The following is an 88463-nucleotide window of genomic DNA, read 5'->3' on the forward strand; positions in this document are numbered from 1 at the left end:
GATAATCTTTGTCTCCTATAGAAGCAAAACAGAACAGGAGATAAACTTTATTTTCCTTTTCGGTAAACTGGATTCCATCTTTTGAAACCAACAGACTTAAACAATCCTGATGAACCCCAAAATCTTTATTGGCATGAGCTAATCCCACGCCTTCACTTACTACAATATAATCACCGTATTCTTCTACATGTTCTATGGATTTTTCTATGTATCGAGGTTCAATATATCCTTTCTTTTCTAACGGCTCCGCCGATTTATACATTGCTTCTTTCCATGTCATCTGATTGTGGCATACCTGAATAAATTCTTTTTTTAACATTCCTTCCAATGCGTTTTTCTGTTTTTTTGAATTTGTTTTTTGATATTCTTCCACCGTCTCAGTAATCTTCTCACAAATCAGATTAGCCAGTTTCCTATCATCCACCACGTCCTGAATCATATTTTCTAACTGCTTTATTGTTGGCTTCATTGGACTTGATAAGACTTTCTGTTTTTGAAATGTCATTTTCTGAATTAGATTTAAATCTTCCATTTTTAAAAACGGATGTACTCTGATCACCGGATATTGATCCGTCTTTATGGAAACAGTAGAAATGATAAAATCAACTGTTACTTTTTTCATTTCTAACTGCTTTAGTACCTCATCTACTGCCAACACTCCTAAAATATTAAAATCAAAATAATTTTTAATCTGGGCTTCCAGATATTTTCCAGTAGCCATACTTCCTGGACAGACAATAATCACAGAAAGCCTTTGTACATACCTTCTGTTTCTTATAATTGCAACACAAATATGAATTACAATGGATTTCTTCATATTTTCGCTTAGTTTATATGATAAAAAACGCTCCAGAATAAAGCTGTTTTTATTTACCAGTTCTTCTAGATCTTCATAATTAATAAAACCATCATAATCATCCGGAAGTTGAACTTCATAATTTCCCCAATCCTTCATTTTCATAATATGCATTAATAATGAATCCATCAGCTTTGTATCATTAAGCAATCCATAATGAATCTCTTTATCTATTGCTTCAACAAAATGCATAATAACTTTATATAATTCAATTTCATCTACTGTTTTAACAAAAGAATACAATTTATGCTTTTCTAAATAGTTCTGAAAGTCTTCCATCATTTCCTGGGTAACATTGATATTTAACATATACCCTGCATATAAAATCATATGCTCAATTCCAGACAAATTTTTTTTATTTCGAATTAATCTTCCATCTTTTTTGCAAAAATTAAACACTACAAATAAATACAACACGATATCATAAAAAACATCTTCAATAAATACCATATTACATACCTGCATATATTCTTGCATATATGAAAAAATATCCGAAAAACTATAACGAATATTCATACGGTCAATGATCATTCTCTGAAAGAAACCATCATTTTTTATATTAATCGCTATCTCCCTGTACAGACTGGTTAATATCTCAATTTTTATTTTTTCACTGCATTTCAGAAACATGCCTTTTCCCGGGTCAACCATAAGTTCAGCTCCATAGTCTGCAAATTTATCCTTAATCCCTTCAATATCATTTACAATAGTAATTCGGCTAACATATAATTCTTCTGCAAATTTCTGCATAGTCAGATGTCGGCGACTGATGGTTAAAATCATCATAATATAAATCTGTCGTTCTTTTGTTGACAGCTTATACATATATGTATCCATTTCATAGAGATATTTCTCAACAATACTCTCATTAAAATCTTTTGCCTTTGCCAGCTCACCTTTTTCCGTAATAGATATTCCAGACATAGGAATAGTATTTAAAAACTGATTGATTTCTTTGATATCATTACGCAAGGTTTTCTGCGATATCTGATACTCAGCAGCAAGTTCTTTTATCGTTAAAATCCGATCACTGTTCTTTATGATTTTTTGTATAATCTCGGTACTACGCTTTCGCATATTTTTCCTCCCTGTTTTTTTAAAACAGAATAAGCGGAAATGTTTTTACTACATAGAAAAAACCCTTTTTTCAACTATTTCCTATATTCTGGACTTTTCCTTTTCTATGGGATATACTACTTAAATATTTAATGATAGGAGTAATAACCATGCAAATACTTAAAAACTTCCTAAAATACTATAAACCTTACAAAAAAGTATTCTTTTTTGATTTATTTTGTGCTGCCTTTATCAGTATTGTGGATTTAGCATTTCCTCAAATTCTTCGTGTTTTAACAAAAACCTTGTTTTTGCAGGATGCATCTATGATTCTTAAAAAGTTACCTGCCATTGGTATGATACTTTTATTCTTCTATATTCTTCAGGCACTGTGTAAATATTATGTCAGCTGTCAGGGACATATCATGGGTGCACAAATGGAACGCGATATGCGAAAAGAATTATTTGAACATTACGAAACTCTTTCTTTTTCTTATTATGACAAAAACAACACCGGTCAAATGATGAGTCGTATGGTTTCCGATTTATTTGATATTTCTGAAGCCGCCCATCACGGACCTGAAAATCTTTTTATTTCATTGGTAAAAATTATCGGGTCTTTCATTTTCTTATTTTTCATTCAATGGAAACTGGCTGTTATTCTTCTTCTGGTTGTATTGATCATGATTCTATTTAGCAGCAGTCAAAACAAACGCATGCAGAAAACATTTCTAGATAATCGAAAGAAAATAGGCCTGATTAACTCAACCTTACAAGACTCTCTTTCCGGCATACGTGTTGTACAATCCTTTGCAAATGAAGACATTGAACGGACCAAGTTTCAGCATGGCAATGAAGCTTTTCTTCTTTCTAAACGTGACAACTACAAAGCCATGGGGACATTTCAATGCGGAAATACCTTCTTTCAGGGTATCATGTATCTGGTATGCTTAATTGCCGGTGGATTTTTTGTAGCAAAAGGTGACATGACTGCAGGAGATCTTGCAATGTATGCACTATATATAGGAATATTTATCAGTCCTATTCAGATTCTTGTAGAACTTACTGAAATGATGCAGAAAGGATTTTCTGGTTTTCGCCGTTTTCTTGATATTGTAGAAACGCAACCGGAAATTACAGATTCTCCAGATGCGCAACCGATTCAAAATCCTTATGGTGATATTGAATATAAGGATGTAAATTTTAGTTACGAAGATAATGAAATCGTCTTAAATCATATTAATTTTACCATTAAATCAGGCAAATCCATTGCCTTAGCTGGCCCGTCCGGTGGTGGAAAAACCACCATTTGTTCTCTACTTCCACGATTTTATAACATTACAGGTGGACAGATTACTATTGGAGGACAAAACATCAAAGATATTTCTTTAAAAAGTCTAAGGAATTCCATTGGACTTGTACAACAGGATGTTTATTTATTTAACGGATCTGTCAAAGAAAATATTGCCTATGGAAAACCAGATGCTTCTATGGAAGAAATTATTGATGCTGCAAAAAAAGCAAATATTCATGATTTTATTATGGAATTGCCCGACGGATATGACACCTTTGTTGGCGAACGTGGAACCCGATTATCCGGTGGACAGAAACAGCGGATTTCCATTGCCCGTGTATTCCTAAAAAATCCGCCAATCCTTATTCTTGATGAAGCCACCAGTGCTTTGGATAATGAAAGCGAACGCCGTATTCAAAAAAGTCTGGAGGAGCTGGCAAAAGACCGCACCACCATAACAATTGCACATCGTCTTTCTACCATAAAGAATGCAGATGAAATCTTAGTCATTGATCAGCACTCTATTCAGGAACGAGGCAATCATGATGAACTAATGAAACGAAATGGGTTATATGCAAAATATTATAAAATGCAATTTGAAGGATTCGAAAGCCTGGATATATAGATGATTACATTGTATGTAGTAAAGCGGAGATATCTCTTTTGAGATTCTCCGCTTTTGGGGTTCTTATATGTAATTTTCCTTATAATTTTTCTTTTAAACGTGGTGTTCTTATAATTTGCACAATTAATGGAATAACCATAATAAACCAGACGATTGGTTCTGCTATGATAACTCCTGTATAATCAAGCCATGGAACAAGTGTCGCTGCAATCACAACTTTCCCAACCATTTCAAATCCACTTGAAATCAATGGTGTGATCCGGTCACCAATTCCCTGCATAACATTTCTTACAACACTGATCACTGCCGGCACATAATAAAAAATCGTATCAAATTTCAAATAATTTGTTGCATTCACAATAACTGCTTCTTTGCGACTTCCCGTTACCATATAGACTAATTGTGATCCAATCGTATAGCTTGCGATCATCGCCAATGTTGACCATACACATGTATAAATAATTGCCAGTTTCATTCCTTTTTTAATTCTGTCAATCTTTCCTGCACCCATATTCTGTCCACAAAATGTTGCCATTGTCTGTCCAAAGACACTAAACATGATCATATACATTTCTGTGATCTTTCGTGCTGCTGTATGTGCTACGATAATCTCTTGTCCAAGCTTGTTGATCGCTGTCTGTAATGTCAGAGATCCAATATTTACAAGGGAACTCATAAATCCCATAGACATCCCGGAACCAAGCATTCCCTTGATCATTCCTGACTCTAACCCTTTGAAGTCGTTTTTATTTAAACGTAGCAGTTCATATTTATGAACCATATAAAAACTACAAATAATCAACGCAATAAACTGCGCCAGAACTGTCGCCGCTGCTGCACCCCATGTTCCTGTTTTCCATATTGCGACAAATAAAATATCTCCTCCAATATTCAATCCAACAGAAATCGCAAGGATCAATAGTGGGGTTATTGTATCTCCGATTGCTCGCATAATCCCCATCAAAATATCATAAAACATTGTCACCCATAATCCGACAATAATGATTAGAATGTACTGTTTGGCTGTTATAAATAATGCTGAAGGAACATTCAAAAATCTTAAGATCGGATTGATAAATATCGTTCCCACAAGAATAAGAACAATGGAAATAACAGCACCTAATATAATTGCGATTGCAAATGACTTTCTTACTCTCTTTGTATCTCCGGCTCCAAATTTCTGTGCTGTGGTGATCGCAAATCCGTTTGTCAACCCTAACAGGAACCCAACGATCAGATTACTAATGGTTGTTGTTGCACCGACCGCTGCCAGAGCCTTTTCTCCAAGAAAACTTCCAACAATTCTCGTATCTGCGAGACTATATGTAAGCTGTAGGAGATTCCCTAAAAATATCGGCAATGCAAAACTAAACAGCAAACTCGAAATCTTGCCTTTTGTCAAATCTTTCATTAAATACTATCTCCTGATATCTAGAACCAAACATCTCCGCTGGAACAGTTTTTTACTGATCAGCAATTGGATTAAAATCAATGCTTATGACCTTAATGGCAGTGATGTCCACACTGATGGTCATGATTTCCACAATCATGTCCTTCTTCATGGTGATGATTACATTTCGCATTTGGATCATTTACAAGATTTCCCTGTAAAAATGCTTCTACCTGAGCATCTGCATCTCCAAATGCTCCTGCAACCAATTGAATTCCACACTGTGCCAGTGCCTGAATAGCACCCATTCCGATTCCTCCACAAATCAATACAGAAACTTCTTCTTCATCTAAGAAACCTGCCAATGCACCATGTCCGCTTCCATTGGTATCAATGACTTTAGAAGAAACTACTTTATTATCTTCTACCTTATATACTTTAAACTGTTCTGTATGTCCAAAATGCTGGAATACCTGTCCATTTTCATATGTAACTGCAATATTCATATCGTTTATCTCCTTTTACAACAATTTTTCTTACATGTCTTTTCTGACATATGTCTCATATTAATTTATCTCTATTTTTAACATATATCAATAACTAATTTGAACATTGACATAAGTTTTAAAACATCCGATACTTATAATAAAACAAATGAAAGGACCCTTTGAATTATGAAATCTTCTTCAAATTTAAAATCGCTTTTAAAAAATATAGATCACAAAGGATACCCTGCCTACAAAAGCACACAGGGAGAATACGATTTTCAATCTTATATATTAAGTATTAACCATGTACAAGGAGATCCCTTTGCCTCTCCTTCTAAATTAAGTATCCGGGTTTCGGGAAAAACTGCCGGATTCCCTAAAAGTTACTTCAATACTTCATTTAAACGAATTACTTTACAGGATCATCTGACCCGTTTATTTGGAAAAACTCTGGAAAAATTTAATTTTAAGGCAAAAGGTTCTGGAAAAAGCGGTCTGATTTCTATCAGTCATTGCGGACAGGAAGTTTTAGAACGAACTGCCTGTATTATAAATCCCGCTAACGGAGATGTTACAGTACATTTTGAAGTGGGATTTCCTGCCAATGGGCGTTCCATTAATTCCAGAGAGCTGGAGAAAATTTTATTTACATTTTTACCAGACTGTATTCAATCATCACTTTTTTATAAGAATATCAATCAGAAAACTTTGGAACAGACCATTTACCTCTCCGAAGATCAGCACTATATCCGAGAACAGCTTCCTATGCTTGGTTTGACTGCATTTGTAGCAAACGGTTCCATCCTTCCAAGACAAAGCGGGGTTTCTCAAAAACCTTTAATGGATGCAGTACCTTTTGTATCCCCTGATACATATGAGATTACCTTGAACCTTCCTCATAAAGGACCGATAACAGGAATGGGTATCCCAAAAGGTATCACTCTGATCGTCGGCGGCGGGTATCACGGAAAATCTACCCTGCTCAAAGCTTTGGAACTAGGGGTATATAATCATATTGCAGGAGATGGTCGTGAATACGTTATCACTGATGATTCTGCCATGAAAATCCGTGCAGAAGATGGCCGAAGCATTAAAAAGACTGATATTTCCATGTTTATTAACCATCTGCCAAACAAAAAGGATACTTCCTCTTTCTGTACTGAAGATGCCAGCGGAAGTACATCCCAGGCAGCTAATGTAATCGAAGCAATAGAGGCAGGGACTTCCCTGTTTTTAATTGATGAAGATACCAGTGCAACAAACTTTATGATACGTGATGAACTTATGCAAAGAGTCGTTCATCGTGAAAATGAACCTATTACACCTTTTATTGAAAGAGTAGGAATACTTTATGAAAAACTTGGAATTTCTTCCATTATTGTTGCAGGAAGCTCTGGTTCCTATTTTCATATTGCAGATCATATTCTGCAAATGGACCAGTATATTCCAAAAGATATCACTGCCTTTGCAAAAAAAGAAGCCCAGGCTTTCCCTTCAGTTATGATTTCTGAAGTCTCTATAGACATTCCTTCTTTCTGCCGTAGTTTCTCCTGCAGCAAAGAATTTAAGGGAAGTCGCCGGATTAAAATGAAAACTCTGGGAAAAGATGCTTTCTCCATCAATAGAGAAACTGTGGATCTCCGTTATGTGGAACAGCTGATTGATTCTGAGCAGACAGCAGCTCTTGGATACTCTCTTATGTTTTGTGAGCTTCATCTTATGGATGGTAAAAAGACAATCAGGGAAGTTGTTGATCAGTTATTTAAGATCATATCATTCAAAGGACTCTCTGCTGTTTTAGATTGCCAATATGTAAAATCGAATCTTGCCATGCCTCGAAAACAGGAGGTATTTTGCTGTTTAAATCGCTACCGGTATCTATAGAAAAAAAGAAGTACGAAACAGTTTTGCTTCGTACTTCTTCTCTTTATAAACTTTCAGCTCTCTCAAGAGCTTTATCAATGTTTTCACAAAGATTTTCCCTGCCGATCAGTTCCAATAATCCTTTCTTTTTCATAACCTGATAAGGCTGCTTCTGTACATGAGATAAAATCAATGTTATATTCCGCTTTTTACATTCCATCAGAACATTAGATAAATGATTCATAGATGTGGTATCCAATGCAGGAATACTTCTCATTCGAATAATTATTTTGCGAATCTGACCTCTTTTCGGTCCATTCATGCTCCTTGTAATTACTTCCAGAAATTTATCAGCTGCCCCAAAAAACATTGGACCGTTGATCTCATATACCAAAGTATCTTTCGGTACTTTTCGAAGTTGAATACTTTCCGGATCGTCTGCTTCCTCTTCATCGTCTACATATTTCCAGCTGGAAATCTCTGTTACCTCTGACATTCTCTTTATAAACAGAAGGCAAGCCAGCATCATTCCAACCTCTATTGCGACAACCAGATCAAATATAACGGTCAATACAAACGTGGCAATTAATATAATAGTATCACTTTTTGGAGAAGTTTTTACTACATTTACAAACTCTCTCCATCCACTCATATTATAAGCTACCATGATTAAAATTGCTGCAATGGTAGGCATTGGTATCAGTGCTGCATAAGGCATTAAAATAACCAGCACAAGAACCAGCACAAGTGCATGTACCATTCCTGCCACCGGAGTTCTCCCTCCATTTTTTATGTTGGCTGCTGTTCTTGCAATAGCACCGGTTGCAGGAATTCCACCAAACAGACCTGATGCCATATTTCCAACTCCCTGAGCAATCAGCTCCATATTGGAACGATGTTTCCCTCCAATCATACCGTCTGCCACTACACAAGAAAGCAGCGATTCAATGGCTGCAAGAATGGCAATGGTCATGGCATCCGGCAGCAAAGTCTGCACCATGGAAAATGTAAAATGTGGAACACGAAATACCGGAAGACTGTTACTGATCTTATACAGACTTCCTATTGTATTCACATTAAGATTAAAACCTTTCACCATAGCGATTCCAGCCAGAACCGCCAATAAAGATCCCGGAATCTTTCCATTAATCTTTGGCCATATAACAAGAATCAGAATTCCTGTTATTCCTACGGCCAAAGCCTGAGGATTCCATGTAGATGCACACATAACAGCTTCTCTTAGCTTCTCCACTGTTTCAATTGGCGCATTCTTAAATGAGAGGCCAAATAAATCTTTCACCTGTCCAATGGCAATGGTCACGGCTATACCTGCTGTAAATCCTGTAGTTATGGTATATGGAATAAATTTAATCAGTACTCCCATTTTAAAGATTCCCATAAGGATCAGAATCAGACCTGCCATAATAGTTGCAAGAATCAATCCATCCATTCCATTTCTAGCTACAATATTTCCAACAATAGCTGCAAAAGCCGCTGTAGGACCAGCAATCTGCACCCGGCTTCCACCCAGAAAGGAAATGAGAAATCCTGCAATAATTGCCGTGTATATTCCCTGTTCTGGTCTTACCCCAGAAGCAAGTGCAAGCGCAATTGATAATGGCAGTGCAATAATAGCCACAATAATTCCTGCAATTACATCCTTTGCAAATTGTTCTTTTGAGTAATCTTTTAGTGTCGTAAATAATTTTGGTACCAGCATACTATCTCCTCTTTTGTAATTTATTGCAACTGCTATCTACATTTCCCAAAACAGCGCGCAACATGCATAATTTTACCATACATATGGAACTGATACCACACGTTTTTATAACATTTTACATATGCATTTTCTAACAACCTCATATGCATTATCCTGCAGATGAATACCATCTATAGTATATTCTCTTGGAAGCTGTCCATCTGCACCTATCAGATGGCAAAACACATCTATATATTCTATTTTATTTTCATCACACAGCCTCTGAATTTCTCCATTGATCCGCTGAATTTCCTCATTGGATTTTCCATCTGCCCAGGAAGGCATCAAGCCAATTCTTTTCGTATATGCAGGGTACATAGATTCCACTATCAATCTTACCTGAGGAAGTTCTTTTCTGATACGAAGTGCCAGATTCACCAGACGTTTTGCAACAATATCATATCCGAGATATAAAGATAGCAGAAAATCATTAGCACCACCCTGCATCAGTACAATATCCGGTTTATGTGCAATCACATCATACTGAACTCTGGCCCCCATTTCCGCAATAGTATCTCCAGCCTGTCCGCTGTTGATAATCTCGGCATCGATATCGTTTAACTTATCCATAGGGAAATAATCCGTCAAAGAATCCCCAAACATTACGATCTTTTTCTGTTTCACTTTTCTTCCTCCCTTTCGCAACAAAGCGGACAAGTCCGCTATCAGCTCCCTGTATCCCTCAATCATGAGGGACTTGTTACGCTTTAGCGTAACAAGATTTTTCCTAATGAAATAAAAAATAAGCAGAGACTGTATAAATCTCTGCTCATATTATAACATACCTTAACGGTGTCTTCTGCTATTTCACTTCTCCGCCTTCTACAACCAGATTTTCAGGATCTGCTGCATCTCCATAAACTGGTTTTAATGTCTTTTCATAATCCTTATGGAAAAAGTTTTCTTTTCCAAGATCTTTGATTTCTTCATTGATCCAGTTTAACAGTTCCTTATTGCCTTTCTGGACAGCTGGTGCAATAGTATCAATATTTCCAATGGAATCAACTCCCACTTTAAATCCTTTATTTTCAATTGCCCATGCAAGAACCTCTGTATTATCTGTAGATAAGGCATCTCCTCTTCCGTCTAAAAGAGCATTAAATGCTTCGCTATACTGATCAAATTTTAATAGTTTAACACCTTTTCCATGTTTTGTGAAATATGTCTCTGCTGTTGTTCCCTTGCTGACAATCAGTGTTTTCCCCTTTAACTGACTTTCTTTGGTAATCAGTTTCTTTTCAGGTGAAACAATACCTAATGCAACCTTCATATACGGCAGGGCAAAATCTACCTGCTCAGCACGCTCATCGGTTACCGTAAAGTTTGCAAGAATAATGTCAACCTTTCCCGTTGTCAGATATTCCACACGACTGGCAGCTTCTACCGGCACATATTTTACCTTAACACCAAGATCTTTTCCAATACGATTTCCAAAATACACATCATATCCCTGATATTTTCCTTTTTCATCTACATATCCAAAAGGTTTTTTATCACTAAATACACCTATCACAATCTGTCCACTGTCTTTGATTTCCTCCAAAGATCTTGCTTTTGTCTTGCTTTCTGTTTTAACTGCTGAATTCTGCTGTTCGTCTTTCTTCCCACATGCTGTTAACAATGCTGCTGTTAAAACAAAAGCGGTTAATAATACCAATATTTTTTTCATCTTTCTCATCCTCTTTCTTTATGACTAAAATTCAAACACATTTAAAAACTGTCTTGCCCGTTCTGTCTTAGGCTTTTTAAAAAACTCTTTCGGGCTGTTTTCTTCTATTATTTTCCCCTGATCCATAAAAATAATCCTGTCTGCCACTGCTTTGGCAAACTGCATTTCATGGGTAACTATTACCATCGTCCTCCCTTCTTTTCCCAGTTCCAGCATTACATCCAGCACTTCTCGAACCATCTCCGGATCCAGAGATGCCGTCACCTCATCAAACAAGATAACCTCAGGATGCATACATAATGCCCTTACAATGGCCACCCTCTGCTTTTGTCCTCCTGAAAGCTGTCTTGGATAATCATCTTTCTTATTGTAAAGACCTACTCTTTTCAGCAGTTTTTCTGCTTCCTTTACAGTTTCTTCCCTGGTCCGGTGCTGAGCTTTTTCCGGTGCCAGAATAATATTTTTTAATACATTCATATGAGGAAATAAATCGTAACTTTGAAAAACCATGCCGATTTTCTGACGAATCTTATGAAGATTCTTAACATTTCCGGAAATTTTTTCTCCATCCAGATAAATCTCCCCGCCCTGGATTTCTTCCAGAGCATTGATACATCGAAGCAGAGTACTTTTACCACATCCTGAAGGGCCCAGAACCACAACCACTTCCCCTCTTTTAACAGAAAATGATACATCCTTCAAAACCTCCTGGTTTCCAAAAGATTTTCTCAGATTTTTTATTTCAAGTACTGGATTTTCCATTCTACTCCTCCTAATCTTTCCATTTTTCTTCTAAACGTGCCGCCAAAAGGGATACAGGATAACAGATAATAAAATACAAAAAGAAAATCACCCCATATATCCATAATGCTGCATCCGGCTTGGTCAGTCTGGCTGCCTCTATCATCTGCTGACCGATTTTAACAACTTCTACAACTCCAATCAGTACAACCAAAGATGTGGTCTTTATCATTCTGGTAACCAGATTCATAGCCTGTGGAATCAATCTTTTCGCTGCCTGTGGAATTAGAATATATAAATAAATCTGTGTATTGGTAAGTCCCAATGCTTTCCCGCTTTCACTTTGATGTACGGGAATGGATTCAAGAGCTCCTCGAACCAGATCTCCCATTTCGGCTGTTCCCCAAAGTACAAAAACAATCACAGAGGCCAGTTCGCCGCCTAAATCCCATCCCAGATGCTTTGCTGTGCCAAAGTAAACCAGAAACAGTAAAACCAGCTGTGGCATAATCCTGATAAATTCCAGATATACTTTCGTAATTCCCTTGATAACAGGATTTTTAAGCATCATAATGACTCCCAGGACAATCCCCAATATTATGGAAAAGAAAACGGAAATCAGCGAAATCCTGATGGTTACCCATAAACCACCCATAAGTCTTATAAAATTGTCTCCTTGAAATAGAACACTAATCCCCAGATCCTGCAAAACGAAGTCTCCTTTCCAGATAAGTAAAAATTATGGAAATTGGTAATAAAAGAATCAAATAGGATACCACAAGCATCAATAATGCTTCATCGGTTTTATAATATAATCCTATTAAGTCTTTTGCCACATGCATCAAATCTGCCAGTGCAACAATACTAAACACTGAAGTTTCCTTGATTAAAAAAATAACATTTGCACCGATTCCCGGAACTGCCACTGCAGCAGCCTGCGGCAATAAAATATAAAAGAATACCTGCTTTTTAGTAAGTCCCAGACTCAATCCGCTTTCTGTCTGTATTTTATCCACAGCCTCCATACCGCTTCGAAATGCTTCTGCCATATAACTTCCACCTAAAAAAATCAGCCCGGCAGCAGCACAGGTTTCTGAATCTAATATAATTCCCATTTTAGGAAGTCCAAAATACAGAAAAAACAACTGAATCAGAAGTGGCGTATTTCTTGATAATTCAATATAAATCCCTACAACCTTTGCTATAACCGGAACCTTATAGTAACGAATAATTCCGCAAAAAAGGCCTACGGCTAAAGAACCTATGATTCCAATGCAGGCAATTTTCATGGTAAGAAAGGCTGCTTCTTTATATAGACCACTATACTGCATTATAAAATTCCAGTCCAAACTATCACCTCATCTTTTCATATAAATCAGATATGAATAATAATATATTCTTTTTGTTATAAAAAGTCAAGTCCTTATTATATTCTTATTCAAGACTAACAAGGTCTTTCCTAATGAACTAAAAAAGGATATATAAAATATCATAATTTCATACATCCTTTTGTGTTCTTTTCAGTTTTATCGTTGCCGTTTCTTAATTATTGTTATCAGACAATTTATCTAGTTCTTCTTTGGAGATGACATCCATCAGATAATTTTTTGATGTCACCTGATTCTCCATGTATTCTTCCCGCAGCTGCCGGCTGGCTTCTTCTATATCTTTTTTAAATTCTCTGGCAGATAACAAACGGCACCCCTGTCCCCGGATAATAATCTGCTCCAGCCCATCAGAAGTTGCCACTGTCACATCATATTTACGTCCATGCTCATGAGCAAACTTTTCAATATACTGATCTGCAGTCTCAGCTTCTTTCGTATATACTATATGGATATTATGATAATCTAAAACCTCAGTATCATGTCCCTTTACTCTGTATGCATCAAAGACAACTATCAGTTCCATTCTTTTTATTCCCTGATAATTACAAAGCAAATCCATTAGCTTTCCACGGGCAGCATCAATATTTTCATCTGCCAGTTCCTTTAAATCCTTCCAGGCATAAATAATATTATATCCATCCACCAGCAGATATTTTTTAGACATATCTCTCGTTACAGATGACTTAACTGCAGATGATCTGTAATCTTCTGCTTTTCTCTGGATTTTCTTCTTTTTCCATTTGCTTTTATTATGCTGATTTGCATAATAAGTCTGTTCAAGAATCCTGTCTATTTCCTCTGTATCAATGGTTTCTTCTTCAATATATGCTCTACGTTGTGCCAGTGTATCTTCTTTTTCATCTGTTTCCCGACTTGAATCCATCAGTACACTTTCCAAATGCATATGATCCTTCACCTGATTCCATGGTACATAATAACCTGCTCCATGAGAACAAAATACAGAACCTGATGGATTGTCTGTATCTCCATCCGGGTCATATCCTGTAGCAGCAATAACCTCATCTGCATTATGACATAATTCATAACCTTTTAGATCACAAAACAACCTTCCCGTTCCTTTTGTATAGGCAATGACTTCTTTTTGATAATCCTGCATACATGCCACCGGTGCTGTTCCTGTTAAAACAGACATTTCACCTTCCGTTTCCGGTGTTTCAAAAGCTCCATGCATTTTTTCAATATCAGTCATTGCTCTTCCTACCATTGCCTGAGGAATTTCCAGCCGAAATTCATAATATGGTTCAAGCAGTACTGATTCAGCCTGCATTAATCCCTGACGAACGGCCCGGTACGTTGCCTGACGGAAATCTCCACCTTCGGTATGTTTTTGATGAGCACGTCCTGCCGCCAGTGTGATTTTTATATCTGTAATAGCCGCTCCTGTTAAAACACCCTGATATTCTTTCTCCATTAAATGGGTAATAATCAGTCTCTGCCAGTTGCGATCCAGATCATCCTCGCTGCACTGTGTATCAATCACAACTCCGCTGCCTCTCTCTCCCGGCTCCATCAGTAAATGTACTTCTGCATAATGACGCAGTGGTTCAAAGTGTCCCACACCTTCCACAGTATTGGCAATGGTTTCCCTATAAACAATATTCCCTGTGCCAAACTCAACTTCCACACCAAACCGATCCGAAATCAGACTTCTCAGAATCTCAATCTGTACTTCTCCCATCATCTGTACCTGTATTTCCTGTAAATCCTCTTTCCAGACAATATGGAGCTCTGGTTCTTCCTCTTCCAGCTGACGAAGTTTTGGAAGCATTGTAGCCGGACTGGCTTCCGGCGGCAGTATCATCTGATATGTAAGCACCGGTTCCAGCACTGGTTCATATCCGGTATTCTCCAGTCCCAGACCTTCTCCCGGCTTTGTCCTGGACAATCCTGTCACGGCACAGATTGTTCCTGCACAAGCCTCTGCTGCCATTTCAAATTTTTCACCGGAATATATTCGAATCTGATTAATTTTTTCCTCTGTATCTCCATTGGCAATTAAAGATTTCACCTTTAATGTTCCACCGGTAACTTTTAAATGAGTGAGGCGATTTCCCTGTTCATCTCTTGATATTTTAAATACTTTTGCCCCAAACTCCTGTGGATACTCTGGCATCTGTACATAACATTCAATCCCCTGAAGAAATTCTTCCACTCCCTGCAGTTTTAATGCAGATCCAAAATAACACGGAAATATCTTCCTGTCGGCAATCAGGCTCTTGATCTCTTCTGTCTCGACAATACCATTTTCAAGAAATCTTTCCAGTACTTCTTCATCTGTCATGGCTGCATTTTCCATAAAATCTTCGTTTTCTGTATTCGTAAAATCTATACATCCATCATCCAGACGATTTTTCAGTTCATAGAGCAATGCTTCTTTATCTGTTCCCTGCTGATCCATCTTATTGACAAATAAAAACACCGGTATTTTGTATTTTTTTAAAAGACTCCATAAAGTCCTGGTATGTCCCTGTACACCATCTGCACCACTGATTACCAGAATAGCATAATCCAGAACCTGTAATGTTCGTTCCATTTCTGCAGAAAAATCCACATGTCCCGGTGTATCCAGTAAAGTAATTTCCACCTCTTTTAATGGTACCACTGCCTGTTTAGAAAAGATCGTAATCCCCCTTGCCCGTTCCAGATCATAAGTATCCAGAAAGGCATCTCCATTATCAACACGACCCATTTTTCTAATATTTCCACTTGTATATAAAATTCCTTCTGACAAAGTTGTTTTTCCTGCATCTACATGCGCCAGAATTCCAACGGTTAATTTTTTCATTTTTTTCTCATTTCTATATTAATCTTGTTTTTTTTATTATAACAAATGAAAAAAAGATGTCCATGAACAGTTCTATTTTTATAATATCTTTTCATAATACTTGATTCTTTCTACTTTTTCTGTAGAAGGACCATCTTTAAATGTTAGTCCCATCCAGATATCCAGCAGATATAAAGCCAATTGAGGGGCGATTATCCTGGCTCCCATACACATAACATTTCCATTATTACTTAGAATAGACCGTTCTGTTGAAAACGGATCATGGCATACTGCTACACGGATACCTGGAACTTTATTTGCTGTCATTGCCATTCCAATCCCGGTTCCGCATACAAGCACTCCTCTTTTGCAATCTCCTTCTGTTATTTTTTTGCAGGTTCTAACTGCCACATCTGGATATAATTCAATCTCTCCCTCATAAACTCCATTATCCACAACGTCATGTCCTGCCTTTATAAGATGCTTTTTTATGATTTCCTTTAATTCATATGCAGCTTCATCACATCCTAAAGATATTTTCATATTACCATCCTCCTAATCTTCTTCCGCAAATGCATCCCATGGAATATTTATTTTTTCACCTTTTGTAATCACATCATCTATATGCAGTAATAACGGATAATCACTTTCTTTTACTATTCCCCGCTTAGCCATATCGCGAACTGCCTGTGCAGTTCTCTGAGCAATAACAACAGCTTCCAGTGTTTCTCCTGCTAACATTTCTCTGGCTTCTTCGTAAGGTATTCCTTTTCCAAGCAAAATTCCGATTCTGCGACTTCTTCCATTGTGAACCGTCACATACAAATCTCCCACTCCGTGAATAAGATTTTTTTGTTTTCCTCCTACTACTGCTAAAAGTCTAGACATTTCTTTCATACTCTGTCCAAACAACAACGCCTGAGCATTGTATAAATTCATCCCATCTTCTCTGAGTTCTTCCATTCCAATAGCTGTTGCTGTTGCCATTGCATACCCGTTTTTCAAAGCAACCGCACACTCAACCCCGGTAATGTCTGTAGATAAACTAATGTGATAATAATCTGTTTCCATTAATTTTTTAAACATTTTTAATACTTTCATATCACGCCCGCAAAATGCTACATGCGTCTGATCATGCATTGCAACCTTTAACGCAATACATGGTCCTCCAATGGCATTCAAACAAAGTTTTTTACCTCCGGGAATCATTTTTTCCCAATAATGTGGATATGGAACTAAAGTTCCTTCATCATTAATCAGTCCTTTTGTAACTGTAATCACCGGTACATTTTCAGGAATCAGAGGAAGAATCTCATTTCCAAACCAGTCAACTCCAAAACTGCTCACACCTCCAATTACCGCATCTGTTCCTATCAGTGCATCATTAAGTTCCTGAATCTGATAATATTTTACAGAATTGTAAAGTGTAGCTTTTAATGTAATATGGTAATTGTCTTTTCTCAAATGATCTATAATATCCTTATCAATATGTGTTCCTACAAGACGCACTTCATGTCCATTTTCTATTAACGGAAATGTCAATGCTGATCCCATTTGTCCCGCTCCTATAATCGTAATAATACTCATAAACTGACCTTCTTTCTGTACAACAACATCTGCTTCTTTTATGAATTAATTGTATCGAAATCTTGTCGGTACTTAAAGAACAGCTCTTTTCCTTAAAAAAGTAAAAAAATGGTCTTTACACAATCTCACAATATTTTTTTTCCATTTCCCTCATTACCGCAAACATCTCTTCCGGCGTTTTGACTTTATCTATTTCTGTTCGTAACTCCTTATTTCCAAACAAACTTACCAGATTATATATAATGTGATTTATGCTTTGTCCATCCTGAATTCCAAAAACTGCAAAATAGAATACAGGATGTTCACCAGTATATAAAACCGGCTCTTTTAAACGAATAAGACTGGCAGATTCTCGTTTCACTTCTCTTTCTAAAAATGCAATAATCACTCCCTGACAAAGAATTGCATTTTTTCCATTACTCTTTAAATATTCTATCACTTCGTTAATCTGACTTTCTTTTATAGAACCTTCCAGACTCAGCAATATCCCTGCTGCTTTTGCTGCATTTTCCCAGGAATCGTATTTCTTATCAAAACAAATGGATGCAGGTGAGAAAAACTGTGTTAGAGATTTTCTGGCACTTTCTTTTTTCTGATGCTTTTCGTACCCCATAAAACTTTCTACTGGATTTTGGCAAAAAATTCTCTTTTTCTTCTGTATTTCCACTGCCATATTCTGAATTTTGTTAATATCCTCCTGATTAACCATAGGACTTGACACAAGAACATATGGAATTTCGATATTATCCAGCGGAATCGTGGAAATCACCATTTGAACTCCAGATTTTTTAATTTTTTGAATATTATGAACTGACATAATCTCCGTGACATTTATTATATGATCTAAAATCTTTAGCTTTGCAAGCATTAGCTGGGCAGTTCCTCTTCCTGCAGTACATACAATCGCAGTAGGAATAATACTTTTTTAATAGTTTCTGCTCTGCTTTTTTCCCATACTGCTGCAAAATAAGTAACAATAAAAGATATTTCATCTTCAAAAAATTTACAATGAATCACTTCTTCAATCAATTTAATACGTTCTTTTACCTCATTATATATTTGAGGATATGTATCCTGTATTTCTTTTCCAATGGGATTAACCAGTATTTCCCCTGATTGAATTCTGTGAATCGCCGCCCGCATATGATCAATTAAAATATCAAATATACTTTTCTTCCAATAACAGTTCTATTTTTTACCTTTTTTCCTATAAAGAGGAAGAAGACATTTTCCACAGAAAATGTCTTCTTCAAAATCCATAACTTTTCAGATATCTCCTTGCATCATACTACAGATTTGTTCTATCAGCAAATTTTATCGCAACTGCAGAAAAGGACATTTCCCTTATCAGAAGCATTTGCTTCCAATTGAGAAAATGTCCTTTTTCAGAATTTATGGAGTAACTAATTGGAGTACCTAACTATTATAGATATCTATATCTAATTCTTTTTCTTTATAATTAACGATAACATTTGTTGCTGCATCACCAACAACATTCAGTGTAATAACCGCCATTCCCGGCAGATAACTGATTGCCAGTACCAATGCATAACCTACCATACATAACTCGGAATTTAATCCCAGTCCAGACATGATAACAAAAATCAAAGTCGTTCCTGCAACCGGGATGGCAGGTGTTCCCATTGCAACACAAATAGATAAAAATGCTGCCGTTATCAGCTGTGCAGGTGTAATATCCATTCCTGCAGCCGTGGCAATAAATGTAATTGCCATCATATGCATTGCTGTAGTACCGTTCATATTAATGGTCATTCCTGTTGGTAATACAAAACTACTAATCTCATCACTGCATCCAAGCTCTTCGATGCATGTCTTTCGATTTAATGGAAGTGTTGCTGCAGAAGATTGTGTTGCTGCCGCAAACATTCCAACCTTAAAAATTTTCTTTGCGAATTTCATAGGATTTAATCCAGTTAAAATAAAGATTCCAGCTGGATAAAGTGTTGCCACCAGCACCAGACTCATGACAATAGTTGCAATCATAAATGCTAATGTTGGTTTGATATATTCAACCCCATATGTTGCAAAAGTTCTTGCAAGCATACAGAAAATGGCGATCGGACTGATTTTATTGATCAGGAAATCCATATATACCTGAACAATGCTGCTAAGACATTCCATTAATTTTTTCATCGGTGCTGCTTTTTCACCAAGAACATTCATGGATAATCCAAGAATAACCGCAACTACTACAACCGCAAGAATACTTGTATTGGTTCCTAATACTTCTACTACATTGGATGGAACCGCATTTACAATTGTTGTTAATGGGTTGTATGCTTCCAGTGTTGCAACATTTCCTGTGTCTGCAACCGGAAGGTTTACAGAAAACCATCCCATGGATTTAATAAAGTAAGCAAAGCAGCCTGCAAGAAATGCTCCTACACAATAAAATCCAACAAAGGTTCCTATTGTCTTTCCTGCAATTTTCCCCAGTCTCTGTGGATCTGCCATACTGCATAATGCAATACTAAGAGAAGATAAAACCAGCGGTACAATTGCCAGCTGCAAACCTCTCATGAACAGCTGCTGTATTATGTAAAATATTCCCAAAGAATAAAATCCTTTTTCCTGAGTTATGTCCTGGAAAAAGATACGATTCAGCCAGTTCCATAATCCATCATTTCCACTTGCAGCTGTTGATTCTCTTAACCATAGACAGAGAACTCCCACCAGGATTCCCCCTGCCATGGCAATCATGATTTTCGTCATAATTGACATACTTTGTTTTTTCTTTCCCATTTTGCACCTCCGTTCCAGACAGTCAGGCAGGGATAGCGCACCTTACTGTCTATTTGGAAGCAAAAGTCATGCAGTGAAATGGTTTTCAATTAATAAATCAGCTGAATATTCTTTTCTCTGCAAAGCTGAATCCATTCGTCATCCGGTCGTTCATCTGTCACCAGATAATCTATGTCTTCGAAATCCAGTAAATGGGCAAAAGCAGTCCTTCCAAACTTTGTATGATCTACCAGCAATGCCACTTCTTCCGCCTGCCTGATCATACATTTCTTAACTTCTGCCTCGCTTTCATTGGTATCTGTAACCCCTTTTTCAAGGTCAAGACCCTTACAGCTGATTAATGCAATATTCACATGATACCTTTGGACCGTGTCCTTTGCCACCTGGCCCTGAAGAGAAAGTGTCTTCTTATTAAACATTCCCCCAGTGGAAATAATTCTGATGTTCGTATCTCCCAGTTCCCTGAAAATCTCCGTAGAAGCGCTTAATATCGTTAGATCTTTATCCTTTAGCAGTTTTACTGCCTCCATTACCGTTGTACTGGAATCAGTTGCCAAAGTATTCTTATCTTTCAGAAAATCAAATGATGCCGATGCGATTTTCTTTTTCTCTTCGATGTTCATCGCTGCACGTTTATAAAAGTGTACATTTTCTTTCTGGACTGTTTGATTATATACTGCCCCTCCAAATGTACGCGTTAAAAAACCTTCTGCTTCTAATTTTTCCAAATCTCTTCGGATTGTTTCTTCCGTGACCTGATAGGTACGGCTTAAGTTTGACACAGTTACTTTCTTATCGGCCTTTAACTGCTGTCGAATCATATTCAATCTGTCTTTTGCTGCCATAATAAATCACCCCCATGATCACTTTTATTTTATCAGATTTTTTTGTGGAAATCAAAACAATCTTGCTTTGATTTCCACATTTTTCTGACAAATCCAAAGAGTAAGTGGAGTTATCTTATTTATCAATGGCTTCTGCTGATTCACGCATAAAAGCTACATCTTCAGGATCTAATTCTAATTCTGCTGATTTAACATTTTCTCTGATTTCATCAACTGTAGTTGAACCACTTAATAAATTCAAGAATTCTCCCTGTGCAAGGATCCATGCTAAGGAAAGATTAGCAATTGTACAATCATATTTTTCACAAAGAGGTTTCCATGATTCCATCATATCCATTGCATTCTGCATATTTTCCGGCTGGAACCATTTCTTAGGAATCTGTGCTCCAACTGGTTTGTAATCTCTTGGGAATGTTCCAGATAATAATCCCATTTCAAGTGGAGAATAGCACTGGATTGTGATTCCATTTTCACGAGCACATGGAATGATTTCATCTTCGATTCCACGGTCTAAGATAGAATATTTACACTGGATGATATCAAGGTCACCATATTTGATGTATTCTTCGATATGGTTGATATCTACGTTAGCAGCACCGATTGCTTTGATTTTTCCCTGTGCTTTTAAATCATTTAAAACATCCATTGTTTTCTGAATTGGAACATAATATTCTGATCCTTCGATGGATTGCCAGTGTGTCATATAGACGTCAACATAATCTGTTCCTAAACGTTCTAATGATGCTTCGATTTCTTTTTTAACAGATTCGCTGTTTAAGTTTTTGTATAACTGAATTCCGTTAACTACGTTAAACATGTCACCTTTCATTTCCTGATCCCATGTAACACCACATTTAGTGATGATTTTAACGTCCTCACGGTTCATTCCTTCTAAAGCTTTTCCAAGGATTTTTTCTGAATTACCGAAGTTGTATCCTGGAGCTGTATCGATCAGATTAACTCCAGCTTTTGGAGCTTCTCTGATTGTATCTACTACTGTCTGCAGGTCATGATCTCCACCCCATGCAGAACCACCACCAATAGACCAGGTTCCAAGACCGATTCTAGAAATATCCATTCCTGTTTTTCCTAATTTCATTGTCTTCATTTTTATTTTCCTTTCAGACCTAATTACTTAAACTACTCATAATCTTTCTTATACTGTTTCAGCATTTCTTCTACCATATCTCTGTTTTGAACACCGGAAGTTGCTCCAGGATGCTGCACAGCGATGGCTGCTGTACAGTTTGCATATTCTCCACAGCCTTTCAGGTCTTTTCCCTGAAGTAATGCTGCAATAAATCCAGATGCAAAGTTATCTCCGGCACCGATGGTATCAACCGCTGTGATTCCTTTACATGCAGGAACAATCATAACACCATCTTTATTGCGGATATAGCATCCACGCTTACCAATCTTCATGACTACATTTTTAATTCCATAGCTGAAAAGTTTGTCTGCGACTTTTGCTTCATCAGTTTCTCCTGTCATAAGACAGGCTTCCTCGAAATTAGGGAAGAAATAATCCACATAACTTAATGCTCCTGCGATATCATCCAATGTTTCTCCTAATCGAGGCATGATCATATCCGCTGTAATCGTCATTCCCTGTTCTTTGGCAAACTTGAAAATGACCTCCAATGTTTTTCCGTCTAATAAAGGACAATTAAAAATACTTGCTAATGATAAGATTTTTGCTTCCTTAATTTTCTCAAAATTAACATGTTCAATATTTTCTTTCCAGAGACTTCCATTACGATTAGTTATAAAGGTTCTCTCTCCATCCTCTGTTACAAGTCCAACATTAATTGATGTATCCAGAGCAGGATCAATTGTTACACCTTCTGTATCAATATTATCATTATCACAGGAACGTAAAATAAATGCTCCTGCTGCATCATCACCAATGGCAGCCATAAGTCCTGTCTTAAATCCTAAACGGCTAATGATGGTTGACTCATTCATTGCATCTCCCCCAACAGCCATTGCAATCTGATCAACAGGATATGACTCAATATCAAAGATTTCTCTTGATACCGGGCGCAGCGGAATATCAACAACCGCTGCACCCAGACATAAAACGTCTAATTTCTTTTCCACTATTCATCAGCCCTTCCGTCGTCACCGAACAATTTAATCTTGTACATTGCACGCTCTTTAACTGCCTGACGAACTGCACGTTCTACAGCTAAGAAAGGTTCATCTTTATGTTCATTGATTGCTTCCATAGCAGCCTGGCAAAGTTCTGTATGGATGTTGATCTTAGCGATACCGCACTGAATTGCTTTTTTGATATCTTCATCACCAATACCAGAAGCTCCATGAAGTACAAGTGGTACACTAACTTCTTTGTTAACAGCTTCGATGATATCGAATCTGATTTTTGGTTCAGCAGAGTAAACACCATGTACGTTTCCTACTGCTACTGCAAGAGAATCGCATCCTGTACGTTCTACGAAATCTTTTGCCTGAGAAGGATCTGTGTATGCATATTCAGCTAATGCTTCTTCATATACTGTTTCATTTCCTACATGTCCTAATTCAGCTTCTACTGGAATGTTGTATGCATGGAAGTAATCTACACATCTCTTGATCTCTGCAACGTTTTCTTCATATGGTAATGCAGATGCATCACGCATTACAGAGTTCATACAGTGATCTACAGCATTCTTTAAGATTGTCCAGTTACGGCCATGATCCCAATGTAAGATAACTGGTACTGTAGCTTTTTTCGCCATAGATTCCATCATATAGCAGAAATCTTCAAAAGAAGTATTTCCTGTAAATCCTGTACCAAAAGAAATAATAATCGGAGCGCGAAGTTCTTCCGCAGCATCGATAACACCCATTAACATTTCTGCATTCCATACATTGAAATGTGGAATTGCATAATGACCTTCACTTGCTTTCTGTTCCCAAAATCTAATATCTGCAATCATTTTCTTTCTCCTTTTCTTATTAAAACTGATTATTCAGCAACTTTTACAACACCTTTTACCATGTCAACTTTCTTTTCCGGATCGATTGCATCCATAAATGCCTGTTGAACATCTTTATAATCATACACATGTGTTACCATATCTTTTACGTTAAATTTACCACTTGCAATTGCCTCAATTGTCTGAGGGAAGTTATTGCAGTAACGGAAAGAAGTCTGAATTGTAACTTCTCTATTAATCTTCAGGAAATCAATTGGTACCGGTTTAGACTGTGTTCCAACCATCATGATTTTTCCACCACGAGCTACGATCTGTACTGCCTGATTTGCAGTAAATGTAGAACCAGCACATTCAAACACCAGCTCAACACCGTGATCTCCGAATAACTCTTCTGAACGTAATACTGCAACAGTATCTTCTTTTGCACCATTGATAGTTCTTGATGCTCCAAGTTCTCTTGCCAGATCCAGACGTTTGTCCATAACGTCTACAACAGTAATATCTGTAGCTCCAAGACTCTTACAAGCCTGAAGTACCATAAGACCAATAGTACCTGCACCAAGAATCACTATACTCTTGCCTAATCTTGCTTCACTAAGTATTGCTGCATGCATACCAACAGCTGCAGGTTCTACCAAAGCAGCTTCCATGGTAGACATACCTTCTGGAACATGATAAGTCCATTCTTCCGGATGTGTCATATACTGTGTTAAAGCACCTTTATAATTTGGCTGTGTTGCCATAAAGTCAACTCCCGGACAAATGTTGTAGCGTCCAGTACGGCAGTAGTCACATGTATTATCTGGAACACCTGGTTCAATTAAAACCTTATCTCCCGGTTTGAATTTTGTAACTTTTGCACCGACTTTTACAACTTCACCGGAAACTTCATGACCAAGTCCGATTTTCTGATTTGGATCTTTTGGAGGGATAAATGGACCAAATTCAAATCCATGAATATCAGATCCACACATTCCAACATATTCAACTTTCATAAGAATTTCATTGTCTTTTGGTTCTGGAACCGGACACTCCTGAATTTCAAATTGTTTCGGAGTTACTAAAATTGCTTCCGAATTTTTCATGATCTTATACTTCCTTTCTACTATCTATAGATTCTTCTCCGGGAAATTCCCGGAGAAGCATTTGTTATTCTACATTACCGATATCTTCGACAGATTCTCCTCTTGTTTCTACACCAAATACGATAATGGATACTGCGATAATTGCTGCTACGATTGAGATTAAAGCGAATACACCATTGGATCCCATTGAGCTGGCTGCCACATATGTAACTAAGAATGGGAAGAAGATGTTACTTACACGTCCCATAGCATTACAGAATCCTGAACCGGATAACTTGGCTGAAGTTGGCCACATTTCTGGTACATATACTGCTGATGCATAGCATACATACATATAAATGAATGTATTTAATACGAATGTTGAAGCAATCAGTGCTGTCATTGTTGTCTGTTTAGATGTAATAATTCCCATAACAGCCATAGCTACTAACAAAGCTACACCTGTGATTCGTCTAGGTACTTTATCCATATACAGAGATGCAAGGAAGATTCCAAATGGAGCACCAAACAATCCGAACATTGTCATAAACTGAGACTGTGATGTATCATATCCTAAAGAACTTAATAATGAAGGCATCCAGTTCATTAAAGTATACTGAATTGTATTCATACCGATTAATACTAAGGATCCACAAATTGTTCTCTTTAACAATTTACCCTTGAATAATGCTGAGTATGGTAAATTTTTAACTGCTGCAGGTTCTGTTTCTTCAATTGGAGGTAATGGTTTTCCTGTAGATGCTTCGATTTCCTTTTCAATCTCTGTCATAATAGCATCTGCTTCGTCTACTCTACCCTGAGCTTCTAACCAACGTGGAGACTCTGGGTATTTGTTGTAAATAATGATACTTGCAATAATAGATAACACAGAAGGAATGATATACTGAATTCTCCAGTTCATATTCATGCTGACTCCTGTAGAAACAATCAGTAATGCAATACCATTACAAATTGGATGTGCAAAGTTTCCGATAAATGAGTTTCTTGAAGACCATACACCACGGTTCTTTCCTGGTACATATTCTGTAAATGCTGCAAATAATACTACTAATAATGCTCCTAATCCAAATCCCTGGATTAATCTGAACACATACAGAACAGTAACATTTGGAGCTGCTGCTCCACCGATCATAGCAATGATATGAATTACTTCATATAATAAAATAGATTTTTTACGACCGATCTTATCTCCGATTGGTCCACCAACCAATGCTCCGAACAGCTGACCAGCTGTATATGTAGTTCCCCACATAGCCAGAAGTTTAGAACCTGGTTCTAACCAGTGTAACTCATTTAATAATATATTCTGTACTGCTCCACCAATACCATTGGACCAGCAAACTAAAAGTGCAAATGCTGAAACCAGCCACATTTTTATATGCCATCCGGAATTTGGCAGACGATCCAGTCTTGCTCCGATATTGGCACCTTTTGTTGTTGTAGATGTCATAATTTTTCCTCTTTTCTTAAAATATTTTTTTCATTAAAATAGGTTTTCTTCTCTCATTAAAAATAGTTTTTTCTTATTTCAAAGCTTCAGAAAGTTCTTTTTCCATGATGTCCCATGCTTCTTCGAAATCATCAGATTTATTCCACAGTGCCGGCGGTCCTAAAACTACCATATCTGCACCTGCTTCATATAACGGACGATAAACATCTTTATTCATAGAGCCATCTGCTTCAATCAGAAAATCAAGTCCCTTTTCTTCACGTATTCTTACAAGTTCACGAATCTTGTCATATGTCTGAGTAATTACTTTCTGTCCTGAAATACCTGCATCAACGATCATGATCGTTACTTTATCAAGGAGCGGCAAATAATACTCGATTGTCTGCAATGGGACAGACGGATTGAGGGCGATTCCAGCTTTACATCCCAATGCTTTAATTTTATTTATTGTTACAAAGGCATCTCCTTCGATACAATCTGTATGTGGAGTTATATATGCCGCTCCTGCTTCTGCAAATACTTCCAGATAATCCTGGGGATGCTCAATCATTAAGTGAGCATCCATCGGTGTTTTTACTCTGTCTTTCAGAGCTGCCAGAAAATCTGGTCCAATTCCAAAACTTGGTACATAAACACCATCTTTAATATCCATATGAAGGAAATCAGATTTTTCATCAATAATTTTAATCTGTCTTTCCATATCGAACATATCACAGCACCCGACTGATGGGGCAATCATTAATTTTCTTTCCATAATGTCTCCTTACAAAAACCTAGTCTTCAAAATCATAATGGAAGATAACTTTAATTGCTTCTTTTGCTGCCATGGCATCAAAACCTTTTTCATATTCAGAAAGGCCTAATCTATGTGTGATTAATGGTTTAACTTTGATCTGTCCGGATTCTAACAGGCGAATTGCATTTCTCCATGATGTAGAATCATAAGCCATATGTCCAATGAGGCTCTTGTTCCATGATGTGATATCGTTGATAGAGAATTCTAATGGTTTGAATCCCATACCTACGCGAACGATTTCTGCATTTGGTCTGGTCATTTCAATCGCCTGTTTTAAAGCGATATTAGCACCAGAACATTCAATAACTAATCCTAAGTTATCTCTTCCACAGATTTCTGTGCATCGTTTTACAACATCTTCTTTAGAACCATTGACAACATGAGTTGCACCTACTTCTAAAGCAACAGGGAAACGTGTTTCTACGTCTTCATCAAGACCAACCATAACAATGTTTACTGCTCCCATGATTTTTGCAATCTGTACTGAGAATAATCCAAGAGGGCCTGTACCAAATACAACAACATCCTGTCCTGGTAATAAATGAGCCTGCTGTGCAACTGCTTTATAAGCATTACAAATCGGATCTAAAACTGCTGCTTCTTCATAGTCCACACCTTCTGGAATTTCCCAGATTGCATGTTTATGAATTCTTAAAATTTCACCTGGGACTTTACAGTATTTAGAAAATCCACCGCCCCATGTATTGTTATCTAATCCAAGATTTACTTTTTCTTCACAGCAAAGGAAATCTCCCATTTCACAAGCCGGGCAAACACCACATACATGTGCGCTATTATCAGAAACAACTCTCTGTCCAACTTTCCAGTCTGTTACCTTTTCACCGACTTCAACGATTTCACCTGCAAATTCATGTCCACGGATAGAGTTAAATTCATCAGAACCATTATCAACTCTCCAGTGTTTCATATCTGCACCACAAATGGCAGCTGCTTTAATTTTAATGATAATATCTTCTGGCCCACAAGTTGGTTCTGGAACATCTGCCATTGTGTAACCACCAAATTCCTTACCATATCTTACAATTGCCTTCATATTTTACCTCCAATATAATTGTTTAAAATACCTTTTCGTTTCTCCAACATCTTTATTCGAAAGCGCTTTCTTTATTTGATGTCTTTATTATAAACCCACTTTTTCTGTGAGTCAAACATTTTATGTCTGTTTTACAGATATTCATTAATTTTTCACAGATTTATTGTTTTGTTTTCTCGCATTCTGGAGATAAACACTTTTTGTTTTTGTGCATATTTACTATAAGCTTTTTGATTTCAAAGATTTTTATTTTTGATTTCAAGATTTTATACATTAATTTTTCTGTGTAATAAAAAAAGAAACCGGAACTCTGTGAAACATCACAAAATTCCAGTTTCCTGTTTTAATTTTATCCTGATTATTTTTCACTATGAATGTTTAAAATCGCTCTTATCCCTATTCATCTCCGCGGAATATAATTTCTCCGGTCTTTTCATCCATACTTTCCACAATTGCCAAAGATTCCAGATGTGTTCTCTGACGCAGTAAATCTCCTCCTGGCTGGAAACCTTTTTCAATAACAATTCCGGCTCCTACTAATTCTGCTCCTGAATCCTCTACCAGCTGTGCCAGCCCTTCCAGAGCTTTTCCATTTGCCATAAAATCATCGATCAAAAGGACTTTGTCCCCTTTCCCCAGAAATTCTTTGGCAACAATAATATCATATACTCTTCCATGAGTAAAAGATTCTACCTTGGTTGTATAAACGTCTCCGGCAATATTCTTTGTCTGAGTTTTCTTTGCAAATACAACCGGTACATCAAATACTTCTGCAACAACACAGGCAATACCTATCCCTGAAGCTTCAATTGTGAGAATCTTTGTAATCTCTTCACTTTCAAAACGACGCTTGAATTCCTTGCCTATCTCTCGAAATAACTTTACATCCATCTGATGATTCAGGAAACTATCTACTTTCAGGACATTTCCTTCTTTCACCTTACCATCCTTGCGGATTCTGTCTTTTAATAACTGCATCCCACAGCCTCCATGCTCTCTCATAATTTTATATTTTTTTGTTTATAATTGTTTTTATTTTACCTATTTTCATCAATGATTTCAAGTGTTCCATGCACTTCTTCCAGATAATCAAAATCTTTTAATTCCAGGGCATTTAAAACAGGATATGTTTCCACCTTATGTTTATATTTCATAAGAATTTTCTTTCCGCCCTGATCTCCCTTTAATTCCTTCAGTTCCTTAAAATATTTTCTGGAAAACCATACGGGATTTCCTAAATCCTCCTGAAAAGAAACACAACCGAGATTACTCTCTTTCCGTTCCATATAACTTAGAAATTCTTCTGCTGTTTTTTCCGTAAAATATGGTTGATCGGCTACATAAAACGCACACGCATCAGAAGAATCTGCCGCAGAAACTCCCGCCTTTATAGTCCAGGAAATTCCTTTTACACTATCTGGGCAATATATGGTTTTTAACGGCCATTTCTCCAGTTCTCTTAATATTTCTTTATGCTGACTGACTACGATGATCTGCCAGTCAGAATGTCTGCTGCATATGCGAACAAGCTTGTCCAGCAAATGCTGATACATTGGTTTTCCCAAAAAAGGATATAACAGTTTATTGGAACCAAATCTTCGGCTGTTTCCAGACGCCAGATAAATAATACTTACTTTCATTCCTTTTCCAAAAGACCCATGGCTATTTTCTCACTGGTAATCGGCAGTTCACGGAACCATACTCCTGTAGCATTAAATATTGCATGAGCAAGTGCTGGCGACGGAGTATTAATAACAATTTCACCAATGGATTTTGCACCAAACGGTCCTGTTTCCTCATAACTGCTTTCAAATTCCACACGAAGTTTTCCCATATCCATTCTGGTAGGAATCTTATACTGCATGAAAGAGTTATTCTTCATCTGACCTTTTTCTGTATAGGTGATATCTTCATACAAAGCCATTCCAATTCCCTGTACAAGACCGCCTTCCACCTGGACTTTTGCAAGATTTGGATTTATCGGTGTTCCACAGTCTACCACAGCTACATAATCCAGGATTTCAACGTGCCCGGTTTCCTTATCCAGCTCAATTTCAACCATTCCAACCATAAAAGGCGGCGGTGAAACAGGAGAACTGTGACTTTCTGTTACCTGTAATGCTTCATTATTTCCACACATGGAAGCTGTTGCAATATCTGCCAGAGATATTTCCTTTCCGCTTTCCGGATGAAAAACCTTTTTGCCGTCAAATTCCAATTGTCCTGCAGGAATTTCCAATTTATCACCTGCCAGATTCAAAATTTTCTGTTCCAGTTTCTGACATGCAATCTCTACTGCCTTTCCAGTAACATACATAGTACTGGATGCATAAGATCCAGAATCATATGGAGACGTGTCTGTATCTGCTCCACACACGATAATATCATCCGTAGAACAGTTTAAACACTCTGCTGCCACCTGAGCAAGAGTAGTATCACATCCTGTTCCCATATCAGCTGCTGCTATTGATAATGTATATATACCATCATCATTTACCTTAATAGTTGCAGATCCTACATCCACTGCTGATATACCAGAACCCTGCATAGCCATGGAAACACCTACACTTCTGACTTTACCATTTCCCATATCTTTTGACGGATATTTTTCATCCCAGTCAATCATCTGCTTAGCACGTTCCATACAGCGATCCAGCGCACAGCTATTTGTTTTTTCTCCATAATAAGCCGGCATAATCTGACCTTCTCTGACCATGTTCATTTCTCTTAATCGAACCGGATCCATTCCCAGTTTTGCTGCAAGTTCACTGACGGCAGATTCCACTGCAAAAATCCCCTGGGTAGCCCCATATCCACGATATGCACCTGCAGACATGGTATTAGTATAAACCACATCATAGGAAAATCTGTGAGCTTCCAGATTTCCATACAGAGGAATGGATTTATGTCCGGACAAGCCAACCGTTGTTGGTCCATGCTCTCCATAAGCTCCCGTATTGGACAATGTATATAAATCGATGGCTCTGATATGCCCATCTTTATTTGCACCAACCTTTACTTTTACTTCCATCTCATGCCTTGGACTGGATGCAATCTGAGATTCTTCTCTTGTAAAGATCATTTTTGATGGTTTTCCTGTCTTCCATGTTACAAATGCAGGAAATACTTCTGCTACAACGGTCTGTTTTGCGCCAAATCCTCCTCCGATTCTCGGTTTCGATACACGGATTTTAGATTTTGGAATTCCAAGAGCATTGGATAATATTCTGCGGGCATGAAATACAATCTGCGTAGAACTTAATACATTCAGTCTTCCATATTCATCCATATAACAATATGTGCGGAACGTTTCCATCATTGCCTGCTGATTTGCCTTTGTATGATAGGTCTGTTCTACCACCACATCACAATCAGCCAGCACCGCCTGAACATCTCCATCATGACTCTCTCCACAGGCACACAAATTTCGTTTATTATCTGCACCTACCGGACAAAGTGCTTTCCAGTCATCTTCAGGATGCACCAGCGGCTCCTGATCTTTCGCCTTATGCAGATCTAATACAGCTGGAAGGATCTCATAATCTACACGAATCAGTTTTAATGCCTTATCCACACAGCTTTCATCTTTTCCGGCAACAATAGCCACAGGATCTCCTACATAACGAACATGACGATCTAAAATAAGCCTGTCATAAGGACTTGGTTCCGGATAAGTCTGACCTGCCATGGTGAATCTTTCTTTTGGAACATCTTCCCATGTATAAACAGCTTCTATTCCAGGAATTTTTTTTGCAAAATCTGTTGAGATATTCCGAACAATTGCATTTGCATGAGGGCTTCGCAATACTTTTACAATCAGACAATCTTTTGGAACTTTATCATCTACAAAGACCGGCTTTCCTGTAACCAGCGCCATGGCGTCTTTTTTCATGATCGGCTGATTTACTGTTTTCATAAAGCACCTCCCTTTTTCTTATATTCTAAAAAGTCCATTATTCCTCTTAACTGACCTTCATATCCAGAGCATCTGCATAAATTTCCTTCCAGATATTCTTTGATTTCTTCTTCCGACGGATCTGGATTTTCACGGAACAAAGCAATCGCATTCATAATCATACCAGGATTACAAAATCCACACTGTTCTGCACCCTGATTTGCTATAAATGTCCCAAACTCCCTGGCTTCCTCCTGAAGTCCTTCTAAAGTGTCGACTTTACATCCATCTGCCCGTGCAGCCAGAAATGAACATGACAATACCGGCTGATCATTTAAAAATACTGTACAAAGTCCACAATTGGATGTTTCACATCCTCTTTTTACGCTATAACAGCCATGCTCTCTTACAAAATCAATGAGCAGCATATCAGGATGAATTTCCGCTTCTGTTCTTTTCCCATTTAATATGACTGAAATCTTCATATCTATTCTCCGCTCCTTTCATCCAGCAGTTGTTTTAAACCTCGTCTGATCAAAACCTCTGCCAGACGCTTTCGATAATCTGCTCCGGCACGCATATTGCTTCCGTAAACGGTCTCCTCTGCTGTCTTTCCTGCCAGTTTTTCCAATCCATCACATTCCATGATATCTTTCCAGTTCTCCGGGAGACTAAGTTTCACTGCCCGCCCAGGTCTGGCTCCCAATACAACATGACACTGCTCTTCTTCCATAGATATAGCACAAGTCAGTACCGGAAAATCTGTTTTTGTATTCCGATAAGAAAGATATACACAGGAAAGTGGCTTTTTCTTCACAATGAGCCTTACTAAGATATCATTATCACACTTCTGTTGTGCAAATTCCTGCAAAGATATTATTCCTCCATGATATAATTCCACATAGCTGTCAAAGGCAAGAAAACATGTCAGGACATCTGAAAAACCAAATCTTCCAAAAATACTTCCTCCAACTGTTGCCAGGTTACGAAACTGCACTCCCACAATACTTCGAACACATTCTTTTACAGCACCATGGCTCCACTGGTTCAATCCCTGATGAGTCTCAATCTGCCGAAGAGTAACCATTGCCCCAATGGAAAATTCATCCTCTGTCTCTTCAATCTGATCCAGTCCAAGACCTGATAAATCTACTGCTTTTTGTACCGTCCGATTACTCATCTTAAGCCAAAGCATTCCTCCAAGTATACAGGTACTCTTCTTTTGATTCAGCTCATATGCCTGTTCAAGACTCTGTGCCTTAACATATTCCTTGATTTTTAACATACCGTTTCCTTTCATTCCCACATAGCCGAAAAAAGAAGTACTTAAAAAAGTACTTCTCCCTCTCAGTTCTTATGAAATAATTTTACTATATGACACATTTATTGTCAATTTATGCGATGTTATTTACCACTGAATTTTCAACCATTTCCAGAAAATACCGATGAACCGTCAGATCCTTTGAAAGTTCCGGATGAAATGCAGTTACCAGCTGATTTCCCTGCTGTGCTGCTACAATATGTCTATCAACTTCCGCAAGAACCTTTGTATCTGATCCTGTTTCTTCTATATAAGGTGCCCGGATAAAAGTCATAGGAATTTCTCCGGAATCTCCAAAAGAAGCTTCTGTATAAAAACTTCCCAGCTGTCTTCCATATGCATTCCGAACAGCCTGAATATCCATAGTTGCCAAATGCATTCGACTATCATTGTCAATCTTTTTTGCCAAAAGCAGCAGCCCTGCACATGTTCCAAATACAGGAAGCCCTTCTTCGATTTTTTCTTTGATCAGATCATACAGATCCAGTTCTCTAAGCAGCTTTCCAATGACAGTACTTTCTCCTCCAGGAATAATCAGTCCATCCATCGGAGTTTCCAGATCTTTCTTCTGGCGAATTTCAAAAGCTTCTGCTCCAAGCTGTTCCACCATCTGTTCATGTTCAATAAAAGCTCCCTGTAATGCCAGTACACCAATCCGCATGACTATTTCCCTCTTTCTGCCATTAAAAGTTCAATTTCCTGCTCATTGATTCCTACCATTGCTTCTCCCAGATCTTTAGACAGTTGTGCAAGAAGTTTTGCATCTGTATAATTTGTTACTGCCTGAACAATTGCTGCTGCACGTTTTTCAGGATTTCCGGATTTAAAAATTCCAGAACCAACAAATACACCTTCTGCTCCAAGCTGCATCATCAACGCTGCATCTGCAGGAGTTGCAACTCCACCTGCTGCAAAATTTACAACCGGAAGTTTCTTGTTTTCATGAACATACTGAACCAAATCGTATGGAACCTGAAGTTCTTTTGCTGCATCAAATAATTCATCTTCTGCCATAGATGCAATTCTTCGAATCTCAGACTGCATCATACGCATATGACGAACTGCCTGAACCACATCTCCAGTTCCTGGTTCTCCTTTTGTTCTAATCATTGCTGCACCTTCATTAATTCTTCTCAGTGCTTCTCCCAGATCTTTCGCTCCACACACAAAAGGTACATCAAATGCAGTTTTATCAATATGATATTTATCATCTGCCGGTGATAATACTTCACTTTCATCAATATAGTCAATTTCTATTGCCTGCAGAATCTGAGCTTCTGCAAAATGTCCAATTCTGCATTTTGCCATAACAGGGATAGAAACTGCTTCCTGAATTCCCTGAATCATCTTTGGATCACTCATACGAGATACTCCACCTGCGGCACGGATATCAGCCGGAATACGTTCCAGTGCCATAACTGCACATGCTCCTGCTTCTTCCGCAATTTTTGCCTGTTCCGGTGTAGTAACATCCATGATTACTCCACCCTTTAACATCTGTGCCAGATTTTTATTTAGCTCAAATCTATCATTCTTCATAATTATAATCTCCTATTTTGTGTATAAATATTCTGTAAATTTTTCAAGTAGCCCTGCTGTCATTTTAAATCCAAGCGCCGTTAATGTTTCTTCCAGTGCTGCCATTACCGCTATCATATCCGGTATATTGGCACTTGCACCCATATGTCCGATTCGGATAACTTTTCCTTCCAGCTCCCCAAAAGAACCAGCAAGCATAATCCCATGCTTCTCAGTCATTCGATTCAAAATATCTTCTGCCTTGATTCCATCTGGTACATCAAACACAGTAACTGTATCAGAGTAACCACTTTCCAGATGAAGTTTAAGTCCGGCTTCCTTCAATGCCTCTCTTGATGCCACGGCAATCTTATGGTGACGGTCATATAAGTCCGAATCATTTTTAATATTCTCCATAGCCGCGCCAAGACCATATATGTCACTGATTGGCATGGTATATGGAAACCAGAGATTTTTATAGTAATCTTTAAAAATCGTCAAATTGCAGTAAAAAGATGCAATCGATGTTTTTCTGTTCTCCATAGCCTTCTTTGCAGTCTCACTTATGGTTACAAAAGTCAAACCCGGAGGTGCTGAAACTGCTTTCTGTGATCCTCCACATAAAAGATCAATTTGAGCTTCATCAACATTCACCTTGTTTCCAAACATTCCAGATACGGAATCTACAACTGTCATAATTCCATAGGATTTCAGCAATGGACAAATCTTATGTATGTCATTTAACATTCCGCTTGGGGTGTCACAATGAACCACTGTTGCATATTTAAAATCGTGATGGTCTTTCAAATATTCTTCCAGTTTTTCCACATCAATTTCATTTAAATAATCAGTTGTATACAACGTTGGTTCTCCGCCATACATAGATACAAAATCAGCAAATCCTTTTCCATAAATTCCATTATCAAGAACCAGAACTTTATCTCCCGGTTCCGTCATAGATGCACATGCCGCCTCAAGTCCAAGAATTCCCTCTCCACTTAAAATGATAGTTTCATTTTCAGTATGAAGCAGTTCACTGATCATTTCACATATTTTCTTATATTCATCAAAGAAAACAGGATCCAGATCAGCATTTGTCGTAGAACGGCTTCTTGCCAGGCGAACATTTTCCGGTACCTGTACCGGACCAGGTGTCATGATTTTATACATGTGCTGCCTCCATTCTGTTAACAGCAATCTCTACAGGACGAACAACAATAAGTACAACAACTGCTGCAACTACAATCTGAACAACGTTTCCAGGAATTGATGCTACAGGAGCTACCCAGTTACCATAAATGATAATTTCAGCAATATAATATCCGACAATTTTAATAATCAGTGCCAAAACTAAAGATATAACTTTCCAAGAATATTCTTTGTGCTTTTCGCTGATTGCACCAACAACATATCCCATAACACCAACGATGACAAAAGTAAACGGTGCCCATGCAGTCCATCCGGATAACAGGTCAAACAATCCCATACCAATTCCTCCGGCCAGCATTCCTGTTTTTCTTCCAAATAACATTGCCATTAAAAACAATGGTACATTTCCAAGATGGATTAAACCTCCATTTGCTGCAATAGGCAGTCTAACGTTTACAAAAGCTGTAAATACATAAGTTAACGCTATTGCCATCCCAGTAACTGCTAAAAACTGGATTTTCTCTTTCTGATTCATTTTTATACCCTCTTTCATTTTTCTTGTTAATTTAAGTGCACTTTGACTTTGTGCTTATTAATGTAATAAATGTTTGGCATATTTGAAACATCCAGTTTTTATAAATTTAATGGTGCCAGTTTTGTTTTTTCTTCTCAACTATTCGTTTTCCCTAGTAAATCACTAGATTTTTTCTGGATTTTTTATCCACCCTTTTCTTCCTGGTCCTTTGAAAAATCCACTGTTAAATCCTGCATTTCCTCTATTACATTCAGATACCATCAGATGTATCCTGAATGTAAAATCATCCCAGTCTAATATAGTAAAAGGATGCTCTTCCGTTGCAAGAATCGTTGTAATTCCTTTTCTATATAATGGATATTCTCCTTTATAACCCTTTCTCTTCAGCTTCAGATCCAGATTTTCCCGTTTACTTTGAATCTGCTGATTCATTCTTTCTCCATAGTCCCGTTTAGGATAAGCAGATGATGCTGCCTGGATTTTTTCATAAATGCAATGGTACAGCGGCTCTCTTTTTGGTGAAAGCATTTTTTTAGACAAAAAATTTTCTATCTTCCTAAAAGGAAACATCCTGTACACCTTAAGTAATTTTACAAATTCCATGTCTCCAGCCTCCAAAGCAAGCCGTTCCATACATGTTATACCTTCATAGGTTGCAGGATATCTGTCATCCAGAGGTTCTCTGATTGGTGACCAGTGACGAAACGGTGCAAATTCTATCAGCCCCATAAGTTCCTTTTCCAGCGAATTACATACATCATCTCCAAGATACTCATATTTCTCATATATGGTACCTACCATATAGACCAGCTGCCTCCATTGCTCCTGCCCTTTTACCCAGAAATGTCCTATTTCATGGTACTGGTAACATTTAAGAATCTGATGGATTTCTTCAAACCATATGGTACATACATTCTCTGTTCCCTGATAAAGGATCAGTACATATCTCCCCTTTTCTTTGATCAGCTGTGCCTGCAGCTCCTCCTTATAATCCGATAGAAATTCCCCTGACATTCCTGCGTTTTCTAAAACTAAATAACATTCCAGCGCATCATTCATCATATAGGGAATATATATACCAGAAGAATCATTTTTATTGGTACATAATTCCAGTACCTGATACTTTATAATTTCCGCCAGTCTAAAAAACTCCGGAGACATATCCGGCTCCAGTCCTGCTAGATATTTTTCTAATTCTTCCCAATCTTTGTTCATAAATTTCCTTTTATTCCTCTACTCCGTTTTTTTCACAGATATCCTGAAGACAGCACTGATCACAATGTGGTTTTGTCCGCGCTGTGCAGATATCCCTGCCATGATAAACCAGACGATGGCAGAAATCACTGCCTTCTTCTGGAGGAATAATATCCCATAATGCCATTTCAACCTTTTTAGGTTCTTTTATCCCATCTACTAGTCCTATACGATTCACAAGACGTATGCAATGAGTATCTGTAACGATTGCCGGTTCTCCAAATACATCCCCCATAATCAGATTTGCACTTTTCCTTCCAACCCCCGGAAGTTTCAGCAGAGATTTAAAATCCGTTGGTATATTCCCGCCATATTCATCCCGTAATATTCTCATACATTTGCTGATATCTCTTGCTTTACTTTTACCTAGACCACATGGTCTGACAATCTCTTCAATATCCTCTGGTTCCGCTGCAGCCAAAGCTTCCACATCCGGGTATTTTTCATAAAGATCTTCTACCACCACATTAACTCTGGCATCAGTACATTGAGCTGCCAGCCTTACACTGACCAGAAGCTTCCATGCCTGATCATAATCCAGAGTACATCCGGCATCCGGATATTCTTTTTTCAAACGATCAATAACTTCCAATGCTAATTCTTCTTTTGTCATAACCAACAATTCCTCTCTATTCCTTTTAAAACAACAAAGCGGACAAGTCCGCTATCAACTCCCTGTATCCCTCAATTATGAGGGACTTGCTCCGCTTTGCGTGCCGATGTGTGGCAGTTTTAGCTGCTTTCCTTTGCACATCGTGCACATCTGCGCGAAGCGTTTTTTATTACATAGGAAATTCAAAAGAATTTCCTATGTAATAAAAAAAATACTTTGGATACCATTATATCATCCTTTTGATATCCAAAGTACATATATTCACAACCTATACAAAACAAACTTTACTGATTTTCCGGCAGCACAATATTTAGAATAATTGCCACAAAAGCTGCAGGAACGATTCCTGATCCTCCAAATATTAACTGTATATAATATGGGAAAGTATTTGTTGCTGCTGCTGTTGATCCAATTCCATATCCTAAACCTAATGCTACAGAAACAATGGTAATCTCTCTGGCTCCCATTGGATTCTTGGTAATCAGCTGAATACCAGAAACAACAATAGACGCAAACATCATTACGGCAGCTCCACCAAGAACAGACTGTGGCATAATGGATACAATAGCTGCGATTTTAGGGCAAAATCCACAGAGAATCAGGAACAATGCACCCATAGACAAAGCCATTCTGTTTACAACCTTTGTCATGGAAACCAACCCAACATTCTGGCTAAAAGATGTATTCGGAAGAACACCAAATAAAGCTGCCAGTGCTGATCCCAATCCATCACAGATTACCCCTCCGGAGAGCTCTGTATCTGTAGGCTCACGATCCATACCGCCTTCAATAACTCCTGAAATATCCCCAACTGTTTCTACTGCAGTTACAATGAACATGATTATAATTGGAAGAATTGCTGCAGGGTCAAAAATCAATTTTATCTCTGAAAGTTTACCAAACCCAATAAAACTCGGCAGAGAAAACCATGCTGCATCTTTAATCTGCTGAAAGTTTACAACCCATGAATATGTATATTCTACGCCTTCAGCATTTACTCCTGTTGTAGGCAGAACAAGAGTCATAATCGCTGCCGCAACATATCCTACTATAATACCAATCAGTACAGAGGCACTGCTGATCATGCTCTTGGAATCGAAAATGTGTTTTAATACAAGAATCACGATTAAAACCAGACATCCTAATCCTAAGTTATAAGGAGATGCATAATCTGCAACACCATTTCCGCCACAAAGGTAATTAATACCTACACCAATCAGTGAAAGTCCTATTGCCATTACCACACTTCCTGTAACAACCGGAGGGAAAAATTTACGCAAAGGTTTCAAAAAAGCTCCCAGAATTCCTTCAAAAACTCCTCCGATCAGGGAAGCTCCCATGATCGCACCATAACTTAATACTCCTCCACCTAAGGTTGCAATAACACTTTGGAATACTCCCAGAAATCCAGAACTTGTTCCCATGATAATTGGTACTTTTCCCCCACAAGGTCCAATGGAAAACAACTGAATCAATGTTACGATTCCCGCAATTGTCATTGCATTCTGCAGTAACGCAGTTCTCAATTCTGCAAAACCTGCATCCACAGTCAGACCACATGCTCCCATAATAATAATAATTGGGGTCAGATTCCCGACAAACATCGCCATAACATGCTGTAACCCAAGTACAATCGCATTGGAAAGGGGAATTTTCCCTTCAAATTCATAGGGAGATGTATAGCAGATTTCTTCTGATTTTTTTGTCATAATTCTCTCCTCTTTCAAAAAAAAGACCTGTCTAGAACTAATCTAAACTAAGCCTCTTTGCATCAAGTAAAATATAATCTTTTTTATGTAGCGATTATAACAAACTGTTAAAAAATCGTCAAGAAAATTATAATCCCCATCCGAATACACCTCCTGCGTTCTGCGTGCACATCCGCGCGGAGCGTTTTTTATTACATAGAAAATTCAAAGGAATTTCCTATATAAAAAAAAGAAAAACGAGTACACCGTTTCTTTCAGTTCTCGTTCTCCTTTAACCATGTATCATTTCACCAACGTTTAAACATTGCGTTGTCGTTATATTTATTATAATAATTTTCTATTAATAAATCAACTCATTTCCTTGTTACCGGTCTGCGATTTGGTTATAATAGAAATAGACTCAAGGAATTATACTCATATTAAAAATATTTTTACCAAATAAATTTTTAAACAGGAATTGGAGGATATTATGGGCGGATTTTTTGGTGTAACTTCAAAACAGGATTGTGTTTTCGATTTATATTTCGGAACAGATTATCATTCTCATTTAGGAACCAGACGTGCCGGTATGGCTGTCTATAGTAAAGATGATGGCTTTGACCGTGCCATTCACAATATCGAAAATGCACCTTTCCGTACAAAGTTTGACAAAGATGTAAATACTATGCATGGATACATGGGAATCGGCTGCATTTCTGATTATGAACCGCAGCCATTGATTGTTCGCTCTCATCATGGAACCTACGCTATTACAACTGTTGGTAAAATTAATAACACCGATGAAATCATTCAGCAGATGTTTCATTCAGGACACACTCATTTTCTTGAAATGAGCGGCGGTGACATCAATGCAACAGAATTGGTAGCATCAATTATCAATCAGAAAGACAACCTGATTGAAGGTATCCAATATGCACAGGAAATTATTGACGGTTCAATGACTATTCTGCTGCTGACTCAGAAAGGAATCTATGCTGCAAGAGATAAAATGGGACGAACTCCGGTTGCCATTGGAAAAAAAGATGATGGTTTCTGCCTCTCTTTTGAAAGTTTTGCATACCTGAATCTTGGATATACAGATTTCCGTGAACTTGGTCCTGGAGAAATTGTTATTATGACACCAGAAGAAGTTCGCACATTGGTTCATCCAGGAAAAGACATGAAAATCTGCACATTCCTTTGGGTATATTATGGCTATCCTTCTTCATCCTATGAAGGAATCAGTGTTGAGGAAATGCGTTACAACTGTGGTAAAAAACTGGCTCAGCGAGATGACGCTTCCCCTGATACCGTTGCAGGTGTTCCCGATTCGGGAATTGCCCATGCCATTGGATATGCAAATGAATCCGGTATTCCATTTTCCAGACCATTTATTAAATATACTCCAACCTGGCCTCGTTCTTTTATGCCAACGATCCAGAGCAAGCGAAATCTTATTGCAAAAATGAAACTGATACCGGTTCATGATTTAATCCAGAACAAAAGTCTCTTATTAATTGATGATTCCATCGTAAGAGGAACTCAGCTTCGTGAAACAACAGAATTTCTTTATCAGAGCGGTGCAAAGGAAGTTCATATTCGTCCTGCATGTCCACCATTATTGTATGGCTGCAAATATTTAAACTTCTCTCGTTCATCTTCTGAAATGGATCTGATTACTCGCCGAATTATCAAGCAGATTTCCGGAGATTACAAAAATGTTCATCTGGATGCTTATGCAAACCCTGATACACCGGAGTACCAGGCAATGATCAATGAAATCTGTAAACAATTGAATTTTACTTCCCTTCGCTATCATCGTCTGGATGACATGATTGAATCTGTTGGACTTGATCGAAGCAAGTTATGCACTTACTGCTGGGACGGTAAAGAATAAAAATAATAAAAACGCTTATCTTTCAAAACATGAGAGATAAGCGTTTTCTAATATCTAATCTATTATTTTCTATCAAAAATCTTACTTACAATAAGACATAAGATAATGGTAATTACCATATCCGGTAAAGTATTTCCAACGATGATGTCTACAGTCATAAGATAGCGATACACAGCAAATCCTATAACCCAGACAATCATATCCGGAACACTGACTGTTTTTTTGCTATTATCACGATCCATTAAAAAGAAGTTTGCAATCTGAATAGCAATCATTGGTGCAAATACAGAACCGATCAAATATAAAAAGTTTGTAATATTGTCCATTGGATATACAATGGCAGCAATTGTACCAATAACAGTAGCAACAACTGCAACCCCTTTTCCATTGATTCCTGATACAATTGTCTCGCTGGAAATACCTGCAGAGTATGCATCAAGGAATGTGGTTGTTACTGTTGAAAAGATGATGATCAGCAATCCTGCGATTCCAAGGCCTGCTTTTACCATGATTTGCGCAATATCATACTCTCCTGTGTAAATAGCTGCACCCATTCCAATCACATACATCCAGCTACTGACAAGTCCATAAACAACTGCACTGACTGCTGTTGCTTTTACAGGCTCTTTGGCTTCTCTTGTATAATCACTGATCAACGGAAGCCATGATAAAGGCATTGCAACAGAAAGCTCCACAGCTGCACCAAAAGTCATGCTATCATCCATAGCAGCTTTGACCACTCCCTGGTCAAAGAAAATAACTTTACAGAGAATCAAAGTAAGAATAAATAATGCCGTCATAGCAACAGTATTGATTTTCCCTAAATTTGTAATTCCAACAACAATCCAGAGAATAATCAAAGCACCAATTACAAGACACCAGATCCATCTTCCAATATTCAGTGCCCCATTAGCTGCCAATGCTCCATCATAAATCATAATAGCAGTCCATCCAACCAGCTGCAGCACATTTAAAAACGCAAACAGCAGACTGCCCTTCTGTCCAAAGCTCATTTTTACTGTTTCCATGGCACTTTTGCGGACTTTTCCACCAATAACTCCTGCCAGAAACAGCATAAAACATCCTATAATATGTCCAATAATAATTGCCTGTAACCCTTTTGAGAATCCAAGAGGTGCCAGATAAGTCCCTGTGAGAATTTCAGCGATGGAAACTCCTGCACCAAACCAGATCAATCCGTTGTCAAATAAAGAAGTTCGTTTTGTGTCCATTATTTTTGTTCCTCCCCAGCCTCTTTTGTATATTCACCTTTTAAATCAAATCCATGATCCATAGGACCACTTCCTTCTCCAAGATCAAGCATTGCTGCCAATGCCCCAGAAATGTAAGCTTTTGCACGTTCTACAGATGTATCCAGATCAAATCCTTTTGCCAGATTTGATGCAATAGCACTGGATAGCGTACACCCTGTTCCATGGGTATTGGAATTATCAATTCTTTTCCCGTAGAACCATTTATATTCTCCATCACGATAGAGAAGATCATTTGCATCATTTAACTGATGTCCGCCTTTACAAAGCACTGCACAATGATATGTTTCACTAATCTTCTTGGCTGCCTCGATCATATCTTCCTCAGAGGCAATCTTCATATCAGATAATACTTCTGCTTCCGGAATATTTGGAGTCAGTATACATGCCAATGGAAACAATTCATCTTTTAATGTTCCAATTGCATCGTCACTAATCAGCTTGGAACCGCTGGTAGCTACCATTACCGGATCCACAACAATATTTTTTGCATTATAAGCTTTTAGTTTTTCTGCTATTTTAATAATTAAAGGACTGGAAGAAACCATTCCGATTTTAACTGCATCCGGATAAATATCTTCAAATACTGCATCCATCTGCTGTCCTAAAAATTCTGGACTTACTTCCATTATTCCTGTTACGCCGGTCGTATTTTGTGCAGTTAAAGCAGTGATTGCACTCATGGCATAAACACCATTAGTAATCATTGTTTTCATATCTGCCTGGATGCCGGCGCCTCCACTAGAATCACTTCCAGCGATTGTTAATGCTGTTTTCATAATCTCTCTTCCTTTCTGCATTAATTTTATACAGCGACATAAAGTGGTGCCCCCAGTTTGCCGCTTTTCTATTTATAGAAAACATTTTCCTATAAAAGAACAGAGTGGACAAGTCCGCTTCAATTTCCTATGTACAAAAAGAAACGGATATGCCGCCATAGGCATATCCGCAAATATTTATCCTGCTATATCCCTACGTTGGCATTATCCACATCAGGTCACGGGTCAAGACTATACAGTCTACTCTCAGCCTGCTTTCTGCAAGCTCCCCTTTCTAATTTATCATTGACATTATATACCCGGAAGCATGGAAATTCAAGGTGATTTTAAATGCCGATCCTTTATAAAGCAAAAACCCCCAGGAATTTTCCTGAGGATCTGCTTTATTTCTTAAATTCTTTTTCCTGATATTTCTTTAATATATGATTGTACATCATACGGACTGCCGGAGCCATAAAGTCTGGATTCATAGTGGCAATTCCTATGATTCGGCTTGCCTCCGGATTAATCGGATAACAATCCACTTCATATGGTATATCATGCATTACCAGTTCCGGCATTAAGCAGATTCCAAAACCTTTTTCCACCAGTGCTATGGTAGAAAGATCATCTACCACATGATAATTGGATTGAACCTGTAAAGAATTTTCCTTAAGAAAATTCTGTATATCTGCATCTGTACTGTCTCTCTGAGTTACAAACTGATAATTTTTCATTTCTTCAATATCCATATATCCTTCTGTCCCAGTCCTTTTGGCTGCTTTAGGAAGAACACACAATAAAGGATCTCTGTACAAAGGCTCTATTGGCAGATCTTTTGCACTGGACACAGATAAAAATCCCAGGTCCACCACACCTTTTTTTATCCAGTAAAACACATCATCATAGGTTCCTTGAAATACTTCTATCTCAATCTCTGCATATCTTTTTCTAAAAGAATGCAGTATCTCTGGCAGCCAGCTGGTACATACACTGGAAAAGACTCCGATTTTTACTTTTCCCTGCTTTAATCCATTTAAATCTGCAATTACCTGCTGAAGACTTTCATCACTGTTTAGTACAGCATTCACATATGGCAGAAGCTGCTCTCCATAGTTTGTCAGCGTTACCCCTGCCTTGCTTCTGGTGAGAACGGAAAAGCCAAGTTTACTTTTCATGGAAGAAATGGTATGGCTGATAGCTGATGGTGTAAGTCCAAGTAAATCTGCTGCTTTATGAAAGCTGCCAACTTCCGCAATTGTCTTAAATACCTGATAGGTAAGTAATGTCATGAAAACTCTCCCTGTTTATCGATTGCATTTATACAGAAGATCTTCCCATCTTCTATCTACTTCTGCCTGGAACTGTTCAATTAAATGTTCATTTCCTGGTTTAAATAAATGTTTGAATCTTCCCTGTGGTCTTAGAAAATCTTCAATTGGAAGTTTTTTCTTTGGTTCATATGTCAGATTCCATTTTCCATGGTCTACCTCAAACATTGGCCAATAGCATGTTTCTACTGCCAGACGGCAGATTTCCATAATATCCTCTGTATTATAACGCCATCCTCTTGGACATGGTGTCATAATGTTCAGGAAACTTGCTCCTTCTGTATAAATAGCTTTTTCTGCTTTTTTATGTAAGTCATTAAAATTTAATGTAAATGTACTCTGTCCTACATAGGCAACATCATGATCTGCAATAATACTTGCCAGATCTTTACGATTCTGCATCTTACCATTTGACTGGGTTCCTGATGGTGTTGTTGTAGTATCTGCAAACATAGGTGTTGCAGAGGAACGCTGAATACCTGTATTCATATACGCACCATTATCATAACATACATATACCATATCATGTCCACGTTCCATGGCACCAGACAAAGACTGGAATCCGATATCATAGGTTCCGCCATCTCCACCAAACGCAATAAATTTATAATTAGCATCTTCTGGTAATTTTCCACGTTTTTTTAGCGCTTTATATGCTGTTTCCACACCACTTAAAGTAGCTCCTGCATTTTCAAATGCATTATGAATGTAACTGTCTTCCCATGCTGTATATGGATACATGAAAGAAGACACTTCCAGACATCCCGTTGCGTTGGCGATTACTGCATGATCTCCTTCATGCAGTGAACGCAATACTGCACGCACTCCAATAGTAGCTCCGCATCCGGCACACATACGATGCCCTGGTGCAAGACGCTCCGGTTTATTCATCATTTCTTTTATATTATAACTGCTCACAGCGATCCTCCTATTTACGTAATCCGATGTACTTAAACTGCTCGACTTCTTTTCCATTTTCTACATGATCTTCTAATTCAGCAAAAATATCATATACATTCTGCACTGTAAAATCACGCCCTGCCAGCCCGTAAATGTAATTAACAGTATCAATCATAATCTTCTTTCGGAAAAGGCCTGCGGTTACTTCGCTTCCTAAAGGTCCGCCGTTTCCATTGTAGCTTTCTGTACGATCCATAATAGCAACAGCTTTTGCATTTTTCAATGCATCTGCCAGCTCGTCTGCCGGGAATGGACGGAATACGCGAAGTTTAATAACTCCAACTTTCTTTCCTTCTGCTCTTAAATCATCCACTGCCTGTTTTGCAGTTCCTGCGGCAGATCCCATGATCAGCATAATATAATCTGCATCTTCCGTCTTGTATTCTTCAAATAATCCATAACTTCTTCCGGAAATTTTTTCAAATTCTGCGGCAACCTGTAAAATAACTTCTTTAGCATTTTCCAGAGCAATTTCCTGATTCTTCCTTGCTTCCATTGCATAATTGGTTACTGAATAAGGTCCTACAGCAACTGGTTTCCCTGGATTTAATAAAAATTCTTCCGGTCTATATTCTCCAACAAAGTCTTTAACTTCCTGATCTTCCAGCAATTCAATATTTTCCACTGCATGGCTTGTAATAAATCCATCCTGACAAATCATAATCGGAAGATGTACATCAGCATTTTCCGCAATTGGATATGCCTGGATAAAGTTATCATAAGCTTCCTGGTTATTTTCTGCATAAATCTGGATCCACCCGGTATCTCTTGCACCCATTCCGTCTGAATGGTCACAGTTAATATTGATAGGTCCTGATAATGTACGGTTAACCAGTGCCAGTGCAATCGGCATACGATTGGATGCCGCCAATAATAATTCTTCCCACATAAGGGCAAGACCTGCAGAAGATGTAGCTGTCAGTGTTCTCGCTCCTGCTGCTTCTGATCCAATGGCTGCACTCATGGCTGAGTGTTCACTTTCCACTGGAATAAATTCTGTGTCAACTGCCCCATTTGCAATATAGGTTGATACCATCTGAGGAATTTCTGTCGATGGTGTAATTGGGAATGCAGGCATAACATCCGGATTAATCTGACGGATTGCGTAAGCCACCGCCTCATTACCTGACATACGATCTTTTTTTGCCATCTTATCTTCCCTCCTTCATTTCAATTGCATAGAAAGGACATGCTTTTGCACAAATTCCACATCCTTTACAATGGTCATAATCAAATTCAACTCTTTCACCATCTTTTAACGGTATACTGGAATCAGGACAGACCATAGAACAAACCAGACAATCCCTGCACAAATCTTTGTTGAGAATCGGTGTTCTTGTTCTCCATTCACCGGTATTAAAATATTTAGAAGTTCCCCCAGCAAACATCATCAGACCTTCTGTCAGTTCCTGATGAGGAGTCTGCTCATTAATCTTATGTATATCTGTTCTCATATTTTTTCTCCATTTTTTCTATCATTTTTCCTGTTTATTAATCATTCATAAGCCGTTATTCTTATAGTCTATAACACATCTTTCAATGTTTCATATGTCATTTCCAGTGCCTGCATGTTTCCTTCGATGACTTCCGGTTTCTTTGCAAATTTATGCTGATATGAAACTCTCATTTCGGATATGAAATCCTCTTTTTTCATGATACCGCTGACTGCAACTGCTGCTGCAAGCATTGGTGAATTTGGAAAGTTTTTACCTAATGCTGCTACAGAAATCTTTCTGGCGTCTACGGTATACACATTTCCTGTATATCCATTTAAAAACGGTTTTATCTCTTCCGGTTTTTTTGGTGTGTTAACAATAATTGCTCCTTCTTCCTTTAATCCTGCAGTTACATCTACAGAATGAAGTAATGTTTCGTCTACTACAACTACCAGCCCTGGTGTGTAGATATTAGAATGCACTCGAATCACTTCATCGCTGATTCTGTTATAAGCAGTAATCGGGGCTCCCATTCTTTCCGGTCCATATTCCGGGAATCCCTGTACATATTTTCCTGTTTTAAATGCCACATCTGCTAAAAGCAGGGCTGCCGTTTTAGCACCCTGTCCGCCACGTCCATGCCATCTGATCTCAAGTCCGTTGTTCATGGTTACTTTTCTCCCTTTTCATTTTTCTTTTTTATTCTGTAATGAATTATTTTCACGTTCAAGTTGTACTTTTTTCAGCAATTCCTATTATATTACAAAATCCCACATTATAACTTGAAAATATGAATACATTTCATCATAAAGTTGAATTATTTTCATCAATGTTATAAAGCTTTTCTGAAGCAGAAAAAAGCGACAGCCTCAAAGCTGTCGCTTTTAGATTATTATTTTTTATCAACCCAAATCCATAGCCGGTACATGATATATCCCCAGATTAAAAATAAAGTGATTAGTACCCACATAGGAACCGGACTCGTATAATAATTTCCATTTACATATTTCGCAAACTGTGGAATATCCGCATAATAGTAGGCACCTGCACCAAAATCAAGAGAATCAATCAGCCCTAAATGCCTGCTCATAATATAAATTCCATAAATAACTGCAAAAATAAAACTTCCTATACAAAATCCATTACATATTTTTATATATACAGGCGTTTTCTTTTCGTTCTTCATATTCCTTCCTCCTATGCTGCAATATTTGGAAGAGGGAAGAAATGTCCGGAAAGTAAAACCCATACTGCTATAAATGTCAAAACAATATTAAATATTTGTCCTATCACATATAAAGTTAATGGTTTCCCACCTTGCATCTGCTCTTTAATTTCACGGAAATTTGTATCCAATCCAATACTGGTAAATGCCAGCACAAATGCCCAGTTTTTATACTGATCTAACACACTATTAATTGCAGCAACTTTTTCCTGACCTGCCAGTGGCTGTACTATAAAGGATGCAATCAGGGAAGCTGCAAAAAATCCTAAAATAAACTTTGGAAGACGATACCAGATTTCAGCAGCTGTAATTTTACGTTCTTTCTGATCTCCTTTTTCAACATGTGCTGTAAAAAACACTGCAACTGCAAATGCAATAAATCCAATAAGGATATTCTGAATAGATTTTACTAAAACTGCAGATGTCTGTCCAAGCTGCCCCAGTGCAGTTCCTGCTACAGTTACAGCTCCAGTAGAGTCTACGGTTCCACCGATTAATGCTCCACCCATCAGTCCACCTAAACCGATCGCCTTAATAATGATTGGCTCCAGAACCATCATAAGAACTGTAAAAATAATAGAAATAGATACTGCCAGAGACAAATCCGTCTTTTTCGCCTTACTTGCCGCTCCTGTTGCAATTGCTGCACTTGTTCCACACACAGATGTTGCTGTTGCAAGAGTAATCACCAATGGTTTATTATCTATTTTTAATACTTTTGTTCCAAAAAACCACATGAAAATTATAACAGTAGGTGTTACCAGCCATGCAATTCCTAAGCCATAAAGTCCAAAATTTACAATATTAGAAAATAATACAGAAAATCCCATAATCACTAATCCGGCTTTAATATAAAATTCTGTTTGCACTGCCGGTTTCAGCCAGTCTGGAACACCAATTGTATTTGCAATCACTAATCCAACAGCCAAAGCAAAAAAGGCCCATTCCAAATAACGATTTAATGTGTATTCGGCACTAATTAATCTTACAATTACTGCAAGAGCAAAAATACCTGCATATGCCGGAACATAGGTTTTTGCTGAAGTCCCTCTTAACACATTTCCTACTGTAAATAAAACTCCGAGGACGACTGCTGTTAAAATTAATCTAAAAACCAATCCTGCTGACCAGATGCTTGCTAAGCTGACTCCATTTCCCCATGTATCAAATTTAGCTGCACTGAAATCAAATGCTCCCGTTAAAACTCCCACAGAAGCTGCAATAATGACAATAAAACCAATCCACACTGCCAGCCAGTCTTCTGTATGGAATAACTCCGATGATTTAAATTTTTCTGTTGTTACAATATCGTTCGGTGCTGAAACACCTGTAGCTGCTGTATAACTCATATTCATATCCTCTCTTTTCTCTATTATCCAAAATCAACTTTATTATTTTCTCAAATGCTTTTTATCGTATTCTTTCTGCACATACAACATCGCATTATCTCCTTGATACTCACTTCGCATTTAAATAGTTCCGTCTTTTGCATATTGTATGCCTCCTTTTCATTAATTTTAAAAACAGTAGAAAACAAAAATCAAAGCCCTCAAACATATATCCGAAACTCTTGTTTCCCTGTTATTTGATTTACATTGTTTTCCTATCTGTTTTGTATGAAATGAATTATAATCATAAAATATTCATATGTCAATAGTTTTTTCTAAAAACAAAACTGACAAGTCCGCTATCAGCTCCCTATGTAAAAAAAATAGAAGAAACCTTAAATGTCTCCTCTATGATATATCACCCATATTATTTTATAATTTTTATGCCTCAGCTTCCGGTGCTGCTTCCATATTCTTTGGAAGTATCAAATTCAGAATAACAGCTACCAGAAAGACAACTGCAACACAGTTTTCAGCAAAAACATTTTCCACGATCTGTGGAAAAATACCAAATATTTCAGGAACCTGTGTAAATCCGATTCCAGTACTTAAAGATAATGCAGCAATGGTTATATTTCTCTGAGAATAACCACATTTGCTCATCATCTGCAGCCCGCTGATTACGATTGTTCCAAACATCATAATCGTGCAACCTCCTAATACAGCATCTGGTAAAGTTGCAAGTATCGCACCAAATACCGGGAAAACTCCCGCAAGAATCATGATAACTGCTCCTGTTGCAATAGTAAAACGATTTACAATCTTTGTCATTGCTACAAGTCCTACATTCTGGCTAAATGATGTAATCGGCAGACAGCCGAAAACGGAAGATAATGCACTGATAAATCCGTCACATGCCAAAGACCCGGAAATCTCTTTTTTTGTAACTTCTCTTCCCAGTCCTGAATTGGCCAGTGCCGATGTATCCCCTATGGTTTCCGTCGCTGATACCAAAAAGATAAGTACTACAGAAATAATAGCATTGGCATTAAATTCTGGTTTAAATGGCATAATCGATGGCAATGCTATAATCGATGTATCCTTTATCGCAGAAAAGTCTACAACTCCCATTGCAAATGCTACAATATATCCCACAATCAGTCCAACAAGAACTGACAGCTGCTTCCAATATGATTTTGCAAAAATATTAAAAAGAAGACAGCATAACAATGTAATGGTTCCAAGAATCCAGTTGGTTGCAGAACCAAAAGTTTCACTTCCGCTTCCTCCTCCAAAAGAGGTTGCTCCAACTGATAATAAGGAAAATCCAATTGCTGTTACTACACTGGCAGATACGATTGGAGTAATAATTTTCGTCCAGTATTTAGCAAACAAACCTAAAAATCCTTCTATTATACCACCTACTAAAACTGCCCCGACAATGGCATTATATCCATATGCAGGTCCCACATAACACATAACGGAAACAAAAGTAAAACTGATTCCCATTACAATAGGAAGTCCTGAGCCAACTTTCCATATCGGGAATAGCTGAATTAATGTTCCAATCCCTGCAATAACCATGGCACTTTGAATCAGCATGGCACTTTGTTTTGAATCAAGCCCGCTGGCACCTGCAACAATAAGAATCGGAGCAATATTGGCTACAAACATAGCCAGTATATGCTGCAATCCAAATGGTATTGCTTTCCCAACAGGAACTTTTCCTTCTAAATGATAAATGTTTTCAATACTTGCCGTTTTTTTCATTCTCTCTCATACCTTTCTTTCATTTGTATCAGAGTATCAAATTTTATATTATCTGACAAGTATACCTAACATTTCTTTTACTTTAAAATGTTACCATCTGTTGAAATGGTTACCACCTGCCATGGAATAAATTTCCCACTGTCCTGCAGTGCCCGTTTTACAGCATTTTCAATTCCACCACAGCATGGTACTTCCATACGAACTACTGTTACACTTTGAATATCATTTAAAGCAATGATCTGTGTCAGTTTTTCTGCGTAATCTCCTTCATCCAGTTTTGGACATCCAATCAGCGTAATCTTATTTTTCATAAATTCCTGATGGAAGTTTCCATATGCATACGCTGTACAGTCCGCAGCTACCAAAAGATTAGCATTTTGAAAATACGGAGCCTGCACAGGAACCAGTTTTATCTGAACCGGCCATTGTAAAAGCTGTGTTTCCACTGCTGTCTGTGACGTATCACCCGAACCTCTTTTCATCGTCTGCATTCTGCTTCCCGGGCATCCACTGAAAACATGACCTGCTGCTTTCTTTTTCTTCATATTAGCTTCCACCGCTTCTTTATCATAAGGTGCTGCTTCCCTTTCTACAAAGGAAATGGCATTGGTTGGACATGCAGGAAGGCAATCCCCTAATCCATCACAGTAATCATCTCTTAATAATCTGGCCTTACCATCAACCATACCTATGGCACCTTCATGACAAGCCTTGGCACACAGTCCACATCCATTACATTTATCTTCATTAATCTGAATAATTTTACGAATCATTTTTACTCTCCTTTTTCTTCTTATTCGTTACAACGCTATTATATCGACTGCAACACAAAAAGTATGTTGTTTTTACAACAAAAATGATTTTTATAAACGAAAAATGAATCCTTGACTAAAAAAAAATATAACCTTATACTTTTGAAAAACATATGTTGGTATCCTAACAGAAAAGAGGAAATATGATGCAGTATCTGAAGGCTTTAAAAAAATGTCCACTCTTTAAGGGCATCAGAGATTCTGATTTTTCTTCCATGCTTCAATGCATGGATTCCCGCACGCTGTATTACCAAAAAAATCAACCTGTTTTCTCTGAAGGTGAACCCGCAGATTATGTGGGAATTGTCTTATCTGGGGAAATACACATTATTAAAATTGATTTTGATGGAAATCGGAATATTATTGGCACTGTAACTCCCGGTCAGCTGTTTGGTGAAGTTTTCGCCTGTGCCGGCATCTCCAGCCTTCCGGTCAGTGCCATTGCAGCTTCTGACAGCACAGTCCTTCTGGTATCCTGCAAAAAGATTATAACTACCTGCAGCAGTTCTTGTCTTTTTCATAATCAGGTCATCCAGAATCTGCTGCACATTGTAGCTGAAAAAAACCTGATGTTAAATCAGAAAATACAATTTCTTTCAAAAAAAACTACCAAGGAAAAATTAATGGCATTTCTTTATGCACAAGCTAAAGAAAACCAAAGTAGTACATTTACTATCCCTTATGACCGGCAAGCCCTTGCTGACTATCTTGGAGTGGAACGGAGTGCTATGTCTACAGAACTTGGGAAACTAAAAAAAGAAGGAAAAATTGATTTTCACAAAAACCGGTTTCAAATCCTATAACCAAAAAAGGCAGAGTTCTGCTTTAACCCTGCCCTTTTCCCAGTTATTCCTGTACCTTCAAGACTCGCTCGCGAGTCTTGGCGCGGAATTCGGGTCTGCATAGCAGACATACTTCCAATCCGAATTCCTGCGCATCCTCGCGGAGCGTATATCAGATGGGGGGATTGAAACCTGCCACTGATACATAATTGTTGCTCACCGCCTACAGAGGCGGGAGTCATCCCTCATCTGATATAACTTTTTATTTATGTATTTTCCATGTAACCTGCTTTAATCCCGGAATCATCTGCTTCAGTCTCTGTTTCATTTCAATTTCTGTCATATCTTCATAGTCATAATCATCCTGATCATATTGATCATCGTAATAAGCGTATGGCTTATCGGTTCCATATTCCTTAAACCCTTTTTTCGTATATGACCGAAATCCAGTTCCTGTATCCATCAGTTTAAATATATCTGTTTCACTTGGCTCATAAATGGCACTGATATAATTAAAAAAATCTCTTTCCTCTGGATGGCAAAAAAGTACATATATTTTTTTATTTTTCTTTGAAACATAAATTTCTTTAAAGTCATGTTTCAAAGTTTTCAAAGACTCTTTCTGATAATCATAATATACAATACGATCCTGCAAACAAAGTTCCTCTATACCATCCTGATTAAAATCATAATAAAAATACTTGGTTCCAGATTTCTGTCTTATCTCATATTGTTTGATTTTCCTCTCCGCTATTTGAGAAATCTTTTGCGATGACAGTACTTTCACATGAATCTTATAAATATAATCTTCTCCGGGAATGCCAAATGTTATGACTGCATCTCCAACACTTTTTCCCTTGACTGTAACATAAAAATCCTTAGCCGTTACAGAAACACGATCATCATTGACTATTTTAAGATTCTCCACATCCGTACTGTTCATGGAGACTTTTCTCTGAGTTCCTTCTAATACCGAAACATTCTTTTCTATAACCTCTTCTTTGCTCTTAGAATATACGACAAGCGCCAATGCCCCTACAAAAATCAAGGTCAAAAGTATTCCCAATTTTTTTGTTGTAGATTTCATATTCCCTCCTTTTTTGTTTGTTTATTTTATTATTACAGAAAACTTGTTTTCTTTTTTGTGCTTGCTATAATGAAAACAAAGTAATTTATACATCATGTATTTACCTAAAATAAAGGAGAAGCTTATGAGAAAAAATTTTGGACCTAAACCTTTTATTTACCCTCAACCTGTTTTAATCGTTGCTACATATGCAGAAAATGGACAACCAGACGCAATGAATGTGGCCTATGGTGGAATCCTCAATTCCAACCGACTGCAAATCAATATTGGTGTCAGACATAAAACATCCGATAATATTAAATTACGAAATGCCTTTACCGTTGGAATTGCAGATGAAGAACATTTGGCAGCCGCTGATTATGTAGGCATTGTCTCTGGACACGATGAAAAAAATAAAATGGAAAAATCCGGCTTCAAACTAACAAAGAGCAACTTTGTTGATGCGCCTTTCATCGAAGATCTTCCAATTGTTCTGGAATGTAAAGTAGAAGAAATCAATCAATACGACCAGACACTTCGCATCGTCGCTGAAATTGTCAATGCAAGTGTTGACGATAAAATTTTAGATGAAAACGGAAACATTGATCCCGAAAAATTAAATGCTATTTCCTATGATCCATGCAATCATTATTATTTAAAACTTGCTCAGAAGGTGGGAACAGCATTTAGTGATGGAAATCAATTAAAATAGAATAATACTCAGGGTGGTTATCCCACAACCTGGGCATGACCACCTGTTACTTTTCAAAATATGCATGAAATTACGAGATTCATCTAAATTTAATAATATCCACAATTCCCTCTATCAGGTGCTTCTTTTCCGGAAATATATCTGGCATTAAACTCCATATTTACTTCACGAAGTTCCTTTTTTCCGTCAATATATGCCTGATACATCTCAATGATTCCAGGACTACATCCATCACATGTAGCTGAAATATTTCCAATAGACTCTGCAACGATTTTCTCACGTTCCTCTTTTGTTGTATCTTTAATTAAAATACTAGACATTGTACCTTCTCCTTTGCTGTTATACTTATCTGTTTCTTATATTTTAACACAGAAAACACATCTGTACATTGGATATTATTCAAAAGTACTATCCTTCTTGTATTTGAAGTTTTCATTGTTAACCTTTTTCAAACTTTAGGTTGACATTCAAAAAAGAGATGTTATAATAGCCTATGTAAAAAATAGCAGGGAAACTTAAAACTCAGGCCTGTACACACCCTGCAGAAATGAGGATAATTATGAAAATTTCAACAAAAATAATGGTAACGATTAGTTTGTTTACTGCAGTAACTTGCGTATTATCCATTTTGAACATTCCTACGCCAAGTGGAGTTCCAATCACACTTCAGACATTTGCGATTGCGCTTAGTGGCTATGCATTGGGATGGAAAAAAGGAACAGTATCTACAATCATTTATATTTTGCTTGGTACAATTGGCGTTCCGGTATTTGCGGGAATGACAGGTGGACCTTCCTGGCTGGTAGGCTTCAGTGGCGGATTTATCTGGGGATTTATTTTTCTTACGTTACTATGCGGTATCGGCATAAATCAAAAACCAATCTGGCTGCGTTTTGCATTTGGCATCATAGGTCTTGCAATATGCCATCTCCTAGGTGTCATTCAGTTTGCGATTGTATCATCCAATCCAATTCCAGCAGCATTTTTAGCAGTATCTGTGCCTTTCATTGCAAAAGATATTATATCAGTAATTGGTGCTTATCTAATTGCAGATCGAATCCGCAAGATACTTTCCGTCGATAATATTTAATATGAAAGAAGTCAATGATATCAAAGGATCTGTTTCTCTTTGTATAAACACTTCGGAATGGAGACATATGGAAAATAAATTTAGAGCACATCACATTATCTGTACTTCACTTTATGAAGGAAAAGGCTATAACAATGCTTTTTGTGAAAATATGACATCTGTCGTGAACCGTCTGCGTGATAATCCAGATGAAGAACTGACTCTAGTGGCAAAACCTGACCTGGTTTGCACCAACTGTCCAAATCAGACAAAATCCGGTAAGTGTTCACATAATCACAATCGTGTTGTTAATAAAGACCGTCGTGTTATGAAGTTCTTTGGACTGAAAGAGAATCAGATCTATACATATCGTGAAATGTGCAGACATGCACGCGAAACGATGACAACAGAATTTTTTATGGAAAACTGTGGAAAATGTAACTGGCGTAAAAGAGGGCTCTGCAAGTATGAGGATTTGATTGCACAATTGGATCATTGTATTGAAAAATAAGATATTGTATTCATTGCTTTTTTCGTGGGCACTGCCCACACCCAACCTCTGGAATAGAGTAGGGAAATTCTGGCAATAATACAGCATCGATTAATCTCAGAAAATCTACTCATATTAATCACAGCACCTCGCAATCCTTCCGCCGCACTTATCACAAAAGCCTTCTATCACAACACCAAACCTGTCTTTTCTCAGATTATATCCGGGTTTGAAAGATGCATTTCCGCAATTAACGCAAAACGCATTGTGCAACCACATCTCTTTTACTTCATCTGGATACTTATTCCATAACCGGATAGCCTCAATGTCTGTAGTTCCCTCACCCTTACAGAACTCATCTTTCTCCATCTCCTGTCGAATGAATTTTTCTATCGTATACTCATCACATCCGTCTTTTCGGAGCTGCTCTGCCATTTCCTTATATTTCCCTTCGTATTTCATAACCGCGCCTTTCAAACCTTTGCTCTAATTTCTCACAAAATAATATCTTCAATTTTCCAAAACACCTTTTGATGAAAAAGTGCGTCTGGACTACCTACCAACTCTACAGAAAAAACTTTCCTGCATTGTGTTTTTATCCTTGCCTTTTTATTTTACCATAATTGCTTTTTCTCATCCATAGTTACCATATCACCTTCATTTATATTTCGGTCATACAATAACTGATCTTCCATCTTTATCACAGTCTCTTTTCCATTTTCATCTAACAAAGTTACAACAGCCATAACAGGATCGTTTTCACTTCTTTCTTCACAGCCGAAATCAACATCTTCATCTATACGCAATACTTTATATTTCATTTTCCCATCCTTGTTCCTTATCTTTTAAAAATACAAATTCCTTATCTGTGGACAGTTCCTCTGCAAATTTATATCCCAGCCCGTGAAATTGCTTCATTTCTTCTGGATCCTCAATACGATTTACCGCCATAAAACGGACCATCTCCCCTCTGGCCATTTTGCAGTACACACCTTTCTGGACCAATTTCCCCTTTACCTCTTCTACAAAAGAACAAGTAATAAAAGTATCCTCCGGCTGCAGATATTTCTCAATACATTTTGAATATTCCTTTGATGCAAGGTTAATGATAATACCACTATGGTCATGGACCTGTTTATATAATCTGTCACCCCAGTATTCGTAAAGATCTTTTGCTCCATTGACTTTTGCTTTTGCCTGCATTTCCAGTCGATAAGGTGTCACACCATCCATAGGTCTCAAAACACCATAAAACCCGGACAATATACGCAAATGTTCCTGCACATAACTAAGCTGTTTTCTTTCAAATACAGCAGGTGCCATATACTGATAAGCAATCCCTTCATAAGACAAAATGGCCGGTGTCAGGCTGCGGGTCAAATCCATGGATGCAAGCCGATCATAATTCTGCTCTGCTATCTTATCACTACATGTCCATAATTTTTTCGCTTCCTGAAACGTCAGCTTTTTCATCCAATTCATAATACATTCTGTATCCTTTTGGAATACGGGAAGATCTATATAATCCAAAGAGTCATCCACTTCCTTCATTTTCTTTGCAGGAGATAAAATAATTCTCATAACGTTTTATATCACCTCTTTTCGTTTTACTCCGATACATCGCACCTTGATAAAATTAAAATATATGGCACTGCAATAATTTTGTCAAGAAAAAGGACACAGAAAGAAGTTTTCTCTCTATGCCCTTAAAATTCCAAATTATATTTCCGTAAAAAGACAGATATCAGAGCTGTCTGGACACTCTAATCTGTTCATATCTGATTTTACAATGTACCTCCAAAATCTGTGTGAAGTGCCTGACCTGTAATTGCACGAGATTCATCACCTGCAAGGAACAGCAGAATATTTGCAACATCTTCAGGCATACATGGCTGTACTTTCAAATCACTGTGTTTTGCCATCTGTCCCATCATATCCTGATCAAGAGTTGCCGGATTTGTTCCCGCTACCATTGGAGTTACTATAGTCCCTGGACATACTGCATTACAACGGATATTTGTACCGGCAAATCGGAGGGCTGTGTGACGTGTCACACCGATAATTGCTGCTTTGGATGATACATAAGCGGCTCCCCCGCATCCCATGGCACCTGCAATTGAGGCAACATTTACAATTGAACCATATCCTGTCTTTTCCATTTCTCTGGCAGCCGCACGTATACAGTACATGGTACCTTTCTGATTGATTTCCACAATTCGATCCAAATCATCATCCGTAAAACGATCAATTGGTTTTAATCCCTCTTCTAACACTCCTGCATTATTAACCAGAATATCTACTTTTCCATAAACTTCCATTACTTTTGCTACCAGCTTATCTGCATCACCTTTTTTAGATATGTCTGTCACAACCGGTAATACTTCACCACCGTCTTCACGAATAGCAGCAGCAACTTCCTCCAGTTTTGCTTCTCTACGCGCAGTGATAACAACTTTTGCACCTTCTTTAGCAAACAATTTTGCTGTTGCCGCACCTACACCGGAATTTCCCCCTGTAATAATAGCAACTTTTCCTTCTAATCGACTCATGTAAAATACCTCCTTTACCACTGACTTTTCCCGACTGCTTTTTTATATAATAAGAGTATATAGGAAATTTTACACAAAAACAAGAACTTATACATTAACTTTTTTATGCAATAGCTCTAATAAAGCATCTAAATTCCTTCTTGTATCATTCATCTTCCACATGCTGCAGCATACTCAGATAGGAATTTCTAGTTGTATCTTTTAAACTATATCCCAGCCTCTGCAACATTTTTTCTATCTGTCCCAAGGCATCATCCTTATTTTTATCTTCCGTAATCACCATTTCCAGTTCAAGAAAATCCCCCAAATCCTGAACCTGATCAATACATGCTGTCATCTGATTAAAGGTATATTCCTGCCTGGTCTTTTTAACCTTTGGCAGAATCACCCGAAAACCGAGAGATTCAAAAATCTGAGTACATATCTCTGCATCTGCTACCCCTGTTTCCAGTTCCTTTCGACTCATGGAAATCTGATCCATCTTCTTTCCCTTATATGTAATAACAACATCTGTCTGATTTGCTAACAGATCAGTCACCTTACGAACTCGTAAAGCTTCCCCGTTTTTTCGAATCTGACCGGCATCATTGTCAAAATAAATATCCTCTTCACAAACCAGGCTGGATTTTATAAATCCAAGCCTTTTCAGATCCGCCTCCACAGTCTCTTTATTATCAATTGGTAATTTAATTTCCACTTCAATCATATTTTTTATCTCCAATATTCTATCTAAGCTCATAATACTCTAGACTTTTGTCATTTTCATTCCATTTTCTTAGGAATCAATCAGAGAAATAATTCCAATAATTATTAAAACAGGAAAAGCGATATATATAAGGCCTCCCATAACAAGACCTATTAGTACCAATGGCAGCACTGCAACTGTAAACAATATTTTTACAATGCCCCATGACGCCTTAACAGCAAATATCAACAGCTTTCCAAATACCATTATCATCAAAATTCCAAATAAAATTGACAACATCTCAAACATCTCCTTTTTTTATCTGTTTCCCATGAAATCGGGATATATTCTCAAGTCCCAGCTTTTCGCAATATACTTCCTGTCTCTTCCATCTGGATATAGTTTATAATAAAACAGTCTTAAAATAAAGTTACTAAAAATCAATATAGCATATGCTAATTCTGTAAAAATGACAAAATAGATTTATATGTGATATAACCTTCAGCAGTTAATATTTTTCAAGAAAGGAAAATAAGAATATATATCAAACCAGTCGTGAAGACCTGGGATATTCCAGATTAGAGGCTTCTGAAAAACTCCAGTTTATTTCTGCTGATCGCATTGAGAAAATCGAAAGCGAAAAATCATTGCCCCATCCGGAAGAAATACTTGCCATGGCTGACTGTTACAAAAAACCTTCTTTATGTAACTATTTTTGTTCACATGAATGTCCTATCGGACAGGAGTATGTACCAGAAATAAAAGCAAAAGAGCTTTCTCAGATTACTTTGGAAATGTTAGCTACTTTAAACACTCTTGTAAAGGAAAAAGAACGACTGATTGAAATCACAGTAGATGGCGAAATAAGCCAAGATGAAATTCCTGATTTTATCGCAATTCAAAAGGAACTGATTCAAAAATAAACCAGATTATATTTATATATGTACATCCTTTCAAACTTCTTTTAAAGAAAAGCCTTCAAAAGAAAAGTCCTCCGGAAATCCCACAGATAAAGGATTTCCAGAGGACTGATGTATATGCATATTTCTTGTAAGAAACAGCTACCTGGAAATATCAACAGCGTATGTTTTTACCATGTTAATTCTAAATACAGATCTTTATATTGTTTTGCAGAATTATCCCATGAAAGGTTTTTATCCATATTTCTCTGAACCATTTCATCCCAACGCCAGCGATCGGTAAAATATAATGTTTTGGCTCTGTTGATTGCATCTAATAACAAGCCTGCATCATAGCGGTCAAAAGTAAATCCATTTCCTGAATTATAATATACATTATATGGTTCTACTGTGTCTTTTAATCCACCTGTTTCACGAACAATCGGTACTGTACCGTAATGCATGGCAATTAATTGAGTTAAACCACAAGGTTCAAACAGTGAAGGAACCAGCAGGGCATCTGCACCTGCATAGATTTTGTGAGATCTGGTTTCATCATACATGATATTGGAACATACATTTCCTTTATATGCATTTTCATAATACCTGAAGGAATCTTCATAAACAGAATCTCCGGTACCCAGCACAACAACCTGTGTATGTTCATCCATAATCTGCGGAAGAATATAGTTAACCAGATCTAATCCCTTTTGGTCAGTCAATCTGGAAATCAATCCAATGACAAACTTATGATCATCCTGAACCAATCCCAGTTCTTCCTGTAATTTCTGTTTATTTTCCCTTTTCTTATCCAACACATTGGTGATATCGTAGTTGGTATATAATCTGGAATCTGTAGCTGTATTCCAGATATCATAGTCAATACCATTTAAAATACCTCTCAATTTACCGGAATGATATCTTAAATGGGCATCCAGTTTTTCTCCGTAATACGGTGTCTGAATTTCTCCCGCATAAGTATGGCTAACAGTAGTAATAATATTAGCGTAAGTCAATCCGCCTTTTAACATATTTGCATCCCGGTAACCTACTTTTAATGCATCTTTATTAAATACATAGTCTGGCAATCCTGACCAGTACTTGATGGTAGGAATATTGTAAATACCCTGAAAACGTAAGTTATGTATGGTCAGAATGGTTTTTGCAGAAGACACTTTTGAATCTTCAAACAAGGTTCTTAAATATACCGGAACCAAAGCTGCCTGCCAGTCATGGCAATGAATGATATCCGGAATCCAATCCATATAATTAAGTGCAGCCAGTGCAGCTTTTGCAAAATAGCAGTATTTCGGAATATCATCAATAAGATTTGTATATGGATTTCCAGCACTGAAGAATTCTTCATTGTCAATGAAATCATACACAACACCATCCCAGACATATTCCATGATTCCTACATAGAAAGATCTTCCATCGGAACATAAATCCATCTGGAAAGACCCTCTATATATCATTTTTTCCTGATATTCCCATGGAATACATTTGTAACGAGGAAGAATTACTTTTACATCGCAATTCTGTTTAACCAGGGCTTTAGGAAGCGCATACATAACATCTCCCAGACCACCGGTCTTTACAAATGGATAGCATTCAGAACCTATAAACACAACACTCCTTCTAGGAGTCATTGGTTCTTCATATTTCGGTTCCTCTATAACCTCTGGTTCTGCTTCTTTAATCTCCTGGGCAGCCTCAACTTTTGGTTCTTCCGCTTTTACTTCTTTTTCTTCTTTAGCAACCTTTGCCTTTGGTTCTTCTTTCACTACTTTAGTTGTTTTTGCCGCTGCTGCTTTTGTTGGTTTAACCTCTTTTTCCTCTTTAGCAGCTTTTGCCTTTGGTTCTTCTTTCACTGCTTTGGTTGTTTTTGCCGTTGCCGCTTTTGTTGTTTTAACTTCTTTTTCTTCTTTAGTAGCCTTCGCCTTTGGTTCTTCTTTCACTGCTTTGGTTGTTTTTGCCGTTGCCGCTTTTGTTGGTTTAACTTCTTTTTCCTCTTTAGCAGCTTTTGCCTTTGGTTCTTCTTTCACTGCTTTGGTTGTTTTTGCCGCTGCTGCTTTTGTTGTTTTAACCTCTTTTTCTTCTTTAGCAGCTTTTGCCTTTGGCTCTTCTTTCACTGCTTTTGTTGTTTTAACTTCTTTAGCAGCCTCTGCCTTTGGTTCTTTTGTCTTAACTTCTTTGTCCTCTTCAACTGGTGTCTTTGCTGTAGTTTTTGCTGTTGTCTCTCCTACCGAACCCCTTTTTGTGCTGCTTTCTATTGGGGCTTTTGTCTTGTTCATAGTTTTAGTAACTCGTTTCTTGGCCATCTGATACCTCCAAAATTAATGATAACATTTTATTTTTATATGATAACCATTTTCCAAGATGAGGAGAATGATTTTCCATCCTGAACCTTGTTTCAAAATCACAGATAATTATTCCTTAAATAATTATATCACAAATACGGTAATAGGCAAATATCATAAATCCAAACTGTTGATAGGAAAACTGCAGAAAAATCGATTTATTTTTTCAGATCTGCACTATTTTGGTCGCTTTTGCATCTTTAAAATTTTTGTAAAGCTTTCAATCAGTGTCAATCTGAAAATTCACATTTTCAAAAAATTATCATCACTGGTTGGCTAAAAAAATATAAGGTTCTCTATTTTAATCGTTGACAGATTTCAATACATCTAATGTTATTGTTTAACACATGATCCGTTGGTATTAATATATTTCGGATACTTTATTATGATTTAAGTATGAATGATAAGGAAGATGGATATTCTATAGTAGAAGAATTTCTTTCTGATTATCGTTATGTAAAATCATTACACGACAAAATCGGAAGATCAGCTACTAGCGATTTAATTCAAAAGCATCGTGATAACCATGATCAATATGCTCTTTGGGAAATTGTTGAAGTTCTATCTCTGGGTGATTTTATATACTTATATCAGTTATATTATTCTAAATATTCTTCAAAATCTAATTTCTGCAGCTATTTATGGTCCATCAAATTCCTCCGGAATGCCGCTGCACATAACAATTGTTTATTAATCAGTCTAAAAGCTCCATTTAATGTTACAATACAAAAAACAAAAGAAATTCAATTTAAGATATCAAAAATTAAACACATTTCCCAAAATAGCAGAGAAAAATGGATGGCAAATCCAATTATTCACGATTTCATCATTCTTGTTTTTACATATTTGAAACTTGTCAAAAGTCCTAAATTAAAACAAACTGGTATAAATCAGCTTCATTGGTTATTAAATGAACGAATGTTAAAGCATAAAGAATATTTTGAAAAAAACACAAGTTTTTTCCGCGGAGACGATGCCTGCATTGTTTCCGTATTTTTTATTTCTAAATACCTTCGTAATTTTTAATATCAAAAACTAATATCTAACTCCACTCCTGTAATTCAATATAATTACTCCCGGCCTCTCTCCTGTCGTAACACATCTCCAGCCGTTTTATAACCTCCTCTTTTAGATGAAGAAATTCTTTATCATGGCTTATGACCAGATATTTTACTTTTAAATCTTTTAAAATATCTATTGTCTGCTTTAATAACTGACAGTTATAAACGGTTTTGCCCTTCACTGCTGCCGGATATAAAGCATCTCCAAGAAATGCATATTCTTCTTTGTAACAAAGCATGATACATCCTTTTGCGTGGGTTGATGGTAATAAAAAAAGCCGGATTTGTGATGATTGATCCAGCTCTGTTGTTTCATTAATCACTGTTCCCTTATGGGTGTACTTAAATGTCTGTTTGGACACATAAAGATTCTGATAAGTGATTTTTTCAATATTTTTTATATGATCCTGATGGAAATGAGACAATACCACTGTTTTGTCCTTTTTAACCGATTCAATTGCCTGAGCAGATTGTTCATTGGAACCCACATCAAATATATACATGTGCTCTGGAGTTTCAATGAAAACCACATCTGCAGAAAGGGGATCATGTGCTGCCGGTATGTATCTGATATTATCATTGATTGTAATCATTTGCGTTCACCTCGGTAATCTTTTTTCTTTACATCTTGTTTTTTCCTAACATTTTATTCCTTCTCCCATATACTAAATTAAACACCTTTGGAGATTGCGTCATGTACCCGTTTATTTTAATTATCAGGAGCGTACCTGTCTGATTGAATTCTGGAAGGAACAATAACGAATAACTTTTCAAGGAGTATCGAAGAACCCCATGAATTCCTATCGACGCATATCCAAAGCATTTAATCAAGCCTGCCAGTTGCCCCTTGATCAATACTCCAATATTGAAATCGAAAATCGCTATATAACATTATTAAAATGGAGTGTAGGGACAACAGAGAATCAACACTTATATGTACAGAAACAGATATTGGGGAAAACCATATGCATCGATGATTTTTAATCTTTTTGATACTACATTCTTTTCTTATGTTCTTCTGTAATACAGGATACCTACTATATCTGCTAAAAGCCATCCTATAGGAATTGCCCACCAAATTGCTGTTACACCCAGCATGGTCGGTGCAAATAAATAAGCTAGCAGGACTCTTGTTCCAAGAGATATGATTGTCAGCACAAAAGACATTTCCGCTTTTTGAATCCCTCTATAATATCCATACAGAAGGAACAGACATCCGATACCAAAATAAAATGTGCCTTCAATCCGTAAATACCTGACACCTTCCAGGATAATCTGTGTTTCTGTTCCATCCACAAATAATCTCATAAGCTGTGCCGAAAAAATCCATATGAAAACAGATATAAAAATGCAAAAAGTCAAGGACACAAGCATAGCCTTTTTGGTTCCTTTATGAATACGCTCTTTCTTTTTTGCACCATAGTTTTGTGAAATAAATAAAGAATAAGCATTTCCAAACTCCTGTGCCGGCATATATACCAGTGTATCAATTTTAACCGCTGCGGCAAACGCTGCCATAATGATTGTACCGAAGCTATTAACCAGTCCCTGAATCATTAGAATACCAAAATTCATTACCGATTGCTGCAAACCTGTAAATACATCATTTTTGATAATATTCTTCATTCTATCCCATTTGAACTTCTGCTCTGCTTTTAGAAGATCCGGCCTTTTACAAATTGTATAAATTGCAATTCCAATTCCGGAAACTCCCTGGGAAATCACTGTTGCAATTGCTGCTCCTGGTATACCCCATTTTAAGGAAATCACAAAATATAAATCTAACATGATATTTAATACAGAAGAAGCTGCAAGAAAATAAAGGGGCACGACGGAATTTCCTATAGAACGTAAAAGATAGGCAAAAAAGTTATACAGAAAAATAAACCCTATCCCGGCAAAAATAATTTTCACATATCCTCGCATTAAAAAGTAGATATCTTCTGGTACACAAAGCAAACGCAGGATAATATCTGTCCCGGGAAAAACCAATAGGGTGATAACAATGGTCACACCGCCAATAAACCAAAAAGATAATTGTATGTCCTGTTTCATTTCTTCTATTTTGCCAGCGCCATACCATTTAGAAAATATTGCTCCGCTGCCCATACAAAGTCCTATAATCAAGGAAGTCAGAAATGTCATAAGCGTATAGGCAGAACCTACCGCCGCCAATGCACCGGATCCGATAAACCGTCCGACAATAAACATATCAGCAATATTATAAATCTGTTGCAGTAAATTTCCCGCCATCATCGGTAATGCAAAAAGCAGCATGTTTTTCATAATAGGGCCTTCCGTTAATTTACTGTTCTTCATATTCCTCTCCTCTACATGTCATGTAAGTATCTTAAATTCATTTTAACACGTTATGGATAAATGACAACCTGGCAAGTCAGTAAACACGTAAGGGCATTGCAAAATGTAATGCCCCATAATTTTTAGAGATAACACTCACATTCTTTACGAATTGAACATTCTTTTTTAATCGCCATTGAAGCAACTGCAACCATAGCACCGTTAACCTTTCTGGCTTTATGAGGGCATTTGACAACACAGCGCATACAGGAGATACACTTGTTTTTATCTGCTGTTTTCACGTTGTCCTTATCAATAGCACCTGCCGGACACTGAGCCGCACACAATCCACAGCTGACACAGGCAGAAGTAGCTTTTGGTACCAGACCTCCACCACCAGCCTTCTTATAAGGGCGGTTACCAGGGATAGTGAACTGGCTATTATCTAAAGAACCTGACAGTTTCTGTGCAATCTTTGCGCCAATTTCTTTCAGATTCTTTTCATCGGCTGCATCGGGCCGTCCTGCTGCATACTGGTGAATAATGGAATGTTCCGCAACAGCTGCCACAGCTGCAATCACACGGAAACCACACTCTTTCGCCAGATCCTCCATCTCCACTAGGGTATCCTCGTATGCCCGGTTGCCATAGACACACAGTAATACGCAAGGCATCCCCTTTCCCTGAACTTTCTTCAGCCTCTCTGCTGCCAATGCCGGGACACGACCTCCATAGGAAGGAAGTGCAAGCACTGCAACCGCATCACTGTCTGCTGAAAAATCTCCTGCATCAAAGGATATATTTGCTAAATCAAAAATCTGAGTTTCAGAAGCCATGGCAGAACAGAGAATTTCAGCGGTCTTTTCTGTACCACCAGTTGGACTAAACAAGATAAGTGAACATTTCATAATTCTATTCCTCCTTGTGTAAATTTTAGAATTACATCTTTGTTCATTATAGCATTCAGCAGGTGTCATGTCAAAATTTACACCAGCCTGTTTTTATGATATAGTAAAAATCATACTAGGAGGTGAGTTTATGCATATCAGCAACAAATGCTCCATTGCCGTCCACTGTCTTGTTTTTATTCACGAATACGGCGAAAGCAAAAAAGTAACAAGTACACTACTGTCTCTGTCCACCGGATGCAATCCTGTAATCATTCGAAATATAATAAGCGCATTAAAAAAAGACGGCATGATTTCTGTGAAATTCGGAACCGGCGGAGCAACACTTGCCTGCCCACTGGAAGAAATTACACTATATCGGATTTGTATGTGCGTAGAGCCGGATGCTCTAGACAAACTCATTGGGGTTCACCAGAATCCATCCCAGCTATGCCCGGTTGGAAGAAATATTCATGCAGTACTTGATCATTCATACAGCAAAATCCGCTCTGATCTTGAAGATAGTATGAAATCAGTTACCCTGAAAGAGATTGTAGCGGAATATCAAGAGAAAGAACCCACCCAGAATTAATTTTCATACTTAAAAATATAGACAGGCCCCGAAAATGCCCATTTCTTAGCACTTTCCAGGTCCTGTCTATTATTTATCTAAGCAGAAAATTTATTTATAAATTTCAGGGAAGAAATGATACAATGCTTTTGCAATGCCGTCATGATCCATATCATCTGTAATATAATCAGCTGCTGCTTTCAGCTCATCGGTTGCATTTCCCATTGCAACTCCGATTCCAGCATACTCAATCATGGTTTTATCATTCTGTGCATCTCCAAATGCAATCATTTCATCGGCAGTAAAACCGGAGATTTCGATTGCTTTTCGAATTGCTTTAGATTTATCTACGCCCTTAGCTGTAAATTCGTAATAATATGGTGCCGTGAACATCGAATTGATACGATCTCCAAAAGGGGCTTTCATCTCCTCATAATGCTCCTGCAGATAGGATGGATTGGCATATGTTAAGATCTTACTGATTTCAAAATCACACCATTTAGCTAAATCATCGATTTCACATAACTTATAATTATTTCCTCGTGATTCATATTCTAAGACATTCCATGGTTTTCCATTTCTTTCAATTGTATTATTGAATACATTGTTTACATACATGTATTCTCCTCTGGCAACAACCGGACATACATCAAATTTCTTTAAATGTTCTAATACCTCTTTGCCTTCTTCCACAGATAGAGCCTGACTGAATAATATTTCCCCGGTCTGATAATCTACTACTGTAGCACCATTATTACAGATCAGTAACCCATGATGTTCCTTCATATTTAATTCATCTGCAAAATACTTTAATCCATTATCGGTTCTGCCACTTGCTAAAACCAGTAATATGCCCGCATCCTGGGCTTGCAGTAAAGCAGTCTTTGTTTCAGGTGTTATCTTTTTACTGGAATCTGCTAATGTTCCATCTACGTCCATTAAAATTACTTTGATGCTCATCGTTATCCTCCTAACTGTAACTTTATATCTTTAATCTTCAAAGATGTTTTTCATATTTGCCACAGATTTTCATTCATATTTTATCACATATGAGCGATAAAATGGATAACAACTTAAACTTCCCAATTAAACATCGGAAACAAAAATAATTGAAAATAAAAATTAAATCTCCTCAAAAAATTCATGTGGGGTTCTGATATTACCATGCACATCTTATGTTGCGATACAGTTAATCCACGCCTCATGTTTGAAATCATCTACTTTTTCTGATGTAAGAAATTCTTCTGACTTACACCCATCAAAAATATCATCTAATTCCACTGCATATAATTTACTCAAAAGGATACACTGTGATATTTTAGGTTCTTCTTTACCTGTTTCCCACTGTAAAACCTCTTCTGGTTCTGCATCAATCAATTTTGCTAATTGCTCAACAGAATAACCCGTTGCTTCTCTTATTTTTATCAAACTCTCTGCAATGGTATTGTGGTTCATCTTTTTTGCTTCCTCCAATAAATCCTATTTTGCTACTTGTTTATATAACGGACGAAATCTCATTTAGTTCGTCAGTGAATCTTTTGGGTCAAAACCTTCTTTGTTCAATTCCCAATATTGCTTTAATTGCTGATATCCACTTATTCTGTTCATCTAATCCCCTTCTTCCATCACCTTCATATAATCAGCTTAAAATATCGTACATTATTTTCTGACTAAACAAAAATGTTTAGCAGACCCAATATAAATCCAATCAATCCTCCCAACCTTACAATTGTATTAAGTTCTTTTTTCATAACGGCAAGCACCATATCTTCCAGTTCATCAACCGTCATAAGATTTACTTTTTCTTCAGCTATGGATGCTAAATCTAAATTATCAAATATTTTCCCAATGCAAGGCTTCATTACTTTAACAAAGACTTGTGTAATGATATTTTTTATATCCGTTTCACTTATATCAATATCTGACAGCATGCTTGTAATGCTTTTTTCTTCCATTTCCTCTAATTTTTTTAAAATCAACGGATATACATAATCAGTCCCCTGTTCAGTAATCATGGTTTGTAATTCCGCTCCAATTGGAACTGTGACAGACTGAATTAATTCATCTTTCAGTAACATCTGCAGCATTGTACCCTGCACCTTTCCTATGATTTCATATAAGACTCTTGTCAGTTTCTTTCTTCCATCACGCTCATATATGCGGGACGGATAATTTTATTCGTACAAATAAGTTCCTCAATCCGATGTGCACTCCACCCTACGATTCGGGCAATTGCAAAAATAGCTGTATAGAGTTCCTGCGGAATTCCCAGCATTTCATATACAAAACCGCTGTAAAAATCAATATTCGGACTAACACCTTTATAAATCTTTCTTTTCTCTGCAATCAGTTTCGGAGCAATTTCTTCGATATTCTGGTATAACTGCATATCTTTCTGTCTGTTCTTTTCCCTGACAAGTTTTTCTACATATTCCTTAAACACACGTTCTCTTGGGTCTGACAAGGAATAGATGGCATGTCCCATACCATAAATAAGTCCTTTTTTATCAAATGCTTCTTTGTTCAATATTTTAGTCAGGTATGAAGCAATTTCATCCTTATCGCTATAATCACTTACGTGGTTTCTGATATCCTCCATCATTTGCATGACCTTGATATTCGCTCCACCATGCTTAGGACCTTTTAGTGACGACATTGCTGCTGCAATTGTAGAATAGGTATCAGAACCGGAAGATGTTACCACTCTGGTTGTAAAGGTAGAATTATTTCCTCCTCCATGTTCCATATGAAGAATCAGTGCCGTATCTAATACCTTTGCCTCCACCTGTGAATATTGTTTATCCGGTCTAAGCATCATAAGCAGATTTTCCGCTGTGGAAAGTTTCGGGTCCGGTTGATGTATATACATACTTGCCTGCTTTTCATAATGATTGTATGCGTGGTATCCGTATACTGCCAAAAGAGGAAATTCACTGATAAGCTGCATACTTTGTCTTAGTACATTTGGGATACTGGTATCCTTTGCTCTTTCATCATAAGAGGCAATCGTCAGAATACTTCTTGTCATGGAATTCATGATATCTTCCGTCGGGGCCTTCATGATAACATCCCTAGTAAAATTCGTCGGCAATGTCCGGCATTCTCCAAGCAGTCTGATAAACTCTGCCTGCTTTGCTTCATCCGGTAGTTCTCCCATTAGAAGAAGATATGCTATCTTCTCAAATCCCAATTCATTTTCCCCTAATGAGCGAATCAATTCCGGAACCTGATACCCTCGGTACCAGAGTTTTCCATCCGCCGGAACTTTCTGACCATTTACAAGATCTGAGGACGTAATTTTTGAAATTTTAGTAAGTCCTGTGAGCACACCATTACCCTTCTCGTCACGCAGGCCAAGATTCACATCATATTCATCATATAGCCGAGGTGCAATGCTATCATTTTTGATACAGATTTTCTGTGCCTCACTGGTATATTTATTCATCTCCTCTGTCAGCATTCTCTTCACCCTCCATTCTCTCCTGTTCACTGTGCATAATAGTTTCCAGCTGTTTCATAAGATTTAAAAGTTCAATCAGATTATCCCTTCCGAATTTTTCAATAACATTTCCATAATATTCTTTAAAAATGGCCTGCTGCTGTTCCAACAATTTTATTCCCTGATCCGTAATAGTAACATAAGTACCCTCATTGCCATCTCCATCGTGGGACCATTTTACAAGTCCCTGCTCGTTGAGTCTACTTACTAGTTTTGAAGCCTGGCGGATTGTAATCTGCATTTTTTCTGATAAATCTTTCAGATACGTTTTTCCTTCATAGATTTCTTGTTCTTTTCCCGTATCCTGAATGATATGCAACACAATATAATCAGCTTCATTAATCAGGTGACTGGCTTTTATTTTATTAAAAAGGTATCTTCTAAGTGTCAGCTCATTCCCAAGTTTTAGTACATCTATTTCTTTTTTATTTTCTTCCATGTATCTCACTCTCCTTACCATATCGGAATTGACCCACTGCGTTCAGCCATTTGCTGTATTTCCCGTGCATACTGGCATGCTCTGCTTAAATCATCCTCATCCGGATGTGTGCTTCCTACTTCAAACATCTGGCGGAGCTTGTCCGCCTGCTGCGGCATCTTCTCTATAATTGTTGCACGATTATCTGGTTTCACATTACCCTGGCATAAAAACATTCCCATATACTCTGCTTCTTCTGGAATCCATACATCCAACCTTTTCTCCAGATTTTTTCTGTACTGTTCTGTTGCAAGGAAACCACAAGTTGCAAAAAAGGCCAGTCTGCTTTCCGGAAGTTCTTCCAAAACATCCAGAATATCCACACCACAGATTCCATTACGTATTCCAAATCCTACAAAATAAAGATCTGCTTCTGGTACTTCTCCTTTGCTGTCGATATCATAGATTTCTTTTTCATCTGAATCAATTGCTTCGTAAATCTCCCTTGCTATCTTTCTCGTATTCCCACTTTTTGACTGGTAGATGACTGCGTACTTCATTTATTTTAACCTCCGATATAGTAAAAAAGGGAGCAACCTCATCGTCCAGTTACTCCCTTACAATAGCAGCTTTGTTTTCCTTAATAATCCATATCTGGATTACCATCCGGCATAGCAGGTTCTTTTTCTTTGATATCCGCAACAGCTGCCTCTGTTGTCAGCAATGTCGCAGATACGCTGACTGCATTAAGAAGTGCACTCTTTGTAACCTTAACCGGGTCAATGATACCTTTCTGCATCATATCTGCGTATTCCTCGCTGACAGCATCAAAACCGGTTCCTTCCGTACTCTCTTTTACTTTATTCACAATAACAGAACCTTCAAGCCCTGCATTTTCCACAATTGTACGAAGCGGTGCTTCCAGTGCTTTCCATACAATCTTGGCCCCGGTCTTCTCGTCTCCGTTCAGTTCTTCTACAACTTCTTCTACTCTTTTTTGTGCATGGATATATGCAGATCCGCCGCCTGCGATAATTCCCTCTGATACGGCTGCTCTTGTTGCATTTAAGGCATCTTCCATACGGTATTTGGTTTCCTTCATTTCTGTCTCCGTAGCAGCTCCGATACGGATCACGGCAACTCCACCACCCATCTTTGCCACACGATCCATGAGCTTGTCTCTGTCATAATCCGATGTAGTTTCTGCTATCTGACGTTTAATAGAAGCAATTCGTTCATCAATAGCAGATTTTTCACCTTCTCCATCTACAATAACGGTATTTTCTTTTGTAATCTTTGCAGACTTCGCACGTCCCAACATATCCACAGTTACATCTTTCAGTTCCATTCCAAGATCACCAAGAACTGCCTGACCTCCGGTAAGCACTGCAATATCCTGAAGCATTTCTTTCCGATTATCTCCATAGCCCGGTGCTTTCACTGCGACGACTTTCAGGGTTCCACGCAGTTTGTTTACAATAAGGGTAGTCAGTGCCTCCCCCTCAACATCTTCTGCAATAATCAAAAGCTCTTTTCCTGATTGAGCAGTCTGTTCCAGGATTGGAAGAATATCCTTGATATTGGAAATCTTCTTATCCGTGATAAGGATGTATGGGTTATTCATATGGCAGACCATTTTTTCCTTATCATCACACATATAAGAAGACAGATATCCATTATCAAACTGCATACCTTCCACTACATCAATTTCTGTATTCATTGTTTGGGATTCTTCGATGGTGATGATGCCATTCTCGCCGACTTTTTCCATTGCATCTGCTATCATTTCCCCAACCTGCTCATTCCCAGCGGAAATCGAAGCTACTTTTGCTATATAATCCTTTCCAGTTACCGGATAGCTCATTCCCTGGATTGCATCAATTGCTACATCTTCTGCAGCCTTCATTCCTTTTCTTAAAATGATCGGGTTTGCACCGGCAGCAATATTCTTCATCCCTTCCTGTACCATAGCCTGTGCAAGTACAGTCGCTGTTGTAGTGCCATCACCGGCTGTATCATTGGTCTTTGTTGCAACTTCCTCTACAAGCTGTGCACCCATGTTCTCATAATGATCTTCCAATTCAATCTCTTTGGCAATCGTCACACCATCATTGGTAATGAGCGGTGCCCCATAAGATTTATCAAGAACTACATTTCTTCCTTTTGGTCCGATTGTTACCTTTACTGTATCTGCCAGCTTATTGACGCCTGCTTCCATCTTTTTTCTTACATCAATATCAAAACATATATCCTTTGCCATTTTAAATTCCTTCTTTCTTTATTCGTATCTGTATCATACTTTTATAGCTGTCTTTACTCTACAACAGCGATAATATCATTCTGGCTCACGATAATGAATTCTTCCTCATCCATCTTCACTTCTGTTCCTGCATATTTGGAATAAATGACTTTATCACCCTCTTTTACCTGCATTGCAGCTATTTTTCCGTTATCCTCTTTTCCAGGTCCGACAGCAATCACAACTGCTTCCTGTGGTTTTTCCTTTGCACTGTCAGGCAGGATAATACCGGATTTTGTTTTTTGCTCTGCCTCCTGCTGTTTTAAAACAACTCTGTCTCCTAATGGTTTTAACTTCATATTTTGCCTTCCTTTCCGCTTTGTTAGCACTCGTTTCTTTTGAGTGCTAGCGAAAGTCTAAAAAATTTTGCTTCTTTAGAAGCATTATTTTTAAATTGTTTAATTTTAAAGTGTTATACAACATTTTATTGCTCTTGTCAATAGATTTTATCTTTTTTTATAAAAAAAGCAGAGAGTAAAAAATTCTCTCTGCAGATGTTCAGATCAGTTTCTGGATATTTCTAAATATCTTCTCTGTTGTCTTTTTATAAGCGGCAATTTCTTCCTGGGAAATTCCTTGAAAAATCTGCTGATCCAGTTCTCTTTTAATTTTTGCTATCTCTGCTATGATTACTCCTGCACTATCACTGACCAGATAATGCATATATCTCCTGTCATTTTTATCCGGTACTGCTGTAATCAATTCTTTTCGGTATAGATCATCGATTGCCTGTGATACATGTCCACGATTCAACTTCAGTTTCCTGTAAATATCAGTCGGTGTATTTTCATTAGCAGACCTTGAAAGATAATACAACACTTCAATATCTACTTTCTTTAAATCATATTCTTTTTTTATCACTGAAAAACGGCTTTCCATCAAATGTTTGAAATCACCGCCTTTTAATGCGATTTCTAATTGCTCATCCATTTCCCTCACCTACCTTCCAATACTTTAATTTTAAATATTTTAGCATTGGAGTATTATTATTTCAAGTACCAAAAACACCTTATCCAGTTCGCTTAGCTTATGATATCTCTTTCCAGTGTATCCCTTTCCATTAAGCGTTCTACGAAAATCGAACTTTCCTATAAAAAACAGCCTGACTTGTATTGTCATTTTGTGTCACTACTATTTCAGAATATGTCTACAAATTGTTTAACTAATCTCACTATTCCAAAAATACTTGCACCAAATGCGATAATTGATAAAACCCCAGCAGTAATAGCTTCAATAACATTTATTACGCCAGACACTTCTTTATGTAATTTAGGAAAAATAAATTCTTTAGCTTTAACTACCAATGTAAAAAATGTTTTTATAAATCCCATTAGCACATACAAAAAATAAGCTAATACTACTATTCCGCCTAAGCAGAATAACACATCACAATACCATTTTCCACATTCCATGTTTCCCAGAAAATAGTTCACCTCAAAAACAAAAATCATTAGTATCACAGCAACTATTAATGCGTGTAACCCCATAGCAGTCATAATCTTATCTTTTCTATCTCTACTGATTGTAGGAAACATAATGAACCATACCGCTATACAAACTGTTCCTATTGTCATCCTGGTATCATTCTGTGTCGCACCACATATAGGACTATATGCACCGATAAAGGTCATAAACATACCCATAAGTAAAGCACCTATATTTATACTTATATGAATCCTATATCCATGTTTTTTCAAAAATTCTTTTAACATTCTTTCTTATTTCTCCTGCGTTTTTCTGATTTTATATTCCTAAAATATCCAATAATTTTAGTCACATGAATATTTTACATAATCATATGCACACAACAACCTTCTATAATCCGTCGTATTACCAATTTCACCACTCAATGTTTTCAAGTACTCCTCTATATCTTCAGGCATGAAATTACCTTTCAACAATGCATATGCAATAATTTGATTTTTATAAGTCATCGCATAACTTTCATTGTTCAGTATATCTTCAAGTGTTGTTTCTTTCACATCAAATTTTTGCTCAATTTGTCGTTTTAGAGCTTCTAATTTGCTATTCTGCTGTTTTTTTAATTTTTCTATTCTTTTAATACTTGGATCAATCTTTGCGAATGCATATATCGGGAAAAACTGTTGCGATTGTATCATAACCTTATCAACATTTTCTAATTCATCTAAGTCATTTGTAATACTAACTTTAATACATCCACCAAAATATATCTCTTTAACAGCTGTTTGAATTTTTCTTATATCCATCGCAGAAACAGGCAACTGCAATTTAGCAATGCTCGAATATATCTCCGCATAATTATCCGTTTTTATTTTATTTATTCTAATTGTCGAAAAACCTTCAACATCTATATCATGATCTGTTACTTCCAAATTATCCGAATTTTCTTCATACTCAACAAGCAAAAAATGTGAACGAATTTTTTCAGCTTCTGGCGAATTAGGTTCTATATAATATGTAAAAATAGTCTTTTATACATCTTTTATATTGCTATCTCTCCTATTTCCCAACTCTAAAACAGAATCCTTTTCCCCTTCCAATCAAAATATTTCATCTTAATTGTAAAACTTATTCATCTTATGCTCACCTTGTGCACATCATTATATTTTTATTATATCACTTATTTCATTCATAAAGAATCATGAAACAACCTGTTACGTTTTTTCTAATTAATTTTGTCCTAGTATACTGGATTAATCTATTTTCACTTTAATATTTCACGTATCGAACCTGATAAAACAGCCACCTTAAAATGCCTGCCACACAATTCGAACTCTACCTCACCATTTACTTGCTTAAGTGCATACAAACTGCATATTTTCTTTTCATCACCAAGTGTAACCTCCATTGTTGAAGAACTCATTGTCACAATCGGCATTGTCCTCACGAGCTGGTCGGGTTTTATTTTTTCGCAACATTCAGTATTGTTTTTAAGCAACGACCGTTTATTCTCCAACACACGAAATGTAATCATATCATCCAGCTTAACATCTTCAATATTACACGGCGTATTATCTCGCAGATATGTTTCAATATGATAGAAATACAAACATTTATGCATAATTTGTATATAAGCTTGAAACAAACTTGGATGAACAGAATTTTCTGGCTCCTCAATTGCAATCAGGGATACATTTGCCAAGATAATCCTTGTCAAAATCATAAACACTCTTTTTGCACCGTCAGACATCATTGCAAAATCAATTGGATAGATAATTGCAGATGCTTTTGCTCCATGAATGGTGTCGATCATCTGCCAGTTCTTCTTGTTATGTTCTCAAGCACATAACAAGAAAAACTGGCTTTTCAGTGATACTCCAGCCGGTGCGGATGCCAGCATGAAAGTGTATTCTATGATAGAAACAGCCAAAGCTAATGAACTCAATCCGCATAAATATCTGAGCTTTCTTTTGGAGCATCGTCCAAGTGTTGAAATGTCAGACGAGGAATTAGAGTGATTTGCCCCATGGAGCGAATTGGCTCAGGAAACTTGCAAATAAAATGGAGTAAAATACTCGCATGTCTGACATCCTAGCACAGGGTTTCAGATTTTATTTACAGGGTACACCCTAAAACTATGCGCTTACGCATCAAAAAAACAGCAGCAAACATTCGCTGCTGAGGTTTGGTCCTCTTCGCTTTGTTTGCTGCTATTAGAATAATCATTTTGCCCTTTTTAGGATAATTTGGTGTGTCCCGCGACATATAACATATCCCGCCATGCCCATCTCGATTTCACTTCGTTTTATCTGGCTCTTTAACCACACATCTCGCCGACACAAATGAAGTAGCACAAGAGCGAATGGATATGCTTATGAGACAGATGGCACAAACACAAGGTATCACTGAACAGCTTAAATCCACTGACCAGATGGCTTGGGTTCGTGCAATGAATAATATCCAATCTGCTGCTAGGGAAATTGTACTATCTGAATTGATTTACATATAGTAATTATGTTACTGCTAGCACTTGGAACTGGATAATTACTCCTGTCTATTGTCTACATAATATTGAAATGCTTTCACAATGTACTCAGACGCACCTAAACCATATTTTGCATCAGTAATATTTTTTACATAATCGCTTTTGTAAGCATCAGTAATGGCAGTCCAATAACTATTTCTATCTAAATCAACAGATGCATGCTTGTGCAAAAAATCATCAATTTCAGAGACAATATCTTGTATATCACTGGATGATATATCTTTTGTTCTGTCAGAAACCAATTTAGCATAAAGTGTATCACTTTGCTCTCCAATTTCTTTGGCATCACCAGACATTTGTTGTTCCATAATTTCTGTAAAATGTTCCAAATTGTATTTCATAGCTTCCGTGTATTTTTCAATACTTCCAAACTCTGTAATTGCAAGTATAATCGGATAAATTAAATTCTTTAAAACTCACAACTCTTTCTCCTTTCGTGGTCTGTTTTTTATTTTACTTTTGGTAATTTTATAACCTCCCACAGCAATACACACGATTCCAATTATTACGATAAGACTGAGCGGAAAATGTCTCAAATACTCTAATGCTTCCGTATAACAACTCCCATTTTGATCCATATCATAATATTGAATAATGTATGAAAAACAAACAGCTAGTATTTCTAGGATAGTTCCAACTATAATCATCAGGCTTGATCTCTCTTTTTTTATTCCTATCCCCAGCATTGTTTCCTGGTTTGATGCAGGTTCAGTAGGTTCAACTTCTTCTACAGAATCATATTCATCAAACAATAGATATTCTATAGGAACTTGGAAAAATTTACTTAACTGGACAATATTATCTGTATCCGGTACTGCTGTCCCTTGCTCCCATTTCGAAATTGCCTGCCTGGAAACGTTTATTCTTTCTGCAAGTTTTTCCTGCGACATCCTATTTTCTTTACGAAGAAATTGTATCTTTTTTTCAAATTCCATATGATCTCTCCTGTCTGACATATATGATTCCTTGTTTCAACATTGTATACAATATTTTGTTTGTGCACGCCCTTAATGTACTGTGTTTTATCAAAATCGTCAACATATACTAGATTACAACTCCGCAACCAAAGTTTACAATACTACTATTCTTACAAATATGCCTTTTCTTACCTATTTTTTATCCATACCATAAAACAAAGGAGCCATCCAACTTACATATAGAACAACCATTTTTTAATATGCTATTTATTCACAACAACGAATCCACTATTTTTCATTCCGTTTATCCTCCGCAAATTCGCATTTATTTAACTTCTTCAAGCAGATTTTACCTCACACGAGACATTACTTCAATATAAATTTACATAATAGGGCAGCCCACTAGACTGCCTTCAAGCTTCACATTTGGTACTTGTACCTCTGATTTCTTCTTATTTTGAGCTATTGATGCTTGATATGCTTTGTTTGCTGTCTCCGCCGCCTTTAACTCTTTCAAGAACTCCTGCACTGTCTTATAGCCATGCTGTCACGGGGCAAATATCACTATCCTCTATAAGGCACATATCACTATCCTCTATCTCATCTATCATCCACACCTCCTCTCTACTCCTCATCCTCCTCCCTTCCCCATCCCTCCACCTAATACTACAGCATATGTTGAAGCGGATTATTTCCCTTTATTTGAGGCATTTCTTCCTGTTTTGATATAGGAATCAGGGAGGTATTTTGGCATCAAAAAACAGCATGCTCATTCAGCATCAAAAAATGGCTTATTTCCAAGGTTTTTCATGGCTTTTTTCAATAAAAAAAGACCTCAGGGAATTACTTCCTCTAGGTCTTCTTCTATCTTTTTTCTATTATTTTTTCCTCATTTCAAAATGGAAATCATTTTTGCAAATAAAATGGAAATGAGGTTTGCTAAGCAACATGTAGCCTATTCAAACTCATTATGTTCCAAACATCACTTAACTTATTTTGTTTAAGTTTCGATCGAATATGGGGCATATTTCTATATCAATTACACTATTTATTTTGACCTACTGAATGGTTGTTGCCAAACTGTTGCCATGGAAATATTATAACTTGATGATACCTGAATGACAAGTTAATTTTCATTTTTTACAACTACAAACTACAAATTCTCTCCCCCATCAATATCGTCACTTTCAAACATATTCTTGTGGTATGATTCATTTTCATCATCTTCAAAATCATCAAAATCAAACAAAACCGATCTATTTCCAATCAATGCCAATAATTCCTTACGCTCTTTTCTTTTCTTTATGTCTTCCATTTCTTCATACAGCTCGTCTACATAATCTATCAACCAATTATTGACTTTTCCCTCACATAAATCAGCTAAATAATCATTTACTAGTGCATCATCCATTTCCAAAGATTCCATATCATTCAGTAATCTAAAAACACCAGACTCGCGCTTATTCTTATACATATAGAGCAGTAGCTCTTTTATTGAATTTTGTTCAATAACCATCTGCTCATAAAGAGATCTTCTCTGAGTTGAAAAAAAGACCCTAGCAGCATTTGAATACGAATCAATCTCATATGTATACGTACCAATTTCTCTTGCCTTATGTTCTATTAATTCAAAATAATAACTAGCCAATTTTCCCAATTCATTTATGTAAAAACGTTTGAATACTTCAAACTGGATCAAAGCACATGGCTCATCAAAATTGAATTTTCCATTTTGTTTTTTCAGAAAACTAATAAATAACTTTCTCAACTCACTGCTATTTTCTCCCGGTATATAATTCGCATATCGGTAATTATTATAATAATTAGAAAAAACTCCCAAAAGACTTCTTCCATTTTTTGAAAGTTGTTCTGTAGTATATTTCTCAATTTCTTTTTCTAATTCCAGATGGTTATGTCCTATTAGGCACTTTGGAACAGATTCCTTATCAGTTGGATTTTGTAGAACAAGACACAAATAAATTTTTTGTAATCGTTCTATTCCAACTGCTCCGGTATACAATATGATATTAATCTCATATTGATTATTTAATCCAGTTATCGACATTGTTTTCTTTGCTGATTCATATATAAATTCTCCAGAAATCTCTAACTCGCGCCCCATGTTAATACTTTTGAAATCCCATATTTCATCTACCAACATCTCATCACCACCTTTACTATCATCTTATATTCAAAGAAATCTTTCAAAAAAATCCTGTATTCTCTTCTTTGTGTATTTATTCTCAACCTCTTTTAATATGTATATCGACAATTCATTTAACGAACGAGTAAGTGCTACATAAAGCTTATTCTTCGTCTTATTCGCCTCGGTATTATTATCGTTAAATAAATATGCTGCCAAGTCATTTGTGAGAATGAATAAACACTTCTCCCCCTCCATTCCCTTTATGTAGTCTATTGATTTTACAAAAATCTTATCTTCTTGTTTTATTGGACTTTCGTCTTCAAAAATATTTATGATAATGCCATATCTTCTTGAATCTATTTTTTCGCACTTGCTCAGTAATGCCATTGCATCTTTTTTCTTTCCCGTATTCCTGTAATTTTCAATCATCTTCCCAGCATAATAATACGCTACTTTTTTTACTGTCAGAGTATCTTTGGTTGGATGATTCTCAGACAACAATGGTTCAAGCTCTTCCGCTAAATTCTCTCTTATATTATTTTTCTTGTAGTCATGCGTTTCATATACCCCTTCCTTCTGAGATATATACATCAAATCATATTTTTGACTTTCAATTAACGTGCGACAATCAATTTCACTTTCATAATATATTGACAATTGTCCGGAATCTTTTTCAGATTTCTGTTTTTCATTTTCATCTACTAAACGATTTGACAGTTCTAAATGTAATTGCGGACATCTATGACATTCCGATATATATCTAACATTTTGCTTGTATATAGACATAAGATTCCTTAAGCATTTAAAACCTTTTAAATCCTGTTTTGGATCTCCCATCAGCAACATGGAGATTCCCATTCTACTTAATTCTTCTATAATTTCTTGCATATGCTTATCTATATCCTGTACTTCATCTATACAGATTGCGCCGCAATATTTTGCAATTGCATTTTTAATGATTACTCTGCCATCCTTTATACTTTTTGTGTCCTTTGATTTTTTACATAACACCCATTTAGCATGTTCAGGAATTACTGTTTGGTGAAGTACATTCAACTCATCAAGTCTTTTAATCTTTGCATTTTTATACTTTGCATCTTGAGGTAAATCTGCAACAGATATTTTTTCATATTTCTTTCCATAAAGTAAATGATAATACGGTTTTATTATTTCTCTATACAGAAATGAATGAATCGTACTCACTATTATATTTTGCGGGATTTGTACATAATGTTCACATAATTTTCTACGAATGCAATCTACGGCACTATTAGTAAACGCAACGCAAAATATTTTCTTATCCTCATCAATTTGATTACGAAGAAGTATTATTTTATCTGACATCTTTGTAGTCTTTCCTGCTCCGGCCCCAGCTATATTTATTTCCACTTTATAACACCTCTTCCTGCTCTTGAGAAAGAAAATCTAATACATCTTGAATATGTTTGGGCATTTGAAATCCTTCTAATCCACCACTAGCTAGATCCTTACAAATAGTAAACATATCTGATGCTTTTGCATTTTTCCATGCTTCTGTAAGCTGCTCAGCTGTCATATTACTCCAACCGAAAACTTCTCCATATTTTTCCTTCAAAATATTAAAGTTGTCACCAGTATTTACAATTTCCGGTTCTAAGGTATAATACTCTGTCGTCCTAACACATATTTCTTTATCATCATTATACTTATCATGTCGTTTCTTTGCATGAGGTTGGTCATCATAATCTCGTATAATGCCCAATTTATTCCCTGAACCTTCATTGATTTTTTTCCAAATATTCATTATTTTCTCAAATCCCTTATGGAATGATAGCAATTCAATCTCACTCAAAGATACTTGCGAGTCAATATAAGATCGAATTAGTAATTCTTCTGATATTCCCTCAAACAAAACACATTTCTTAGAGAAAAAAAGCTTAAAAAGATCCAAATTTGGATTCTTTGCTAAATATGCTATATCTTCATCTTCTAATTCGTCAACAAACGAAAATGCTTTTCCCTTATGTAAAACCACCACATTTTTTAAATTCATTTTATTAATAAATTCAGTACTATGCGTGGAGTAGAATAACTGAACAGTTTTATTCTTATCTGTAAATGCTTTTAGAAAACTGACCATCAATCTAGTATTGTTAATGCATAAATGTGCTTCTGGTTCTTCAATCGTCAAAACATTCAGAGCAGTATCCGAATTTTTGCCAATCAACGAATTAATCAGAACAAACAACAATACTAAGTTACGATGTCCCAACCCCTGCATTGACAGCTCTTCTTCTGAATACCCTAATCTTACACTGTTTAAAATGGATTGCATTGGTGGCATATTAGGAAGAATATTAATATGCGAAAAAAACTTCTTTGCCACTTTTAGCTCCGATGTATCTTGCCAGTTTATTATGTCATTTATATCACTAATTTCTTTTAACGCCTCAAAGAAATGGCTATATTCTTTTTCTATTTTTAATTTATCCTGATCTGAAAGTCCATCCTTCAATAAATCAACCAAAAATTTTGAACCTAATTGATTTTTAGTTCTTGAAAAATCGTCTCTTTCTGCCTCAAGAGCCTCATATTTAAACTTCTTTAATGTGTCATATGATATATTACTGCCATCAGAAACCTTTATTGAGTAATTATAATATTCTACTGGTAAGAGATTCATTTTAACCTCATTCAAATTCGTATCGTTGATTTCATTCACAGATACAATTTCCTTTACCATTCTGAATATATCTTCACAACTCTTAGGTGCAAACTCATATTTTATACCATATTGAATTTTCCCATCTTCAATTGCATATGATAAATCCTTGACATAATATTCCTCTGTACCACTTGCCTGAATATTAACTTCAACACTCACTATTGGCAATAATTCTACAAATTGCTCAATAGTAATCTCGTCATTCTTAATTTTATTCTGGCTTTCAATAATTTTATTGTAATAACACTTTTTAGTTTCATTATTTATATCAGACCATGATAATTTCTTACTGATATGTGTATTATCATCGGTTAAAAAAGGAAGCGTAATTGCTTTTAAGAAATTACTCTTACCACTATTGTTTTCTCCTATAACTGCAACTGTTTCTGCTAAGCCTATGTCTATATTCCTTAAATTCCTATAATTGCATATTTTAACATGTGTAATCTTCAACTCTTCACTTCCTTTTACATAATACAGCCATCAATTGTTAAGTAGATATATTTTTAAATAATGACTTCTCCAATCACTCTCTGTACTTCCTCTGACTGTATCAGCATCCGCATCTTCTCACTTCCACCTTCAACTTCTGGCTTTCCACACCTAAGACTATCCGGATGTTCAGATACGCAACAATCCTTATACCAGCATTCCCCCATAAGTGGACCTTTAACAGACCATTTCTCGTTTTGTGTAAATTCGCCTACCAGTGATTTCATCACTCGTTCTGTAGAATATCTCTTAAATCCAGACAAATACTGCATTGTCTTCTGATTCTCAATCTTCGATAAATCTATTCTGTGATCTTCTATTGCTGCAAGAATATCTTCGCGCATTTTTATCTTATCCGTCTTACCGGTTCCAGTCCAAGAAACCAACTTATCGAATGCCAATATGAAGTATTCAAAGCAAATCATATCAAGAATAATAACCTTTGCTTCTGACTTTTCCACTAATTGTTTCAACTGGCGATACTTATTTCGAATATCCTGATTATCCGGCACATAGTCAAATGCTATGTAATATTCATCTTCTTCCTTTGCATTCAATGATGTCAAGGAATACAAGATGCCTTGGTTACTCTCTTTACTTTCAACTACAAGTGCATTATCAAAGAAAAGCTGATTGACTAACTTCCAGAAGTGGAGTCCAGCACCTGTGTCCTCTGTCCATAAATACTTCATATCACAACTCCTCTTCTAAAGTAATCATATTACTCTCAAACTTCATTACCTTAAAACTCTTATCTGAGACGTTCAGTCCATCGCAATTTCTTAGGAATAACATATACTGATTCGAAAATTCAAAATTGATGAATCGCCTTACCTCGTCATCCATCAAAATATCAGCATTATCAATAACAACAAAATTGTTTCTGCACTGCTTCAATTTCTCTAACACATCCTCAGATTTATAATTGAATAGTTTAATTGCATTATATTCTTCGGTTTGCTTCAAGTCCTCCAACATGTCATAAAGTACCGTCTTTCCAGTACCACTATCTCCGCCAACAAGAGTAATACGATCATCGAACACCAAATCATATGAAAAAGGATCTGCTTGAAATGCTATTTTATTATAAATCATTCGCCTCTCTCCTTTCATATTCCTTACTCCACCACGCATTGTATCCAGCACTTCCTGTCACAATATCCGTATCATTAAATCTAATAATTGCATCATCCGGAATATCTGCAAGAGATGGGCGTGACATATAAATCTTTATTTTATCCATGGTAAATATCACCTTAAGCACATTCGGCCCACATTCCTCTACGCACACCACTTTTTCGGGATGCTTTACTATATTGAGCAATGTCTTACATCCAGAAGAAAGATTACGGATAGTTCCCAATCCATACTTGGTTTCTATATGCTTGTCTGGTGTCAATTTTGCATCATCGATTTGCTTAATTAATGCTACTTCATTATCAGACATTTCTTCATTACTTGTATTTAAGTTAAAGAATAAATCATTCTTGATAATCCAATCTTTTGAATCCTTTTTTTCTGTGTATATATCAATCATTCGGTGTCACTCCTTTAACAGATTTAATTCTTGATTATTTACTTGCCTAAATTCATACAAATATAACCATACCCCATATCATTCATTTTTTTGTATGAATCTATTGTTAAATATTTTGCATACAAAGATTTACTTTGTAAAGTATATCCCGTCATATACCCAGCAACAAAAGACACTTTCTTATTAAACAATTTTTTAAAATCACGCATGCTTAATGGAACATTATGTTTATTTTTCTGATATCTTTCTGATATTATTTCATAATATATTTCTAAAAAACTAGTTTTTGTTGAAGAATTCATCTTGTTTTGAAAATAATTTGCTGCAGCCCACATTTGATTAGTCAAATCTCTACTTCCAGAGCCATCAAACCTTGCTTTGTTACACATCAGATATACATTATCTTCATCCCAGTAAATCAAATCGGCAATTTCAACGTTATCAGTCAATGATTTATGCGCAACAATAACATCTGTTTTTGCAAAAAAAGAGTCATTAAATAAATTCTCATCATTACCCGTTGCATTTAGAGAAAATTTGTCTTTTAACTGTTGCACTTTCTCCTTATCACTCTTAATTATCTTTTTAAATTCATCTGACAATAATTCTGTATATCTATCATCAAAACAATACCATTCTCCCTGCATTAAAAAACATGGTATTCCTTTTTCGCCGTATTCAACAAAACCTTGTAATGCATTAAATATAGATATAGGATATAATACTACTTTCCCATCTGACGAAATAGTTGAGATTGTCCACTTTTTTAATACCTTCTCTACAAACGTTCTTGATAATTTTTTATCTTCTTTTATTAGTTCAAGAATTAGTTTGAATGTAATAGGATTTTCTGACGAAAAATATTCCTCGTGTTCTTCATTCTGAACAATATATTCAGAAGCACCAACACAATATTTAAAATAATCATCTCCAATCAAACATATCTTATCAATATTTTCGTTTAGAATATCTTCTATTAATTTTGAAAGCAAATCCTTATTAGAAATACCAACTTTTTTTGAGTTCAGAAAATATCCCATTGAATACATATCCGATCTTTTTTCGACCTTATATATCATTTCAAGAGCTTCTTTCAGTTCATCTATTTTCACAGATTGTCTTACATTTAAAGAGTCCTTTAATAGAATACTTGTCTTTCTCTTAGTTTGCTTTTTTCTAACAAATCCAAGTTGTTCTAAAACATCATCATCTATCTCTAGTGATAATTCACGAAAAACTGAACTCAATTTCTTTTCATAACCTATATTTGTCGAATATCTATTTGCCTTATTTAGCGAGAGTGTATTTCCATAAAAGTTATTTTCTTTAACCTCTTTTATTACACCCTCATCATCCCCCAACAGTTTAGGCATCAAATATAATCCCCAACTCTTTTCTATGTACTTTTTTATTATATGATTACCATATCCAGCAGTCATAGCATATACATTTGGTGCTAGAATATAAATAGTACAAGTCAAAATGAGAATTACCAATCTATTATTTCATGGTACAATGTAAGTACCGCACTGAAGGAGGATCTCATTATGGCAAAGCACTATGACAAACAATTTAAACTGGATGCAGTCCAGTATTATCATGATCACAGAGACTTAGGACTGCAGGGCTGTGCATCAAATTTAGGAATCAGTCAACAAACATTATCACGTTGGCAAAAGGAGCTACGTGAGACAGGTGATATTGAATGCCGTGGTTCCGGTAATTATGCTTCTAATGAAGCAAAAGAAATCGCACGATTAAAACGTGAACTTCGTGATGCACAGGACGCTCTTGATGTACTAAAAAAAGCAATCAACATTCTGGGAAAATGACGGAAGCCATTTATCTCGAAGTTGCTGAG

General features: G+C 36.8%; 91 protein-coding genes, 1 pseudogene and 1 riboswitch (1 of these 93 running past the window's edge). Of the genes and pseudogenes, 13 read left to right on the forward strand and 79 right to left on the reverse strand.

The features are described 5' to 3' along the window. Window positions 1–1933 carry the 5' portion of a BglG family transcription antiterminator gene (locus KTB61_RS05025; protein ID WP_216696946.1) on the reverse strand. The gene continues 110 nt to the left of window position 1, outside the view, so only the first 1933 of its 2043 coding nucleotides appear in the window; it begins with the start codon at window positions 1931–1933; its stop codon lies off the left edge, out of view. A gap of 149 nt (window positions 1934–2082) precedes the next feature. On the opposite strand from KTB61_RS05025, the gene KTB61_RS05030 reads away from it, so the two are divergent. Continuing rightward, window positions 2083–3831 carry an ABC transporter ATP-binding protein gene (locus tag KTB61_RS05030; RefSeq protein WP_075759542.1) on the forward strand — a complete coding sequence of 583 codons (1749 nt, stop codon included), beginning with the start codon at window positions 2083–2085 and terminating at the stop codon, window positions 3829–3831. Window positions 3832–3910: 79 nt separating this feature from the next. Here KTB61_RS05030 and KTB61_RS05035 read toward each other — a convergent pair whose 3' ends face one another. Next, on the reverse strand, window positions 3911–5242 hold the full coding sequence (locus tag KTB61_RS05035; RefSeq protein WP_075759543.1) for an MATE family efflux transporter: 1332 nt from the start codon (window positions 5240–5242) through the stop codon (window positions 3911–3913). Between the two features lie 92 nt (window positions 5243–5334). Then, on the reverse strand, window positions 5335–5727 hold the full coding sequence (locus KTB61_RS05040) for a NifB/NifX family molybdenum-iron cluster-binding protein (RefSeq protein WP_075759544.1): 393 nt from the start codon (window positions 5725–5727) through the stop codon (window positions 5335–5337). A gap of 168 nt (window positions 5728–5895) precedes the next feature. Here KTB61_RS05040 and KTB61_RS05045 point away from each other — a divergent pair, with 168 nt between their 5' ends. Next, on the forward strand, window positions 5896–7593 hold the full coding sequence (locus KTB61_RS05045; protein WP_216696947.1) for an ABC-ATPase domain-containing protein: 1698 nt from the start codon (window positions 5896–5898) through the stop codon (window positions 7591–7593). A 43-nt stretch (window positions 7594–7636) separates the two neighbouring features. On the opposite strand, the gene KTB61_RS05050 is transcribed toward KTB61_RS05045, so the two are convergent. From KTB61_RS05050 to KTB61_RS05205, 32 genes are all read right to left on the reverse strand, one after another. Further along, on the reverse strand, window positions 7637–9292 hold the full coding sequence (locus KTB61_RS05050) for a SulP family inorganic anion transporter (RefSeq protein WP_216696948.1): 1656 nt from the start codon (window positions 9290–9292) through the stop codon (window positions 7637–7639). 105 nt (window positions 9293–9397) lie between these two features. Further along, a complete protein-coding gene (locus tag KTB61_RS05055) occupies window positions 9398–9955 on the reverse strand; it encodes an SGNH/GDSL hydrolase family protein (RefSeq protein WP_330656320.1) in 558 nt (185 codons plus the stop codon). Between the two features lie 178 nt (window positions 9956–10133). Further along, on the reverse strand, window positions 10134–11009 hold the full coding sequence (locus KTB61_RS05060; protein ID WP_334292852.1) for a cysteine ABC transporter substrate-binding protein: 876 nt from the start codon (window positions 11007–11009) through the stop codon (window positions 10134–10136). A gap of 15 nt (window positions 11010–11024) precedes the next feature. Continuing rightward, window positions 11025–11762, reverse strand: coding sequence for an amino acid ABC transporter ATP-binding protein (locus KTB61_RS05065; protein WP_216696950.1), 738 nt, complete (start codon window positions 11760–11762; stop codon window positions 11025–11027). Between the two features lie 10 nt (window positions 11763–11772). Beyond that, the gene (locus KTB61_RS05070; protein ID WP_075759549.1) at window positions 11773–12450 is read right to left on the reverse strand and encodes an amino acid ABC transporter permease; all 678 of its coding nucleotides are present in this window, start codon (window positions 12448–12450) and stop codon (window positions 11773–11775) included. Continuing rightward, the gene (locus KTB61_RS05075; protein ID WP_075759550.1) at window positions 12431–13090 is read right to left on the reverse strand and encodes an amino acid ABC transporter permease; all 660 of its coding nucleotides are present in this window, start codon (window positions 13088–13090) and stop codon (window positions 12431–12433) included. Before KTB61_RS05075 ends, KTB61_RS05070 begins: the two co-directional genes overlap by 20 nt. Before the next feature lie 193 nt (window positions 13091–13283). Further along, complete coding sequence (locus KTB61_RS05080) at window positions 13284–15935, reverse strand: translation factor GTPase family protein (RefSeq protein ID WP_216696951.1); 2652 nt, start codon at window positions 15933–15935, stop codon at window positions 13284–13286. 78 nt (window positions 15936–16013) lie between these two features. Continuing rightward, a complete protein-coding gene (locus tag KTB61_RS05085; protein ID WP_216696952.1) occupies window positions 16014–16457 on the reverse strand; it encodes an RpiB/LacA/LacB family sugar-phosphate isomerase in 444 nt (147 codons plus the stop codon). Between the two features lie 12 nt (window positions 16458–16469). After that, on the reverse strand, window positions 16470–17501 hold the full coding sequence (locus KTB61_RS05090) for a 2-dehydropantoate 2-reductase N-terminal domain-containing protein (protein WP_216696953.1): 1032 nt from the start codon (window positions 17499–17501) through the stop codon (window positions 16470–16472). A gap of 115 nt (window positions 17502–17616) precedes the next feature. Then, the gene (locus tag KTB61_RS05095) at window positions 17617–18318 is read right to left on the reverse strand and encodes a PTS sugar transporter subunit IIA (protein ID WP_216696954.1); all 702 of its coding nucleotides are present in this window, start codon (window positions 18316–18318) and stop codon (window positions 17617–17619) included. Between the two features lie 50 nt (window positions 18319–18368). Continuing rightward, complete coding sequence (locus KTB61_RS05100) at window positions 18369–18668, reverse strand: PRD domain-containing protein (RefSeq protein WP_330656324.1); 300 nt, start codon at window positions 18666–18668, stop codon at window positions 18369–18371. A 249-nt stretch (window positions 18669–18917) separates the two neighbouring features. Further along, on the reverse strand, window positions 18918–20264 hold the full coding sequence (locus tag KTB61_RS05105) for a dicarboxylate/amino acid:cation symporter (RefSeq protein ID WP_075759555.1): 1347 nt from the start codon (window positions 20262–20264) through the stop codon (window positions 18918–18920). An 89-nt stretch (window positions 20265–20353) separates the two neighbouring features. Beyond that, the gene (locus KTB61_RS05110; protein WP_075759556.1) at window positions 20354–21109 is read right to left on the reverse strand and encodes a DeoR/GlpR family DNA-binding transcription regulator; all 756 of its coding nucleotides are present in this window, start codon (window positions 21107–21109) and stop codon (window positions 20354–20356) included. A 115-nt stretch (window positions 21110–21224) separates the two neighbouring features. Then, window positions 21225–22217 carry an NADH-dependent methylglyoxal reductase gene (ydjG, locus tag KTB61_RS05115; RefSeq protein WP_075759557.1) on the reverse strand — a complete coding sequence of 331 codons (993 nt, stop codon included), beginning with the start codon at window positions 22215–22217 and terminating at the stop codon, window positions 21225–21227. 32 nt (window positions 22218–22249) lie between these two features. After that, the gene (locus KTB61_RS05120; RefSeq protein ID WP_075759558.1) at window positions 22250–23209 is read right to left on the reverse strand and encodes a carbohydrate kinase family protein; all 960 of its coding nucleotides are present in this window, start codon (window positions 23207–23209) and stop codon (window positions 22250–22252) included. Further along, window positions 23209–24048 carry a class II fructose-bisphosphate aldolase gene (locus tag KTB61_RS05125; protein WP_055258933.1) on the reverse strand — a complete coding sequence of 280 codons (840 nt, stop codon included), beginning with the start codon at window positions 24046–24048 and terminating at the stop codon, window positions 23209–23211. The genes KTB61_RS05120 and KTB61_RS05125 overlap by 1 nt, the downstream gene beginning before the upstream one ends. Before the next feature lie 29 nt (window positions 24049–24077). Beyond that, window positions 24078–25133: an NAD(P)-dependent alcohol dehydrogenase gene (locus tag KTB61_RS05130; RefSeq protein ID WP_075759559.1), complete on the reverse strand. Its 1056-nt coding sequence runs from the start codon at window positions 25131–25133 to the stop codon at window positions 24078–24080. 64 nt (window positions 25134–25197) lie between these two features. After that, complete coding sequence (locus KTB61_RS05135) at window positions 25198–26583, reverse strand: MFS transporter (RefSeq protein ID WP_216696956.1); 1386 nt, start codon at window positions 26581–26583, stop codon at window positions 25198–25200. A gap of 73 nt (window positions 26584–26656) precedes the next feature. Further along, the gene (locus tag KTB61_RS05140) at window positions 26657–27337 is read right to left on the reverse strand and encodes a beta/alpha barrel domain-containing protein (protein ID WP_075759561.1); all 681 of its coding nucleotides are present in this window, start codon (window positions 27335–27337) and stop codon (window positions 26657–26659) included. Window positions 27338–27356: 19 nt separating this feature from the next. Beyond that, a complete protein-coding gene (locus tag KTB61_RS05145; RefSeq protein WP_216696957.1) occupies window positions 27357–28433 on the reverse strand; it encodes a zinc-binding dehydrogenase in 1077 nt (358 codons plus the stop codon). A gap of 396 nt (window positions 28434–28829) precedes the next feature. Then, window positions 28830–29411: a xanthine phosphoribosyltransferase gene (locus KTB61_RS05150; protein WP_075759563.1), complete on the reverse strand. Its 582-nt coding sequence runs from the start codon at window positions 29409–29411 to the stop codon at window positions 28830–28832. 59 nt (window positions 29412–29470) lie between these two features. Beyond that, the gene (locus KTB61_RS05155) at window positions 29471–30073 is read right to left on the reverse strand and encodes a nucleotidyltransferase family protein (RefSeq protein ID WP_075759564.1); all 603 of its coding nucleotides are present in this window, start codon (window positions 30071–30073) and stop codon (window positions 29471–29473) included. Beyond that, window positions 30070–32349, reverse strand: coding sequence for a xanthine dehydrogenase family protein molybdopterin-binding subunit (locus tag KTB61_RS05160; RefSeq protein ID WP_216696958.1), 2280 nt, complete (start codon window positions 32347–32349; stop codon window positions 30070–30072). Before KTB61_RS05160 ends, KTB61_RS05155 begins: the two co-directional genes overlap by 4 nt. Then, on the reverse strand, window positions 32346–32813 hold the full coding sequence (locus KTB61_RS05165) for a (2Fe-2S)-binding protein (RefSeq protein ID WP_216696959.1): 468 nt from the start codon (window positions 32811–32813) through the stop codon (window positions 32346–32348). The genes KTB61_RS05160 and KTB61_RS05165 overlap by 4 nt, the downstream gene beginning before the upstream one ends. 2 nt (window positions 32814–32815) lie before the next feature. After that, the gene (locus tag KTB61_RS05170; RefSeq protein WP_216696960.1) at window positions 32816–33613 is read right to left on the reverse strand and encodes an FAD binding domain-containing protein; all 798 of its coding nucleotides are present in this window, start codon (window positions 33611–33613) and stop codon (window positions 32816–32818) included. A 109-nt stretch (window positions 33614–33722) separates the two neighbouring features. Continuing rightward, the gene (gene pdxT, locus KTB61_RS05175) at window positions 33723–34310 is read right to left on the reverse strand and encodes a pyridoxal 5'-phosphate synthase glutaminase subunit PdxT (protein ID WP_075759567.1); all 588 of its coding nucleotides are present in this window, start codon (window positions 34308–34310) and stop codon (window positions 33723–33725) included. Between the two features lie 2 nt (window positions 34311–34312). After that, window positions 34313–35188 (reverse strand): pyridoxal 5'-phosphate synthase lyase subunit PdxS, encoded by an 876-nt coding sequence (pdxS, locus tag KTB61_RS05180; protein WP_216696961.1) that lies wholly within the window; start codon window positions 35186–35188, stop codon window positions 34313–34315. Between the two features lie 12 nt (window positions 35189–35200). Further along, window positions 35201–36337, reverse strand: a complete 1137-nt coding sequence (locus tag KTB61_RS05185) for a pyridoxal-phosphate-dependent aminotransferase family protein (protein WP_075759569.1) — start codon at window positions 36335–36337, stop codon at window positions 35201–35203. Continuing rightward, window positions 36330–36851, reverse strand: a complete 522-nt coding sequence (locus tag KTB61_RS05190) for an ECF transporter S component (RefSeq protein ID WP_230973616.1) — start codon at window positions 36849–36851, stop codon at window positions 36330–36332. Before KTB61_RS05190 ends, KTB61_RS05185 begins: the two co-directional genes overlap by 8 nt. A gap of 162 nt (window positions 36852–37013) precedes the next feature. Further along, window positions 37014–38066: a DUF3878 family protein gene (locus tag KTB61_RS05195; protein ID WP_216696962.1), complete on the reverse strand. Its 1053-nt coding sequence runs from the start codon at window positions 38064–38066 to the stop codon at window positions 37014–37016. 10 nt (window positions 38067–38076) lie between these two features. Then, window positions 38077–38718: an endonuclease III domain-containing protein gene (locus KTB61_RS05200; protein WP_216696963.1), complete on the reverse strand. Its 642-nt coding sequence runs from the start codon at window positions 38716–38718 to the stop codon at window positions 38077–38079. Window positions 38719–39002: 284 nt separating this feature from the next. Beyond that, window positions 39003–40427 carry a uracil-xanthine permease family protein gene (locus tag KTB61_RS05205; RefSeq protein WP_216696964.1) on the reverse strand — a complete coding sequence of 475 codons (1425 nt, stop codon included), beginning with the start codon at window positions 40425–40427 and terminating at the stop codon, window positions 39003–39005. 469 nt (window positions 40428–40896) lie between these two features. On the opposite strand from KTB61_RS05205, the gene KTB61_RS05210 reads away from it, so the two are divergent. Beyond that, window positions 40897–42303, forward strand: a complete 1407-nt coding sequence (locus KTB61_RS05210) for an amidophosphoribosyltransferase (RefSeq protein WP_075759574.1) — start codon at window positions 40897–40899, stop codon at window positions 42301–42303. 62 nt (window positions 42304–42365) lie between these two features. Here the strand turns inward: KTB61_RS05210 and cytX are convergent, their stop codons facing one another. The 11 genes from cytX to KTB61_RS05265 form a co-directional block, all read right to left on the reverse strand. Continuing rightward, entirely contained in the window at window positions 42366–43535 is a 1170-nt protein-coding gene (gene cytX, locus KTB61_RS05215) for a putative hydroxymethylpyrimidine transporter CytX (protein ID WP_216696965.1), read from the reverse strand. Further along, window positions 43535–44353, reverse strand: coding sequence for a bifunctional hydroxymethylpyrimidine kinase/phosphomethylpyrimidine kinase (thiD, locus tag KTB61_RS05220; protein WP_216696966.1), 819 nt, complete (start codon window positions 44351–44353; stop codon window positions 43535–43537). Before thiD ends, cytX begins: the two co-directional genes overlap by 1 nt. Window positions 44354–44526: 173 nt before the next feature. Beyond that, a riboswitch (TPP riboswitch) is annotated at window positions 44527–44635 on the reverse strand. A 101-nt stretch (window positions 44636–44736) separates the two neighbouring features. Beyond that, a complete protein-coding gene (locus tag KTB61_RS05225; RefSeq protein WP_216696967.1) occupies window positions 44737–45624 on the reverse strand; it encodes a LysR family transcriptional regulator in 888 nt (295 codons plus the stop codon). A 15-nt stretch (window positions 45625–45639) separates the two neighbouring features. Beyond that, window positions 45640–46557: a thiamine pyrophosphate-dependent enzyme gene (locus tag KTB61_RS05230; protein ID WP_075760550.1), complete on the reverse strand. Its 918-nt coding sequence runs from the start codon at window positions 46555–46557 to the stop codon at window positions 45640–45642. Window positions 46558–46591: 34 nt separating this feature from the next. Further along, window positions 46592–47773 (reverse strand): pyruvate ferredoxin oxidoreductase, encoded by a 1182-nt coding sequence (gene porA / locus KTB61_RS05235; RefSeq protein WP_216696968.1) that lies wholly within the window; start codon window positions 47771–47773, stop codon window positions 46592–46594. 1 nt (window position 47774) lies between these two features. Next, a complete protein-coding gene (locus KTB61_RS05240; RefSeq protein ID WP_075759578.1) occupies window positions 47775–48077 on the reverse strand; it encodes a 4Fe-4S binding protein in 303 nt (100 codons plus the stop codon). A gap of 68 nt (window positions 48078–48145) precedes the next feature. After that, the gene (locus KTB61_RS05245) at window positions 48146–48727 is read right to left on the reverse strand and encodes a 2-oxoacid:acceptor oxidoreductase family protein (RefSeq protein WP_075759579.1); all 582 of its coding nucleotides are present in this window, start codon (window positions 48725–48727) and stop codon (window positions 48146–48148) included. A gap of 224 nt (window positions 48728–48951) precedes the next feature. After that, window positions 48952–49245: a hypothetical protein gene (locus KTB61_RS05250; protein WP_192846101.1), complete on the reverse strand. Its 294-nt coding sequence runs from the start codon at window positions 49243–49245 to the stop codon at window positions 48952–48954. Between the two features lie 11 nt (window positions 49246–49256). Next, window positions 49257–50633: a YeiH family protein gene (locus KTB61_RS05255; RefSeq protein WP_216696969.1), complete on the reverse strand. Its 1377-nt coding sequence runs from the start codon at window positions 50631–50633 to the stop codon at window positions 49257–49259. A gap of 420 nt (window positions 50634–51053) precedes the next feature. After that, window positions 51054–52382, reverse strand: a complete 1329-nt coding sequence (locus KTB61_RS05260) for a uracil-xanthine permease family protein (protein WP_075759581.1) — start codon at window positions 52380–52382, stop codon at window positions 51054–51056. Window positions 52383–52459: 77 nt separating this feature from the next. Beyond that, complete coding sequence (locus KTB61_RS05265) at window positions 52460–53155, reverse strand: ATP-binding protein (protein ID WP_075759582.1); 696 nt, start codon at window positions 53153–53155, stop codon at window positions 52460–52462. A 182-nt stretch (window positions 53156–53337) separates the two neighbouring features. Between KTB61_RS05265 and KTB61_RS05270 the strand changes: the two genes are divergently transcribed. Continuing rightward, window positions 53338–53997, forward strand: a complete 660-nt coding sequence (locus KTB61_RS05270) for a Crp/Fnr family transcriptional regulator (protein ID WP_075759583.1) — start codon at window positions 53338–53340, stop codon at window positions 53995–53997. A gap of 241 nt (window positions 53998–54238) precedes the next feature. Here the strand turns inward: KTB61_RS05270 and KTB61_RS05275 are convergent, their stop codons facing one another. Next, window positions 54239–55063: a hypothetical protein gene (locus tag KTB61_RS05275; RefSeq protein ID WP_075759585.1), complete on the reverse strand. Its 825-nt coding sequence runs from the start codon at window positions 55061–55063 to the stop codon at window positions 54239–54241. Window positions 55064–55187: 124 nt separating this feature from the next. Between KTB61_RS05275 and KTB61_RS05280 the strand changes: the two genes are divergently transcribed. After that, complete coding sequence (locus KTB61_RS05280) at window positions 55188–55754, forward strand: flavin reductase family protein (protein ID WP_075759586.1); 567 nt, start codon at window positions 55188–55190, stop codon at window positions 55752–55754. A gap of 89 nt (window positions 55755–55843) precedes the next feature. Here the strand turns inward: KTB61_RS05280 and KTB61_RS05285 are convergent, their stop codons facing one another. Next, a complete protein-coding gene (locus tag KTB61_RS05285; protein ID WP_075759587.1) occupies window positions 55844–56074 on the reverse strand; it encodes a purine biosynthesis protein PurH in 231 nt (76 codons plus the stop codon). Between the two features lie 239 nt (window positions 56075–56313). Here KTB61_RS05285 and KTB61_RS05290 point away from each other — a divergent pair, with 239 nt between their 5' ends. Next, window positions 56314–56844 carry a biotin transporter BioY gene (locus KTB61_RS05290; RefSeq protein WP_083638353.1) on the forward strand — a complete coding sequence of 177 codons (531 nt, stop codon included), beginning with the start codon at window positions 56314–56316 and terminating at the stop codon, window positions 56842–56844. 67 nt (window positions 56845–56911) lie between these two features. Next, window positions 56912–57334, forward strand: coding sequence for a DUF1284 domain-containing protein (locus KTB61_RS05295; protein WP_216696970.1), 423 nt, complete (start codon window positions 56912–56914; stop codon window positions 57332–57334). A gap of 114 nt (window positions 57335–57448) precedes the next feature. Here the strand turns inward: KTB61_RS05295 and KTB61_RS05300 are convergent, their stop codons facing one another. The 6 genes from KTB61_RS05300 to KTB61_RS05325 form a co-directional block, all read right to left on the reverse strand. Further along, window positions 57449–57790, reverse strand: coding sequence for a hypothetical protein (locus KTB61_RS05300; RefSeq protein ID WP_216696971.1), 342 nt, complete (start codon window positions 57788–57790; stop codon window positions 57449–57451). Between the two features lie 137 nt (window positions 57791–57927). Beyond that, complete coding sequence (locus KTB61_RS05305; protein ID WP_075759591.1) at window positions 57928–58134, reverse strand: hypothetical protein; 207 nt, start codon at window positions 58132–58134, stop codon at window positions 57928–57930. After that, on the reverse strand, window positions 58124–58894 hold the full coding sequence (gene yaaA / locus KTB61_RS05310; protein ID WP_216696972.1) for a peroxide stress protein YaaA: 771 nt from the start codon (window positions 58892–58894) through the stop codon (window positions 58124–58126). The genes KTB61_RS05305 and yaaA overlap by 11 nt, the downstream gene beginning before the upstream one ends. 203 nt (window positions 58895–59097) lie before the next feature. Then, complete coding sequence (locus KTB61_RS05315) at window positions 59098–59862, reverse strand: SDR family NAD(P)-dependent oxidoreductase (protein ID WP_075759593.1); 765 nt, start codon at window positions 59860–59862, stop codon at window positions 59098–59100. 145 nt (window positions 59863–60007) lie between these two features. Then, complete coding sequence (gene cyaB / locus KTB61_RS05320) at window positions 60008–60601, reverse strand: class IV adenylate cyclase (RefSeq protein ID WP_216696973.1); 594 nt, start codon at window positions 60599–60601, stop codon at window positions 60008–60010. A gap of 36 nt (window positions 60602–60637) precedes the next feature. Then, window positions 60638–60847, reverse strand: a complete 210-nt coding sequence (locus KTB61_RS05325; RefSeq protein ID WP_216696974.1) for a hypothetical protein — start codon at window positions 60845–60847, stop codon at window positions 60638–60640. A 347-nt stretch (window positions 60848–61194) separates the two neighbouring features. On the opposite strand from KTB61_RS05325, the gene KTB61_RS05330 reads away from it, so the two are divergent. Then, window positions 61195–61470, forward strand: a complete 276-nt coding sequence (locus tag KTB61_RS05330) for a hypothetical protein (protein WP_216696975.1) — start codon at window positions 61195–61197, stop codon at window positions 61468–61470. A 167-nt stretch (window positions 61471–61637) separates the two neighbouring features. On the opposite strand, the gene KTB61_RS05335 is transcribed toward KTB61_RS05330, so the two are convergent. Further along, on the reverse strand, window positions 61638–63767 hold the full coding sequence (locus KTB61_RS05335) for a glycogen synthase (RefSeq protein WP_230973617.1): 2130 nt from the start codon (window positions 63765–63767) through the stop codon (window positions 61638–61640). A 435-nt stretch (window positions 63768–64202) separates the two neighbouring features. Between KTB61_RS05335 and KTB61_RS05340 the strand changes: the two genes are divergently transcribed. Then, entirely contained in the window at window positions 64203–64832 is a 630-nt protein-coding gene (locus KTB61_RS05340) for an Abi family protein (protein WP_216696976.1), read from the forward strand. A gap of 16 nt (window positions 64833–64848) precedes the next feature. Here the strand turns inward: KTB61_RS05340 and KTB61_RS05345 are convergent, their stop codons facing one another. The 3 genes from KTB61_RS05345 to KTB61_RS05355 form a co-directional block, all read right to left on the reverse strand. Continuing rightward, entirely contained in the window at window positions 64849–65460 is a 612-nt protein-coding gene (locus KTB61_RS05345; protein WP_216696977.1) for an MBL fold metallo-hydrolase, read from the reverse strand. Window positions 65461–65875: 415 nt separating this feature from the next. After that, complete coding sequence (locus KTB61_RS05350) at window positions 65876–67186, reverse strand: MATE family efflux transporter (RefSeq protein ID WP_075759606.1); 1311 nt, start codon at window positions 67184–67186, stop codon at window positions 65876–65878. 122 nt (window positions 67187–67308) lie between these two features. Beyond that, complete coding sequence (locus KTB61_RS05355; RefSeq protein WP_075759607.1) at window positions 67309–68073, reverse strand: 4Fe-4S binding protein; 765 nt, start codon at window positions 68071–68073, stop codon at window positions 67309–67311. A gap of 130 nt (window positions 68074–68203) precedes the next feature. Here KTB61_RS05355 and KTB61_RS05360 point away from each other — a divergent pair, with 130 nt between their 5' ends. Further along, window positions 68204–68644: an Rrf2 family transcriptional regulator gene (locus tag KTB61_RS05360; protein WP_075759608.1), complete on the forward strand. Its 441-nt coding sequence runs from the start codon at window positions 68204–68206 to the stop codon at window positions 68642–68644. A 90-nt stretch (window positions 68645–68734) separates the two neighbouring features. Here the strand turns inward: KTB61_RS05360 and KTB61_RS05365 are convergent, their stop codons facing one another. The 12 genes from KTB61_RS05365 to KTB61_RS13010 form a co-directional block, all read right to left on the reverse strand. Then, window positions 68735–69583: a Cof-type HAD-IIB family hydrolase gene (locus KTB61_RS05365; RefSeq protein WP_075759609.1), complete on the reverse strand. Its 849-nt coding sequence runs from the start codon at window positions 69581–69583 to the stop codon at window positions 68735–68737. Between the two features lie 213 nt (window positions 69584–69796). Further along, window positions 69797–70078: a helix-turn-helix transcriptional regulator gene (locus KTB61_RS05370; protein WP_075759610.1), complete on the reverse strand. Its 282-nt coding sequence runs from the start codon at window positions 70076–70078 to the stop codon at window positions 69797–69799. Window positions 70079–70293: 215 nt separating this feature from the next. Continuing rightward, a complete protein-coding gene (locus tag KTB61_RS05375; protein ID WP_216696978.1) occupies window positions 70294–70701 on the reverse strand; it encodes a DUF445 family protein in 408 nt (135 codons plus the stop codon). 50 nt (window positions 70702–70751) lie between these two features. Beyond that, window positions 70752–72083, reverse strand: coding sequence for a citrate/2-methylcitrate synthase (locus KTB61_RS05380; RefSeq protein ID WP_216696994.1), 1332 nt, complete (start codon window positions 72081–72083; stop codon window positions 70752–70754). Further along, a complete protein-coding gene (locus KTB61_RS05385; RefSeq protein WP_075759612.1) occupies window positions 72061–72561 on the reverse strand; it encodes a MarR family winged helix-turn-helix transcriptional regulator in 501 nt (166 codons plus the stop codon). Before KTB61_RS05385 ends, KTB61_RS05380 begins: the two co-directional genes overlap by 23 nt. Window positions 72562–72575: 14 nt before the next feature. Continuing rightward, window positions 72576–73100 (reverse strand): flavodoxin family protein, encoded by a 525-nt coding sequence (locus KTB61_RS05390; protein WP_075759613.1) that lies wholly within the window; start codon window positions 73098–73100, stop codon window positions 72576–72578. An 80-nt stretch (window positions 73101–73180) separates the two neighbouring features. Then, window positions 73181–74800, reverse strand: a complete 1620-nt coding sequence (groL, locus tag KTB61_RS05395; RefSeq protein ID WP_216696979.1) for a chaperonin GroEL — start codon at window positions 74798–74800, stop codon at window positions 73181–73183. A 53-nt stretch (window positions 74801–74853) separates the two neighbouring features. Next, window positions 74854–75138: a co-chaperone GroES gene (gene groES / locus KTB61_RS05400; RefSeq protein ID WP_075759615.1), complete on the reverse strand. Its 285-nt coding sequence runs from the start codon at window positions 75136–75138 to the stop codon at window positions 74854–74856. A 199-nt stretch (window positions 75139–75337) separates the two neighbouring features. Next, window positions 75338–75769 (reverse strand): MarR family winged helix-turn-helix transcriptional regulator, encoded by a 432-nt coding sequence (locus KTB61_RS05405; protein WP_075759616.1) that lies wholly within the window; start codon window positions 75767–75769, stop codon window positions 75338–75340. 206 nt (window positions 75770–75975) lie between these two features. Further along, a complete protein-coding gene (locus tag KTB61_RS05410; RefSeq protein WP_216696980.1) occupies window positions 75976–76551 on the reverse strand; it encodes a hypothetical protein in 576 nt (191 codons plus the stop codon). 57 nt (window positions 76552–76608) lie between these two features. Next, window positions 76609–77193: a hypothetical protein gene (locus KTB61_RS05415; protein WP_143249379.1), complete on the reverse strand. Its 585-nt coding sequence runs from the start codon at window positions 77191–77193 to the stop codon at window positions 76609–76611. 332 nt (window positions 77194–77525) lie between these two features. Further along, on the reverse strand, window positions 77526–78074 hold the full coding sequence (locus tag KTB61_RS13010; protein WP_230973618.1) for an AAA family ATPase: 549 nt from the start codon (window positions 78072–78074) through the stop codon (window positions 77526–77528). A gap of 37 nt (window positions 78075–78111) precedes the next feature. On the opposite strand from KTB61_RS13010, the pseudogene KTB61_RS05425 reads away from it, so the two are divergent. Together KTB61_RS05425 and KTB61_RS13330 are read left to right on the forward strand one after the other, a co-directional pair. Continuing rightward, window positions 78112–78255: pseudogene (locus tag KTB61_RS05425) on the forward strand (transposase domain-containing protein); the annotation flags it as partial. Window positions 78256–78533: 278 nt separating this feature from the next. Further along, the gene (locus KTB61_RS13330; protein WP_216696995.1) at window positions 78534–78770 is read left to right on the forward strand and encodes a TnpV protein; all 237 of its coding nucleotides are present in this window, start codon (window positions 78534–78536) and stop codon (window positions 78768–78770) included. Between the two features lie 35 nt (window positions 78771–78805). Here KTB61_RS13330 and KTB61_RS05435 read toward each other — a convergent pair whose 3' ends face one another. The 9 genes from KTB61_RS05435 to KTB61_RS05475 form a co-directional block, all read right to left on the reverse strand. Next, complete coding sequence (locus tag KTB61_RS05435; RefSeq protein WP_216696981.1) at window positions 78806–79135, reverse strand: TipAS antibiotic-recognition domain-containing protein; 330 nt, start codon at window positions 79133–79135, stop codon at window positions 78806–78808. Window positions 79136–79222: 87 nt separating this feature from the next. Continuing rightward, window positions 79223–79741: a helix-turn-helix domain-containing protein gene (locus KTB61_RS05440; RefSeq protein WP_216696982.1), complete on the reverse strand. Its 519-nt coding sequence runs from the start codon at window positions 79739–79741 to the stop codon at window positions 79223–79225. A 1135-nt stretch (window positions 79742–80876) separates the two neighbouring features. Then, window positions 80877–81884, reverse strand: coding sequence for a hypothetical protein (locus KTB61_RS05445; protein WP_216696983.1), 1008 nt, complete (start codon window positions 81882–81884; stop codon window positions 80877–80879). Between the two features lie 30 nt (window positions 81885–81914). Next, window positions 81915–83258 carry a UvrD-helicase domain-containing protein gene (locus KTB61_RS05450; protein ID WP_216696984.1) on the reverse strand — a complete coding sequence of 448 codons (1344 nt, stop codon included), beginning with the start codon at window positions 83256–83258 and terminating at the stop codon, window positions 81915–81917. Between the two features lies 1 nt (window position 83259). Next, window positions 83260–85026 (reverse strand): ATP-dependent nuclease, encoded by a 1767-nt coding sequence (locus tag KTB61_RS05455; RefSeq protein ID WP_216696985.1) that lies wholly within the window; start codon window positions 85024–85026, stop codon window positions 83260–83262. A 53-nt stretch (window positions 85027–85079) separates the two neighbouring features. After that, complete coding sequence (locus KTB61_RS05460; protein WP_216696986.1) at window positions 85080–85757, reverse strand: hypothetical protein; 678 nt, start codon at window positions 85755–85757, stop codon at window positions 85080–85082. Between the two features lies 1 nt (window position 85758). Continuing rightward, window positions 85759–86160 (reverse strand): ATPase, encoded by a 402-nt coding sequence (locus KTB61_RS05465; protein ID WP_216696987.1) that lies wholly within the window; start codon window positions 86158–86160, stop codon window positions 85759–85761. After that, entirely contained in the window at window positions 86150–86602 is a 453-nt protein-coding gene (locus KTB61_RS05470; RefSeq protein WP_216696988.1) for a DUF4869 domain-containing protein, read from the reverse strand. The genes KTB61_RS05465 and KTB61_RS05470 overlap by 11 nt, the downstream gene beginning before the upstream one ends. Window positions 86603–86640: 38 nt before the next feature. Beyond that, window positions 86641–88098 carry a DUF6119 family protein gene (locus tag KTB61_RS05475; RefSeq protein WP_330656321.1) on the reverse strand — a complete coding sequence of 486 codons (1458 nt, stop codon included), beginning with the start codon at window positions 88096–88098 and terminating at the stop codon, window positions 86641–86643. Between the two features lie 51 nt (window positions 88099–88149). Between KTB61_RS05475 and KTB61_RS05480 the strand changes: the two genes are divergently transcribed. Then, a complete protein-coding gene (locus KTB61_RS05480; RefSeq protein WP_216696990.1) occupies window positions 88150–88434 on the forward strand; it encodes a transposase in 285 nt (94 codons plus the stop codon). Window positions 88435–88463 lie beyond the last annotated feature (29 nt).

The organism is Anaerostipes faecalis (assembly GCF_018982945.1).
GTDB classification, from domain to species: domain Bacteria; phylum Bacillota; class Clostridia; order Lachnospirales; family Lachnospiraceae; genus Anaerostipes; species Anaerostipes faecalis.

Excerpts from the sequence above, each read along its gene's own strand:
- KTB61_RS05030 (WP_075759542.1), top strand. The coding sequence starts at position 2,083 with ATGCAAATACTTAAAAACTTCCTAAAATACTATAAACCTTACAAAAAA.
- KTB61_RS05035 (WP_075759543.1), bottom strand. The coding sequence starts at position 5,242 with ATGAAAGATTTGACAAAAGGCAAGATTTCGAGTTTGCTGTTTAGTTTT.
- KTB61_RS05040 (WP_075759544.1), bottom strand. The coding sequence starts at position 5,727 with ATGAATATTGCAGTTACATATGAAAATGGACAGGTATTCCAGCATTTT.
- KTB61_RS05045 (WP_216696947.1), top strand. The coding sequence starts at position 5,896 with ATGAAATCTTCTTCAAATTTAAAATCGCTTTTAAAAAATATAGATCAC.
- KTB61_RS05050 (WP_216696948.1), bottom strand. The coding sequence starts at position 9,292 with ATGCTGGTACCAAAATTATTTACGACACTAAAAGATTACTCAAAAGAA.
- KTB61_RS05060 (WP_334292852.1), bottom strand. The coding sequence starts at position 11,009 with ATGAGAAAGATGAAAAAAATATTGGTATTATTAACCGCTTTTGTTTTA.
- KTB61_RS05065 (WP_216696950.1), bottom strand. The coding sequence starts at position 11,762 with ATGGAAAATCCAGTACTTGAAATAAAAAATCTGAGAAAATCTTTTGGA.
- KTB61_RS05080 (WP_216696951.1), bottom strand. The coding sequence starts at position 15,935 with ATGAAAAAATTAACCGTTGGAATTCTGGCGCATGTAGATGCAGGAAAA.
- KTB61_RS05085 (WP_216696952.1), bottom strand. The coding sequence starts at position 16,457 with ATGAAAATATCTTTAGGATGTGATGAAGCTGCATATGAATTAAAGGAA.
- KTB61_RS05090 (WP_216696953.1), bottom strand. The coding sequence starts at position 17,501 with ATGAGTATTATTACGATTATAGGAGCGGGACAAATGGGATCAGCATTG.
- KTB61_RS05095 (WP_216696954.1), bottom strand. The coding sequence starts at position 18,318 with ATGTCAGTTCATAATATTCAAAAAATTAAAAAATCTGGAGTTCAAATG.
- KTB61_RS05105 (WP_075759555.1), bottom strand. The coding sequence starts at position 20,264 with ATGGGAAAGAAAAAACAAAGTATGTCAATTATGACGAAAATCATGATT.
- KTB61_RS05110 (WP_075759556.1), bottom strand. The coding sequence starts at position 21,109 with ATGGCAGCAAAAGACAGATTGAATATGATTCGACAGCAGTTAAAGGCC.
- ydjG (WP_075759557.1), bottom strand. The coding sequence starts at position 22,217 with ATGAAGACAATGAAATTAGGAAAAACAGGAATGGATATTTCTAGAATC.
- KTB61_RS05125 (WP_055258933.1), bottom strand. The coding sequence starts at position 24,048 with ATGATTGCAGATATTAGATTTTGGGAACAGAAAGCAAGTGAAGGTCAT.
- KTB61_RS05130 (WP_075759559.1), bottom strand. The coding sequence starts at position 25,133 with ATGAAAAATTCGGAAGCAATTTTAGTAACTCCGAAACAATTTGAAATT.
- KTB61_RS05135 (WP_216696956.1), bottom strand. The coding sequence starts at position 26,583 with ATGACATCTACAACAACAAAAGGTGCCAATATCGGAGCAAGACTGGAT.
- KTB61_RS05140 (WP_075759561.1), bottom strand. The coding sequence starts at position 27,337 with ATGGAAAGAAAATTAATGATTGCCCCATCAGTCGGGTGCTGTGATATG.
- KTB61_RS05145 (WP_216696957.1), bottom strand. The coding sequence starts at position 28,433 with ATGAAGGCAATTGTAAGATATGGTAAGGAATTTGGTGGTTACACAATG.
- KTB61_RS05150 (WP_075759563.1), bottom strand. The coding sequence starts at position 29,411 with ATGCAGTTATTAAAAGACAGAATCCGCAAGGATGGTAAGGTGAAAGAA.
- KTB61_RS05155 (WP_075759564.1), bottom strand. The coding sequence starts at position 30,073 with ATGAAAGTAAGTATTATTTATCTGGCGTCTGGAAACAGCCGAAGATTT.
- KTB61_RS05160 (WP_216696958.1), bottom strand. The coding sequence starts at position 32,349 with ATGAAAACAGTAAATCAGCCGATCATGAAAAAAGACGCCATGGCGCTG.
- KTB61_RS05165 (WP_216696959.1), bottom strand. The coding sequence starts at position 32,813 with ATGAAGATTTCAGTCATATTAAATGGGAAAAGAACAGAAGCGGAAATT.
- KTB61_RS05170 (WP_216696960.1), bottom strand. The coding sequence starts at position 33,613 with ATGTTAAAAATCAAGGAATATGTTAAGGCACAGAGTCTTGAACAGGCA.
- pdxT (WP_075759567.1), bottom strand. The coding sequence starts at position 34,310 with ATGCGGATTGGTGTACTGGCATTACAGGGAGCTTTTATTGAACATGAA.
- pdxS (WP_216696961.1), bottom strand. The coding sequence starts at position 35,188 with ATGAAGAATGATAGATTTGAGCTAAATAAAAATCTGGCACAGATGTTA.
- KTB61_RS05185 (WP_075759569.1), bottom strand. The coding sequence starts at position 36,337 with ATGTATAAAATCATGACACCTGGTCCGGTACAGGTACCGGAAAATGTT.
- KTB61_RS05190 (WP_230973616.1), bottom strand. The coding sequence starts at position 36,851 with ATGAATCAGAAAGAGAAAATCCAGTTTTTAGCAGTTACTGGGATGGCA.
- KTB61_RS05195 (WP_216696962.1), bottom strand. The coding sequence starts at position 38,066 with ATGAACAAAGATTGGGAAGAATTAGAAAAATATCTAGCAGGACTGGAG.
- KTB61_RS05200 (WP_216696963.1), bottom strand. The coding sequence starts at position 38,718 with ATGACAAAAGAAGAATTAGCATTGGAAGTTATTGATCGTTTGAAAAAA.
- KTB61_RS05205 (WP_216696964.1), bottom strand. The coding sequence starts at position 40,427 with ATGACAAAAAAATCAGAAGAAATCTGCTATACATCTCCCTATGAATTT.
- KTB61_RS05210 (WP_075759574.1), top strand. The coding sequence starts at position 40,897 with ATGGGCGGATTTTTTGGTGTAACTTCAAAACAGGATTGTGTTTTCGAT.
- cytX (WP_216696965.1), bottom strand. The coding sequence starts at position 43,535 with ATGGACACAAAACGAACTTCTTTATTTGACAACGGATTGATCTGGTTT.
- thiD (WP_216696966.1), bottom strand. The coding sequence starts at position 44,353 with ATGAAAACAGCATTAACAATCGCTGGAAGTGATTCTAGTGGAGGCGCC.
- KTB61_RS05225 (WP_216696967.1), bottom strand. The coding sequence starts at position 45,624 with ATGACATTACTTACCTATCAGGTATTTAAGACAATTGCGGAAGTTGGC.
- KTB61_RS05230 (WP_075760550.1), bottom strand. The coding sequence starts at position 46,557 with ATGATGAATAAACCGGAGCGTCTTGCACCAGGGCATCGTATGTGTGCC.
- porA (WP_216696968.1), bottom strand. The coding sequence starts at position 47,773 with ATGGCAAAAAAAGATCGTATGTCAGGTAATGAGGCGGTGGCTTACGCA.
- KTB61_RS05240 (WP_075759578.1), bottom strand. The coding sequence starts at position 48,077 with ATGAGAACAGATATACATAAGATTAATGAGCAGACTCCTCATCAGGAA.
- KTB61_RS05245 (WP_075759579.1), bottom strand. The coding sequence starts at position 48,727 with ATGAACAACGGACTTGAGATCAGATGGCATGGACGTGGCGGACAGGGT.
- KTB61_RS05250 (WP_192846101.1), bottom strand. The coding sequence starts at position 49,245 with ATGAAGAACGAAAAGAAAACGCCTGTATATATAAAAATATGTAATGGA.
- KTB61_RS05255 (WP_216696969.1), bottom strand. The coding sequence starts at position 50,633 with ATGAGTTATACAGCAGCTACAGGTGTTTCAGCACCGAACGATATTGTA.
- KTB61_RS05260 (WP_075759581.1), bottom strand. The coding sequence starts at position 52,382 with ATGAAAAAAACGGCAAGTATTGAAAACATTTATCATTTAGAAGGAAAA.
- KTB61_RS05265 (WP_075759582.1), bottom strand. The coding sequence starts at position 53,155 with ATGATTCGTAAAATTATTCAGATTAATGAAGATAAATGTAATGGATGT.
- KTB61_RS05270 (WP_075759583.1), top strand. The coding sequence starts at position 53,338 with ATGATGCAGTATCTGAAGGCTTTAAAAAAATGTCCACTCTTTAAGGGC.
- KTB61_RS05275 (WP_075759585.1), bottom strand. The coding sequence starts at position 55,063 with ATGAAATCTACAACAAAAAAATTGGGAATACTTTTGACCTTGATTTTT.
- KTB61_RS05280 (WP_075759586.1), top strand. The coding sequence starts at position 55,188 with ATGAGAAAAAATTTTGGACCTAAACCTTTTATTTACCCTCAACCTGTT.
- KTB61_RS05285 (WP_075759587.1), bottom strand. The coding sequence starts at position 56,074 with ATGTCTAGTATTTTAATTAAAGATACAACAAAAGAGGAACGTGAGAAA.
- KTB61_RS05290 (WP_083638353.1), top strand. The coding sequence starts at position 56,314 with ATGAAAATTTCAACAAAAATAATGGTAACGATTAGTTTGTTTACTGCA.
- KTB61_RS05295 (WP_216696970.1), top strand. The coding sequence starts at position 56,912 with ATGGAAAATAAATTTAGAGCACATCACATTATCTGTACTTCACTTTAT.
- KTB61_RS05305 (WP_075759591.1), bottom strand. The coding sequence starts at position 58,134 with ATGAAATATAAAGTATTGCGTATAGATGAAGATGTTGATTTCGGCTGT.
- yaaA (WP_216696972.1), bottom strand. The coding sequence starts at position 58,894 with ATGAGAATTATTTTATCTCCTGCAAAGAAAATGAAGGAAGTGGATGAC.
- KTB61_RS05315 (WP_075759593.1), bottom strand. The coding sequence starts at position 59,862 with ATGAGTCGATTAGAAGGAAAAGTTGCTATTATTACAGGGGGAAATTCC.
- cyaB (WP_216696973.1), bottom strand. The coding sequence starts at position 60,601 with ATGAGCTTAGATAGAATATTGGAGATAAAAAATATGATTGAAGTGGAA.
- KTB61_RS05325 (WP_216696974.1), bottom strand. The coding sequence starts at position 60,847 with ATGTTGTCAATTTTATTTGGAATTTTGATGATAATGGTATTTGGAAAG.
- KTB61_RS05335 (WP_230973617.1), bottom strand. The coding sequence starts at position 63,767 with ATGGCCAAGAAACGAGTTACTAAAACTATGAACAAGACAAAAGCCCCA.
- KTB61_RS05340 (WP_216696976.1), top strand. The coding sequence starts at position 64,203 with ATGAATGATAAGGAAGATGGATATTCTATAGTAGAAGAATTTCTTTCT.
- KTB61_RS05345 (WP_216696977.1), bottom strand. The coding sequence starts at position 65,460 with ATGATTACAATCAATGATAATATCAGATACATACCGGCAGCACATGAT.
- KTB61_RS05350 (WP_075759606.1), bottom strand. The coding sequence starts at position 67,186 with ATGAAGAACAGTAAATTAACGGAAGGCCCTATTATGAAAAACATGCTG.
- KTB61_RS05355 (WP_075759607.1), bottom strand. The coding sequence starts at position 68,073 with ATGAAATGTTCACTTATCTTGTTTAGTCCAACTGGTGGTACAGAAAAG.
- KTB61_RS05360 (WP_075759608.1), top strand. The coding sequence starts at position 68,204 with ATGCATATCAGCAACAAATGCTCCATTGCCGTCCACTGTCTTGTTTTT.
- KTB61_RS05365 (WP_075759609.1), bottom strand. The coding sequence starts at position 69,583 with ATGAGCATCAAAGTAATTTTAATGGACGTAGATGGAACATTAGCAGAT.
- KTB61_RS05370 (WP_075759610.1), bottom strand. The coding sequence starts at position 70,078 with ATGAACCACAATACCATTGCAGAGAGTTTGATAAAAATAAGAGAAGCA.
- KTB61_RS05375 (WP_216696978.1), bottom strand. The coding sequence starts at position 70,701 with ATGTTACTGAAAGATGAATTAATTCAGTCTGTCACAGTTCCAATTGGA.
- KTB61_RS05380 (WP_216696994.1), bottom strand. The coding sequence starts at position 72,083 with ATGCTGACAGAGGAGATGAATAAATATACCAGTGAGGCACAGAAAATC.
- KTB61_RS05385 (WP_075759612.1), bottom strand. The coding sequence starts at position 72,561 with ATGGAAGAAAATAAAAAAGAAATAGATGTACTAAAACTTGGGAATGAG.
- KTB61_RS05390 (WP_075759613.1), bottom strand. The coding sequence starts at position 73,100 with ATGAAGTACGCAGTCATCTACCAGTCAAAAAGTGGGAATACGAGAAAG.
- groL (WP_216696979.1), bottom strand. The coding sequence starts at position 74,800 with ATGGCAAAGGATATATGTTTTGATATTGATGTAAGAAAAAAGATGGAA.
- groES (WP_075759615.1), bottom strand. The coding sequence starts at position 75,138 with ATGAAGTTAAAACCATTAGGAGACAGAGTTGTTTTAAAACAGCAGGAG.
- KTB61_RS05405 (WP_075759616.1), bottom strand. The coding sequence starts at position 75,769 with ATGGATGAGCAATTAGAAATCGCATTAAAAGGCGGTGATTTCAAACAT.
- KTB61_RS05410 (WP_216696980.1), bottom strand. The coding sequence starts at position 76,551 with ATGTTAAAAGAATTTTTGAAAAAACATGGATATAGGATTCATATAAGT.
- KTB61_RS13010 (WP_230973618.1), bottom strand. The coding sequence starts at position 78,074 with ATGATCGACACCATTCATGGAGCAAAAGCATCTGCAATTATCTATCCA.
- KTB61_RS05440 (WP_216696982.1), bottom strand. The coding sequence starts at position 79,741 with ATGGAATTTGAAAAAAAGATACAATTTCTTCGTAAAGAAAATAGGATG.
- KTB61_RS05445 (WP_216696983.1), bottom strand. The coding sequence starts at position 81,884 with ATGTTGGTAGATGAAATATGGGATTTCAAAAGTATTAACATGGGGCGC.
- KTB61_RS05460 (WP_216696986.1), bottom strand. The coding sequence starts at position 85,757 with ATGAAGTATTTATGGACAGAGGACACAGGTGCTGGACTCCACTTCTGG.
- KTB61_RS05465 (WP_216696987.1), bottom strand. The coding sequence starts at position 86,160 with ATGATTTATAATAAAATAGCATTTCAAGCAGATCCTTTTTCATATGAT.
- KTB61_RS05470 (WP_216696988.1), bottom strand. The coding sequence starts at position 86,602 with ATGATTGATATATACACAGAAAAAAAGGATTCAAAAGATTGGATTATC.
- KTB61_RS05480 (WP_216696990.1), top strand. The coding sequence starts at position 88,150 with ATGGCAAAGCACTATGACAAACAATTTAAACTGGATGCAGTCCAGTAT.